The 115343-nt window shown below is 68.1% G+C and carries 82 protein-coding genes and 1 pseudogene (2 of these 83 cut by a window edge); 46 read left to right on the top strand and 37 right to left on the bottom strand.

Features of this window, described 5'->3' with window-relative positions; genetic code table 11:
- The 3 genes in view from POL67_RS22980 to POL67_RS22970 are tightly spaced (at most 9 nt apart) and all read right to left on the bottom strand, a layout consistent with a single transcriptional unit that may run on beyond the window.
- Window positions 1-130 carry the beginning of an RNA polymerase sigma factor gene (locus tag POL67_RS22980; RefSeq protein ID WP_271920499.1) on the bottom strand. 254 nt of this gene lie to the left of the window's left edge, so 130 of the gene's 384 nt are visible here — the first part of the coding sequence; it begins with the start codon at window positions 128-130; its stop codon lies beyond the left edge, outside the window.
- The gene (locus POL67_RS22975; RefSeq protein WP_271920497.1) at window positions 105-638 is read right to left on the bottom strand and encodes an HD domain-containing protein; all 534 of its coding nucleotides are present in this window, start codon (window positions 636-638) and stop codon (window positions 105-107) included. Before POL67_RS22975 ends, POL67_RS22980 begins: the two co-directional genes overlap by 26 nt.
- A gap of 9 nt (window positions 639-647) precedes the next feature.
- Window positions 648-1403 (bottom strand): glutathione S-transferase family protein, encoded by a 756-nt coding sequence (locus tag POL67_RS22970; protein WP_271920495.1) that lies wholly within the window; start codon window positions 1401-1403, stop codon window positions 648-650.
- A gap of 100 nt (window positions 1404-1503) precedes the next feature.
- Here POL67_RS22970 and POL67_RS22965 point away from each other — a divergent pair, with 100 nt between their 5' ends.
- The 3 genes from POL67_RS22965 (at window position 1504) to POL67_RS22955 (ending at window position 4339) form a co-directional block, all read left to right on the top strand.
- Window positions 1504-2013: a hypothetical protein gene (locus tag POL67_RS22965; protein WP_271920493.1), complete on the top strand. Its 510-nt coding sequence runs from the start codon at window positions 1504-1506 to the stop codon at window positions 2011-2013.
- Between the two features lie 75 nt (window positions 2014-2088).
- Window positions 2089-3474, top strand: a complete 1386-nt coding sequence (locus POL67_RS22960) for a TolB-like translocation protein (RefSeq protein WP_271920491.1) — start codon at window positions 2089-2091, stop codon at window positions 3472-3474.
- A gap of 10 nt (window positions 3475-3484) precedes the next feature.
- Window positions 3485-4339 carry a hypothetical protein gene (locus POL67_RS22955; RefSeq protein ID WP_271920489.1) on the top strand — a complete coding sequence of 285 codons (855 nt, stop codon included), beginning with the start codon at window positions 3485-3487 and terminating at the stop codon, window positions 4337-4339.
- A 2-nt stretch (window positions 4340-4341) separates the two neighbouring features.
- On the opposite strand, the gene POL67_RS22950 is transcribed toward POL67_RS22955, so the two are convergent.
- Complete coding sequence (locus tag POL67_RS22950) at window positions 4342-5958, bottom strand: DUF8224 domain-containing phage-derived protein (protein ID WP_271920487.1); 1617 nt, start codon at window positions 5956-5958, stop codon at window positions 4342-4344.
- Between the two features lie 117 nt (window positions 5959-6075).
- Here POL67_RS22950 and POL67_RS22945 point away from each other — a divergent pair, with 117 nt between their 5' ends.
- Window positions 6076-6675 carry a hypothetical protein gene (locus tag POL67_RS22945; protein ID WP_271920485.1) on the top strand — a complete coding sequence of 200 codons (600 nt, stop codon included), beginning with the start codon at window positions 6076-6078 and terminating at the stop codon, window positions 6673-6675.
- A gap of 7 nt (window positions 6676-6682) precedes the next feature.
- On the opposite strand, the gene POL67_RS22940 is transcribed toward POL67_RS22945, so the two are convergent.
- The gene (locus POL67_RS22940; RefSeq protein ID WP_271920483.1) at window positions 6683-10045 is read right to left on the bottom strand and encodes a serine/threonine-protein kinase; all 3363 of its coding nucleotides are present in this window, start codon (window positions 10043-10045) and stop codon (window positions 6683-6685) included.
- A 259-nt stretch (window positions 10046-10304) separates the two neighbouring features.
- On the opposite strand from POL67_RS22940, the gene POL67_RS22935 reads away from it, so the two are divergent.
- Both POL67_RS22935 and POL67_RS22930 read left to right on the top strand, forming a co-directional pair.
- Window positions 10305-10988: a Coq4 family protein gene (locus POL67_RS22935; protein WP_271920481.1), complete on the top strand. Its 684-nt coding sequence runs from the start codon at window positions 10305-10307 to the stop codon at window positions 10986-10988.
- Between the two features lie 181 nt (window positions 10989-11169).
- On the top strand, window positions 11170-12612 hold the full coding sequence (locus tag POL67_RS22930; RefSeq protein WP_271920479.1) for a tetratricopeptide repeat protein: 1443 nt from the start codon (window positions 11170-11172) through the stop codon (window positions 12610-12612).
- Between the two features lie 4 nt (window positions 12613-12616).
- Here the strand turns inward: POL67_RS22930 and POL67_RS22925 are convergent, their stop codons facing one another.
- A complete protein-coding gene (locus POL67_RS22925) occupies window positions 12617-13303 on the bottom strand; it encodes a hypothetical protein (protein WP_271920477.1) in 687 nt (228 codons plus the stop codon).
- 146 nt (window positions 13304-13449) lie between these two features.
- On the opposite strand from POL67_RS22925, the gene POL67_RS22920 reads away from it, so the two are divergent.
- Window positions 13450-13671: a hypothetical protein gene (locus tag POL67_RS22920; RefSeq protein WP_271920475.1), complete on the top strand. Its 222-nt coding sequence runs from the start codon at window positions 13450-13452 to the stop codon at window positions 13669-13671.
- Here the strand turns inward: POL67_RS22920 and POL67_RS22915 are convergent.
- From POL67_RS22915 to POL67_RS22900, 4 genes are all read right to left on the bottom strand, one after another.
- Window positions 13662-14360: a hypothetical protein gene (locus POL67_RS22915; RefSeq protein ID WP_271920473.1), complete on the bottom strand. Its 699-nt coding sequence runs from the start codon at window positions 14358-14360 to the stop codon at window positions 13662-13664. The two genes, POL67_RS22920 and POL67_RS22915, sit on opposite strands and share 10 nt — an antisense overlap.
- A gap of 45 nt (window positions 14361-14405) precedes the next feature.
- Window positions 14406-18653 carry a DUF2339 domain-containing protein gene (locus tag POL67_RS22910; RefSeq protein ID WP_271920471.1) on the bottom strand — a complete coding sequence of 1416 codons (4248 nt, stop codon included), beginning with the start codon at window positions 18651-18653 and terminating at the stop codon, window positions 14406-14408.
- Between the two features lie 198 nt (window positions 18654-18851).
- Entirely contained in the window at window positions 18852-19676 is an 825-nt protein-coding gene (locus tag POL67_RS22905) for an ABC transporter permease (protein ID WP_271920469.1), read from the bottom strand.
- Window positions 19673-20332, bottom strand: coding sequence for an ABC transporter ATP-binding protein (locus tag POL67_RS22900; RefSeq protein ID WP_271920467.1), 660 nt, complete (start codon window positions 20330-20332; stop codon window positions 19673-19675). The genes POL67_RS22905 and POL67_RS22900 overlap by 4 nt, the downstream gene beginning before the upstream one ends.
- Window positions 20333-20849: 517 nt before the next feature.
- Between POL67_RS22900 and POL67_RS22895 the strand changes: the two genes are divergently transcribed.
- The 9 genes from POL67_RS22895 to POL67_RS22855 all read left to right on the top strand — a co-directional run bounded on the left by POL67_RS22895 (window position 20850) and on the right by POL67_RS22855 (window position 39204).
- Entirely contained in the window at window positions 20850-26279 is a 5430-nt protein-coding gene (locus tag POL67_RS22895; RefSeq protein ID WP_271920465.1) for an AAA family ATPase, read from the top strand.
- The gene (locus tag POL67_RS22890; RefSeq protein ID WP_271920463.1) at window positions 26276-26656 is read left to right on the top strand and encodes a response regulator; all 381 of its coding nucleotides are present in this window, start codon (window positions 26276-26278) and stop codon (window positions 26654-26656) included. Before POL67_RS22895 ends, POL67_RS22890 begins: the two co-directional genes overlap by 4 nt.
- 216 nt (window positions 26657-26872) lie before the next feature.
- On the top strand, window positions 26873-30739 hold the full coding sequence (locus POL67_RS22885; RefSeq protein ID WP_271920461.1) for a serine/threonine-protein kinase: 3867 nt from the start codon (window positions 26873-26875) through the stop codon (window positions 30737-30739).
- Window positions 30740-30788: 49 nt separating this feature from the next.
- On the top strand, window positions 30789-31289 hold the full coding sequence (locus POL67_RS22880) for a hypothetical protein (RefSeq protein WP_271920459.1): 501 nt from the start codon (window positions 30789-30791) through the stop codon (window positions 31287-31289).
- Between the two features lie 358 nt (window positions 31290-31647).
- Window positions 31648-32076 (top strand): SpoIIAA family protein, encoded by a 429-nt coding sequence (locus POL67_RS22875; RefSeq protein WP_271920457.1) that lies wholly within the window; start codon window positions 31648-31650, stop codon window positions 32074-32076.
- Window positions 32077-32096: 20 nt separating this feature from the next.
- Window positions 32097-33200, top strand: coding sequence for a terpene synthase family protein (locus tag POL67_RS22870; protein ID WP_271920455.1), 1104 nt, complete (start codon window positions 32097-32099; stop codon window positions 33198-33200).
- Window positions 33201-33235: 35 nt separating this feature from the next.
- The gene (locus POL67_RS22865) at window positions 33236-35035 is read left to right on the top strand and encodes an acyl-CoA dehydrogenase (RefSeq protein ID WP_271920453.1); all 1800 of its coding nucleotides are present in this window, start codon (window positions 33236-33238) and stop codon (window positions 35033-35035) included.
- A gap of 153 nt (window positions 35036-35188) precedes the next feature.
- On the top strand, window positions 35189-37234 hold the full coding sequence (traA, locus tag POL67_RS22860) for an outer membrane exchange protein TraA family protein (RefSeq protein WP_271920451.1): 2046 nt from the start codon (window positions 35189-35191) through the stop codon (window positions 37232-37234).
- Entirely contained in the window at window positions 37231-39204 is a 1974-nt protein-coding gene (locus POL67_RS22855) for an OmpA family protein (RefSeq protein ID WP_271920449.1), read from the top strand. Before traA ends, POL67_RS22855 begins: the two co-directional genes overlap by 4 nt.
- A gap of 204 nt (window positions 39205-39408) precedes the next feature.
- On the opposite strand, the gene POL67_RS22850 is transcribed toward POL67_RS22855, so the two are convergent.
- Window positions 39409-40020, bottom strand: coding sequence for a hypothetical protein (locus POL67_RS22850; protein ID WP_271920447.1), 612 nt, complete (start codon window positions 40018-40020; stop codon window positions 39409-39411).
- A gap of 151 nt (window positions 40021-40171) precedes the next feature.
- Between POL67_RS22850 and serA the strand changes: the two genes are divergently transcribed.
- Window positions 40172-41419: a phosphoglycerate dehydrogenase gene (gene serA, locus POL67_RS22845; RefSeq protein WP_271920445.1), complete on the top strand. Its 1248-nt coding sequence runs from the start codon at window positions 40172-40174 to the stop codon at window positions 41417-41419.
- A gap of 11 nt (window positions 41420-41430) precedes the next feature.
- Here the strand turns inward: serA and POL67_RS22840 are convergent, their stop codons facing one another.
- Window positions 41431-42822 carry an FAD-binding oxidoreductase gene (locus tag POL67_RS22840; protein WP_271920443.1) on the bottom strand — a complete coding sequence of 464 codons (1392 nt, stop codon included), beginning with the start codon at window positions 42820-42822 and terminating at the stop codon, window positions 41431-41433.
- Between the two features lie 84 nt (window positions 42823-42906).
- Here POL67_RS22840 and POL67_RS22835 point away from each other — a divergent pair, with 84 nt between their 5' ends.
- Window positions 42907-44211 (top strand): type III PLP-dependent enzyme domain-containing protein, encoded by a 1305-nt coding sequence (locus POL67_RS22835; RefSeq protein ID WP_271920441.1) that lies wholly within the window; start codon window positions 42907-42909, stop codon window positions 44209-44211.
- A gap of 6 nt (window positions 44212-44217) precedes the next feature.
- Here POL67_RS22835 and POL67_RS22830 read toward each other — a convergent pair whose 3' ends face one another.
- From POL67_RS22830 to POL67_RS22820, 3 genes are all read right to left on the bottom strand, one after another.
- A complete protein-coding gene (locus POL67_RS22830; RefSeq protein ID WP_271920439.1) occupies window positions 44218-44919 on the bottom strand; it encodes a class I SAM-dependent methyltransferase in 702 nt (233 codons plus the stop codon).
- A gap of 63 nt (window positions 44920-44982) precedes the next feature.
- Window positions 44983-45900 (bottom strand): DNA adenine methylase, encoded by a 918-nt coding sequence (locus tag POL67_RS22825; RefSeq protein WP_271920435.1) that lies wholly within the window; start codon window positions 45898-45900, stop codon window positions 44983-44985.
- 146 nt (window positions 45901-46046) lie between these two features.
- A complete protein-coding gene (locus tag POL67_RS22820) occupies window positions 46047-46673 on the bottom strand; it encodes a CDP-alcohol phosphatidyltransferase family protein (protein ID WP_271920432.1) in 627 nt (208 codons plus the stop codon).
- 146 nt (window positions 46674-46819) lie between these two features.
- Here POL67_RS22820 and POL67_RS22815 point away from each other — a divergent pair, with 146 nt between their 5' ends.
- Both POL67_RS22815 and POL67_RS53690 read left to right on the top strand, forming a co-directional pair.
- A complete protein-coding gene (locus tag POL67_RS22815; protein WP_271920430.1) occupies window positions 46820-48043 on the top strand; it encodes an LIC_10091 family protein in 1224 nt (407 codons plus the stop codon).
- A 374-nt stretch (window positions 48044-48417) separates the two neighbouring features.
- A complete protein-coding gene (locus POL67_RS53690; protein WP_271920427.1) occupies window positions 48418-51354 on the top strand; it encodes a carboxypeptidase-like regulatory domain-containing protein in 2937 nt (978 codons plus the stop codon).
- Window positions 51355-51427: 73 nt separating this feature from the next.
- On the opposite strand, the gene POL67_RS22805 is transcribed toward POL67_RS53690, so the two are convergent.
- Window positions 51428-52879: an RCC1 domain-containing protein gene (locus POL67_RS22805; RefSeq protein ID WP_271920425.1), complete on the bottom strand. Its 1452-nt coding sequence runs from the start codon at window positions 52877-52879 to the stop codon at window positions 51428-51430.
- 122 nt (window positions 52880-53001) lie between these two features.
- Window positions 53002-54792: a gamma-glutamyltransferase gene (gene ggt / locus POL67_RS22800; RefSeq protein WP_271920423.1), complete on the bottom strand. Its 1791-nt coding sequence runs from the start codon at window positions 54790-54792 to the stop codon at window positions 53002-53004.
- Between the two features lie 107 nt (window positions 54793-54899).
- Between ggt and POL67_RS22795 the strand changes: the two genes are divergently transcribed.
- Window positions 54900-56603: a choice-of-anchor Q domain-containing protein gene (locus POL67_RS22795; RefSeq protein ID WP_271920421.1), complete on the top strand. Its 1704-nt coding sequence runs from the start codon at window positions 54900-54902 to the stop codon at window positions 56601-56603.
- Between the two features lie 25 nt (window positions 56604-56628).
- Here the strand turns inward: POL67_RS22795 and POL67_RS22790 are convergent, their stop codons facing one another.
- The 5 genes from POL67_RS22790 to POL67_RS22770 all read right to left on the bottom strand — a co-directional run bounded on the left by POL67_RS22790 (window position 56629) and on the right by POL67_RS22770 (window position 61181).
- Entirely contained in the window at window positions 56629-57933 is a 1305-nt protein-coding gene (locus tag POL67_RS22790; RefSeq protein WP_271920420.1) for a GAF domain-containing sensor histidine kinase, read from the bottom strand.
- Window positions 57934-58040: 107 nt separating this feature from the next.
- On the bottom strand, window positions 58041-58403 hold the full coding sequence (locus POL67_RS22785) for a L,D-transpeptidase (RefSeq protein ID WP_271920418.1): 363 nt from the start codon (window positions 58401-58403) through the stop codon (window positions 58041-58043).
- Window positions 58400-59596 carry a hypothetical protein gene (locus POL67_RS22780; RefSeq protein WP_271920416.1) on the bottom strand — a complete coding sequence of 399 codons (1197 nt, stop codon included), beginning with the start codon at window positions 59594-59596 and terminating at the stop codon, window positions 58400-58402. Before POL67_RS22780 ends, POL67_RS22785 begins: the two co-directional genes overlap by 4 nt.
- Window positions 59593-60534 (bottom strand): type 1 glutamine amidotransferase family protein, encoded by a 942-nt coding sequence (locus tag POL67_RS22775; protein ID WP_271920414.1) that lies wholly within the window; start codon window positions 60532-60534, stop codon window positions 59593-59595. Before POL67_RS22775 ends, POL67_RS22780 begins: the two co-directional genes overlap by 4 nt.
- A 62-nt stretch (window positions 60535-60596) precedes the next feature.
- On the bottom strand, window positions 60597-61181 hold the full coding sequence (locus tag POL67_RS22770) for a hypothetical protein (RefSeq protein WP_271920412.1): 585 nt from the start codon (window positions 61179-61181) through the stop codon (window positions 60597-60599).
- 127 nt (window positions 61182-61308) lie between these two features.
- Between POL67_RS22770 and POL67_RS22765 the strand changes: the two genes are divergently transcribed.
- Complete coding sequence (locus tag POL67_RS22765; RefSeq protein ID WP_271920410.1) at window positions 61309-63516, top strand: prolyl oligopeptidase family serine peptidase; 2208 nt, start codon at window positions 61309-61311, stop codon at window positions 63514-63516.
- A gap of 46 nt (window positions 63517-63562) precedes the next feature.
- Here the strand turns inward: POL67_RS22765 and POL67_RS22760 are convergent, their stop codons facing one another.
- From POL67_RS22760 to POL67_RS22740, 5 genes are all read right to left on the bottom strand, one after another.
- Window positions 63563-64444 (bottom strand): hypothetical protein, encoded by an 882-nt coding sequence (locus POL67_RS22760; RefSeq protein ID WP_271920408.1) that lies wholly within the window; start codon window positions 64442-64444, stop codon window positions 63563-63565.
- A gap of 54 nt (window positions 64445-64498) precedes the next feature.
- Window positions 64499-67432, bottom strand: a complete 2934-nt coding sequence (locus POL67_RS22755; protein ID WP_271920406.1) for a hypothetical protein — start codon at window positions 67430-67432, stop codon at window positions 64499-64501.
- A gap of 166 nt (window positions 67433-67598) precedes the next feature.
- On the bottom strand, window positions 67599-68114 hold the full coding sequence (locus POL67_RS22750) for a hypothetical protein (protein WP_271920404.1): 516 nt from the start codon (window positions 68112-68114) through the stop codon (window positions 67599-67601).
- Window positions 68115-68712: 598 nt separating this feature from the next.
- Complete coding sequence (locus tag POL67_RS22745; protein ID WP_271920402.1) at window positions 68713-68835, bottom strand: hypothetical protein; 123 nt, start codon at window positions 68833-68835, stop codon at window positions 68713-68715.
- Between the two features lie 217 nt (window positions 68836-69052).
- On the bottom strand, window positions 69053-69475 hold the full coding sequence (locus POL67_RS22740; protein WP_271920400.1) for a hypothetical protein: 423 nt from the start codon (window positions 69473-69475) through the stop codon (window positions 69053-69055).
- A 746-nt stretch (window positions 69476-70221) separates the two neighbouring features.
- On the opposite strand from POL67_RS22740, the gene POL67_RS22735 reads away from it, so the two are divergent.
- From POL67_RS22735 to POL67_RS22710, 6 genes are all read left to right on the top strand, one after another.
- Window positions 70222-71397: an AAA family ATPase gene (locus POL67_RS22735; RefSeq protein WP_271920398.1), complete on the top strand. Its 1176-nt coding sequence runs from the start codon at window positions 70222-70224 to the stop codon at window positions 71395-71397.
- Window positions 71394-72494 (top strand): hypothetical protein, encoded by a 1101-nt coding sequence (locus POL67_RS22730; RefSeq protein ID WP_271920396.1) that lies wholly within the window; start codon window positions 71394-71396, stop codon window positions 72492-72494. Before POL67_RS22735 ends, POL67_RS22730 begins: the two co-directional genes overlap by 4 nt.
- On the top strand, window positions 72491-74020 hold the full coding sequence (locus POL67_RS22725) for a DUF262 domain-containing protein (RefSeq protein ID WP_271920394.1): 1530 nt from the start codon (window positions 72491-72493) through the stop codon (window positions 74018-74020). The genes POL67_RS22730 and POL67_RS22725 overlap by 4 nt, the downstream gene beginning before the upstream one ends.
- 259 nt (window positions 74021-74279) lie before the next feature.
- Window positions 74280-74603, top strand: a complete 324-nt coding sequence (locus POL67_RS22720) for a transposase (protein ID WP_271917931.1) — start codon at window positions 74280-74282, stop codon at window positions 74601-74603.
- 53 nt (window positions 74604-74656) lie between these two features.
- A complete protein-coding gene (locus POL67_RS22715; protein ID WP_271920392.1) occupies window positions 74657-75619 on the top strand; it encodes a DDE-type integrase/transposase/recombinase in 963 nt (320 codons plus the stop codon).
- A 207-nt stretch (window positions 75620-75826) separates the two neighbouring features.
- Window positions 75827-76141 (top strand): hypothetical protein, encoded by a 315-nt coding sequence (locus POL67_RS22710; protein ID WP_271920390.1) that lies wholly within the window; start codon window positions 75827-75829, stop codon window positions 76139-76141.
- A gap of 14 nt (window positions 76142-76155) precedes the next feature.
- Here the strand turns inward: POL67_RS22710 and POL67_RS22705 are convergent, their stop codons facing one another.
- Window positions 76156-76875, bottom strand: a complete 720-nt coding sequence (locus tag POL67_RS22705; RefSeq protein WP_271920388.1) for a lysoplasmalogenase — start codon at window positions 76873-76875, stop codon at window positions 76156-76158.
- 391 nt (window positions 76876-77266) lie between these two features.
- Here POL67_RS22705 and POL67_RS22700 point away from each other — a divergent pair, with 391 nt between their 5' ends.
- From POL67_RS22700 to POL67_RS22690, 3 genes are all read left to right on the top strand, one after another.
- Window positions 77267-78319: a hypothetical protein gene (locus POL67_RS22700; protein ID WP_271920386.1), complete on the top strand. Its 1053-nt coding sequence runs from the start codon at window positions 77267-77269 to the stop codon at window positions 78317-78319.
- 127 nt (window positions 78320-78446) lie between these two features.
- Window positions 78447-79574, top strand: coding sequence for a glycoside hydrolase family 5 protein (locus tag POL67_RS22695; RefSeq protein WP_271920384.1), 1128 nt, complete (start codon window positions 78447-78449; stop codon window positions 79572-79574).
- A 277-nt stretch (window positions 79575-79851) separates the two neighbouring features.
- Window positions 79852-85464, top strand: a complete 5613-nt coding sequence (locus POL67_RS22690; RefSeq protein WP_271920382.1) for an AAA family ATPase — start codon at window positions 79852-79854, stop codon at window positions 85462-85464.
- 186 nt (window positions 85465-85650) lie between these two features.
- Here POL67_RS22690 and POL67_RS22685 read toward each other — a convergent pair whose 3' ends face one another.
- Complete coding sequence (locus tag POL67_RS22685; protein ID WP_271920380.1) at window positions 85651-85977, bottom strand: four helix bundle protein; 327 nt, start codon at window positions 85975-85977, stop codon at window positions 85651-85653.
- Window positions 85978-86411: 434 nt separating this feature from the next.
- On the opposite strand from POL67_RS22685, the gene POL67_RS22680 reads away from it, so the two are divergent.
- The gene (locus POL67_RS22680; protein ID WP_271920378.1) at window positions 86412-87113 is read left to right on the top strand and encodes a lectin-like protein; all 702 of its coding nucleotides are present in this window, start codon (window positions 86412-86414) and stop codon (window positions 87111-87113) included.
- Between the two features lie 40 nt (window positions 87114-87153).
- Here POL67_RS22680 and POL67_RS22675 read toward each other — a convergent pair whose 3' ends face one another.
- Both POL67_RS22675 and POL67_RS22670 read right to left on the bottom strand, forming a co-directional pair.
- Window positions 87154-88749, bottom strand: coding sequence for a Kelch repeat-containing protein (locus POL67_RS22675; RefSeq protein ID WP_271920376.1), 1596 nt, complete (start codon window positions 88747-88749; stop codon window positions 87154-87156).
- Window positions 88750-88874: 125 nt separating this feature from the next.
- Window positions 88875-90503, bottom strand: coding sequence for a Kelch repeat-containing protein (locus tag POL67_RS22670; RefSeq protein ID WP_271920374.1), 1629 nt, complete (start codon window positions 90501-90503; stop codon window positions 88875-88877).
- Window positions 90504-90647: 144 nt separating this feature from the next.
- On the opposite strand from POL67_RS22670, the gene POL67_RS22665 reads away from it, so the two are divergent.
- Both POL67_RS22665 and POL67_RS22660 read left to right on the top strand, forming a co-directional pair.
- Window positions 90648-91397 carry a metallophosphoesterase family protein gene (locus tag POL67_RS22665; protein WP_271920372.1) on the top strand — a complete coding sequence of 250 codons (750 nt, stop codon included), beginning with the start codon at window positions 90648-90650 and terminating at the stop codon, window positions 91395-91397.
- A gap of 194 nt (window positions 91398-91591) precedes the next feature.
- Window positions 91592-92185 (top strand): hypothetical protein, encoded by a 594-nt coding sequence (locus tag POL67_RS22660; RefSeq protein ID WP_271920371.1) that lies wholly within the window; start codon window positions 91592-91594, stop codon window positions 92183-92185.
- A 31-nt stretch (window positions 92186-92216) separates the two neighbouring features.
- Here the strand turns inward: POL67_RS22660 and POL67_RS22655 are convergent, their stop codons facing one another.
- Entirely contained in the window at window positions 92217-93908 is a 1692-nt protein-coding gene (locus POL67_RS22655; protein ID WP_271920369.1) for a carboxylesterase/lipase family protein, read from the bottom strand.
- A 16-nt stretch (window positions 93909-93924) separates the two neighbouring features.
- Window positions 93925-95247, bottom strand: coding sequence for a monooxygenase (locus tag POL67_RS22650; protein ID WP_271920367.1), 1323 nt, complete (start codon window positions 95245-95247; stop codon window positions 93925-93927).
- Window positions 95248-95374: 127 nt separating this feature from the next.
- On the opposite strand from POL67_RS22650, the gene POL67_RS22645 reads away from it, so the two are divergent.
- The 7 genes from POL67_RS22645 (at window position 95375) to POL67_RS22615 (ending at window position 105437) form a co-directional block, all read left to right on the top strand.
- Window positions 95375-97297, top strand: a complete 1923-nt coding sequence (locus POL67_RS22645; RefSeq protein ID WP_271920365.1) for an acyl-CoA dehydrogenase family protein — start codon at window positions 95375-95377, stop codon at window positions 97295-97297.
- A gap of 14 nt (window positions 97298-97311) precedes the next feature.
- Complete coding sequence (locus POL67_RS22640) at window positions 97312-97869, top strand: hypothetical protein (RefSeq protein ID WP_271920363.1); 558 nt, start codon at window positions 97312-97314, stop codon at window positions 97867-97869.
- Window positions 97870-97942: 73 nt separating this feature from the next.
- On the top strand, window positions 97943-99904 hold the full coding sequence (locus POL67_RS22635; protein WP_271920361.1) for a LodA/GoxA family CTQ-dependent oxidase: 1962 nt from the start codon (window positions 97943-97945) through the stop codon (window positions 99902-99904).
- A 190-nt stretch (window positions 99905-100094) separates the two neighbouring features.
- Window positions 100095-101630, top strand: a complete 1536-nt coding sequence (locus tag POL67_RS22630) for a sensor histidine kinase (RefSeq protein WP_271920359.1) — start codon at window positions 100095-100097, stop codon at window positions 101628-101630.
- Complete coding sequence (locus POL67_RS22625; RefSeq protein ID WP_271920357.1) at window positions 101630-102541, top strand: pirin family protein; 912 nt, start codon at window positions 101630-101632, stop codon at window positions 102539-102541. The genes POL67_RS22630 and POL67_RS22625 overlap by 1 nt, the downstream gene beginning before the upstream one ends.
- Entirely contained in the window at window positions 102538-103326 is a 789-nt protein-coding gene (locus tag POL67_RS22620; RefSeq protein WP_271920355.1) for a hypothetical protein, read from the top strand. The genes POL67_RS22625 and POL67_RS22620 overlap by 4 nt, the downstream gene beginning before the upstream one ends.
- 1106 nt (window positions 103327-104432) lie before the next feature.
- Window positions 104433-105437 (top strand): hypothetical protein, encoded by a 1005-nt coding sequence (locus tag POL67_RS22615; RefSeq protein WP_271920353.1) that lies wholly within the window; start codon window positions 104433-104435, stop codon window positions 105435-105437.
- A 41-nt stretch (window positions 105438-105478) separates the two neighbouring features.
- Here the strand turns inward: POL67_RS22615 and POL67_RS22610 are convergent, their stop codons facing one another.
- The 3 genes and pseudogenes from POL67_RS22610 to POL67_RS22600 form a co-directional block, all read right to left on the bottom strand.
- Window positions 105479-106291 carry a hypothetical protein gene (locus POL67_RS22610; RefSeq protein ID WP_271920351.1) on the bottom strand — a complete coding sequence of 271 codons (813 nt, stop codon included), beginning with the start codon at window positions 106289-106291 and terminating at the stop codon, window positions 105479-105481.
- A 65-nt stretch (window positions 106292-106356) separates the two neighbouring features.
- Window positions 106357-106572: pseudogene (locus POL67_RS54275) on the bottom strand (four helix bundle protein); the annotation flags it as partial.
- A gap of 421 nt (window positions 106573-106993) precedes the next feature.
- The gene (locus POL67_RS22600; RefSeq protein WP_271920347.1) at window positions 106994-109705 is read right to left on the bottom strand and encodes a DUF2961 domain-containing protein; all 2712 of its coding nucleotides are present in this window, start codon (window positions 109703-109705) and stop codon (window positions 106994-106996) included.
- Between the two features lie 29 nt (window positions 109706-109734).
- On the opposite strand from POL67_RS22600, the gene POL67_RS22595 reads away from it, so the two are divergent.
- Complete coding sequence (locus POL67_RS22595; RefSeq protein WP_271920345.1) at window positions 109735-111066, top strand: DUF418 domain-containing protein; 1332 nt, start codon at window positions 109735-109737, stop codon at window positions 111064-111066.
- On the opposite strand, the gene POL67_RS22590 is transcribed toward POL67_RS22595, so the two are convergent.
- Complete coding sequence (locus tag POL67_RS22590; protein WP_271920343.1) at window positions 111037-111459, bottom strand: DoxX family protein; 423 nt, start codon at window positions 111457-111459, stop codon at window positions 111037-111039. The genes POL67_RS22595 and POL67_RS22590 overlap by 30 nt on opposite strands.
- A gap of 285 nt (window positions 111460-111744) precedes the next feature.
- Between POL67_RS22590 and POL67_RS22585 the strand changes: the two genes are divergently transcribed.
- The 4 genes from POL67_RS22585 to POL67_RS22570 form a co-directional block, all read left to right on the top strand.
- Window positions 111745-113466, top strand: a complete 1722-nt coding sequence (locus POL67_RS22585; RefSeq protein WP_271920340.1) for a thiamine pyrophosphate-dependent enzyme — start codon at window positions 111745-111747, stop codon at window positions 113464-113466.
- The gene (locus POL67_RS22580) at window positions 113463-114566 is read left to right on the top strand and encodes a 3-oxoacyl-ACP synthase III family protein (RefSeq protein ID WP_271920338.1); all 1104 of its coding nucleotides are present in this window, start codon (window positions 113463-113465) and stop codon (window positions 114564-114566) included. Before POL67_RS22585 ends, POL67_RS22580 begins: the two co-directional genes overlap by 4 nt.
- Window positions 114567-114643: 77 nt before the next feature.
- Window positions 114644-115117 (top strand): hypothetical protein, encoded by a 474-nt coding sequence (locus POL67_RS22575; protein ID WP_271920336.1) that lies wholly within the window; start codon window positions 114644-114646, stop codon window positions 115115-115117.
- 138 nt (window positions 115118-115255) lie between these two features.
- Window positions 115256-115343 carry the 5' portion of a hypothetical protein gene (locus POL67_RS22570; RefSeq protein ID WP_271920334.1) on the top strand. Its footprint extends 35 nt past the window's final position, so only the first 88 of its 123 coding nucleotides appear in the window; the start codon lies at window positions 115256-115258; its stop codon lies beyond the right edge, outside the window.

Below are 115343 nucleotides of genomic sequence, written 5' to 3'. Positions count from 1 at the left end.
GGCGAAGGCGCGCCTCGGAGGCCTCGTCGTCGTCGTGATAGAGGTGACGAGACGCGTCGATGTGATCGAGGTTCGCGACGAGGCGGGCGCGGTGCCTTCCGCCGTCAGAAGATCTCCTTTCGTGGGTCATGGATGGGGGCGGGCTCGCCGCCGGGGTCGAGGAGGGAGAGGTCTGCACCTTCGAGGAGAATCGAAAGCGCGTCTTCGGGTGACATCACGGTGGCGTGAGGGGAGCGACCGAGGACGTCCCAGCGGCGCAGGCGCTGCAGATCGGCGAGCGCGGCGGTCCCGCGCAGGCGGCGCTTGGTGGGTCCGGGGTCGTGCAGAAGGTCGAGGTGGTGGCGCACGAGCCAGACGATGCGGGGCGAGACGAGGCCGTCGAGGAGATCGGCGCCCAGCGCGTCGTGGTCCGGCGAGGATATCGCCTTTCCCACGTCGTGCAAGAGCGCCGCGGCCCAGAGCGCACGCTCGGGGCTCGCGGCGCGCGCGAGGTCGAAGACCTGAAGGGAATGGTAAAGGGCACAGCCTTCGGGGTGATACGCGGGGTTCTGACGTATTCCGTCGAGGGCGAGTAGCAGCGGGAGGAGCTCGTCGTACATCACCGGGGCGCGGCGCAGGTGATCACGCCGCTCACCCACGGGGCACGTTCACACCCACCGGCGATGCTTTTCGTAGAGCTCGTCGCGCCACGCGATGAGCCGCGCATGCTTCTCCGCGAGGTCCGGGTTGCTCCAGGCCGCGCGGCCGCCGAGGCCCGTGGGCATGAACCGCTTGTCGACCGGGCTCACGCCCTGGAGCACGAGGGCCATCGTGATGTCCGCGTACGAGAAGGCGTCGCCGAGCAGGTATTTTTGGCCCTCGGCGAGCGCCTTGTCGAGCACCGCAAGCCCCTCCTCGGCCACCGTCCGGTGCGTCGCCGCGCCCTCGCGCATTCGATACTTCGAGACGAAGCTCTGCAGGGCGCCGCGGCCCACCGGCCTGAGCAGCGACACGAGCGCCTCCGGGGTCCCAGGCGGGAGGACGGCCTTGACGAAGTCGGGATTGTCGACAGCCTTCAGCATCATCATCGCCCGGAGCGCCGCGAGCGTCTCCTCGCTGCGCCGATTCCAGGTCTCGATCTCGGCCTCCCGGCCGGCGGGGAAGAGCTTGGGCCCTCGGCCGACGGCGTCCGCGTGGCGGGCGATGTCGAACGAGTCGGTGAAGAGGACGCCGCGATCGTCGAGAATCGGGACGGTTACGCGCCCGGTCGGTTTGCGGAGGAGGATCCGGAGCCGGAGGTCGCCCACGATGGGCTGGTGCTCGACTTCCTCGTACGAGATGCGGTGATGGTCGAGCGCCCAGCGGGCCTTCTCGGACCAGGGGGAGAACGGGATGCCGTAGAGCCGGGTTTTTTGGTGTTGCATTGGGACCCGAGCATCCTACAGGCGGGGCTGCCGGTCGAGCGAAGGAATTGCGTGGTGCATGCCGATTGACAGCCCCCTCCCGTTCTTGTTTCGTTCCCCCATGCCCCCGACCCCCATGCACGAAGGCGCCTTCGTCCTCACGGGCCTCGCCTCCCGCGGCGGCCTGTCGAACTGGATCTTTTTCTTTTTGCCCGCGGAGATCGTCCAATGTGACTTCGGCGTCATGCCCGCCCTGAAGGCCGGCGCTGCGGCGGGGGTCCGCGCCAATCTCGACGTCATCGGCGAGCTCGGCGAGCAGACGTATGGCCCCCGGCAGCCGAAGGGCGGGACGGCCGAGGCGTGGTGCGACGAGCTCGTGGGCAAAGCAAAACGTGTCGAGCGGCTCCCTTGCGAGCGTGTCCGCGGCATACGCCTGCATCTGAAGGCCATGGCGCACGAGCTATCGCTCGTGACCGACGAGGGCAAAACCTCCACGTTCAGCCTCATGAACCGGAGCGAGGCCGAGGAGGTCCGCGGCTTGCTCCAGGCCCGGTTCGGGGAGCGGTTCGTCGTGACGAAGTCCGCCGTGTTTGCGTTCTTCGAGCGGCACGCGCCGTTCTTGATGAAGTGAGCGAAGGGGCGGCGGGGACGATTGCGCGATCGTCCCTTACCTCCACCCGCGTGCTCTGGTATCGTCCTCCGCACCGTGATGTTTCGTGTTTCGTTGGCCGGGATCCTCGGGCTGATGGGGTGGCCCCTCGCCGCGTGCACGCCCCAAGGGGCGAACCGTGAAGAACAGGCGGCCCCGCCGAGCTCCGCGGCCGCGGCGGCCTCGACGGCCAGCACGAACGCGCCTTCGCCGAGCGCCGCATCCCACGCGCCGTCCGCAGCCGCGACCGCGGAGGGCACGGCGGCCCCGTATTCGCCGCCGCCCGAGTCGTCCGCCGCCGCAGCGCCTCCCGAGGCGCCACGCAAGACGATCGGCACGTTCGACGATTGGGTGAAGGGGTATCAGGGGAGCGGCACGCCCGAGGCCCACAAGAAGCCGCCGCGGCTCCGGCTCGCCAAGGACCTCGGCCTCTCGTCCGGGCGCATCACGTTCACGCGCTCGGGGGATATTTTCACGTATGATTTCGCCAAGGGCGCGGAGACGCAGCTCACGCAGAAGGCTCCGCGCAACGTGGCGCCCGTGTTTCTCGGGGACGGTCGTCGGATTGCGTTCCTCAGCAACCGCGACGGGATGGTCTGGCGCGTGTTCCTGATGAACGCGGATGGTACGGAGCAGCGGCCGATCACCCGTACATTCTCGGGCGCGTTTGATTTTTTGCCGTCGTTCGTGATCACGCCGGACGGCAGCCGCGTCGCATACATCGCGGCAACGAAGGGGCTGCCCGACGGGCCGCCGGAGGAGCTGCACCTCGTCGACGTGGCGAGCGGCGAGGACCAGCGCGTGGGCGAGCCGGACTCTTTCGAATCTCCCGCGTTTTCCCCGAAAGGCGACACGCTCTACCTCGTCGCAGGCGGGTTCGAGGCGGAACACCTCGCCTCCGTGGACGTCGCCACGCGGAAGCTCCGGCATTTGCCGGCCGCCGACAATCGCATGTTCAGCGGCGCCCGGTGGCTCGGCGATCGCTTGTTGTTCTCGGCGAGCCCGACGGGCTCGTTCTGCTGCCAGCGCTCCTCGCTTTACACGACGTCACCCGACGGCAGCGGCATTCGCGGGTTCGGCTCGTTCTGGGTCGCAGGTTCGCTGCGGCCGGAGGTGTCTCCGAAAGGAACGAAGGTGGCCGCCGCGTGGTCCATGCGCGAGGGCGGGTTCGGCGCCGATTATCGAAACGAAATCACCGTGCTCGACGCGAACGGCGGCGGCGAGCGCCACCTCACGGACGCCTTCCCGCGGCCCTTTTACAGCGGCTTCGAGCCTGCCTGGGCGCCCGACGATCACCACCTCGCCTTTACGCTCTCGTTATGCCCGTACGTGGGCTGCGAGCCGACGATCCGGAGCGTGGTCGTGGTCGATACGAGGGACACGAAGGCCGTCCCCGCGTTCATCGCCTACGGCGGCGGCACTTCGTGGAGCCCCGTTCCCTGAGGAATGGCGCATGGCCATCGAGCCCCCCACGCCCCCGCGTATCTACATCCTCCGCGCCTCGGAAGCGCCACGCGCGCTCGTCTTCGTCAAGCATCGCCAGAAGCGCTGGTCGCTCCACCTCTGGAACCTCGACGCCCAGCACCTCACGCCCGGGGCCGTCTTCTTCGGGACGCTTTATCCGCGCCGGAGCGATCTCTCCCCCGACGGCCGGTATCTGCTCTATTTCGCCATGAAAGCGCCCGGCGACGCCGATTGGCCCTTTCAATTCAGCGGCCTCTCGCGCGCGCCGTGGCTCACCTGCTTGCTCGCCTGGCGCGAGGCGGGGACCTGGACGCGTGGAATGTTTTTCGCGTCCCGCGCGTCGGGCCGCCCGGAGATCCCCGCGCGCCACGCCCTGCATCACGGCGCCGATCTGGCCGATCGCTCCCCGTGGAACATTCAGATGAACGACCCCCTCCAGCTCGCGGCCGAGCGGCGGATCGGATTCGTCGAAGCCGAGGATTCACCGCCGCGCCATCCACGCGACCTCTGGGACGAGCGGCGCCGCGCCGTGCTAGTCAAACAAAGGCCGGGCGGCGGGCGCGAGGCCCTGCGGCTCACGCTGGGGCCCTTCGACCAGGGCGAAGGGCGGATCGAGGGCGTTCGCAATCATTATTCGCTCGTCGGGAGAGATGGGCGAGAGACCCCACTTCCGGGCCATGTGTGGATCGACTGGCTCGATGAGAAGCACGTCTACGGCGCGACGATCGACGGACGGATCGTCGCGTGCGCGCTCCGGGGAGGCGAGCTCGTGGAGACGTGGGCGCACGCGTTCGGGGACATGCCCACGCGGCACCCTTCACCGGAATGGGCGCGGCACTTCTGACGTCAATCCCAGCGGTCGAGCTTGTAGACGACGCGCATGCCGCCCTTCGAGGTCACGCGGAAGCTCGCGTTCCAGGTTGATCCCTTCGTCAGGCTGAGCCCGCACGCCTCGGCCGTCTCCTTGCCCTCGACGACCGCGTCCTTCGCGTACGCCTCCATCGTGGCGCGAATCTCGTGGTATTCGCTCCGTAGATAACTCGGGAAAAACCCGGCGCCCTGCTTGTACTCCCGATCCCGCGCGTCCTTCAGGACGAAGACCACACCCGCGCCGTGGTGCGTGAGGACCTTCTGCGGGTTCCACATCCAGGGCAGCAAGGAGATCGCCGTCACGGGGTGGTACACGCTCGGCTTCAGGTTCCAGCGCGCAGGCGGCGAGCCGTTCACGTACACGTACGAGCTGACCCGGTTTCGCCGATCCTCGAAATCCCATTGCAAGAGCGGCGGCGCGTCCGCGTGTTTGGCCGTGACCATCGCGGTGTACGACTGGTTCGCCTCCGGAACGAAATACTCGATGTTCTCCGCCTCGGGGAGGACGGTCCGCGCGAATTTCTCCCAGGTCATGGTGACGGGCGGGACGTCGAGGTCGACGGCGAGCTTCGCCGCGGGCTTGAGGTGGTCGAAGACGCCCGCCTTTTGCCCCCTGGGCGAGGGGTCCTTCGGGACCCACAAGGTCTCGATGTCACCGAGCCGGGCAAAACGGCGCTCCATCGCGCCGGCGCTCTTCAGCGATTCGACGATCTTTTCGGCGCGCGCGAGGTTGCCGGCCGACGGCGCCGCCTGCGGGCGCTGGTACTGGAGCGGGTGCATCTTCGCGGCGAACCGGCTCTTGACCTCCGCGAACGACATGCCCGCCGCGAGGTCTTCGAGCAAGGTGCCGATCATGCTGCTGCGCACGTGGCAAAACCCGGCCGGAGCGCGGGCGACCGCGAGCCAGGTGAGGTTGTCCCGCGCCCGCGGGTTCTTCGCAGCACGGCGTGTCTCGTGCAGATCGAGCAGCCATTTCGCCACGCCAAGGACGGCCTCCGATCGATAGAGCGATTCGGTGGAGAGGAGCTTGTGCGCCTGCTTGACCACGTCGAGCGAGAACGCTTCGAGCCCGCGGAGCAGCGTCTCGTGATCGTGGCGTTTCTCCGCCATGAGCTGCGGGTTCGTCTTGATCACGGTGGGCTTGTGGAGCAGGTCCGTGGAAGGCGTGACCGCGAGGTGCTCCCAGTCGCCGGTCCGCGGCGTGCCCCATACCTTCTCGTCCGTCAGGAAAACGCCGTCGATCGGCGCCTCGGCCACGGCCTTCGCGAGCGCCCGGATCGCGCTCGTGTAGGGCTCGGGCGCCGTCTCCGGATCCCACAACGCAGGTCGCGCCTTGCCGTCGGAATCGACGACCACGAGGCCGCCGTACCGATTCACGAAGTGCCGGCAAGCAGAGCAGATGTTGAACTGCCGCAGCTCGGCCGGGACCTCGTCGAGGAAGACCTGGTAAAGCGCGGGCGTGCGCGTGGTGAACAGGCTCGGCTTGTCTTTGGTGCGTTTTCCGAAGTGCACGCGGATCGAGGCGAGCAGCTCGTCGTAGTGGTCGTCGATCGGAGAGACCTGGGCCGTCGGGGGTGAAGGAAGATCGGACATGGTCGCGCTCCCGATGACACCGCGGCGCTCCGCCAATTGCAAGGGGGGAGCACCGAGCCCGCTCGAAAGCGGCCGGCCGGTTGACGCTCGCCGCCGGGCCACCTACCGTCTTCGTTCATGCGGTGGCCGCTCCTTGTTGCGCTCTTCCTCGTCGGCTGCGGGCCCTCCCCCGCCGCCTCCGGCGCCGAATCGTACGCGGGCTCGATGCCCGCCTCGGGGCGCGTGATGCTCCACGGCGTGACCGTCGCGCCCTGCAAATTCGGCGGCGATGCGTGGGACGGCACGGAGCACATCGATCCGAGTCAGATCGACCTGTTCGGCAATCTCCTGCGCGGACGCGTGCCCTACGTCGAGATCGCCAAGGCCCTCGCCGCGCCCGCGAACGATGCCCTCGACAAACCCGACGTGAAAGGGCGCGCGAGGACCCTCGGCGTCTCCGAGGGCGCGCCTCTCGTGCTCAAGGGCCAGGAAGATACCTTTACGCCGCAATTCCAGGGGCCACCCACGTTCCCGAACGTGGCGTTCGACGGGAGCACGCGCCTCGCCGTCGATCTGCTCGACGACGACACGCTCAACGACGATCCGATTGGGTCGTTCCAGCTCGGCGCCGATGAAATGCTGGAGGCCTTCCGGGCTGGAAACGTGCATCAGGTCCGCGTCGACGCGCAGACGAACGGACAAGTCCTCTTTGCCGCGATCTCCGTCCTGGCAGATTGAATCTCGATCAGAGCGACGCCGCGAATTCGCGGCCAAACTCCAGCGGCGACGGGCGCTCGGCCGGATCCCGCGTGGTGGCGGCCCGCAGGAGCTTGGCGACGGCCGCAGGGAAGCCGCGGAGACGCTCGGCGTCGTCGAAAGGATCGAGCCGCATGTGCGCGAGGATGCGGTCGCGCCCCGTGAGCTCGTCGAAAAACGAGCGGCCCGTGGTCACGTTGTAAATCGTGCCGGCGAGCGCATACACGTCCGAGCGCGGGTCGAGCTCCACCGGATCGAGCACCTGCTCGGGCGCGATGTAGCCGGGCGTGCCCGCGACGAAACGGCCGCCGACCTCGGGCGGGACGCGGATCGCCCGCACCATGCCGAAATCGATGACCACGGTCGAGAGCGGAGGCACGCGCCCGGGATCCCGGTGTTTCTCCGGGTCGAACCGCTCTCCGCCGGCGAGCGGCAGGCGCAGCCAGAGGTTCGCCGGCTTGATGTCGCGATGCACGAGGCCCGCACCGTGCAGCGCCGCGAGCCCGGCGCACGCGTCGAGCACGACCTGACGCAGCTCGAAGAGCGTCATCAGGCGGGCCGTGGCGTATTGCTTGAGATCCGCGCCGATCAGGTATTCGAGCACGAGGAACGGCGCGCCCTCGGAGACGCCGCGATCGATGATGTTCGCGACGTTCGGATGGTAAAGGCCCGCGAGCGCATTGGCCTCCTCGACGAACGACGCGAGGATGCCGGCGCGCTCGGTCTCGTTGGCGCTGGCGAGCGCGTCGGCCTTGGGGATCTTGAGCACGAAGAGGCGATCGGCCCCGGGCTTGTGCACGAGCCAAACCGAGCCGATCCCGCCCTCGCCGAGCGGCTTCACGAGCTCGTAGCCCTCGATGAGCTTGGGCTCTTTCTTCTTCGAGGTCGGCGGCGGCGGCGGCGTTCTGCGGATCGCCCCGCGCACCGCGCCTTCCAAAAGCGCGGACGCGACAGGGCCGAGCGAGGCGAACCACACGTCGAGCATGCCGAGCTCGCGCGCGCGGATGGCGCGGGCGACGAGCGCGGCCACACGCGGGGCGTTCTGCGTCGTGCGCGGCGGGAGCGAGTCCTCGTCGTCCTCGCTCGCGGTGTGCAGCGCCTTGACCGGATCCGCGAGGGAGGCCTGCAATCGATCCCCGGCGAGGACGAGCTTGATGCACCGGATTTCGAGGTCGCTCTTCGGCCCCGAGGCCTCGCCGAAGTCTTCGAGCGCCATCGCGAGCTTCGAGAGCGCCCGCGAGAGCTCGGTGTCCTCCGCGTGCAACGCGACCAGCGCCTCCTCGGCCTGGAACGACCAGCCGGCGTCGGTCTCCGCCGAGGAGACGGCCGTGCGTAGCGCCTCGGCTTGCTCACAGCACCGCGCGAGCGCGCTCGGCGCCATCATCGGCAGCGAGGTCGCGAGCTGGCGGAGCATCGCGGGCCGGTCGATGACGAGCGCCCACCACGCGGCGAATGGACCGAGCCAGCGCACGTCGTCGACCTCGCCGAGCGCCGTACCGCGCGTCGTGTCCACGAGCCGCCAGAGCAGCGCCGAGAGCGCGTTTTTCAGAGCAGGCGGGAACTCGCGCGAGCCGCTGCCGAGGCCTTCGAGCTTGCGCAGCCAGAGGCAGGTGTCGTGCGCCGTCGGCCCGCGTTGGCCATCGATTTGGGCTCCGGGTCGCCTGACGGCGCCCGCCGCCCCAAGCCCCGACCCGAGCTCGTCGTCCTCGCCACAAGCGTCGAGCGCATACCCGCCGAGGCGAACCGCCACGACCTCGAGCGCGAGATCCTCGTGCACGTCCGTCTTCTCGCCGCGCCTCCGCTCCGCGACGAGATCGAGGATCTCCGCAGGCGAACGAGCCAAGGTCTTCCACGTCTCTTCGAGCTCGGGCTCGTCCACGGGTACGCCCGTGGGCCGCGTCGCGAGCAGCGGGCGCCAGAGGCGAACCGCGAACGCCCGCGCCGACGATTCCAGCGCGTTCAGCGCGGCCGCGCGCTGCCGGAGCCTCCCCCACCCGAGCGCGATGCGGCGCGCCTCGTGGAACGTCGCCGCGAGCGAGGAGGCGAAGCGCGCGGCGCGAGCGTCCGCCTCCTCGTCGTCGTACTGCGCGGCGAGGCGCATCAGGTTCTCCAGGCCGAGCTCGAGGTCGAGCGGATCACGCTCGGCGCGGTCGATCACGTCCGTGACCGCGATGACCTCGATCCACCGGCGCGACTCGTCGATCGAGGCGACGCGCACATACCGCGCCTTCTCGCGGAGCGCGCGGAGTGTGGCCTCGATCTCCGGCTCGTCCACGCCACGGCGGAAGAGCGTCGCGAGCCCACGCGCGAGCGCGCGCGCGGCGATCGCGCCCCCGTCGCCTTCGAGCACCCGCCGGGCGAGGCGATCCCAAAGCGTCTTGCGCTCGAAGAACAGGTACGGCGTCGCGGCGGCGACCGCGGCGAGGACCCAGGCCTCCTCCTCGCGCGAGTCGAGGATGGCCACGAGCTGGCTCGCGAGGAAGGCGAGCCGCTCGGCCGGGAGCGAGGCAAACGCGGTCGTCGCGCGCTGCCGCAGCACCACCGACTCGCCGAACACCCAGTCGAGCAGCGTGCCCTGGAGCTCTTCCATCACGCCCGTGAGGCGCCCGAGCGCGCGGGCCGCGTGCACCCATACGAGTGGCTCGGGGTGCAGGAGCAAGGGCTGGAGCACCTGCAGCGTGCGGCCGATGAGCTCCGGATCGGCCATCCGCGGCATACCGCGCACGCTGATTTCAAGGCACCGCGCGGCGAGCACGCGGCCGCGGAGCGCGCCGTGCGCGGGACCGCGGACCATGAGCTCGAACACCTCCGGAGATCCCCAGAGCCAGGGCCCGAGCTCGGGCACTTCGAGCGCGCTCGCGCCGGCCTCCCAGATCAGGATCTCCAGCCGCGCGCGCGCCTCGGCGTTCGCCGCCGACGCGAGCGCTTCTCCGTCGCCGAGGAGCGGCGCGCACGAGAGCGCGTCGAGCAGCGGCCCTTCGACGACCCGCGCGCGCGCGGCCTCGACGATCCGATCGCGGCCGAGCGTCTCGGCGAGCGCCACGAGGATCGGTGCCATCCGCACGTCGCGCCGGAACGCGCTCGCCGCAGAGAACGCGAGCAGGACCTCGCCGGCCGGCTCGCCGTAGAGCGCGGCGAGCGCGGCGAGCTCCTCGGCCGAACGTGCGAGCTCGGGGAGCTCACGCCGAAGGAGCTGCGCGGCGGCGCGCGCGTCCTGCGGAAGCACACGCCGATCGGCCTCGCTCTCGCCGCCCGCGCGGAAGTGCGCGCGCACTGCCTCTTCGAGCTCGGGGTTCGTCGCGTGGAGGCGCGTCAGGGTCGAGAGCGCGATCTGGATGTCTTCGGAGAGCATCAGCAGCCGAGAGAATACTTCCTTCGCGGCGTTCCGTTCAAAATACCCACGGCTTGGCAGGGTCGAACCTCGATGCCGCGTCTGTTTCTCCGAGGATCACGCCGAAACGAACCACGGACGCCACTCCGATCCGCACCGGTGTCGCCGGCCTCGACACGATCCTTCAGGGCGGGCTCTTCCAGGGACACATCTACATTCCCCCGGGTGTGAGGTCGAAGTCTGCTTCACCTTTGCAAGGAGAGTCCGGAAGGAGACGCCCATGGTGAGCTGGAAGCAAGTCGGCGAGGTCTTGCGGGCATGGCGCGAGGGCGCGAGCCTGGGGGACATCGCCGTGATGAAGTTCGACATGCTCGGGGGCTCGCCGCCCGACATCAACGCGCGGCTGCGGGCGCAGGGACGCGGCTGCCTGGAGGTCGACCTCGATGCGCTGCGGGCGCTGCCGGAGGGGACCGTCGGCCGCGCGTATGCGAGGCTGCTCGATCGGAGCGGCCTCCGCCCGCTGACGATGAGCGCCGCGATCCAGGCGCGATTCGCCGAAAACCCCTACGCGCTCCGGTACACGAGCACGCACGACCTCTTCCACCTGCTCACCGGTTTCCCCACGACGCCGGCGGGCGAAATCGGGCTTTACGCGTTCATGATGGCCCAGGGATTCGGGGCCCGGAACCTCCTGCACCTCTGGGGAAGCGCGGCGGTGTACGCGCTGCTCATGCCGCTGCACGCGCCGGGGATCCTGCACAATGTGCGGGTTGGCCTTTCGATGGGGAAAAAGGCGAAGATTCTGATCGAGGCCCCATTCGAGGAGATGCTCGCCGATCCGATCGAAGAGGTCCGGCAGCGCCTCGGTCTGCCCGATCCCGCGAGTGCCGGCATTGCGCCGGGGAAAAAGAGCCTGCTCGCCGAATGGTTGATCCCGAAGGACCAGGCGGCCTCGATGAGCTGAAGCGTGTCCTCGTCCGGGGCGCCCCCGACAGAGCGCGATGAACTCCGCCCCAAGGCGCGCGGGGGCGCGCGCGTCTCACGCGGAGGCCACGATCCGGCGCTGTCGCCGCGTGGGCACGATGGAGGAGCGGCACATGCAAAGGGATGCATCGAGATCGGGCGCGAAACGCGCGAGGCATGGCATGACGATCGGAGCGGCGCTCCTCGCAGCGCTCGCGCTCACGGGCTGCGGCGCGGGCGTCGCCACGGCCCCCGTGACCCCCGAACGGAACGCCCTCCCCCCGCACGCCTCGAACGAACCCGCCTCCCCCGCGGCGGCCCTCCGGTTCCGGGACGGTCTGCTCGCGCTCGCCCGGCAGGACACCACGCAAAAACACGACGAGGCGAGCTGCAGGACCGCCGCGGCGCACTTCACGGCCGTCGCCGACAGCCGTGAGAGCGCTTCGATCCGGGCACGCGCCCATTACAACGCGGGCGTGGCGTACCAGCGATGCCAGCTCGATCGCGAGGCGCGGGAGCAATTCACGAAGGCGCTCGCGGCGGAGCCCACGTCCCACCGGGCGCGGGCCGAGCTCGCGCTGCTGGATTTTGCGGCCTCGGGTGAGAAAAACGTCGACGCGGCGATCGCAGAGCTCACGCGGGCCGCCGTCGTCGACGCCCAGTTCAAGGACGCGACCTCGCTCGTGCACCTCGGCGTGCTGCACCTCAAACGAGGGCGCGAGACGCCCGACGCGGACGGGCTCACCGATTCGCAGCGCGCCAAGAAATACGCGCAGAGCGCTCTCGCCGTCGATGATCGCGCCTTGCCCGCGTACAACCTCCTCGCGCTGATTCACCTCGGGGCGGCGCAACGAAATGCCGTGGCGCCCCGGGCGCGCGGCTCGCTCGACAAGAAGAAGCTCGACACGCAGGTGCTCGAGCTCGCGGCGCTCGTATGCTCGCAGGCGATTCGCAAGGATCCGAGGTATGCCCCGATTCACAACACGGCCGGCATGATCCAGGTCGAGCTCGGGGATTTCACGGGGGCCGCGCGTTCGTTCGACGAGGCGCGGAGGCTCGATCCCGCGTTCTTCGAGGCGCACATGAATTTTGCCGCCGTGAACCTGCGCTTCCGCGGATTCTCGCCGGCCGAATCAGCGTACCGCGCGGCGCTCGCGCTGCGGGCGAACGATTACGATGCGCGTATCGGGCTGGCGCACGCGCTCCGTGGTCAGATCGATGAGGGGAACATGACGCGGAAGGTCGCGGAGGTGCGAAGCGAGCTCGCGAAGGCGAAGCAAAGCGCGCCCGAGCGGCCCGAGGCGTATTACAACGAAGGGATCCTGACGCAAGAATACGCGGCGATCGCGGGTGGGGAGCAACCCGAACGCGCGTCACGCAAGGCCAAGGAGCTCTTCGGCGTCTTCCTCCAGAAAGCCGGGACCGATCCGACCTACGCCGACGCCACGCGGCGCGCACGCGAGCGGATCGAGGAGATCGAGCAGATCGAGGGTTTCATGGGCCACGATGGGAACCGCACGGAGGCCGAGCGGAAGGCGGAGGAGGCCGAGCGGAAGAATCGAATGGCCGAGGAGGAGGCGCGCGCGGCCGAGGAGGAAGCTCCGAAGCCGGCGACGAACCCGTGAGAGATCAGCCGGCGCGCCAGAGCACGCGGTCGTAGAGCGGCTCCTCCTCGACATCCATCCAGTCGATGTCGTGCACCACGGCGTGCGCGAGAATGCAGAGCCCGAGGAGCGGCAAACCGTCGTCCTCCTCGTCCTGCTCGTGGAAATACATGACAAACCCCGTCCCGTCCTCGCGGGCCGGCTCGTCCTCCTCCGGATCGAAGGCGATCATCGCCTCGACGTCGAAGTTCTGGATTTCCTCGATGCTGAGCACGCCCCCCTCGGGCAGGCGCTCGTTCAGGAACGCCAGCATGGCCTCCCAATCGTCCTCCTGCATGAGCCGGTAGACGACGTTCGCGTGGACCTCGATCGCGACGGGCGAGCGCGCCTCGAAATGGGAACGAAGCAGGCCCACGTGGCGCTTCGTCTCGGTCGTGAACAGCTTTTCCAGAAGCTCGTCGGGATCCATATCGACGCTGTCCGCCTCGTAAAAACCCCGGTCCGGGTCCTCGTCGAGCCGGAGCAAACGCTCCAGGCGTTCGAGGTAGACCGTCTCGCTACCGCCGTCGGCGAACGTGATCTCGTACCGATCGACCACGAAAAGCAGCGTGCCCGCCCGTGAGACCAGGGCGAGGCGCTCGGGAGGGCGCGAGGGCCCCACGGAGCGACGCGCAAACGCAAAATCCTCGGGCCCGGTGAGCTGGACGGCCATGCACGCGAAGGGGAGCGGAGGACGTCCCCGCTGTCAAGCGCACGCCTTTTTCCGAGCCGGATCAATACGAAAGGGTCGCCGTTCTTGACGCCGGGCGGCGGAAAGCGGATGCTGCAGAGGCCGCGCAAGATGAGCCCAAGGCCCCAATGAGCACGACCATTCGCCCCGTTCGCAGCGAAAACCCCGATGGGAGCTCGGAGCTCTCCGTGGAAGAGCAAAAAGAACGGCTGCGCGGTGAGAACCGGGTCTGGCACATCGGTCGCACCAGCCGCGACGACAACGATCCGATGGCGGGCTTGAACGGCAGCCAGGTCGATCTGACGCGCGTGCTGCGCGGTCGCCGGCTACGCACGGGCCGTCAGCGGTAACCACCTTCCTGCGCCGCCGCAGCGGCCTCCGTGAGGCGCGTCGCGAGGACCTCGGCGTCGAGGCCAGCCTCGTGCTCGGTCAGGAAGAAGGTCTCCCCTTCCCGCGTGGTCGCGATCCACGGGAGCTCGTCGCCGCCCACCACGCCGTCGCGGCTCCGCACGAGCACGAACACGCCACGCCCATCGAGGTCCCGCGCGAGGGCCACGCCGCGCAGGATCGACGTGGGAACGTTGACGTCCCGGCCGCGGACCCACAACGAGACGAATTGGGCGGAGATGTTTTCCAGGCGGATGGCCTGTCCATGGCGAACGTCTGCGACGATGCCCTTGTCGTGCACGAATCCCGTCGTCGCGCCCGCCACGCCGAGGCCGAAGAGCATGGTCCCGAGGACGACGAGCTCGGAGCCGAGCGCGCCCTCGGCGATCGCCCATACGCCGGCCACGAGGAGCAGCACGAACGCAAAGACGCGGAGGCCCGCGCCGAGCCGAATCCGCCGCACGGTGCCGGTCTCCTCGATGGAGAGGCCCAGCATGACGAGCGCGAGGCCCGCGACGGGAAGGCCCGGCGGCGAGAGCAAAAACGACCAGAATCCGCCTTTCACCGCGGAAAATGCCATCGACGCGAGCCCGAAGGAGGAAAACGCGTACGAGAGGGCCCGCCCCTGGGTGATCAGAAAAAAACGGCGCACGGCGGACGCGAAGGTACCACGACGAAGGCGCGCCGCGCGCCGGAATCAGCCCGGTTTGCCCTCGTCCGCGGTCCCAGCGTTGCGGAGCAAGCGGATCGCCCATAACGAGAGCGCGAGCAACACGACCGCGAGGGCCACGCCGAGCGCCGTCCGGTGCCGCTCCGTGAACGGCAGCGGTGCTGCGCGATCCGCCTCGCCGAAACGAGGGTTTGGCAGGACAGGCCCCATCGTCGCGTCCCGCGGCGCCTCGGCCCGATCGGCGCGATCGAGGATCACGGCGAGATCGTAGGACGGCGCGGCGGCGGTCCGATCCCCGACGTAGAGCCGGTGCTCACCGGGCGCCGTCGCGCGGAAGACAATCTCGCGGGCACGCACTTCGCCGCGCGCGCCGCGGATCCCGAGCGGTGGCGAGTCCTCGTCGTGGATCACGAGGCGGAAATACCGCTTGCGGGTCTCGTCGATCGGCAGGCGCGTCGACTCCAGCACGACGCCCGGCCGCGGCGTGATTCGATACAGGACGCCGCCGCCCACGGCCGGCCAGACCTCGCGGAAGCTCGTCGCCGTGACGTCGACGCGGCGGCGGAGCTCCGTCGTCCCGACGTCGAGCGTGATCGCCTGGATCGGCAGGCCCTCCGCGCCCGCGTCGAGCGTGACGATCGTGGATCGCTCCGCCTCGTCGCGCCGGATCTCCTCGATGGCGAGCGGCACCTCGGAGGCCGCGTTCGTCTCGTCGTTCGAGGACGGGCAGCGAAAATCGGCGCCCCGGATCGAGAGGCGTCCGCCGGCCTCGGCCGCATCCGAGGGCAGGAGCGTCACGCGCACGAGCCGCGCTTCGGACTTCGGGTACGGGACGAGCAGGTGCTCGACCGTGCCGCGCTCGTGCCGGATCCGGTACACGAACGGCCCCTCCGCGACGACGCCGAGCGCCTCGCGGCTGTCGCCCGTCTCGACGCGCACGCGCCGGAGGAACGTCTCGCCGGAGATGTCGAGCACGAGCCGACAATGCAGCGTCGACGCCGGCAGCCGGAACGTCGCGACCGCCGCGCCGCTCTGCAGCCACGCGGGATCCAGAAGCTCGCCGGGCACGTCCGGCGCGCGCCGATGGGCCGGGATTTCCCGCACGATTCGCGGCACCTCGCGCCCGGCTGCGTCGACGAGCCGTACGTCCGCGAGGAGCTCCGCCGATGTGCTCGCCCGGTAGAGCACGTCGTCCACGACGAGCCGATGATCGCCAGCGGCGTCGATGCCCGTCACGGCGCGCATCGACGCGTATTTGCCGACCGGGAGGAGCCGCGGCGCGATCTCTTGTGCATCCGCGCGCGTGGCGACGAGCAGGATCACGAGCGCCGTCCCGCCCGTGCGCATCAGCGCGATCAGACGATCGCTGAAGCGCGCATAGAGAAACCCGCCGGCGACGAGGAGCGCGCCGACGCCGGTGAGCAGGAGGATCTGGTAGATGCGCTCGACGCTCCAGACGTCCCATACCGCGAGCTTGGCGACGGCGAGGAAAAACAAGGCGAGCCCCAGGTACCGATGAAGCGCGCTGCGCGCCGCGAAGCCGAGCGCGAGCAGCGCCGCGGCCGCGACCGAGAGCACGAGCGTGGTCGTCATGGCGAGCCTGCCCTGCTGCGACTCCAGCAGGGCCGTGAGGCGCGCGGCGAAGGCCGCCCATTCGGGTGCGTCGAGCGGCACGGGCGGAGGCGCGGGAAGCGTGGTCACGGCGGTGCGGACTTCCAGCACGGCGAGCGTGATCCAGAACGCATGTCCGCCGATTGCAGCGATCCCGGCGGCGACATCGAGCGACGCCCGCGCCTTGTCCTTGGCTGCATCCGCGCGCCGCGCCCCCGCGGCGAGCAGGTACGCCGCGACGAGCAACGCGACGCTCATGCCCGCGAGGCCCGTGGCACGCGGGCTGCGGAGCAAGGGCACGGAGAGGACCCCTTCCCTGCCCTGTGTCTCGAGAAACCGCTCCACGAGCGCCTGCGTGCCCCACACGTCGATGGCGACGAGACGAACGAGCGTCGCCGTGAACAAGAGCGAGGCCACCACGAGCCACCCGCCCTCCCGCGAGCGCGCCGCGATCGCCGCCGCGACGCAGCCGAGCGCGGCCCACAGCACCGTGATCGTGGCGCCCTCGAGCCCAAACGCGAGCGCCGCCGCAAAGAGGCCGAGCGCGAGCCCCGCGAGCAGGGACAGGCGCACGCTCGCCTCGGGCCTCCGGCGCATGATCACCGCGGCGAGCGCGAGATCCGCAGCGCCCGCGGCGGCCGTGACGAGCGCGCGGAACGTCGGGACCTCGTCGCTCGTGGACGCGAGCGCAGCCGCGACGAACGCAAGCGTAGCGAGCGCTCCGGCCAGGACCGCGCTCCAGCGCACGGGCGCGGGCGTCCGAAGCGCGGCGACCCCGAGGGCCGCGAGGTGCACGACCCCGAAGACCACGAGCGCGCCGAGGAACGCGGGCGACAAGGGCACCGCAGGCGCGGCGCTTCGCACGAAGCCCGCGGCGATCGCGACCATGAGCGACGCAAAGGCGACAGCTGCGAGGTGGAGCACGCCGAGGCGAGCACGAACGGCGAGCGCGGCGGCGGCAGCACTCGCGATCGAGGTGAGCACCACGAAGATTGCGGGCCTCTCGGGCAGGAGCTGCACCGCGGCGAGCACGACGAACAACGCGGCAGCGACGCTGCCCGCGATGGCGGCGCCCGCCGGCAACGGATCGAGGCGGAGGACCTTGCGCACGAAGCCTGCAACGTAGACGGCCGTCCACCCGCCGAAGAGCGCCACGAGCCAGAGCCGCTGCTCCTGGGGGACGTCATGGCTCACGACGAGGAAGACCACGAACGCCGCGGCCATGGGCACGGCGAGGAGCTCGGTCACGCCGAGCGCGCCGAGCAGCCAGATGGCAAAGGCGCCGAGGGCGATCGCAAGGGCCGAGAGGAACCACACGTGATCGGGGAGCAACATCGCCGCCCCCGCGTGCGAGAGCGTGAGCGCGGCGAGCGCAAAGAGCTTGGCGTCGAGCTTCCGCGGGGTGCGACGGTCGAGGTAAAGCGCGACGGCGGACCACTGCGCGGAAGCGAGCCCCACGAAGAGCAGCGGCGCGAGGCGCGCGGCGAGGTTGTGATAAGGCCCGATGCGCGCTTCCGGCGGGACATCGCTCCACGCGGACGCCTGACCGTGGATGTCGAAGTACTTCGCGTACCAGCCGAGGAAAAGCGCGGCCGATCCCGCGACGACGAGGGCCAGAACGAGTCGGAAGCCGGCCCGGAGCGCGACGCCGAGGGCCATGGATCCGAGGAGGAGCAGGTAGCCGAAGAGCGCAGCGGGCCGGTCCTGTCCGGTCGAGAGCACGACGGGATTGGCGAGGCCGGCGACGAGGACGAGGACGAGCAGCGATTCGGCGCGGTGGCGGAGCGAGAGCCCTGCGCCGAGCGCGAGCACGAGGGCCACGGCGACGAAGGCCACGGTCGGCGGGGCGAGCTGGTAGAGCGCGACGCTGGCCCATAACGAAGCGACGAGCGTGGCGAGGCCGATGCCGGAGAGGGCATGCACGAAGGCCGGACGGGTCCGGGGTCGGAGGAGCTCCGCAGAGGCGAGGAGCAAGGCGCCGAGGGCTGCGCCGAGGACGACACGACCGGTAGGGCCGATCCAGGCGTTGTCGACGGCGTACTTGAAGAAGAACAGGGCGCCGAGGAGGAAGGCCGCTGCGCCGATGCGGGTGAGCCACGTGAGGCCGAGTTGCTCTTCGAGGGAGGGAGCAGGCTCGGTGGGGGGTGCGGAGGAGGAGACGGCGGCGGGAGCCGGAGCGGAGGCGGAGGCAGAAGCGGCGGCGGCCTCCGAAATTGCGTGCGGGTCACCCGTCGGTTCGGACGGCGCGACCGCGAGCGCGTGCGGGGCGTCCGTCAGGTCGGACGGGTGGACCTTCGCGTCCCGTAGATCCCCCCTACCAGGCTGGAACGACGGGTCGTGAGGTGTCGACGGTGCGTCAGTCAGGTCTGACGGGTGGATCTTCGCGTCGCGCAGATCCACCCTGCCAGCGTTGACGGACGGGTCGTGAGGCGTCGGCGAGGGGGCGGTCCGATCTGGCGGGTGGACCGGGGGGGCTTGCGCGAGCGTCTCCATGCGCGCGAGCCGCCGTTCCAGCTCCACGATACGCGCCTCTCGCACGTCGAGCCTCTCTTCGAGGTGCTTCGCGCGCGCCTTCGCCTGCGTGGCCAGGAGCAACGCGAGGATCGGGGTGGCCAGGAACAGCCCCACCAAGCCCAGGCCGAGCAGGACGAGGAGCGCCTCCATGAAAATGTCCCTACCACGGGGCCGCGCTCACGGGGGTGCTCCGCAGGCGCCACGAGGGAACATCCATGCGCCTGTGCATCGACCGCATCGCGGTCGATGCACCAAAGGTCCAGGGCTGGCCCTGGTCCGGGTGCAGGGGCGGACAGCCCCTGCTCGGGTCCGGGGTGAAACCCCGGCGCTACGCTGTGGACCCCCCTCTCAGGGAGCCCTTCGTCGCCGCACGCCGATCCCCGGCGCGCGCGGGGGCAGGCGAAGCTGGGCGCGCGGCGTGAAGAGCAGGCGCCTGGCGAATTCCCCCGCGAGCACTCCGGAGACCGCAGCCACGGCGACGAGCTGATACAGGATCACGATCTGGTAACGCACGGCCTGCTCGGGCGCCGTGCCGCTCACGATTTGACCGGTCATCATTCCCGGCAGCGCGACGAGCCCGACCGTGAGCAGGCTGTTGATGGTGGGGATCATCGCGGCGCGCACCGAGGCCCGCACGTGCCGGGCGAGCGCCTGCTCGGGCGTCGCGCCGAGCGCGAGGAGCTGCTCGATCTCGCCCGCGTGCGCGTGCGCAGCGGCGAAGATGCGCTCGAAGACCTGCGCCACGACGTTCATGGCGCTGGCGATCATCATCCCGCTGATGGGCACGAGATACCTCGCCTCGTACATCGGGTGCAGCGGCACCACGAACACGAAGACTGGAGCCAGCGCCACCACGGAGCCGAGCACGATGGCCAAAAGCGCATAGGGAAACAACGTGCGCGCCGAGGGCCCGTGCTCCACGCGCCGTGCGCTGGTCGCTGCCGCCACGCTGAGCATCCCCGAGATGGCCAGCGCCACCCATTCCGGCCGCTCGTGCTTGAAGAGCAGGAGCAGCACGTGACCGATGGCCAAAAGCTGCACGGCGCCGCGCAGCGCGCCCCAAGCGAGATCACGTTCGAGGTCGAGCCGCTTCCAGCGCGAGGCGAGGATCGCCAGCACGACGAGCCCGAGCGTCATCACGAGCCGCGGCAGCGGGATCTCGAGGTAGCTCACGGCCCCCCCGCGACGGCAACGAGCTTCCCCGCCTGGAAGACGTAGCGCCGACCCGCGAGCGCTTCTGCGTGCGCCGCGATGTGCGTGACCATCACCACGCCGCGCCCCGCGGTCGCCATGCTGCGGACGAGCGCGATCACTTGCAGGGCCGTCTCTGGATCGAGCGCGGCCGTGGGCTCGTCGAGGAGCAGCACCTTCGGTTCGTTGGCGAGCGCGCGTGCCAGCGCGACGCGCTGGCGTTCTCCTCCCGAAAGCTCGTCTGCGCCGCGCGCGAGGAACGCCTCATCGATCCCCACCGCCCGCAAGAGCTCGATCTGCCGCTCGCGCACGAGCGTCTCGCCGCGCAGCGCCGGCCCGGCAGCCACGTTGTCCGCGACGGTGCCTGGCAGCATCGGCGGCGCCTGGGGCAGATAGGCGACGCGGGTCCGAAAGCGGGTCGGAGAAAGCGCGAGCGCATCCACCCCGTCGAGCAGCACATGCCCGCTGTCGATCGGAATCAGCGTCGCCATCGCCCGAAGAAACGTGCTCTTTCCGCTGCCGGAGGCGCCTGCAATCGCGACCTTCTCGCCGTACGAGACCACGAGGCTGGCGCCGTCGACGATGGGGCGTCCTTCGCGGATCACGCGGATGTCGCGGGCTTCGAGGGCAGAGGGCATAGGGCGTCCCGTCTGCTCGTCTAGCTTCGGGTGTGGACACGCGCCAGGCGTGCGTCCCTGCGATGCCGCCGGTCAGCCCCGACCCCCTGGCGCGAAGCTCGCACGTCAGGCGTGCCGTCGACTTCGAGGAGGCCGCGCGGTGAAGAAGGTGAAGAAATCAATGAAGGCACGGATTTGGGGCGCGATCTGTGTGCGCCTTCGCAGGCCACAATGGGGCGCGTGGATGCGACGCAATCGCTCGATTTTTCCTTTTCTATCCGCGAGCCCACGTTGACAGGGCGGAAGGACGTATGTAGGCATGCGATATGGGGGAACTTCGGAGATACGAAGTCGCGACCGCTCTGCCCCAACCGTCGCACCTGCGGATCAGAGCGCTCGCGCCGTGGATCGCCGATTCGGGCCTGCCCCCGAGCCTCGCCGTTCCGCTTCCCTGTCGACGCGTCGTTCCTGCTCGGATGGTTGCCTCCGCGAGGGCGGTGGCGCCTGCTCGACATCGGGCCCTGCGGAGGACGTACCCATGACGCACCTTTCGACGGAACCAGGAACGGTTCAGATCAAAGGGTATCACGTCACCGCGAAGACCGGCGAGAGCGCAGGTTCCGCCACGTATCGAGCCTACCGCGAGGCCGACGGCGTCGAGGTGGCGATGAAGGTGCTGCATACCGATTCCACACGGATGGCCGACATCACGCGCTTCAAGCACGCCTACGGTATCATCAAGCGCATCGATTCGGAGCGGATCGTCAAGGTACACGATGTCGAGGAGCACGGGGACGGGCTGATGCTCATCACCGAGTATTTCCCGGGCACCGCGCTGTCCGCAAAGCCCCCCGGCAAGCTCGACCTCCGCGCGTTCCTGGACGCCGCCGTCGCAATGGCCGAAGCTTTGGTCGACATCCACGGGCGCGGTCTCCTTCACGGCGACGTGCGGCCTCCGAACATCCTGCTCGGCGAGGGAGGTCAGGTAAAACTCACGGGATTCGGTGTCGATTCCATCGTGACGCGTGAAAAAGAAGAGATCTACAGCCCCCGCGTCCTCTCGGAGGTGCTCCCCTACACTTCACCCGAGCAGACCGGCCGCATGAACCGCAGCGTGGATTACCGCACCGACATGTACTCGCTCGGGGTCGTATTCTACGAGATGCTCGCCGGGCGAAAGCCGTTCGAGGCGATGGACCCGCTCGAGCTGATGCACGCGCACATTGCCGTGAAGCCAGCTCCCCCCTCGGACATCAACCCCGAGGTGCCCGACGCGCTCTCGGCCATCACGATGAAGCTCCTCAGCAAGAACGCGGAAGACCGCTACCACAGCGCCGAGGGGCTGAAGGCCGATCTGGAAGCGTGCCTATTGCAATGGGAGCGTAGCGGCAAGATCGATTCCTTCAGCCCCGGCCAATACGACAGGAAAGATCTCTTCCAGATCCACCAGAAGCTTTACGGCCGCGAAGGGGACATCCGAAAGCTCATCGCGTCGTTCGACGACGTGCTCCAGGGCAAGCGCGCGATCGTCCTCGTTTCGGGTTATTCGGGCATCGGCAAATCGTCTCTCGTCCAGGAGATCTTGAAGCCTTTGGCGCGCGAGAAGGGCTACTACATCAGCGGAAAATACGACCAGCACAACCGCGACACGCCCTACAGCGCCATCGTCCAGGCGTTCGATTCTCTCATCAAGCAGCTCCTCTCCGAGAGCGAGGAGAGAATCACGAAGTGGCGGGACGCCCTCCTGAACGCCCTCGGGAGCAACGGTCAGGTCCTCTGTGACGTCCTCCCGTTCCTGAAACACATCATCGGCGAGCAGCCGCCCGTCCCCGCGCTCGGCCCGGTCGAGGCACAGAATCGATTCAACCTCTATTTTCAAAAGTTCGTATCGGTCTTTGCCACCCACGCCCACCCGCTGGCCATGTTCCTCGATGACCTGCAATGGGTGGATTCGGCCAGCCTCAGCCTGATCACGACGATTCTCGCGAACGAGGACATGAAATCGCTCTTCTTTTGCGGTGCGTATCGCGACAACGAAGTGAGCCCGACCCATCCCTTCCTCGTCGCGCTGGAGGAGCTTCAAAAGGGCGGCCTCGAGGTGGTGAACATCGTCCTCGATCCCCTCCGGCTGGTCCACCTGATCGAGCTCATCAACGACAGCCTGGAGGCCACCAACGGAGGCGCGCTGGCGAGCGCGATTCTGAAAAAGACCGGAGGCAACCCGTTCTTCGTCAAGCAGTTCATGAGGCACCTTTACGAGACGAAGGTGCTCGTCTTTGATCCCAAGGCGGGTTGGGGCTGGGACCTGCCGCAAATCGCGAGGCTCGGGTACACCGACAACGTCCTCAGCCTCATGGCGGAGACCCTTCGGCGCCTGTCGCAGGCGACGCAGGAGGTGCTGCGGCTGGCCTCGGCGATCGGCAACATGTTCGAGCTGGATGTCCTGAATACGGTCAGCGAGCGCCCTCCCGAGGAGACGTACGGGAGCCTCGACAGAGCCCTCGGGGAAGGGTTGATCGTGAGCGCCGACCAGCAGTACCGCTTCGCGCACGACAAGATCCAGGAGGCCGCGTACGCGCTGATTCCCGTGAAAGACCGACCGGCGTTTCACTACCGGATCGCGAAGCTCCTGCTCGGCAAGCTGGAACCCGCCGAGGGGCGCAACCTGTTCGACATCGTCAATCACTTGAACAGCGCGGGCGACTTGATACGGGCCCCGCGCGAGCGCATGCAATCAGCCAGGCTCAACCTCGAGGCTGCCGGTCGGGCCGAGGAGTCGGCAGCCTTCACTGCGGCATTGAAATACCTGGAGCATGGCATGGCCATGTTGCCCGACGACGCGTGGACCTCCGATTACGATCTGACATTCGTCTATCACACGAAAAAAGGATTGATGGAGTCGCTCTGCGGGCGGCACGACGACGCGCTCGCGACCCTCGCGGGCTGCTTCGAGCATGCGAGGGGACGCCTCCACAGGACCGAGGTGCGGCGCATGAAAATGAACGTGCAGATCCTCAAGAACGATCTGCCCGCTGCTCTGGAAGAGGGGCTCGCGGCCCTGCGGGCATTCGACATCCATTTGCCGCCCTACCCCGATGACGAGATGCTCACCGCCGAGTTCGATCGGACGATCGCCATGATCGGGGACCGCCCGATTGCATCTCTCGTCGACCTGCCCGCGCTGAACGATCCCGAGATCGCCTTCCTGCAGGATGTCCTGCAAGAGATGTTCTCGCCCACCTATCAGCTCGGAACGAAGAATTTCGAGATCACGGTGATGCGGATGCTGCAGAATTCGATCGAGCATGGCGTCTCGAAGAATTCGATCTACGCGTACGTGAATTTCGGAACGATCCTGTGCGCCAGGCTCGAGATCGAGAAGGGTTACGAGTTCGGGCGGGCGGCCGTCCGCTTGAACGAGATCCATCCGGACAAGAAGTCCGAGTCCATGCTGTGCAACATGTGGGGAGCGTGGGTCCAGCACTGGAAGGACACCTACGAGAACTCGAAGGCTTCCCTGCGCAAGGGCATCCACGCCGGCATCGAGACGGGGCAATACATCTGGGCTTTCTACAACACGTGCAACGCGAGCCAGAACAGCCTGCTCCGCGGGGCGCACCTGCGCGATGTCATCGAGGAGGCGAAGCTGTACCTGCCGCTCTGCAAGCTCGACAAATTCAATGCGATCATGTGGTTGGTCGGACTCGTCGCGCAGTGCGCCGAGGAGCTCGCCACGCCGGCCAAGGGCGAGCGGACGCACGCGGGGGACTGGGCGGACATCGACGCCGTCATCGAGGACGCCCGCAGGATCAACAACCAGGCGTCCCTCTACTTCTTGAACATCTTCGAGGTCCTCGCCGGCGTCTTCCAGGGCGCGTACGAGGAGGTGGCGGAGATCTGGGGCTCGACCGACCCGGGGAGCCTGGGAATGCTCGCGGCATGGCACGCGAGCCCCTGCTATTATTTTTATGGCGGGCTCTGCTTCTCGCGGGCCGCCGAGACCGCCGCCCCAGCGCTCAGGGAAGCGTACCTGGCGAGGCTCGCGGAATGCGCGCGCAAGGTGGCGTCCTATGCGCGGTTCGGCCCGGCGAGCTTCCACCATCGCAGCCTGATCCTGCAGGCAGAGCTCGCCCGGGTCGAAGGGCGCGCATGCGCGGGCGCTCTTTACGATAGCGGGATCGCCGCCGCACGGGAGGGGCGATTCCTGCACGATGCGGCGCTGGCCAGCGAGCTCTGCGCCCGCCATTACCTCGATCTCGGCCGGGAATTCTTGGCGTGCGCCTACATGAGCGAGGCGCATCGCCTGTATGCTCGCTGGGGCGCCTTTCGGGTCACGGAGCGCCTGGAGAGAGACTTCCCGCACCTGCTCCCGCGCGAGGCGACGCGCCGGCAGCAGGACCGGGGCGCGCCGGGGCCTCCCGCCTTGTTCGACGGCTCGCGCGCGGAGCTGGACTTCGCCACCGTGCTCAAAGCCTCGCAGGCCGTCTCCGGCGAGCTCGTCCTCGACCGGCTCATCGAGACGCTGCTGTCGATCGCAGTCGAGCACGCGGGCGCCGAGCGGGGGCTTTTGATCCTCCCCCGTGGCGCCGAATGCGACATCGAGGCCGAGGTCGTCACCGTGCGCGACCGTGTCGAGGTCACCCTGCGCCAGACGCCCGTCACCCCAGCCGATCTCCCCACGGCCATTCTGCATTACGTGATTCGCACGCGGGAGACCGTGATCCTCGACGACGCTGCCGCGCCCAACCTGTTCTCGGAGGACGCCTATGTGCGCGAGCGGCGCCCCCGCTCCGTGCTCTGCCTCGCCCTCGTGAAACAAGGCACGCTGGTAGGCGTACTTTATCTGGAAAACAACCTGACCCCGCGCGTTTTCACGGCCGACCGGATCGCGATGCTGGAGCTTTTGGCCTCCCAGTCCGCCATTTCTCTTGAGAATGCCCGCCTCTATACCCAGCTCCAGCAAGAGAACAGCGAGCGCAAGCGGGCGGAGCTTTTGCTGCGGGAAAGGGAAGCGCGGATCCGGCGCCTGGTGGATGCCAATATCATCGGGATCACCTTCTGGGACCTGGATGGCAGGGTCACGGACGCGAATGATGCATTTTTGCGCTTCGTCGGCTATAGCCGGCAGGATCTGGTCTCGGGAAACCTCCACTGGACGAAGATCACGCCTCCGGAATACCATGCGCTCGACGAGCGGGCGCGGGAGCAATTGCATTTGACGGGCCAGTTCGGGCCTTTCGAGAAAGAGTTTCTCCGGAAAGACGGCAGCCGCGTCCCGGTGCTGCTCGGCGGTGCACGATTCGAGGGGTCGGAGAGCGAGGGGGTGGCGTTTTTCCTCGACTTGACCGAGCGCAAGCAGGCGGAAGAGCGCCAGAAAATCTTGCTGAACGAGCTGAACCATCGCGTGAAGAACACGCTGGTGATCGTGCAGGCGATCGCCGGACAGACGCTGCGCATGGCCGACTCGCCCAAGGCCTTCACGGAAGCCTTCATGGCCCGACTCCTGGCCCTGTCCCAAACGCACAACCTCTTGAACGAGACCTCCTGGCAGAGCGCCAGCCTCCACGACATCGTCTGCGCCGAGCTGGCGCCGCACACCCATGGCGACGCCGGCCGCTTCAGCCTGGCCGGACAGGACGTGCGCCTCCGCCCGGAGGCAGCGGTGACGCTCGGCATGGTCTTCCACGAGCTGTCGACGAACGCGGCCAAGTACGGAGCGTTATCGCTGCCGTCCGGCCACGTCCAGGTGAGATGGAACGTGAACACCTGCGCGGCCGAACGGCGAATCCACCTGGAATGGCAGGAGATGCATGGTCCGCCGGTGCGGGTGCCGCGCCGCAAGGGATTCGGCTCGCGCCTGATCGAACGCGACCTCGGGCGCCAGCTTGCCAGCGAAGTGCACCTCGAATTCCTGCCCGAGGGCGTGCGTTGCGTGATGGACCTGCCCTTGGAGCGCGTCGCCGCATGATGACCCCGGATCCAAAAAACGCGGGTGTGCTGGAGGGGCTCCGTGTCCTCATCGTGGAGGATGAAGCCCTGATCGCCTCGTTCCTCGAAGACGCCCTGACCGACCTCGGCTGCGAGGTGATCGGCCCGGCCTCGAACATGAACGACGCGCTTCGGTTGGCCCGCGAGGCGGCGATCGATGGGGCGGGCCTGGACATCAACATCGCCGGCGAGAAGGTCTATGCCGTGGCCGACATCCTTGCCGAACGGGGTCTGCCGTTCGTCTTCATGACCGGATACGGGAAAGCAGGGCTGCGCGAATCCGATCGCGGCCGGCCCGTGCTGCAGAAGCCCTACAATATCGAGCAGCTGGTGAAAATCATGACGCAATGGCGATAGCGGCAAGCCCCGAGCGCGGGCGCCCTTTCAATGGCCGACTTCATGGCCACCGGGCCCGCGAAAAAAGACGCAGGCCCGCACGCACGATCCTCACGCCCTGTCAAGGCAAACTCCATTTCGGGCGCGGCGCGCGCGGGTCCTCGGTCACCTTCACGCGCGCGCAACGCGCCTCTGCTTGGCTCCCGGAGGCTCCCGGGTCAGAATCCTGGTTCGCGCATGCGCCCTGGGGACATCATCGGTGAGCGCTTCCGTGTCGAGCGCCTGGCCGGCGTGGGCGGCATGGGGGAAGTGTATCGCGCCGAGGATCTCCAGACCGGACACGTCGTCGCCGTGAAGCTCCTCCGCGCGTCGGAGCTCTCGAACGCCGAAAGGCTCGCACAGGAAGCCCGCGTGCTCGAGACGCTCGGCCACCCGCACATCGTGCGCTACGTCGATCACGGCGTCGCCCCCACGGGCGTCCCCTGGCTCGCCATGGAGTGGCTCGAAGGCGAGAGCCTCGCCGCGCGCCTTGGCCGACAAGGCCTGCGCCTCGAAGAGTGCATCACGCTCGCCGTGCGCGTCGCCGACGCCCTCGCCACGGCCCACGCGCGCGGCGTCGTCCACCGCGACATCAAACCCAGCAACCTCTTCCTCGAACGCGGCGAGATCGAGCGCGTAAAAGTGCTCGACTTCGGGGTCGCGCGGGATCGAGGCCGCGGTCGCTTGACCCTCACGGGCACCATCGTGGGCACGCCGGGCTACATGGCGCCCGAGCAAGCGCGCGCCGACAAGGCCGGCGTCGACGCGCGCGCGGACGTCTTTTCCCTCGGCGCCGTGCTCTTCGAGTGCCTCACCGGGCAGCCCGCCTTCGACGGCGAGCACGCGTTCGCGATCCTCGCGAGCCTCTTGCTCGCCGAGGCCCCGCGCGTGCGTGATCTGCGCCCCGACGTGCCCGAGGCCCTCGACGATCTCGTGTCCAGCATGCTCTCGAAGGACGTGGCGAGCCGGCCCTCCGACGCAGGAGCCGCCCTGCGCGCGTTGCTCGCGCTCGGCCCCGTCGAGGGCAACGCCACGCCCGTCCACGCGGCCTCCGCAGAGGTCATCACCGACAGCGAACGGCAACTGCTCAGCATCGTCGCTGCGCTTCCGCCCTCGCTCCCCGATGGCAAGGAGGCGCCGTCGCGGTTCTTGTCGCGGGATCGGATCGTGGCCATCGAGCAGGAGATCGCGAAGCTCGGCGCCCGCGTGGAGGAGATCGACGGCGGCGCGCTGCTCCTCGGCCTCGTCGGTCGCGGCAACCCCACCGATCAGGCCGCCCGCGCAGCCCGCGCCGCGCTCCGCCTGCGCGCCCTCGCGCCCGAGGCCCGCATCGTGCTCGTCACGGGGCGCGAGGAGACCTCGCACGGGCTTGCGCTCGGCTCGATCTCGAAGCGCGCCGCCGCCCTGCTGGATCTCGGTGAAGAAGCCGGCGCCGTGCGGATCGACGCATCGACACAAGCCCTGCTCGACGTGCGCTTCGACGTGAGCGCAGGCGCCGATGGCATCTTCCTGCGCGGCGAGCGCGAGGTCGGCTCGGGCACACGCACGCTGCTCGGCAAGCCGAGCCCTTACCTCGGCCGCGAGCGCGAGCTCCGCAGCGTGCGCGATTTCCTCGAAGAGGGCCTCGACGAAGGCAAGCCGCGCGTCGCCGTCGTGCTCGGACTGCCCGGCATGGGCAAGTCGCGCCTGCGGCACGAGCTCGTCGAGCAGCTCCGCCGCGGCGCCGTGGAGCCCGCGATCGCCATCGGCCGCGGCGATCCGATCGGCGCGGGATCGGCCTTCTCCATCCTCGGCTCCGCCATCCGCACGATGGCCCAGATCGGCATCGGCGAGCCCGTCGCCTCGCGCAGGCTCAAGCTCGAAGCGCTCGTCGCGACGTACATCGAAGGCGACGATCGCGCCCGCGTCACGGCGTTCCTCGGCGAGATGGTCGGCGCGCCCGCGGGCGACGAGCGCCCCGACCTCCGCGCCGCGCGCCAGAACGCCACGCTCATGGCCGATCGCATCCGCGAGGCGTGGCTCGACTTCGTCGAGGCGCTCTCGGTCGTGCGCCCGCTCGTGGTCGTCCTCGAGGATCTGCACTGGGGCGACCGCGCATCGATCAAGCTCGTCGACGCGGCCCTCGCGGTGCAGGGCGAGCGCCGCTTCGCCGTGCTCGCGCTCGCCCGGCCGGAGCTGCACGATCTCTTCCCGAAGATATGGGCCGATCGGGAGCTGCTCGAAGTGCGCCTCGGCGAGCTCGGGCGCCGCGCGGCTGAGCGGCTCGTCCGGCATTTTTTGGGCGAGATCATCGCCGAGGAGGAGATCCAGCACCTCGTCGATCGCGCCGCGGGCAACGCCTTCTACCTCGAAGAGCTCATCCGCGCCGTGGCCGAGGATCGCGGCAGCGATCTGCCCGAAACCGTACTCGGAATGGTCGAAGCGCGCCTCCTGTCGCTCGAACCCGAGGCGCGGCGCGTCCTGCGCGCGGCGAGCGTCTTTGGCCAGTCGTTCTGGTGGGGCGGCGTCGCCGCGCTCATCGGCGACGCGTCCTTGCCGAACGGCCGCGTCGGCCTGCTCGATCGCCTCTGCGAGCGCGAGCTCATCGTGCGCCGTCGCGAGAGCCGCTTCCTCGGCGAGGAGGAGTATGCCTTCCGCCACGCGCTCGTGCGCGAGGGCTCGTACGCGATGCTCACCGAGCGGGATCGCAGGCGCGGCCACGCGCTCGCGGCCGAGTGGCTGCTCGCGTCAGGCGAGACCGACCCGACGATCCTGGCCGATCATTTCGAGAGCTCGGGCGACAAGGAGCGCTCGGCCGAGTTCTTCGCGGCCGCGGCCGAGCTCGCGCTCTCGGCCGGTGATTTTTCCGCGGCCGTGAGCTTCACGGATCGTGGCCTCGTGGCGAGCCCGCGCGCGGAGATCGTGGCCCAGCTCCGCGCGATCCGCGCCGACGCATGGAACTGGACGAGCTCCTCCGCGAAGGCCTACGAGGCGGCCATGGAGGCGCTCGAGAGCGCGCACCCCGGCAGCAAGGAGTACGGCCGCGCGCTCGGCGCCGCCCTGGGCAGCGCCTTGCTCCTGCGCAAGAAGGACGCCCTCGACGCCCTCATGGGCGAGCTCTACCGCATCGAGCCCGCCGAAGACGCCATCCCCGCGCTCTCGTTTGCCTACAGCTCCGCCATCATCTCGCAGCTCGTCATGGGCGAGCGCGCCATGGCCGAGCGCTTTCTGCTTCGCATGGAGCAGGTCGTCAGCCCCTTCCTCGCCCGTGATCCGTCCGTCGCCGGCCGCTTCGGCTATGCCCGCGGCTACTGGCACAGGTACGCCGAGCAGGATCCGTACACGGCGCTCGGCATCGAGCGTGAGGCCATCGCGAACTTCATGGTCTCGGGCGATCGACGTTTCCTGCCGCTGCTCCGCGCCCACGTGGGCCTCGACCTCGTGCTGCTCGGCGCGTACGACGAGGCCGAACGCGAGTTCGAGCTCGCCCTCGCGATCGCGTCGGCCGACAGCGTCTCCGCGCTCCTCGCCGGCTGCTTCCGCGCCGGGCTCCTCCTCGAACGCGGCGCGCTCGACGAGGCCATCACGCTCGGCACGACCGTCGCGGACGAGGCCGCCGCGCACAGCGAGGGTGTGATCAGCGTAAGCGTGCAGTACTTCATCCTCGAAGCGCACCTGCGTCGCGGCGACCTCGACGCGGCTCGGCGCCTCCTCACGGCCGTCGCACCGCTCATCGAGCTCCTCCCGCTCGGGCGGATATGGGCGCTCGCGGGCCACGCAACGCTCGAGCTCGCCGAGGGCCGTCCCGCGAGCGCCGTCGAGCTCACGCAGAGCGCACTCGCACAGACCGCCGAGATCGGCATGCGGCACACGAGCGCCCACGCGCGCATCGTTCTCACGCGCGCCGAGGCGCTTTGGGCCATCGACAAGCACGGTGAGGCCCGCGCCGCGATCGAAGACGCCCGCGCGGATCTCCTCGCCCGCGCCGCGCGCATCGCGGATCCGGCCTACGCCCGTTCCTTCCTCGAGGCGGTCCCGCTGCATACGCGGATCCTCGACCTCTGGAAGGCGTGGTGCGGCGTCTAGAACCGGCCCTCGCATTGCCTCGGCGCCCGCGCCCGGTACGCTCCATCGTATGCGCCGGAACTTCTCTCCCCTTCTCCTTGCTTTTGCCCTCGTCTCCTTCACTGCCACGTCAGCGCGCGCCGACGAACCACCGGGCTGGGTGCCCCGCGACGAACCCGAATCCCTCCCGCCGCCTCCGCAGGCGCCGCCGCCCCCGCGCCCGGGCCCCACGACCTACACGATCGAACAGCGGGAGCTGTCCGAGGCCCCGACGAGAATGGCGAGCCCGGCGGCGTTCTACATCGGCACGATCCTCGCCGGCGTGGGGCTGCTCGGCGTCGTCACGGGGCTCGTGATCCGGGCGGATCTCCCGCAAACCGAATGCACCGACTGCCCCGCGGCGGAGAAGCGCTCGGCGTCGCTCGGCCTGATCCTCGGCGGCGGCCTCGGCATGTTGATCGGCATCCCCATCGCCGTGGCCGGCGGGCGAAAGGTCTCGGATCAACCGTCGTGGGCGCGCCCGCAGGTGTTCGTTTCTCCGCGCGGTGGCGCGCTTCAGTGGACGTTCTGAACGTCGCGCTGCCATCCGATTGACGAATTCGTCCGTGTCCGCCGAATCTCGCAATGCGGCGTGCACCCGGGACATCGCTCCTCCCAAAACGAGCCCGAACTGCTCGAAATGGCCTACCTCGCAGGGACGTCGTCGCTGGATAGGGTGTGCATGCCGTACCCACGCCGCACGACGGAATCCTGCTCGCATGCAATGCATGCACGGCGGCAATCTGGCTTGCACGAATTTCCCGTCCGTGTGTGGATTCCTTGGTGTCTTGATCGACCAAGCTACCCGGGCATGACGCGTGCACCCCCCGGGGGGGAGGCGACCTAGACGCTTTGCCTGGTTGTCGAAAGGCTCTCACGTGCTTCTAGCCATGCAGGAACAAGGAATTCGATACGACTTTGGTTCGAGCCGGATGTGCTTCGAGCCGCCGGACACCTGCTTCGTGACGTATGTCGGCGACCTCGACGCCGACATCGTCGCGCGGATGAACGCGGCGCTCGAAGAAACCGTGCGGCGGCACGAGCCCGTCGATTTGCTCGTGGATCTGTCTCGTACGGGACAGGTGACGGAGCTCGTCCGGCGCCACGCCGTGGGCGGCATGCTGGCCCTGAATCCACGCGCGACCGCCGTGTTCGGCGCCGATTTTCACCTCCGCGTGGTCGTGTCGATGATCACGAAGGCAATTCGATTGCTCCACGTGGATCTGCGCGGACAGATCAAGTTCTTCGATCGCGAAGCGGACGCGCGCGCCTGGCTCGCCGAGGTCAAACGGAAAGAGAGATTGCAGCGCAGCGCTTGAGCGCTTTTGGGGGGGCGATCATGCTTGCAGCCAAGGAACGGCCCGACGAAACCATCACGGTTTGTCCTGCCAGGGAAATTACGGCGCCTCACGCGCCGGACCTCGCGCTCGGGATCCCGCGCCACTGGTGGCCGGATCCGCTCGTAAACGTGCATGCGGCGCGGATCGAAGAAGAGACGCTCGCGTGGTTCCGCGAGCTCGGCTTCGGCGAGCGCTCGATCTGGATCGTCCGCACGTTCGCGCCCGCCGACTATGCGGGCATGCCCTTCCCGCTCGCGGCCCCGCGCGAGCTCTTGCTCCTCGCCAAATACCTCTCGCTCTGGCTGCTTTGGGACGACGTCGACGTCGAGGGCCGCGAGCGCACTTTCCCGTTCTGCGGCCCGGCCGTCCTCGAGCCCAGCGCCTCCGGCGTCACCACCCTCTTCGGCGCCACCTGGTCGGCCCTGCTCCGCGAGCTCGCCACGACCATGAGCCCCGCGTGGATGACGACCCTCTGCGAGGCCATGGACACCTGGAGCACGGCCGCGCTCAAGGAAGCGCGCACCTCGAAGCAGCGCCGCGCGGGGCTCGCCCGCGTCTCGTACGAAGAGGCGCTCCGCTCGCGCATCGACACCATCGGAATGGCCGCGACGGGCTACCTCCTCGAATACGCGCGTGGCATCGAGCTCCCGCCGGACTTCCACGCCCACGAGACCTCGCTCGCCTTGAAGACCCTCTCCGGCAAGATCGTCGGCTTCGGCAACGACATCTGGAGCCTCGGCAAGGACTGGGCTTCGGGCTACGTCAACGTCATCCTCGCGCTCCGCGAGGAGCACGGGCTCACCATGCTGGAGGCCGTGCGGCGCATCATCCGCGAACACGACGAAGCCATCGCCGAGTTCGACCGCCTTGCCCGCGCGCTCCCGAGCTTCGGTGCGGCGTGGGACAAGCACATCGCGACCTGGGTGCAGGACCTTCGGCACGCCTCCCTCGGCTTCACGCTTTGGGAGTCGCGCGCCCCGCGGTACGCGGCGTTCAAGATGCTCGTGAATGGCACGCCGATCGATCCTTCCTTCATCGTGCCCACGTCGCTCGCCCCGCGCGCCGCCGCCGCGACGGCGTCCGCGTACGCTCCCCACCCTTGACACCGCTTCGCGGCTGACATCACGTGCGCCGCGCGATGCCATCCACGAACCCCCTGGTCAGCGATCGATTCGTCGACTTCCTCCTCTACGAGGTGCTCGACCTCGCAGGCTTGCTCGCCCTGCCCGATTTCGCCGAGCACACGCCCGAGACCGTGGGGATCTACCTCGGCACGGCGCGCAGGCTCGCGCGCGAGCTGCTCTTCCCGGCGTACAAGCCGATGGACGAGGCCCCGCCGCGCCTCGAAAACGGCCGCGTGCGGGTCCACCGCGCCATGCACGACATCTATCCGCGCCTCGTCGAGCTCGGCGTCCTCTCGGCCACGCGCCCGCCCGAGGCGCACGGGCAGATGCTCCCGCTCACCGTCGCCTCCCTCGCCGCGAGTTATCTCATGGCGGCGAACCTCTCGGCGTACGGCTATCTCGGCCTCACCACGGGCGCCGCGCGCCTGCTCGAATCCTTCGGCTCGGACGAGCTCAAAGAACGTTTCATGGGCCGACTCTATCGCGGCGAATGGACCGGCACCATGGCCCTCACCGAGCCCCAGGCCGGCAGCAGCCTGAGCGACGTCGAGACCCGCGCCACGCCCACGGAAGGCGGCCATTACCTCATCAAAGGCTCGAAGATCTTCATCTCGGGCGGTGATCACGACCTCACCGAAAACATCGTCCACTTGACGCTCGCCCGCATCGACGGCGCACCGCCCGGCATCAAGGGTGTCAGCCTCTTTGCCATCCCGAAGCTCCGCCCCGAGCGGGGCGGCCTCGTCCCGAACGACGTCGAGGTCGCCGGCGTGATCCACAAGATCGGCTGGCGCGGCCTGCCGAGCCTCGCCCTCAATTTCGGCGAGGCGGGCGATTGCCACGGCCATCTCGTCGGCGAGCCTCACCGGGGCATTTCGTACATGTTCCAGATGATGAACGAGGCCCGGCTCATGATCGGCATGAATGGCGCCGCGACCGCCTCGGTCGCGTTCCACGAATCGCTCGAATACGCGAAGACCCGGCCCCAGGGCCGCTCGCTCAGCGACAAGGATCCACGCGCGCCGCAGATCCCCATCATCGAGCACGCCGACGTCCGTCGCATGCTCCTACGCCAGAAGGCCATCGCGTGGGGCAGCATCGCCCTCCTCGGCCTCACGGCGCGCCTCTCGGATCTCGCCGAGCACGCAACGGAAGAAACCTCCCGCGCGCGCGCCGCCATGCTGCTCGACCTGCTCACGCCCATCGCCAAGAGCTTCCCGGCCGAGCGTGGCTTCGAGGCGAACGCGCTCGCCGTGCAGGTCCTCGGCGGCTACGGCTACACGAGCGAATACCTCCCCGAGGCCTGGCTGCGTGATCAGAAGCTCAACAGCATCCACGAGGGAACGACGGGCATCCAGTCGCTCGACCTGCTCGGCCGCAAGGTCGCCGCGGCCGGCGGCGCCGCGTTCGGCGCGCTGCTCGAAGAGATCGCGGCCACCTGCGACGGCGCCCGCGACGCGGGCGTCCACCCCGATCTCGTCCAGCGCGTCGAGGGCGCGGCGATGGCTATGCGGCAGGTCACGCTCCACCTCGGCGCCCTCGGCGCGCAGGGCGACGTCCGAGGCATGCTCCTGCACAGCGCCGATTACCTCGACCTCGCCTCCACCATGGTGATCGGCTGGACGTGGCTCCGCCTCGCGGCCACCGCGCAAAAGCACCAGAAGGATCGCCCGCAGGATCACGATTTCTACGAGGGCATCGCCTCGGCCGCCCAGTACTGGATTCGCACCGAGCTCCCGCGCGTCGGTTACCTCGCCCAGCTCTGCCGCTCCGGCGAAGATTCTTACGAACGCGTACGACCGGAGTGGTTCTAACACGCAGGAATCCGACGACGACGGTCGACGCTCCCGCGTCCTCCGAGGCTGTCCTCTGGCTGCGCCGTAAGCCTGCGATCTTGTACGGATCACGCGGTCCGTGGTAGGGTCCGCGGCAGTGCCGCGGAGTGCGGCGCGAAGGCCGACGGTGACATGGAACTCAGACGCATCCTCCTTGCTTCAGTCGCCCTCCTCGCGATGGCTCCTCGGGTCGCGAGCGCCGCGCCGGTCACGATCCCAGAGGGCGTGGACGATCCCATCGACGGCCTTGGTACGGGCCTCTGCGCGGCCTCGGCGATCTCCACGAACGAAAACGCCGACTTCAGTGTGTTCAACCCGGACAACTACAGCGGCGCGGTCAACTCGTTCATCGAGGCGCACGCGCTCGACCGCGTCGAGTCGACCATCCGCACGCTGCTCGATCTGTCCAACAACAACGCCGCGAACCAGGCGCTGAGCTACGGCGACTTCGTCGACGCCGCGCTCGCTCAGGGGTGCAAGACCGGCGGCTGCGATTTCTTCGTCAACGACACGACGACGAAGTTCGGCACCCGCATCCGTGGCTTCTTGAACGTGACGTCGGAGTTCGTGAACAAGCCCGTGCACTTCGGGTTTTACGTGGACGACGCCCTCAGCATGGTGATCTACGACAAGTCCGCCGTCGGCTATCAGGTGGTGTTCCGTCCTCTGGTCGTCGGCGCGGCGCAGTATCGCATGACGAATCAGGTCACATTCCAGAAGGCCGGCCTCTATCCGGTCGAGCTCCTCTACGCCGAGATCATCGAGCACGCCGCGCTCGAGATGTCTTACCTCGTCGGCGACTTCATCGACTTCGAGCGCCCCGCAAACGCCCCTCCAATCGTGAAGCTCAGCGACGCGGGCTTCACGCTCTTCCCCGAGACGATGTTTTTCCAGACGCTGAGCGGCACCCCCGCGTTCCCGGACCTCGGCGTCTGCAAGCAGTGCAAGCGCGAGTTCATCAACGTGCCCGGCAACAACGGCTGCGACTCGGGGTACTACTGCAACGAGGCCGCGCTCTGCGCTCCCTGCGACACCGACAATCTCTGCGGCCCGAGCTGCGTGAAGTGCGGCGCCGACACGCCCTTCTGCGTGAACATCAACGGCAACGTCCAGTGCGGCGCATGCGACACCGACGCGGACTGCAAGGGCGGCTTCACCTGCAACCCCGACACGAAGACGTGCGACGAGTGCAACGAGAACTCCGACTGCCCCAAGGGCGCGGCGTGCATCGAGAACAAGTGTGAGCCTTGCGCGACGAGCGCCGAGTGCGCCGGCTCCTCGTGCAACTGCTGTCCCGACGGCGCGAACGGCCAGCAGATGAAGTGCGCCCCGCTGGAGCCGAACGGCAACCCGAGCTGCGTCGAGTGCACGACCGACGCCGAGTGCGGCGGCGGCATCTGCAACCTCTCCGTCGGCCGCTGCCAGGGCACGCTCCCCGCGAACAACACGCCGACCTGCTGCGGCGACGGCTGCGTCAACTGCACCGCGCTCGAGACCATCGTCGTCAACGGCACGGCCCAGCCGCGGTATCCGTTCTGCCTCCCCGGCCCCGTCGGCACCGCGTGCGCCGAGTGCCGCCACGACATGGATTGCGGCGAAGGCGCCTTCTGCCTCAGCGGCACCTGCACCCCCTGCACCCGCGACAAACGCTGCGGCATGCGCTGCGATAGCTGCGGCGGCGACACGCCCTTCTGCTTCGGCCAGAACGCCGCCGTCGCTGCGTGCGTGCGTTGCGTCGACGACGCGCAATGCGGGGCAAGCTCGACCTGCGACACGGCGACCCACACCTGCACGGTCAGCACGGGCTGCATGCTCACGTGCTCCTCCGAGACGCCTTATTGCAACGGCACGACCTGCGTCGCTTGTTACGCCGACTCGCACTGCCCCTGCGGCGGCACCTGCAACCTCTCCACGAACACGTGCACGCCCTCGTGCAAGACCAATGTCGACTGCCTCGGCAGCGACCACTGCCGCTGGAACGAGGCGGAGACCGCGAAGGAGTGCTCGCTCGGCCCGATGCCCGACGGCGTCGATTGCGGTGGCACCCTCGCCACGATATGCTCTGCAAGGCCCGGTCGACATGGAGGCGGCGCGCCCGGAGCTGCATTGCTCGTCCTCTCCGTCCTTGGCCTGCTGGGCCGCCGCCGCCTCCGTTCAACCCTCCGAGGTGAGCCGTGAAGCGATCGATCTCGTTCTTGCTCTCGCTCGCGACGCTCGCCGCGGCGCCCGTGGCCGCGGAAGCCGCCGAAGAAGGCCGCTTCGACGCGCAGACCTTCCGCCCCTCCGCGGCCCCGCGTGATCTCGTGATGATCCAGAAGTCCGAGGTCGTCGGCCATCTCTCGCCGACGTTCGGCATCTACACGGACATCGGCCTCGATCCCCTCGCCGTTGCAGCGATCACGACGGGGCAACAGATCCGCGCCGTCGGCGCGCGCCTTCAGGTCACGGGCCTCGCGGGCATTGGCTTCTACGACATCTTCGACATCACGATGGCGATGCCGTTCGTCGCCTGGCAGATGTCCGACAACCTGAGGCCACTCGGCACCGAGGGTGAGATCTCGCCGAACGCGCTCGGCGATCTTCGTTTCAACACCAAGATTGCGATCCCCTACCTGAACCGGAAAGCCCAGATCAAAGAGGGCTTCGGCATGGCGGTCACGGGCAACTTGAACTTGCCCACGGGGAATCAGAACGCGTTCGCCAGCGACGGCGCCGTCTCCGGCGGCCTCGGTCTCGTCGCGGATTATCGCTTCAACTTCGGCCTGCTCGTCACGGCAAACGGCGGCGTCTGGCTCCGGCCCGACCGACAGTTTGCCGGGACGAAGGTCGGCGACATGGCGAACTTCGGCATCGGCGCGGAGATGTACGTCGTGCAGCGCTGGGGTTGGTCCGTGCTCGGCGGCGTGTACGGCAGCGTCTCGATGGTGAAGTTCCCGGACAGCCCCTCGCAGGTCCCGGCCGAGGTGCTCATGGCGATGCGCTGGCAGTGGGCGAGCGGCTTCGGGCTCACGGTCGGCGGCACGTTCGGCGCGAACTGCGGGTTCGGCGCGCCCGTCTTCCGCGCATTCGCGGGCCTCACGTGGCAGCCTTCGAGATCGCGCGAGCAGCAGGAGATCGATCGCCTGAAGCAGGTCGACAGCGAGGATCCCGATCACGACGGCCTCATCGGCGACGCGGATCATTGCCCCGAGCTGCCGGGCGTCCCGCAAAACATGGGCTGCCCCGACTCCGACTCCGACAAGGACGGCGTCCCGGATCGCGACGACAAGTGCCCGATGATCGCGGGCGGCCGTGGCGGTTGCCCCGGCGCGTTCGTCAAGGACGACGAGATCAAGATCCTCGATCAGGTTCACTTCGCGACGGACAAGGACATCATCCTCGACGATTCGAAGAAGGTGCTCGACGCGGTCATCACAGTCCTCAGGGACAACCCCGAGATCCGCTCGGTCGAGATCGAGGGCCACACCGACGTGCGCGCGGGCGACGTGTACAACCACAACCTCTCGCAACGCCGCGTAGAGAGCGTCCGGGAGTACATGATCCAGAGAGGGATCGATCCCTCGCGCGTCACGGCGAAGGGGTACGGTCACACCAAACCCATCTACGATGACTCTGCGTGCCTCGGAAAAGACGAAGAGCTCTCGGAAGATTGCAAGTTCATGACCGCGACGAACCGCCGCGTCGTCTTCCGCATCAAGGGCCAGGGCCACGCGCCTGGGAAGGCCGTCGGCGGCGGCGACACCATCCTCTCGCCGGGCGGCACGCTCGACGGCGAGGGCGTGATCGACGGCAACGGTGTGCTGAACGGTGGCAGCACCTTGCCGAGCGGCGGCATCCTGCCGAAGGGGAACGGCGTGCTCGACAAGAAGGATCCGACCCTTCCCGGCAGCACCCTCCCGCGCTCCGGCGAGCAACTGCAGCCCGAGGCGCCGAAGGAGGAAGGCGCGGACAAACCGGCCGACGGCAAGGACAAACCGACTGACGGCAAGGACAAACCCGGCAAGCCCGGCGCCGCTCCTGCGCCCGCAGCGCCGAAGCCCGGTGCCGCTCCTGCGCCCGCAGCACCGAAGCCTGGCGCCGCGCCCGCGAAGCCGCCTGCACCTGCGCCCGCGAAGCCCCCTACGCCGAACCCCACGGCGCCGCGCTGATCCCCGAGGCCTCGCTCCGACGAACGGAGCGAGGCCCCGCGTCCCCTCCCCCGCCCTTCCTCACGATCTCGCTCGATCACGCTCGCGCGCGCCCGTCGCGCGAGGCCGTGATCTCTTTTGGTGCACAAACGAAACGAGGCCGCGGGCGACCCTCCCCTTGTGGAGGCTCGCGCGCGACCTCGTCTCCCGTTGCCTTGCGGCGGGCTACTTCTTCGTCGTGGTCTTCGTCGTGGTCTTCGTCTTCGTCGTCGAGCCCGTCGCCGTCGTCGTCGGCGTCGGCGTCGGCGCGGCGGCCGTCGTCGTGGGCGTCGCCGCTGCAGTCGGCTGCGGCACCGGCGCCGACTTCACCTCGGCCGCGGTGTTGACCGGCGTCGCCTCCTTCGGCGGGTTCGGATCCGCGGCCGGCACCGGCTCGGCGCCCTTGTCCGCCTCGGAGTGGGCGCCCATGTCGATCGGCTTCGACGAGGCACCTTCGCGCCGGATCCAGACGATCGCCGTCCCCGTGGCGACCTTTCCATACGAGGCATCGGGCAGGCGGATCTCCTCCTCGATCGCCTCGATGACGGCGTCACCGCCTGCCATGCACGCGGACTTGCGGAGCGATCGCAGGCGCTCGGGCTCGGTGCGGGCCCCGGGCTCGCTCTGCACCGGCTCCAGGCGGTGGAACTCCCTGTCGGGCTGGGTCTTGCCCGCGAAGATGGGCATGTCCGTGCAGAACTCGCCCGACGGCGTGCGCATGTCCTGGAAACGCGGAGGCGCCGCGCAGGCAACAAAGATTGCGGCCGTCGCGGCCGAGAAGAGAACGAGACGTTGCATGGCTATTTTCTTACCAGTTTCTATGCACGTCGTGCAACGTCGCGTCGAGGCAAGAGCCACGGAGTGGACACCCTCCCCGGGTCGGGCGGTTTTCCGGCTGGCCTGCGCCCGCCCATGCGGTAGAGAAGGCGCCCCCGAACGAGGACGCGCCATGACCACGCCTGCCCCGGCCGAGCTCCCCCGCGACACGATCCAGGTCCTCCTGCTCGAGAACATCCACCCGAGCGCCACGGAGACCTTCCACGCCTTCAGCGAGGGGCGCTCCTACGCCATCACCAAGAAGAGCAGCGCGCTCAAGGAGGACGAGCTCATCGCCGCCCTCCCGGGCGTGCAGCTCCTCGGCATCCGCAGCAAGACCCGGATCACGGCGCGCGTCGTCGAGAACGCCCGCGACCTGCTCTCCATCGGCTGCTTCTGCATCGGCACGAACCAGGTCGACCTCGTCGCCGCCAACGCCCGCGGCGTGCCGGTCTTCAACGCGCCGTTCAGCAACACGCGCAGCGTCGCCGAGCTCATGATCGGCGAGATCATCCTGCTCGCCCGCCAGCTCGGCGATCGCTCGCGCGAGGTGCACACGGGCGTATGGAAGAAGGTCGCCGCGAATTGCTACGAGGTCCGCGGCAAGGTCCTCGGCATCATCGGCTACGGGCACATCGGCCGTCAGCTCGGCGTGCTCGCGGAGGCCGTCGGCATGCGCGTGCTCTACCACGACATCGCCGCGCGCCTGCCGATGGGCAACAACCGCTCGGTCCCCTCGCTCGCGGCCTTGCTCGCCGAGGCCGACTTCGTCTCGCTCCACGTGCCCGAGACCGCGGAGACGCGCAACATGATCGGCGCGGCCGAACTCGCGAAGATGCGCAAGGGCAGCTACCTGCTCAACGCGAGCCGCGGCACCGTCGTGGACATCCCGGCGCTCGTCGCGGCGCTGAAGAGCGGGCACCTCGCGGGCGCGGCGATCGACGTGTATCCCGAGGAGCCCGAGTCGAACACGGATCAGTTCAAGACCGATCTCCAGAACCTTTCGAACGTCCTGCTCACGCCGCACATCGGCGGCTCGACGGAGGAGGCGCAGGAAGCCATCGGACGCGAGGTCGCGGCGGTGCTCGGCAAGTTCGCGGCGATGGGGGCGACGACGGGCTCGGTGAACTTCCCGCAGGTCGAGCTCCCGCCGGTGAAGGGCACGCACCGCATCCTGAACGTGCACCGAAACGAGCCCGGCGTGCTCCGTGACGTGAACCGCGTCGTCGCCGATCTCAACGCCAACATCGACAGCCAGTTCCTGGCGACCGAGGGCGCGATTGGTTACCTCATCATGGACCTCGAGCAGGACGTCTCCGCCGAGGTGAGCCGCCGGCTCGAGGCATTGCCCTCGAACATCCGGACGCGCGTCGTCTACTGACCCGCCTCGCCCTAAAAAACCTTCCCCGGATTCATGATCCCTAGCGGATCGAGCGCTCGCTTGATCTGGCGCATGATCTCGATCTCGGTCCCGGATCGCGAATACCCGAGGTACTCCTTCTTGAGGAGCCCGATCCCGTGCTCCGCCGAGATCGAGCCCCGGTATTTCCGGACGAGCTCGAACATCATGTGATCGGCCTCGTGCGTCCGCGCGAGGAACGCCGCTTTCTCCATCGCGTCGGGCTTCATCACGTTCACGTGCAGGTTCCCGTCGCCGATGTGCCCGAACAGCGCGATCTCCCAGCCCGGATAACGCGCCTCGAACACGCTCTCGAGCTCCGCGCAGAAGCCTTCGAGCTCCTGGATCGGCAGGGCGATGTCGTTTTTATGGGGCATCCCGGTCGCGCTCAGGCTCTCGCTGATCCCCTCGCGCAGCGTCCAGATCGCGGTCGCCTCGCCCGCGTGTTGCGCGAGCGTCCCGTCCGTCACCACGCCCCGCTCGAACAGCGACCCGATCCACGCTTCGAGCGCCTCCGGCTCGGCCCGCTCCACTTCGAGCAGCACGTAATAGTCGCTCGGCGCCGCGAGCGGCTCGCGCACGCTCCGATGCCGCCGCACCCGCGCCATGCATTTTTCCGTGAAAAACTCGTAGGCCGTGATCACGAACGGCCCCGTGCGCGCCTCCCGAAAGAGCGAAAGCACGCCCGCGAGGTTTGGCACGGCAAACAAGAGCACGTCGAGCTTGCCCGGCAGCCGCGTCAGCTTCAGCGTCGCCTCCGTGATGATCCCGAGCGTCCCCTCGCTCCCGATGAAGAGCTGCCGCAGATCGATCCCCGTGTTGTTTTTCTCCAGCGCGCCGCCGAGCTCGAGCACCTCGCCGCTCGCGAGCACAACCTCGAGCCCGAGCACCCACTGCCGCGTCAACCCGTAGCGGATCACCTTCACGCCGCCTGCGTTCGTGGCGATGTTCCCGCCCACCTGGCTCGATCCCTTCGACGCGAAGTCCACGGGCCAGGTCAGGCCGTGCTCGCCCACGTGCAGATGCACGTCCTCCGTCACCGAGCCGGCCTGCACGCGCACCGTCGCGCCGAGCACGTCCACTGCGTTCATCCGCCGCATCCGCGACAGCGACACGACGACCTCTCCCTTCGCCGCCACCGCGCCCGCCGCGAGCCCCGTCCGTCCGCCCGAGGGCACGACCGGCACCTGAAATGCCGTACAAAGCGTCAGGAGGCGCGACACATCGTCCGTCGTGCGCGGCAACGCCACGGCTGCGGGGCGCGGCTCGTGTACCTTCGTCCAGTCGCGGCCGTACGTGGCCAGATCGGAAGGGTCGACCGAGAGGAAATCGGCCGGGAAATCGCGGGCGACGGCGGCGAGGAACCCTTCGGGCAGCGCGGTCATGGTCGCTCGATACAGTGCCCGCGTCCTCCCTGCAACCGACAAGCGCCGCTTGACGTGACGGGCGCCACGGCTACCACGAGCCCGATGAGTCGCTGGCTCGAACGTACCCACGTCGAGGACGCCTCTTCCGTGCTCCGGCGCGCCATCGCCGCGGGACACTTCCGCGAGGACACGCCGGCCGCTCTCTTCCACGACCTCGGCCGCGTCCGCGCGCGGATTGCCGAGCTCGGCGCGCGTTTCCCCGAAGACACGTTGCACGCCGTCGCGATCAAGGCGAACCCCCTCGTCGAGATCCTCCGCGCGCTCGTCGCGGCGGGCGCGGGCCTCGAAGCCGCGTCGTTCGAAGAAGTCCGCCTTGCGATGGCGGCCGGTTGCCCGCCCTCCCGTATCGTCTTCGACTCGCCCGCGAAGACGAAGGACGAGCTCGCCTGGGCCCTCGCGCTCGGCGTCCGGATCAATGTCGACAATTTCGACGAGCTCGAGCGCATTGCGTCGAGGATTGGACAAACCACGCCTGTACACATCGGCCTGCGCGTCAATCCCCAGGTCGGCGGGGGCACGATCGCGCTCACCAGCGTCGCGACCCGCTCCTCGAAGTTCGGCGTCCCGATCGAACGCCGGAAAGAGATCGTCGCCGCATTCGAGGCGCACCCGTTCCTGTGCGCGCTGCACGTGCACGTCGGCTCGCAAGGCATGCCGCTCGCGAGCCTGGTCGAGGGCGTGCAGCGTGTGTATTCGCTGCGATCCGAAATCGAGGCGCGCACCTCGCCGGGCCGCGTCCGCACCTTCGATCTCGGCGGCGGCCTGCCCGTCGCCTATCGGCCCGACGACGCGCCGATCCCGCTCTCCGCGTACGTCGACGCATTAAAGGCAACCATCCCCGGGCTCTTCGCCGGCGACCTCGGGCTCGTGACGGAGTTTGGCCGGGCCATTCACGCGACGGCCGGCTGGGCTGCGAGCCGCGTCGAATACGTCAAGCAGGCCGGCGGCGAGCGCCTCGCCGTGATCCACCTCGGCGCCGATCTCCTGGTCCGGCGCGCCTATTGCCCGGACGAATGGCACCACGAGATCGCGGTCCTCGACGCCGAAGGGCGGCCCAAGGGTGGACAGGCGGAGCCCGTCACGATCGTCGGCCCCCTCTGCTTTTCGGGCGACGTCCTCGCCAAGGGCCTCGCCCTCCCTCGCATCGATCCGGGCGATTTCGTGCTCATCCACGACGTCGGCGCCTACACGCTCGGCATGTGGTCGCGCCATTGCAGCCGCGGCCTGCCGCTCGTCCTCGGGTATGACGGAGATACCCTCTCCGTCCTGAAAGACCGTGAAACCCCGGACGACGTCGTCGCCTTCTGGAGCCGCTCCCGCGAAGAACCTCCCGGAAGCGATCCGTAACCCCCTCTATCGCCGCGTTCCCTGCGGAATCCTGTGCGGCCCGTGCTCCTGCTTCACCCAGAGCCGGAGGTGCGGCGCGCCTTCGGGGTCCTCCTCCACGATCTCGTAATCGGGCGGCATCTTCCCGCCGAACCCCTGGTACGTCACCACGCGCATCCCGGGCGGCGCGGCTTCGAGCGCAGCCTCGATCCGCGTCACGTCCTCCTGGAACCGCTCCAGCGAAAGCGGCACCGCGCCGTCCATTTGCCACGACGGCGCGACCAGGTTCTCCTCGAACGGGTTGTAGAAATAGAGCGCGTCGAAATACGAAAAGTCGATGTCCTCGATCGTCCCGTGCACGAGCCGCGCGTTCCTCGCGCCCACGGCCGCAATCACCTCGCGGCCCACGTCGACGAGCGCCCGCCTGTGCTCGACCCCGACGAAAATGCTCTCCGTGACGAGCGCGCCGACGAGGCAGAATTTTCCCACGCCTGCGCCCACGTCGAGCACGCGCGCCCGCCCCTCGGGCGCGCAGAGCTGGGCCGCGCGCACCGCGACGGAGGCGGGTGTCCAGAATCGTGACGAGAGTTCGCGGATGTCTGCGGGATACAGCGTGTCCAGCGCCTCGTCGGTCACTGGCTCGCCGGCGCGGAGCGCCTCGATCGTTTCCCACTGGGACGCAGAGAGCACGAGGGTGCCTGGACGGTGATGCGGAAGAACGGCGCGCATGCGCGGTTCATCGGACGCGGGATCCGGGACCGGGAGCCCTCCGGAGGGGCGCTCGCGGCCGCTTTACCGAATGATGAGCTCCTGGATCCGTCCGCGCCCCGTGCCCTTGCAGTTGATGGCGCGTGATGCGCCCACGGCGGCGAGCTCGAAGCCGTCCCCATAGAGCGAGTACACCTCGGGCGCCGACGAATTCGAGAGGAGCACGCGCACGCCGCGCTCCTTGAGCTCGCGTGCCACGTCACGCAGCCTCTGCTGCTCGCGCATCCCGAACCCGCCGCTCGTGTACGACGTGAAGCTCGACGAGGCCGAGAGCGGCACGTAAGGCGGATCGAAATACACGAAGTCGCCCGCCCGCGCCCGCGCGGCGACGTCCTCGAACGAAGCGACACGGATCGAGGCGTGTTTCAGGGCCCGCGAGCAGGCGCGGAGGTTTTCCGCGTCGCAGATCGTGGGGTTCTGGTAATCGCCGAACGGCACGTTGTACTGGTTTGCCCGGTTCACCCGGTACAGCCCGTTGAACCCCGTGCGGTTCAGGTAAATGAACCAGGCGGCCACCTCCACGTCGGTCTTCGTGTCGATGTCGCTCGCGCGCAACTTCATGAAGAATTCGCGATCGTGCGGGTAGGACGCGAGCCTGTCGATCACGTCCTCGACGGCGTCGCGCACGCCGAGGTACGTGCGCACGAGCCGCTCGTTCGTATCGCTGAGCTCGGCGCGCTCGGGCATGAGGTGGAAGAAGAGCGCGCCGCCCCCGACGAAGGGCTCGTGGTACGTATTGAAGCGCGACGGAATGCGCGGCTCGAGCTCGTGGATGAGCTGCCGTTTTCCGCCGACCCACTTGATGAACGGTTTTGCCGTCCCCGGCTCGATTTCACGAATGTCCGGACGCGGCTTTCCGCGGGCCTTGAGGGGCCCGGGACGGACGGACGGAAGGGGAACTGCGGCCGGGGTGGGGAGCGGTCGAATCGCGCGCTCGAGCATGTGGATACCCCAGCACCTACAATGGGGAATCGAGCTCGGCAAAACTTTCGATCAAAGAAGTTCGGGACAGATTCTATCGCTGAAAACTTGTCCCGGATTCGTGCGCTGAAAACTTGTCCCTGAACAACCGATCGGGTTTCACGGGTTCAGGGCTTCGGAATGCGGAGCGTCTTCGATATCATTGCGCTGCCGCTCACCGCGAAGAGCAAAACGATCGGGTGCAGCTCCCACGGCCCGAGCGCGACGGCCCCGCCCGGCAGCGCCGCGCCGATGAGCCCGTGCGCCGAGAACGCGCCGAAGAGCGCCACGAGCGCGAGGCTCGTCGGGATCGGCGTCCCCTCGTAATACTTCACCTTCCCGCCCTCGTCGGCGAGCTGGCTCGCCGTCGCGTTGTACCGCGCGAGCCTGCTGATGCCGCAGGCCACGAAATACACGAGCGCGATCGCGTCCCAGCCCCCGCGCATCCCGAGCCCGAACGCGAGCGCGGCCGGGGCCACGCCGAACGACACGAGGTCCGCGAGCGAGTCGAGCTCTTGCCCGAGCATCGAGACCTCGCGCCGCGCCCGGGCCACGCGCCCGTCGAGGAAGTCGCAGAACAACGCGACCGGGAGCAGCCCGAAGGCGAGCCGGAGAAACGTGACGTCGCCCGAAGCCACGTACTTCATCGTCGCCAGCATCGACCCGGTGCCGGCAAAGCCATTGCCGAGGGTCAAGAAATCCGCGACCTGAAAGTCACGGATCATCGAGAAGCGGCGGCGCCTTTGCTTCTTCATGGCAGCGCTGGCATCCATGGCACAACGTGGGCGCGCGGCCAAGATCCCCCGCACGGAGTCGCCCCGCGCCTTGACATCCCGCGGGCTTCCGTCAGACCCTCGACGCCCTGGACGACGCCCGCCCGCCGAGGCGTTCCCGGTCTGCCATGGCCCCCAAGACCCCGCGCCTGCTCACCCGCCTCGCCCCGGTCCTCGCCCTCCTCGTCGCCGCCGCGTGCGACCCGCCCAAGCACGAACCCGCCGCCTCCGCGCCCGCGTCCGCCGCCGTCACCGCTTCCGCGCGCGCCTCCGCTCCCGCTGCCGCCTCCGCTTCCGCCGTCACCCCGGCCTCCGCCTCCGCCGCTCCTGCGTTCGGCCCCTTTGGTGAGCTCGTTCGCTCCCTCTCCGAGCCGGGAGGTGACTTCATCTCGGACAACCTCATCTCGAACGAGACCTCGTACCTCCAGACCGCCGACGCGCTCGCGGCGCGGCCCGCAGGAGGCGTCTACCTCGGCGTCGGGCCCGAGCAGAATTTTACGTATCTCGCCCTCACCCGCCCGCGCCTCGCGTTCATCGTCGACATCCGCCGGGACAACCTCCTCCAGCACCTTTATTATCGATTCCTCTTCGAGGAGGCCGAGAGCCGCTCCCATTTCCTCGCCTTGCTCGTCGGCAGGCCCTACGACGCGGCCACGGCCCCGCCCGCGACCGCGGACGTCGACGCCGTCCTGAAACACGCCGAGACGAAAGCGCCGGATCCGAAGCTCTTCGCCACGACCGTCGATCGGGCCATGAAGCGCATGCAAGAGGCGTACGGCGTCACGCTCACGGACAAGGACAAACGCTCGCTCGCGCGGATGACGCAGGTCTTTTTCGACAAACAGCTCGACCTCCGGTTCGAGCTCAAGGAAAACTCCGGCCGCAAATACCCCTCGCTGCGGGAGCTCGTCGGCGCGGCGGATCCGGCGGGCAAGAAGCGCGGGTTCCTCGCGACGGACGAGGCCTTCCGGTTCGTCCAGACGATGGAGCGCGAGGGCCGCGTGGTCCCCGTCGTCGGCGACTTCGCGGGCGACGGCGCATTCCCCGCCATCGCCGCGTTCCTCCAGAAAAACGATCTCCGCGTGAGCACACTTTACGTATCCAACGTCGAGCAATACCTGCTCGAACCGCCCACGTGGTCGAAATGGATCCGGAACGTCGCCGCCCTCCCGCGCGCAGACGACGCGCTCTTCCTGCGCTGTTACCTCGACCAGGGCAAGAAGCACCCGAAGCAGATGGAAGGCCACCGCACGGCCACCGTGCTCGCGAAGATCGACGATTTCGTCACGCGCGAGCAGAAGACCCCAACGCGATCGTGGTTCAAGATCGCGACCGAAGGCAACCTCGACTAAAACGGGGACGAGCGCGCGCGCGGGGCTCTGCCCCGCACCCCGGAAGGGGCTGTCCGCCCCCTTCACCCCGGACCAGGCACGGCCTGGACCGAAGGCGTAGAATCCGCGCGATGCGCGGTTTCTACAACGGGTCCGTGGCAAGACCACGAGCGACCTCGCCCACCAAGACAGCAGCGCTGCCCTAGGTGCTGGGAACGTCTTCCCTGCGACAGCGCGCGTCCAGGGCTTGCGTGTGCTCGCGGACGGCGGGCGCCCCGATAACGAGCCGCGTGGGGGTGCCGCGCGCTTGACGATCGGGCTTTATGCGCACCGTACCACATCATCTCTTGACATTCGGGAGGTTCCCGATTGAGATCCCCCGCGGAGGATTCTTCGTGCACAGATCTATGTTGTTGCAATTCGGATGGACGCTCGTCTGCGCCTCGCTGATCGGCATCGCGGGATGCGGCCCGGCTGGCGGCGAGTCGAGCGGCAGCGGCGCCAACGGCCAGGGCGGCGACGCCGGGAGCGGCGGTGACGGGGGAAACAACCCCTCCGGAACCGGCGGGATGGGACAGGGCGGCGGGGGCGGCGAGTGCACGGATCAATGCAGCGCGGGGCAGACGCAGTGCTCGAACACGCAGCTCCAGACGTGCGCGCTCCAGGCCAATGGTTGCCACGATTGGTCCACGCCGCAGGGCTGTCCCACCTTCCAGACGTGCTCCGGCGGGCAGTGCGTCTCGTCCTGCACCGATCAGTGCTCCGCGGGAGAGACGCAGTGTTCCGGGGCGAACGTCCAGTCCTGCGCGCTCCAGGCGAACGGCTGCTACGATTGGAACCCGGCGCAGGCATGTCCCACGTTCCAGACCTGCTCCGCCGGCCAATGCGCGCTCGCGTGCACGGACACGTGCACGAATGGCGCCACGCAATGCGCGAACGGGCAGATCCAGAGCTGCGGCCTGCAGGTCAATGGCTGCTATGACTGGAACCCTGCGCAGAACTGCCCGACGTTCCAGACCTGCAATGGCGGCCAGTGCGTCAGCTCGTGCACCGATCAATGCATGGGCGGCGCGACGCAGTGTTCGGGTCCGCAGGTCCAGACGTGCGGGCTCCAGGCGAACGGCTGTTACGACTGGAACCCCGGCGCGAGCTGCCCCTCGGGCCAGGCCTGCGAGGCCGGAGCCTGCGCCTCCCAGTGCGACGACAAGTGCACGCAGGGACAAACCAAGTGCTCGGGGACGCAGGTGCAGTCCTGCGCGATGCAGCCGACCGGCTGCTACGACTGGGCCGCGCCGATGGCCTGCCCGTCGCCGCAGATCTGCCAGGGAAGCGCGTGCGCCTCGTCGACGTGCGTGCAGAACGACCTGCGCTGCAACGGCAACCTCCTCGAGGTCTGCAACGGCAGCAACCAGTGGCAAACCCAGCAGGTCTGCGCGCAGGCGTGCGACCCGGCGATGAAGGCCTGCACGGGCACGACCGCCTGCGTGGCCGGCTCGCGGCGCTGCAACGGCCTGCAGACGCAGGTCTGCAACTCCACCGGCACCGCGTGGCTCACGGTCGAGACGTGCGCCATCGCCTGCGACAACGGGAGCGGCCTCTGCGCCGGCGCCTGCGAGGCGGGCGACAAGCGCTGCAATGGCAACACGCCCGAGACCTGCAACCCCACGGGCACCGCCTGGACGCAGGGGCAAACCTGCGCGACGTATTGCTTCAACGGTGACTGCGCGCAGCCGAGCCTGGTCATCGACGCCAACGCCAACGCCACGCTCGACGGCGAACAGGTCTTCGCGGGCGACGTGACCATCATCAACTCGAGCGTGCTCACGGTCCCCTCGGGCAAGCTCGTGATCCGCGCGAAGAACTTCGTCCTCGACGCGAGCTCGCAGATCGTCGTGACCCCGACGGGCGACGATCCGCGCGGCAAGGGCGGCGATGGCTCGAACTCGGCCTCCTGCCTCGCGGCGGGGCTCTGCACCGCCACCGGAACGAAACCCTCCACCGGCGGCGGCTACGGCGGGTCGACGAACTCCATCAGCACGCAACTGAGCTGCTACTACAACGGCTATCGGTACTGCAACGTCACGACGGCGGGAGGCTCCTCGTACGCCATCGCCGACGACGAGGCCGCGGCGGGCTCTTCCGGCGGTAGCTGCACGGGCAACACCGGCGGCAAGGGCGGCGGCATGCTCGTGATCTACGCCGAGAACATCACGATCGCCGGCCAGGTCACCGTCAACGGCCAAAGCGCATCCGGCTGCGCCAGCGGCGGCTCCGGCGGCGGCGTCCTGCTCCGCGCGACGAACGACCTCAAGTTCTCCGGCTCCATCTCCACCGCGGGCGGCAACGGCGGCGCGAGCGGCGGCGCCGGCACCAATGGCGCGGTCAAGCTGTTCTACGGCAACTCGAAGACGCTGACCGGCTCGGTCGTGGCCTCGAAGTTCGAGTCCTACATGGCGCCGTTCGACGTCTCGTCGTCCACGCACCCGAGCTCCAACCTCTGGTACAACGACGGGTATCCGTCCTTCGAGCTCGCGTGGAGCAAGCCGTTCACCGCGTCGGCCGGCTACTACTACAAGCTCAACACCACCTACGGCTTCGTTCCGAACTCCGCGAACGCCAGCTACAAGCCGGAGGAGAGCATGCTCTACACGCCGGCCGACCTCGCCGTCGGGACGAACTACTTCCACATCAGCACGCTCGGGCCCTTCGCCAACTTCGGCACTGTCGAGTCGCGCTTCGTCGTCAACATCAACGCGACCACGCCCGCGGTGTCCTCGTCGAGCCACACGAGCCCGTCGACCTGGTACACGAACAACTCGCCGTACTTCGCGTGGACGCTGCCGAAGGCGGACGAGAACACGAAGAACTTCTACTGGGAGTTCGATCCCTACGCGACGACCATGCCGGATCACGACTCGAACAAGATCCCCATGGATCTGACGAGCCCGCAGAACTCGAAGCAGATCCTCCTGCCCGGCAAGGCCAACGGCATCTGGTTCTTCCACCTGATCGCCGAGGACACGATGGGGAACCTGACGAAAAACGCCACGCACTTCCGCGTCCAGATCGGCACCGATCCGGGCAAGGGCAGCGTGTCGGGCACGGTCACCGACGCGATGACGGGCCAGTTCGTGTCGGGCGCGACGGTCACCCTGAACCGCGGCATGCACGACGGGTCGACCAACGCGAGCGGCGGCTTCGCCTTCGCGAACTCGGTCTTCGCGCAGCAATATGAGGTGCGCGTGAGCAAGGCGGGATATCAGGACATGGTCAAGACGGTCACGGTCACCATCGGACAAACCGCGACCGTGAACTTCGCGCTCCAGCCCTGACCCGGAACGACCCACCCCTCCGCGGCCGGGACGAACCCGTCCCGGCCGCGCTCCCCTCCCTCGCCGGATCCCGTCAATTGCAGGTGAGCTGCGGCTGCACCGGCGTCGCTTTCAAAAGGACGGCCGTGCCATCGCCGATCTGCCCGGCGTCGTTGCGCCCCCATACGTAGACCAGGCCGTCGGCCGTGAGCGCGAAGCTGTGCTGCGCGTCCGGACCCGCCGCGATGGTCTTGATCGCCGGCAGGCCGGTGACCTGCGCCGGCGTCGATCGTGGCGACGTGCTGCCATCGCCGAGCTGCCCGTTCTGGTTATCGCCCCAGGTCCATAGGGTCCCGTCGCTCCGGAGCGCCATGCTGTGCAGATCGCCTGCAGCGATGGCCACCACGTCGGAGAGCCCCTGCACCTGCACGGGCGTATTTCGCTGCGTGGTGGTGCCGTCGCCGAGCTGACCGCTCGTATTCTGGCCCCAGGCCCATACGGTCTTGTCGGACTTCAGCAACAAGCTATGCCCCTGCCCGGCCGCCACGGCCACGGCCCCCGTGATGCCTTGCACCTGCACGGCCGTATTTCGTTGCATCGTGGTGCCGTCGCCGAGCTGGCCATACAGATTCAATCCCCAGGCCCACGCCGATCCATCCGCCCGAAGCGCCAGGTTGTGGAGCTGTCCGGACGCGACGATGGCCACATTGGCGAGGTTCTGCACCTGGATGGGCGCCGTGCGATTGTTGACGCTCCCATCGCCGAGCTGACCGTTCGTATTCTGCCCCCAAGCCCATACCGCGCCGGCCTTGGTGAGCGCCAGCGAATGGTAAGAGCCCGCAGTGACGGTGAGGATCTCGGCGAGGTTCTGCACCAGCACCGGCGTATTCCGTTGCGTGGTGGACCCGTCGCCGAGCTGTCCATAAAGATTCGAGCCCCAGGCTCGGACCGTGCCATCGCTCTTGACCGATACCGCGTGGACACGACCCGCGGCGATACGCAAGGCTCCCGTCAGCCCCTTGACCTGCACCGGCGTGGGCTGATTGTTCGTGGTCCCTTCGCCGAGCTGGCCCGAGGCGTTGCTCCCCCAGGCCATGACCGTGCCCTCGCCCCGCACCGCCAAGCTATGCCCGCGACCGCCGGCCACGTCGACGAGGCAAGGCCCTTTTTCGCAGGTGGGACCCGTATATCCGGGGGCACAAACGCATACGAAGGCGCCATCCGTGTTCGTGCAGGTCGCGTTCGCGCTACACGGGTTCGACGCGCACTCGTCGATGTCCTCGCATTTCGTGGGCTCGCCGCTACATGTGAAGCCCTGCTCCGTGGAGCACGTGGCCGAGCAACCGTCACCGTCCGCCGTATTGCCGTCGTCGCAGTCCTCGCCACCGCCGACGATCCCATCCCCACATTCCTGGCTGCCCTCCCCTCCGGAGCCCCCCTCGCCAATCGTCCCGGAGGCCCGCGCGCAGCCCCCGCCCGATGTTCCCAGCACGCCCGAGAGGAGCGCCCCGCTCAGCAACGTGGCCAGCGCTGTCCAGCTCGTCATCGTTCGAATTTGGTCCACTGCTCGACTCCTCCCTCTGGATCTCGCCGCGTACCACGTCCATGTACCCGGTTCCAGATGGCCTTTCCATCTGCCGTGCGCGGAGCTGGATCGCCTTTGCCCCTTCAAAGACCCAGCGCGAGCCCGCTCTTGTTGCGCGGCTCGGCGGAGCCCGTCCATACGCCACCCGGACCCCGCACGATCGACGGCGCGTCTGCGATCGCGTCCCACGCCTCGCATTTGTGCCCGCGCGCGCCGAGCACCCGCAGTACGTCCTCCGGCAGCCCGCCTTCCTCGATGAAAATCTGATCGGGCAAATGTTGATGATGCACCCGCGGCGCGCCCACCGCCGCGGTCGCGCCCATTCCGTGATCGAGCACGTTCGTGATCACCGCGAGCGCGGCCGAGATGATCGTCGGCCCGCCGGCCGCGCCCGTCACGATCCGCACAGCGCCGTCCGGCCCCACCACGATCGTCGGCGTCATCGACGAGAGCATCCGCTTGCCCGGCGCGACCGCGTTCGCCTCGCCCTGCACGAGGCCAAAGACATTGGGCTTTCCGGGTTCGGTCGCGAAATCGTCCATCTCATTGTTCAGGAGAAACCCCCCGCCCCGCACGACCACGGCCGAGCCGAGGGATGTATTGATCGTCGTCGTCAACGCCACGGCCGCGCCGCTGCGATCGACGATGGAGAAATGGGTCGTGTGTTTTTTCTCGTTCGCGCCCCCGCGCCCGGGCCCGACCTCGGACGAGGGCGTCGCGCGGGCCGGATCGATCGAGGCGCGCGCCTGCTGAAGGGCCTCCGCCGAGAGAAACTCGCCCGTCGGAACCGGCACGAACGCGGGATCCCCGAGGAAATGGTTTCTCTTGGCGAACGCGCGCCGCGACGTCTCCACCGTGACGTGCAGCGCCTCCGTCGAAAGAAACCCCATCTTCCCGAGATCGTAGCCCTCGAGCAGGCCGAGCGTGAATGCGAGCACGAGCCCGCCGGACGAGGGCGGCGGCATCGCGAACACCTTGTGCCCGCGATACTCCATCTCGACCGGCGTCCGCCAGACCGGCCGATAGGCCGCGAGATCCTCGGCCGTCACGATCCCCCCGCCCGCCTTCATCTCCTCGACGAGGAGTTTTGCCGTCTCGCCCTCGTAAAACCCCGGCGCCCCGCGCTCCGCAATCCGCGCGAGCACCTGCGCGAGCTCCGGGTTTTTCAGAACCGCCCCCACGCCGAGCGGCTTTCCCCCCGGCATGAACATCGCGGCGGAGGCCGGGAACCGGGCGATGTCCACCGCGCGATCCCGGAGGATCTCGGCGAGCCCCTCGTCCACGACGAACCCCTCTTCCGCGAGCCGGATCGCGGGCGCGACGAGCTCCTTCCACGGGCGTTTTCCGTACGTACGATGCGCCTCCCATAACCCGGCCACCGCGCCCGGCACCCCCGCGGCGAGGTGACCGACGAGCGACGCGCCGGTTTTCCCGAAGAACATCTCCCGTGTCGCCTTCGCCGGCGCGGTCTCGCGGAAATCGAGCGCGCGCACCTCGCCTTTTTCCGCGCGTACGACCATGAATCCCCCGCCGCCGACGTTCCCCGCCTGCGGGAGCACCACGGCGAGCGCGAATGCCACACCCACCGCCGCGTCCACTGCGCTCCCGCCCTTGCGGAGGATCTCCACGCCCACGCGCGTCGCATCGGCCGCGTCGCTCGTGACCATGCCCTCGCGCCCCGACGCGGGCGCGGCGCGCAGATCGAAGCGCCACTTCGCGGGAACACGCGCAAGCGCGGGCACCGCGGCAGGCGAGGACACGGCCACCGGCACCTCCGGGGGCTTTGTGCCTTCGCCGCACGAGGCCGCGAGGATGGAGGAAACGAGGAAAGTGGCGCGGGCGAGGAGCCGGCGCGCAGCAGCGTTGGCGTTCACGGGCGCTACATACCACGCGCATCGCGAAGACTCGCATCGATCCTACGATCGCCTTCATGCCGCCACGCGACTCGCGTAAGGATGGACAGCAACCGCGGAGGTCCTCCATGCGATCTTTCTTTTCGTCCATCGCCCTCGCCACGCTCGCCTGCAGCACGCTCCTCACCGCCTGCGGAGGCAATGGCGGCGAAATCGGAAACGGAAGCGGCGCCGGAAGCGGAAGCGGCGCCGGAAGCGGCAGCGGTGGCGGAGGCGGTAGCGGCGGTAGCGGCGGCGCAGGCGGTAGCGGTGGCGGCGGCGGCAACGCCTCGATGGGCTGCGCGCCGCCGAGCGAGCTTGTCGACGTCTCCAGCCCGACCGCCGTCATCGGCACGGGGACGCCCGCGAGCTGCACCGAAGCGGCGCTCGACGCGGCGATCACGAACGGCGGCGTCATCGTCTTCGATTGTGGCCCCGACCCGGTCACCATCCTCCTGAGCAACGCAAAGACCATCCAAGCCGACACCGTCGTCGACGGCGGCGGCCGCGTCACCTTGAGCGGCGCCAAGACGACCCGCATTTTCGAGATGGACACGAAAAACTTCGAGGCCACGAGCCCCACCCTCACCGTGCAACGCCTCACGCTCCGCGACGGCAAAGCCTCGGGCACGGCCATTCCGCTCGGCACCGACATCGACGGCGGCGGCGGCGCCATCTACCACGTCGGCGGCAACGTCAGCGTCGTCGACTGCGTTTTTCTGGACAACGAGGCCGCGCTGGAGGGCCCGGACGTCGCGGGCGGCGCCATTTACAGCATCGGCCGGGGCACGCTCCGCGTCACGGGCAGCCGCTTCTCGGGCAACCGCGCCTCGAACGGCGGGGCCCTCGGCGCGCTCGGCGCAGCGATCCTCCTCGCGGACAGCACGATCGAAGACAACCGGGCCACGGGCTACGGCGCCAATTCCGTCGAGCCGAATGGCCAGCAGATCGGCCGCGGCGGCAATGGCGGCGCGATCTGCATGGATGGGCAGGGGCGGACGCTCTCGATCTGCGGCACGCTCGTCCAGAACAACCAGGGCCGCGCCTACGGCGGCGCGCTCTTTCGCACCGGCTACGAGACCGAACCCACGATCATCGATCGTTCGACCTTCGACGGGAACTCCATCGTGGATCAAAACGACGCCGTGGGAATGCCGAGCAGCGCCGGCGGCCTCTACATCCAGGGCACGCACGTCACGATGACCGCGTCGACGGTCTCGAACAACCAATCCGAGGCCGTCGCGGGCCTCTGGATCCTCGGCCACGGCGAGACGCCCGCCATCGCCGACCTCACGAACGTCACCCTCACGGGCAACACGACCTATTCCCGCGCCGATTTCACGACCCGTGGCATCGGCGGCGGCCTCTACATCGGCGAAAAGACCACCGGCAAGCTCACGAACTGCACCATCGTCGGCAACGCGGCCCAGTTCGCCTCGGGCATCGCCAACGTCTCGAACCTCGAGCTCCACAACACGATCCTCCACAACGACGCGGAGAACCCGTACACGCCCCTCAACTGCACGGGCAGCGCCTACGCGCAGCCGCCCGGCACCGGCACGAACAACCTTCAATGGCCCATCGGCATCAAAGACGACATGGATTGCACGCCGGGCATCTCCCGCATGGATCCGCTCCTCGGCGACCTCGCCGACAACGGCGGACCCACACGGACGATCGCGCCCCAGGCGGGGAGCCCCGCGATCGGCGCGGGCACCGATTGCCCGCCCACCGATCAACGGGGCAACCCCCGCAATCCGGCGCAGTGCACGCTGGGCGCTTACGAACCCTGACGCATTCGATCACGCGCGCCCGCGCTCAACTCACGCCGACGCGCGCGGCCGGGAGCCGGAAGCAGAACCGGCTCCCCCGCGGCGCGCCGTCGTCGATCCAGCTCGTGCCGCCGTGCGCCTCGACGGCCATTTTGCAAAAGGCGAGCCCGAGCCCCCACCCCGTGCGGCCCTTCTCATCGAGCCGCACGTACCGATCGAAAATGCGCTGGCGCATGTCGGCCGGGACCCCGGGGCCCTCATCGCAGACGGCGACCGTCACCCACGCGGCGTCCGCGTGCGCCTCGATGCGCACCGTGCTCTTCGTGGGGCTGTAACGAATCGCGTTGTCGACGAGGTTCTGCAGCGTGCGCCCAAGGAACTCTCGATCGGCCCACAGCGCGCCCTCGGGCACATCACACGACACCTCGATCCGCTGCTCGCGTTTCTCGGCGAGCGGCAAGAGCAGCTCGCGGATCTCGGCAATCAGCCCGCCGAGATCCACGATGGCGTAACGCGGCACGAGCCTGCCCTCCTGGCTCTGCGCGATATCGAGCACGTTCGCCGCCGTGCGGACGATACGCTCCGCGGAGGAACATACGACGCCCCAGCGGCGCCGCTCCGCGGGCCCGAGGTCGGGGCTCCGAAGCTGCAAAGAAGCGGCGAGCACGATGGCGGCGGCGGGGCTCTTGAGATCGTGCACGACGAGCGCGCTCAGCTCCTCCTTTTGCCGCTGAAGCTCGAGCAGCGCCGCGTGCTCCTCGGCGAGCCTTTGGCTCTTCTCCTCGAGCTCGCGCGTCCGGTCCTGGACGCGTTTCTCCAGCTCGGCGTAGACCTCGATATTCTCCATCGCCACCGAGGTGCTATTGGCGAGCGCCTGGAGGAGCGCGAGCTCGTACGGCGTCGTTTGGTGCCGCGTCGCCCAGTAATTGCCGATGGCGCCGATGGGCGCCTTCGTCCGGATGGGGACCATGCACAGGCTCTTCACGAACGTCGGCCGATACGCCTCGAAAGGGATGCGAGGATCCTCGTAGATGTCCTCGATGGTGACGGCCTCGCGGTGGAGCATCGACCAGCCGCTGATGCACGCGGTCATCGGGAATCGCCGGCCTTTCCAGAGCGGCTCGATGGCGTTCTCCTCCGCGTAGTAGCAGAGGTCGCCGTCCCGCAGGACGAACGTCGCGCCGTCGGCGCCGGTGAGCTCCCGGGCCGCCTTCCGCACGACCTCCATGAGGGCCGGCATGTCGCGCGCGAGCGATAGATCCTGGACAACGCCGACGAGAGAGACCGGCGAAGGCTCCCGCCCATCCCCGAGACGCGCGGGCTCGACCAGACTGCGAACAGCAGCCGTCATCTTCATTTGATACGGCAGAGCCAAGGCCGTGACAAGCTCGCTCTCCGACACGCCGTTCGATTCGGAAGAACCCCGCCCCCCGCAGAAGCACGAGGACACCTGCTCGTTCACCGCCGAAGGACAATCCACGTCCCCGGCTCGCTCGGGCGTGCGTCCGCGCTCGACCAGCCGTCGGGGACGGGCGGATCCGTCCAGGCAAACACGATCGACGCGTCCTCGGGCGAGAGGTTGATGCAACCGCCGCTCTTCGGGCTGCCGAAATCCTCGTGCCAGTACGCCGCGTGAATCGCGAAGGGATTTCGGAAGTATTGCACCCAGGGCACGTCGGCGATCCAGAACGACGAGGGATCCGGGGTCGCCTCGCTCGTGAGTGGCGCCGCGCGGTATTTCACGGCGATCCGGTAACTCCCGAGCGGCGAAAACGCCCCGCGGACGAGCTCCTCCGTGGTCGCCTTCGGCGACTCCGTCACGCCCCCCGCGCCCGCGACATCAACGTCGAATACACCGCGCGGCGCCCCTCGAACAACGTCATCGTCCCGCGCGAGAGCGAGACGTCGATCCATTTCTCGTCGGCCCCCACCATCCGAGGCCACGCCTCCGGCGCGGCGACCACGGAAACGTCGCGCGCCCGCGCATACGTCGGCCCCGGCTCGCGTGTCTCCCAGTAGAGCTCCCCCTCGTGCGTGATGGACGTCCCCGACAACCGCACGAACGTACGCGGCGCCCACGTCTCGCCCGTCGCGACGAATGCGCCGCTCGCCTCGCGCTTGTGCTTCGTCCGCGCCGTCTTGCGGAACCAGCCGATGGGCAAGGGATTGTTGCTGCCGATGGCGACCCCGCGGAAGGCGCTCGGGCGGAACGGGCGCATGCGATCGGCGGGGACGAGCGTCAGATCGGGCGCGAGCAGGAAGGTGCGTCCCTCGACGTCGAACGCGTGCGAAAACGAGAGCATGGATCCGTGCGGGATCTCCTTGCGCACGAGGCCGCCGCGCCGGCCCGCGGGCACGGGTGCCTCCTTTCCGCCAAGCAAAAACTCCGGAATGGAATCCCGCGGCGGCGTGGGCGCGAGATCGGCGAGATCCTCGTGCCCGTCCATCGAGCGGCGCACCCGCGCGAGCTCCGCCACGGGCCGCAGCCGCCGCTCGGTCCGGGCCTGCTCGCTCGGCGTGGGGGCCCGGCCGTACATCGGCGCCCGCGTGGAAAACGCGTAGTCGTACGGACGTGGGCCCTCCCGCGGGGCGGCGAGCGCGAGCGCGCGGAAGCGGGGATCGTCGAGGTTGCGGGTGATGGTCTCGTCCTCGCAGATGAACCCGCGGGGCGCGACGGGATAAAAGCGGCCGCTCTTGCAGCCGCCGAGCTGCGAAGGCGGCACCTCGACGGGCTCGTCGCTCGTGAGGAGGACGATCGTCCCCGGACGAACCTCGCCGATCCGGCGCTTTCGGGAGCGATCCTGGTAGATGAAGGTGGTGAAGCCGATGGAGCCGAGCCGCGGTGGCTCGTCGTCTGCAGGCGCTTCCGCGTCCGCTGCTGCGTCCGCTGCCGCATCCGCTGCCGCATCCGCATCCGCTCCTGCTTCTGCGCCCGCATCGGGCACGGGCGCGGCCTTGGGGCCGCCGCAGCCGACCGCGAGCGCGAGCAGGAGCGTGAGGCGGGATCGGATCAATGCGAGGCGAGGATCTCCGCGATGCTCGAGTACCGGCTCGGCGCGCGCGTGCCGTAGTGCAAAAGACCGCCGCCGGCCGTCATCCACGACTCGTCGAAGCGGCCGTCGGGGGACTGGATCCGCACGAGGTGATCCCCGTTGTCGAACGCCCAGTGCCGGCCGTGCGGATCGAAGTGATCGATGAGCGCGCCCTGGCGCGTGCGGATGTGGAACTGATCCGAGGGGATGTCCCACGTCCGATCCACGACGAACTCGTAGATCTGCCAGATGTTGCCCGAGGGCAGCACGCCCCAGTCCGTGTTCAGACCCGCGTCGTTCGGCAGCCCGAAGACCCGGTAGTCCCCGAAGCGCCGCGCCGCGTCCCAGAGATCGCCGTTGCGGCTGGAGTCATGGTGCAGCGTGATCATCGACTTGCGCACCAGGCCAAAACCCTTCGTGTCCGTGTAGTCGTCGTACGTGCGCCGGAAGATGTGCTCGCAGAGCTGATCGGCGCCCGCCGAGAAGCCCACCGTGAGCAGGCCGCGCGCCTTGCGCTCGTGCAGGATCCGCCCGAACAGCCCGGGCTCGCCGTTGAAGCGCGCGCCGAGCTCCTTGTAGCGGTGCAACCCCGTCACGCTGTGACCGCCGCCGAGGATCACGACCTCCGACGACCACAGGGAATGCCAGAACGTCTCGACGTCCTCGGCGCGCAGGCCGCTGTTCCAGTAAAACGGCAGGTACTCGAGGCCAAACCGATCGTAGAAGCTGAAGAAATACCGGAAGTTGCCCCAGGCGAACTCCTGGCGTTCGTACTCGCTCCCGTTCTGCGGGGTCTCGGACATCGGAAGGAACAGGATCCGCCTGTTGTCCTCGCCGCGCAGCGCGCGCTGCACGATGAAGTGATCGTGGATCAGGTCGGATCGGTCGTGCGAGCTGTAGACGAGCGAGGTGCCTTTCATGGTCGGGGCAGAGTAGAGTCCCGGAAGGCGCCGTTCGTCAAGGCAGTCGTGACGGAACGTGATCAGTCCATGAAGAGCATCAAGGAGAGCGCGGAGAGCCGCTCGACATCGCTCCACGAGGCGAGCCCGCGGCCGACCTGAAGCTCCACCTCCTCCGGCTGCCAGCGCCCGTCACAACGCTTGCGCCCCACGTACACCGGTCCGCGGCGCCCGAGGTCGAGCTCACACTGCCCGAGCACCACACGCGCGCGCTCGTCGCTCATCGCGACCTCCACGTTCCTCCCGTAGACGAGCCCACGCGCCGTGACCACGCGTTCTTCACGCGCGATGGCGAGCTCGAACGGCAGCGACGACGCGAGCCCGCGCACGCGATCGCCCTCGATGCGCATGTCGACGAGCCGACCGTAGACGCGCCCGCGCAGCGCGTGATCGTCGGCTTCGGTGTAACGGCCGAGGTTCACGTCGAGCCCGAGCACCCCGCCCGCGTTCACCTGACCGCCGATGACCTCGCGGCCGTGACTGAAGACGGCGAAGCGATTGTAGTCCCGGGGTTCGTCGTAGAGCTCCTCTTGCGAGGGGAAGTTCGACGGAACCGCACACCCCAGGGGAACGACGAGCGCGAAGAGCGACAACATCCACGTTCGCACGAGCACCTCCCTCGGCCGGAAATCACGCGACGCTCGGGCAAGCCGAGCTGCACCCCGAACCCCCGCGATTCTGCCACGGGATGCAGCCCTTGAAAACCCTCGCGACGCGTGAGCATCATGCGCGCCGATGAAGCACTCGCGCACCTCCCCTCTCGCCGTTCTGCCCGTGCTCCTCGCCGCCTGCGCCGGCGCGCCGCCGGCCCCGCCCGAAGGCGGCGAGGGCGCGCCCCCGCCTGCGACGACGACGACGACGACCGCCGAGGTCAAACCCGACGCGCCCGCGAACAAGGCCGCGTTCCCCTACCCGAAGGCGCGCAAGGTCGACGCGGCGGACACGTTCTTCGGCGTCAAGGTGGCCGATCCGTACCGGTGGCTCGAGGACGAACGTTCGCCCGAGGTGCAAACGTGGGTGAAGGCCCAGGACGAGCTCGCGCGCGCCGAGCTCGCGAAGCTGCCGAAGCGCGAGGCGTTCGCCGAGAAGCTCCGCGCGCTCTCGTACCTCGAATTCGTGAGCCCGCCGCTCCGCCGCGGAAAACGTTCGTTCTGGTCACATCGGCCCGCCGACAAGGAGAAGAGCACGATCTACTGGCGCGAGGGCGAGAAGGGGGAGCAGCGCGTCCTCATCGACGTCGCCTCGCTCAGCGCGGATGGCTCGACGTCGCTCGGCGCGTGGGTGCCCTCGTACGACGGCAAATGGGTCGCGTACATCGCGCACCCGAACAACGCGGACGCGGGCGAGCTCCGCGTGCGTGAAGTCGCGACGGGCAAGGACAGCACGATCGACACGATCCCGGGCGCCGAATACGCCCACCCGCTCTGGACGCCGAAGAGCGACGGTTTTTACTACGTCTCGATCCCGGTGGACGCGAAGATCCCGGCCTCGGAGCTCCCGGGCTACTCCGAGGTGCGCTTCCACAGCCTCGGCAAGAAGGCGGACACCGACACGCTCGTGCTGCCGAAGAACGGCGATCCCGAGACCGAGCTCGAAGCGCGGCTCTCGCGGGACGGCCATTTCCTCGTGGTCAACGTCCTGCACGGCGGCAACGTGAGCGGCATCAAGTTCCTCGACCTGCGCAAGAAGGGCGCGGCCTGGGTTGATCTCGTGAAGGGCTACGAGGGCTCGATGAGCGCCTTCGCCTACAAGAACGTGATTTACCTCCGCACCACGGAGGGCTCGCCGCACGGACGCATCTTTGCGATCGATCCGGCCAAACCCGCGCGCGACCAGTGGAAGGAGATCGTGCCCGAGTCGAAGGACGCGGTGCTCCAGGAGGCGTCGATCGTCGGCGGCCACCTCGCGCTCGACTACCTGCGCAAGGCGTCGAGCGAGATCGAGATCTGGAGCACGGCGGGCAAGAAGGTGCACGCGATCAAGCTGCCCGGCATCGGCACGACGAGCGGCCTCTTCGGCGAGCCGGACGAGGATCGCGCCTACTACATGTTCACCTCGTTCACCTACCCGACCTCGATCTTCGAGGCGAGCATCAAGACCGGCGAGAGCAAGCTCTTTTACGCGCTCAAGGCGCCCGTCGATCCGGCGCCGTACGTGGTCGAGCAGGTCTTTTACCCGTCGAAGGACGGCACGCAGGTCTCGATGTTCGTCGTCCGCAAGAAGGACGCCCCGAAAAACGGATCGACGCCCTTCCTCCTCACGGGGTACGGCGGCTTCAACATCAGCAAGACCCCGACCTTCTCGCCGATGCTCTACACGTGGCTGGAGAACGGCGGCGGCCTCGCCCTGCCGAACCTGCGCGGCGGCGCCGAGTACGGCGAGGAATGGCATCGCGGCGGGATGCTGACGAAAAAGCAAAACGTGTTCGACGATTTCATCGCCGCGGCCGAGTGGCTGGTGAAGGAAAAGCTCACCGCGACCGATCGCCTCGTCGTGTATGGCGGTTCGAATGGCGGCCTGCTCGTCGGCGCGGTGGCGAACCAGCGGCCGGACCTCTTCAGCGCCGTGCTTTGCGCGGTGCCCGTGCTCGACATGATCCGGTATCCGCTGTTCGGCGACGGGAAGACGTGGGTCGCCGAGTATGGCTCGCCCAAGGAGGAGAGCCTGTTCAAGGCGCTGTTCGCGTATTCGCCGTACCACAACGTCAAGCCCGGGACGAAGTACCCGGCGTTCTTGATGTTGTCGGCGGACGCGGATGATCGCGTGCATCCGCTGCACGCGTGGAAGACGACGGCGGCGCTCCAGGCGGCGCAGGCGGGGGATCAGCCGGTCCTGATGCGCGTGGAGAAACATTCGGGGCACGGCGGCGCGGATATGGTGAAGAGCCGCGTGGAGCAGGGGGTCGATATGCTCGCGTTTGCGTTCGGGCACGTGGCGCATTGAGAGAGAGGCGGCAGCGGCGAGGGCTGCTGCCGCTTCTGCCGCCGCGTTATCCCTTCAGCAAATTCTCGGTCGCGCCGATGAGCTCGACGTCCGTCGGGACCGGGCCGGCGACGGTCGTGCCGTACCGGCGCGAGAGGACACGTGCATGCGCGTCTCCGCGTTCCGCGACTTCGACGACCACGGCATCGTACGAAAGGCCGTAGTTGCGCCGGAGCTCGGCGTTGTAGGTAAGCGCGTATCGCGCCGCGTCGAGGGTGCGGACGAACCTGCGCGCATCGTCCACGAGGCGCTCGTACGCGCCTTCGAGCTCGAGAAACCGAACGAGCGCGCTCTCGGGAGCACCGGGGGCCTCAACCATCACGAAGGGATACGTTTGCGCCGACGGATCGGAGTCCGTCATCGCGTGGTCGAGGGCGCGAGCCACCAGAAGCTCCAAGGGATGGTTTTTCTCGAGGGGAACGGGCTCCGTGGGCTCTCCACGCAATGCGCCCTTGAGCACCGGGCTCGGCTTGAACGAGAGGCGTCGCTTTCCCCCCTTCTTCTCGATGCGAAGTTCTCCGAGCCCGGACAACTTGACGACGTTCTTGCGCGAGAGTGTATCGACGAGATGGGCGTGAAGATGGGGACATGAAACGGTCTGGCCGCCCCCGGTCGCCTCTCCCTCCTCGGCCGAGCGGGGCGCCGATGCATCGTCGACAGCATCGAGCGTGACCGCATCCAGGAGTGCCTTCGATGGAAGGAAGAGCGGATCGAGCCGCCGCGATACGAACATGGGCCGGCCGCTGCTCGGCACCACGGAGATGTGGGGGGGAGCCTCGACGCACGCGAAGGAGCCGAAGCTCGTTTCCACCCTGCCCGACGGCCACCGAAGCGACGCCGCGAGCGCTCCGCATACCTCGTTCAGCTCCTGGGCGATGTCGTGTTTCACGATGGCTCCTGGTCGGTTTCCGGATCGCCGCACGCATGCTGCGCCCCGGTGGGATCAGGCGCGTGGGAGCGCCCTGGTCCTGCGCCGGACGAGGCCGCCGATGCCGAGCGCGGCGAGAAGCAGCAGGTGCTGCGGCCCAGGGGAAGGCCCGGACGCGCGGCAACCGCAGCCGCGATCGATATACGTGTCGGTCGGTTCGCCGCCGCTCCCGCCCTGGCCACCTGTGCCGCCATTGCCGCCGCCGCTGCCGCTACCGCTTCCGCTACCGCTTCCGCTGCCGCTGCCGCTGCCGCTGCCGCTGCCGCTGCCGCTGCCGCTGCCGCTACCGCCTGCGCCGCCGCTGCCGCCTGCGCCGCCGCTTCCGCCTGCGCCGCCGCTTCCGCCTGCGCCGCCTGCGCCGCCTGCGCCGCCTGCGCCGCCTGCACCGCCGCTTCCGCCTGCGCCGCCGCTTCCGCCTGCGCCGCCGCTGCCGCCTGCGCCGCCGCTTCCGCCTGCGCCGCCGCTGCCGCCTGCGCCGCCGCTGCCGCCTGCGCCGCCGCTGCCGCCTGCGCCGCCGCTGCCGCCTGCGCCGCCGCTGCCGCCGAGCGGATCCAAGAGCCTCGCATAGGCACGGCGCGCGCTGTACGGCGCCGGGGATACGTAGCGCGTGTACGCCACCAGCACCCTGCCCCCGCCCGGCGCGAGGGCCACGGAGCCCTCATGCTCCGGCGCCATCGACAGCGGGAAGCTCGCCCCTACGCTGCCCTGGGGATCGATCTTCGCGGCGTACAGATCGAGCGACCCGGGATCGTCCGCGTTCGTCAGCGCGTGCCAGGCGAGGACGTACTCCGTTCCGTCGAACGCCACCGCCGAGCTGTCGAAGCCCGTGCCGGCGACGGGGAAGCCCTGCGGATCGAGGAGCTGCCCCGCGGGGTCGACGCGCCCCGCCCGCACCTCGTTGCCCTGGTGCCAGACGACGAGGTGATTTCCAGCGCCCCCGCCGCTGACCAGCGCTGAAGAAACGTAGTCGCCCCCCGAGACGATGGGGAGATCCACGCTGTCGAGCAGCGTGCCCAGGGTGTCGACACGGCGCCCCCACACGCCATTGTACTGGTGCCAGATGACGAGGTAGTTCGTCCCGTTGTAGGCGACCTGCGCCTGCTGGGGATAATGATGCTCATCGGCCAGCCCCAGCACCGGCGCGACCGGGAGCAGGTCGTGGTCGAGCAGCACGCCGGAGAGGCCGATGTTCTCGAGCTCGCAGCCGTTGGCGAAGACCAGCGTGCGAACGCCGTCGCTCGCGGCCGTCGCCCTCAGTTGGTTGAAACCCTGGCCGCAGAGCGGGATCTGCACCGGGGTCGCGTCGAGCACGGCGCCCTGGGGGCTCACGCGCACGGCCTGGTAGGGGTTGTTGTTGCCGATGTACTTGCGCACGAAGATCACCACGAAGTTCGCGCCGTCGAAGACCACGGTGGCCTCGTCGAAGGGCTGGTCCGTGATCGCGATCGGCGTGGCGTCGAGGACCTGCCCCGAAGGCCCCACGCGCACCCCGTAGAGGCCTTGGCCCTCGATGTTCGGCAGGCGCGAATCGCTCCAGATGACAAAGGAGGTCTGCCCGTCCGAGGCCGCGGCTTGCACCTCCTGCGCGTTGCCGTGTGTCGAGAAGGTCCGGGGCTGCGTGTCGATCGGCGGGGCCATGCCCGCGCCGAAACGCCTGCCCACGACCGGCGTGCTGCTGGTCTCCGACGTCCACGTGGCCAGCACGCCCGCGCCGTCCGAGGCGAGGGCCACGTCCACGCCCCTGTCGGGCAGGAACTGCACAGGCACCGTGAGCGTGCCGTCCTGCGCGAGGCGTGCATGCTCGACGCGCGTCCAGAAGTTTCCGCCATCATCCCCGCCGTCGCGGCTCCACGCGATCCGCGTGCCCGCGCCGTCGGGGGCCACGTCGAGCCGGTTCATTCCTTCGAATTCGACGTACTCCGCCGCGACCAGGATCCCGCTGGGATCAACGACGGTGCCCTGCGGCGAGACGCGCGTGGCGAAGATATGCTCCTCGGTCACGTCCCAGTCGAGGTTGTACCAGGCGACGACGTGGTTCTGGCCGTCGAAGCTCGTGGCCAGGTGGGGGGAGCGGCAGTCGATGGTCGGGAGGGAGTTCACCGCGATGCCCCCCGGATCGAGCACGGTGCCCTGGGGCGTGATGCGCGCGCCGCGCACCGTGGCGTCGCCCGAGGAGGTGGCCCAGACGACGAAATGGTTCGTCCCGTCGAAGGAGACGTCGACCGGGCTGCAGACGTCGGCGGGCACGTAAATCCCGCCCGGATCGAGGACCGTCGCGTCGGGCGCGACGCGCGCATAATAGAGGCCGCCCATGGGATCGCTCTGGGTCGCCATGCGGCTCCAGGCGACGAAGTAATGGGTTCCGTCGAAATCGACGGACGGAGGGCCCTGGAGCTCGAGCGGCATGCCTCCGATATCGAACCCGCCCGGGTCGAGCACGGCCCCGGCCTGGCTGACCCGCACGCCGCGGACCTTCCTGTTCTGCACGGTGACCACCAGGTAATTGGTCCCGTCGAAGGCGACCGCCGGGGAATACGGCCAGCCGCTGTAGGGATCGCCGTACCAGTCGTCGAGCAGCCGAATGCCATACGGATCGAGCGCCGTGCCGTCCTGCGCGACGCGCGTGCCGTAGAGGATCGGGCGGGAGGTGCGCAGGTCCGACCAGGCGAGCAGCCATTGCCCACCGCCGAACGCGGCCTGCGCTCTCGAGCCCGGCGCGGGCGTGAGGACGGCGGCCGCGTCGAGCGGGACTTCGGGGAGGAGAACGAAGTTCTGCGCATGGGTGGGTACGCTCGGCGCGTGCAGGACGTCGTCGGAAAGACGCCCCGCCGAGGGCGCGGCGGCGTTCTCGGAGGAGCCGCAAGCCGTGAGCAGGCCGAGCAGGGGGACGAGGGCGCGGAGGTATGCAGAGGACGCGCTCCGCGAGCGCCGGAGCCTGGGCGGGTTCATGCGCACGACCCTACCAAGAATCGCTCTCCTGCTGAAAGAACCGGGTCCGCCGCATTCATGCTATGCCCCGGTGGGCTCAGGCGCGTGGGAGCGCCCTGGTCCTGCGTCGGACGAGGCCGCAGCCGCCGCCGCTGCGGCTGCTGCTGCGGCGGCGTCCGGGGTTCCCTCAGGCGGGGCTCGGCTTGGATTCCGCGCTGGGCTCGGCGCTCGTTTCGGCGCGCGTCTGCTTGTTCTTGCGGCGCTGGTCGGCCGCCTTCTTGGCGTACTGGGAGCGATACGCCAGGGTCTGGTTGAAGGCGGCCTGCACGGACGGGTCGCCGTGCTGGACGGTGGTGTCGACGAAGCCGCCGATACGGCTGATGTCGGCTTCACGCGCGTCCTCGTAGTAGATTTCGCTCTCCTCGAGGACCTCGGCGAGCTTGAGGACATCCTTTTTGAGCGCGCGGATCTCGTCGATCGTGGCGGTCTTGTCGACGATCTTCTGCCAGATGCCCGGGTGAATGCCGAGGGTCTCGCCATACTGCGGGAGGGCCTTCGAAAGTTCGTCGAAGACCTCCGGAAAACCGGGTTTCTCGCGCTGCGCGCCCGTGAGCGTGCCATTGACGACGTCCACGAGCTTCGGGCGAACGCTGGAAACGTCGATGACGCTGGGACCCATGTACGGAGCAATCTTGTCGTTCACGAAAACCTCCATGCCCGCACCCTCAGGGAAGGAGCGGGACCTGTTGGGGTGAGGGCGGGAAGGTAAGCAGGGGGCGGATGCTGTCATCCGGCGGAATCTTGCTCCGTGGCCGGTCGCGCGAAGGGCGAGGACGCGAGAAGGCGCTCGCGTCCACGCGAACGATGAGGGCTAGGACGTGAGAGGGCGCTCGCGTCCACGCGAACGCCGAGGGCTAGGACGCGAGAGGGCGCTCGCGTCCACGCGAACGATGAGGGCTAGGACGCGAGTGGGGGTTCGCGTCCACGCGAACGCCGAGGGCTAGGACGCGGGCGGAGGTTCGCGTCCACGCGAACGATGAGGGCTAGGACGCGAGAGGGGGTTCGCGTCCACGCGAACGATGAGGGCTAGGACGCGAGAGGGCGTTCGCGTCCACGCGAACGATGAGGGCTAGGACGCGAGAGGGCGTTCGCGTCCACGCGAACGATGAGGGCTAGGACGCGAGAGGGGGTCCGCGTCCGAGCGAACGCCGAGGGCCAGGACGCGAGAGGGGGTTCGCGAGGACGGGTAGTGCCCTCATGAGGGCAGGCTGACGCTTCAAATGAGTGCCCCCACCATGGGGCTAACCGAGCTCTGGCTCAACGTCGACCAGCGCCAGCGGCATCGTTTGTTTCTTCGTCAACGGCTCACGCTGAGGCGTGTGTACCACCATGGTCACGCGGTACAGCGTCTTGTCGACGATCATGTGCTCTCCGATACGAGGAAGGCGAGCGAATGCGAGGACACCGAGGACCTTGTTGCCCACAGCGACCTTGACGTATGTCATGTGGCACTTTTGCCTTGAAGGACGCTCGATGTCAACCGAAGGCAGTCCTCGGGGCACGCCCGTTTGAAGCGGCGCAACTCTACATCAGCGCAATCGTCAAAATGCCCTAGGTTGGCAAATGAGGACGATTTAGGCACTACCCGCGCTTGTGGTGCGTCCGCGCCTCTTTGTGCAGCGGGCGCGCCAGAGCCCTCACTTGCTGCGCCTCTTCCTTCGTCACCGTCCCGTCCGCGCCCACCCGCTTCACCTCGGCGCGGATCTTCGCGGCGCCCTCATCGAATTGCTTCCAGCGCTCGGCGCGCTTCGCCTCCGGCACGTGATGCGCCGCCATTCTCTTTTCCAGCCGCTCGCGTTGCTTCGCCAGGCCCTTGTCCACGTGCTTCTCGAACTTCACCGCGGCGATCGGGAAATGCTTTTCATGCTTGCCCCCTTGCTTCCCCTCGTGCCTCGCGGCGGCCGGCGCGCGGCCCTCGTCGGCCTGCGCGACCACGGGCGCGGCCACCACCGCCAGGGTCAGAGCAACGGCGAACGAGCGGAGGATCGAACGAAGATGCAACATGACGGGCTCCTTCTGGTTGGGAGGGGGATCTTGGGGTGGCGGCGGACGACGGGACCAGGTCGCGGGCGCGATCCTCAAGGAACGGCGGGCGACAGGGGTGGATGGGCGTGCGGACAGGTGGCGGCGGCGGGCGACGGGGGTTGTTCGTACGCGCGGGCAAGACGCGGGGCGGCGCGCGGGTCGAGGGTGGTCAGGGGAGACAGGTAGCATCGACGGGCGACGGAGGTTGTTCGTACGCGCGGGCAAGGGACGGCGGTGGGGGATGAAGGATGTGAGGGCGTGCGGAGGGGCGATGGCAGCGGGAGATGGAGGCTTGTTGCGATGACGGATAGGAGGCGGGGGCGGAATCGGGTCTGAACGCCCACCAAGGGGCGGACAGCTGGAGCGTCAACGAGGACGTCGTCACGCTTGGTCTACAACTGCAACTGCACCCATCAGCCACGACTTAACGCTGCCGCCATACGCTCTACGAGGCTTGCGGCTCAAGGTCACATTTGGTCCCCCTCGCATCACCATAACTCTCATGGAGCATCGTCCCTCCCGTTCACGTGTGTCCGTGGAACCGAAGGAGGAGCAACCCGCGTGGACTCGACTCGGCTTATGGAGACTCCAGTCGCCGTGTACACGTGGAAGCGCGCTCCCGCTAGCGCGCCAACCTGTCAAGACAGCCACGCGCATGCCGCGCGGCATCATCGTTAGGAACTTGTTGGGAGCTACGGGGTTAGTTGTGGCATGATACACTCCCGATGTCCGCAGAGTTGCTCATTCCGCGTCCCGATCTCACGTGGTTCTCAGTCGAGGGCTATAAGGCATTCGGCCAAGAGGCACGCGTGGAGTTGGGGAAGCTCACCCTCCTACTCGGGCGTAACAACGCAGGCAAAACCGCGCTTTGCTTTGCCCCTTCGTACCTGACCCATCCGCTTGGCAAGGATGCGCCATCCCCATTACCCACGAAGGTCGGTGGGATCGACTTTGGCGCACTCCCATCAGTATGTTTTCGCCGCCAGGCGACAGGCCTACAGTGGAAGCTTGGGCTCGCCGGTGTTGCAGGAGCAAACCGCTTAGCGATGGGTGTTACATCGTTACCCGAGCACGGGCACAAACAGGTCGTGACACATTTGTCGATCGACGATGGGACGGGACGAGCGCGGGAGTTTACGAACATTACATGGAGTGCGGCACGCTCTGCGTTGGCCGAGGTCCCCGAACTCGCATCGATTCCTCCGAGTATCCATGTTCTGCGCGGGATGCGCCCGCTAGGAGAACGCTACCACGACTATCTCGGCTACACGCCAGACGATGTGGGCCAGTTCGGCGAACGCGCTCCCATGATCCTGGCTGCGTCTGGAGATAAAGGGATCGATGAAATCAACGACTTCTTCGCCCCGCTTCGCGTACGTCTACATGTTCGCGAACTCAAGGACGCCTTCGAGACGCGCAAGGATACCTTTGAGGTCCTAGCCGAAGGAACCTCCAGGGAGCCAGTGAGCATGCTGGACAGTGGCGCTGGCATCGCTCAGATCCTGCCCTTGGTAGTGGCAATCCGGCTTGCTCGCGCACAGCCATCGCTTTTTTGTCTCGAACAACCTGAGTTGCACCTGCACCCGCGGGCGCATGTCGCTGTTGCCGAGTTGCTCATCGAGTGCGTAAAGCAGCGGCCGTCTACACGGCTACTCGTGGAAACGCACTCCGATGTATTGGTCCTCCGGATCCGTCGCGAGATTGCAGCCGGACGCCTGTCGCCACGAGACGTAAAAATGTACTTTGTCGAAGACGACACCGCTGTTGGTGGCCAAGTCAAAGAAATCGCATTCGATGAGCGTGCGACTCCAGATTGGTGGCCCAAGGACGTATTTGCCGAACCTCAGCGCGAATTTGCAGCTCTTCGTCGAGAACTCGTACGCCGAGGCCTCTTGCCGTGAAAGTTCGCATCCGCGACACAACGCTCTTCAACTGCCGCGACGAGCGCATCTATGAACAACTGCGGCGCCTGTTCGACCGTGCCTATCGCACTCAACACGAGATCGACATTGATGATCCCGAGGCAATTCTGGACAGCGACTTCATGGTTCAGGCATGTGCCCCTATGCTTCGTGAACGACTGCGCCAGAGGTGGGAAGAATTCCTGCAACGAAGTCCCGCAGATCCATTCGCACCTGCCAACAAGCCAGGAATGTGTGCGGTCGTATCAGGGGAGCCGCTACTGGATAAACCCGAGATCGCCTTCGTCCTCGCCCCCGAGGAGGTGGGTATATGGGCGGAACAATCTCTGGATGTCTTGCTCGAAAACGACAAGGACAGTATTTTGGTCCGGCTAGCGATCCGAGTGAGTAAATCTCCCAAGCTCCAAAGCGCGCTCGAACAAAAATGGATTCAACCTCGGGGGTGTGGAGGTTCGGGCGAGGTCAAAAATGCCGTCGACAGAGTGTCTGGTTCGGAGCGCTCATTCGTAATAATCGATAGCGATCGCGATGAGCCTGAAGATGGACCAAGCAAGACGGCACGCAAAATCAAAGAAAGCTGCGACGCAAAGAAAATACCGATCCACATATTAGCACGCCGAGAACTCGAAAATTATGTACCTTCAAGCATTTGGTCAATGCTCGCAGAGTGGAAAGGTTCAAAGTCGCAGACCATCAGGGACACAACCAAGAGGCGCAGGGCCCGTCAGCGCGCAGTCCTAATTTACAGCTGGATTCTGAAGCAACTCGAGCATCATGGCAACAGAATCAAGGATGCCAACAAGGAAGCGCTCGACAATGTTGCCAAAGAAATCAAGAGCAAAGCCAACACGACGCTCTCCCGCCCTATTCTACATGAACAGTTTGAAGCGTGGCGTGCGCTCGACGACAAGCAAAAACTCAAGCACGTCGACGATCTGAAGCTGCGTTTCGGTGAAAATGCTGCGGAAAAGGCAATTCAACACCTACATGACGAAAACTTCGATACTTCATGGCTGGACGATGATGCAAGGGCCGAACTCCTTGCGATCGCCGAGCTATTGGAGGACTGGCTATGAACCAGCCTGAACCGTTCGTTCGTCCAGAGGCGACGACGTGGAGTGTCGACGACATCTTGCGCAAGGCCAAAGAAGGCCAACTCTATATCCCAGTGTTCCAGCGCAACTTCGTCTGGGAAGCGGAAGATGTGCGGAAGCTTTTCGACAGCATTTACCGAGGCTATCCCATTGGCGATCTCCTTCTATGGGAGACGGAGCATACGGAAGGGGTCCGGACTGATTTTGGCCCGCTGCGCTTTGAACCGTCGCGTGGCCGCAACCATCTCATTATCGACGGGCAACAACGTGTCACGTCACTGGTAGCCGTCCTGCTCGCGAGAGGCACACAGGCTTCCGGCAAGTTCAGCCTATTTTTTGATCTTGCAGAAGGCAAGTTCGAATACGCTCAACCACGCGAGCGCGTTGCTGAATCGTGGCTCCCATTGCCCGAAGTAGCCGACACAATGCGTTTTTTGCAGTGGCTACAAGCTCGGCGACTACCCCCACCGCTCGTAAACGTTGCCAATCAACTCGTACGCGCACTAAGGGACTATCGGATACCTGTCTATATTGTCCATGCACAAGACGAAGGACAAATCCGCGAGATCTTCGAGCGACTCAACACTACGGGTAAGCGGCTTGAAGCTAAGGAGGTATTCGCAGCGATTCACCGGGGCCGACCTGGTACGGATCTCGCTGCATTGGGAGCACGTCTTAATGCTCTCGGCTTCGGCGCGCCGGAGGAGGAGTGGTTGCTAAAAGCCGCCGCTGCAGTGCTAGGGATAGACGTGACGCGCAACTTCGGGGAAGCCCTGCGTGAAAAGCCTCAAGAGGAGGTCCGTACCGCGCTTGATGCTACCGAGCGTGCGATTGAAAACGTGATTGCATTTCTTCAAGAGGAGGTAGGCATCGTACATGTGAAGCTCCTACCGTATCGTTTCCCTCTCGTCCCGCTTACGAAGCTCTTTCACCTTGTCCGGAGGCCATCTCCTGCGACGCGACGGCAGCTCGCAGCCTGGTTCTGGCGAGGAGCGTGGTCAGCTTCGCACGCACGCGCTGACGCTCCAACGATCCGGGCAGCACTCAAAAGCGTCACCGACGATGAATCAGCGACAATTCAGCAGTTAATCCAGAGCACACCCCTTCCGGAAAGGCCATTCGACCTACCTCAGCGACACGACTTTCGCGAGGCCGGAACAAAGCTTGTCTGTGCGGTCTTGGCCTCTCGCCGGCCCCGACACCTTCAAACGGGCGAGGAGCTAGATGTCAAGTCGCTTCTCGATGAGCATGGCGATGAGGCGCTAGTCCGCATTGTGCGGGACAGGGCCGACAGCGCAGGCGCCACCGAGAACCGAATTCTCCACAACAAACTCCCCCAGCTCCGTCAGGCAATCTGCCGAACAGCACCCGACATACTAGAAAGTCATTGTATATCGGCAAAAGCACGGTATGCGCTGAGCGTTAATAGATGGGACGAATTCTTAACGCTACGGCGTGCGGCTCTCGAAGATGCAGTACGCAGCTTCCTGCAACAGCGAACAGCATAACTCTCACAGCGTGTCGAGCAGGTTCTCGTCCGTTTTTTCAATGTACCCGAGCGCTTCTGCTACCTCCAGGCATGCGCGGACCTCCGCTGCCAAACTCATGGCTGTATACCACCGGGCCCGTTCGTTCGTACCACCTCGCCCACCCCCGTCCTGACACCGACGGCTTGCTCCTCCGACGCTGGTGCCCCGAAGGTGTTCTGCCTCCCTCGGAACGGGACAAACCTGACCGCCGTGCTACACGGTCGAGGACAAACCGTTCATGCCGAAGCGAATCCGAAGAAACCACACGAGCGAGCAGAAGGCCGCGCTGCTGAAGCGCCACCACGTGGAGAAGGTGCCCGTTTCGAGCCTTTGCGACGAGACGAAGCTGCAGCCGAGCCTCTTCTACACCTGGCAGCGGCAGCTGTTCGAGAACGCGGCCGTCGTGTTCGATGGGCCGCCGAAGGACAAGCCCTCGGCACGCGAGCGTGAGCTCGAAGCGCGCGTCGCGCAGCTGGAGGCCAAGCTCTCGAAGAAGGACGCGGTGATCGCGGAGATCTCCGAGGAATACGTCAAGCTGAAAAAAGAACTTGGGGAGCCCTGACCGGCCGGTGGGTTCCCCACGACACGCGTGACGAGGTCGTCGACTTCGTCCGCGTGTGGGCCGACAAGACGAATATCATCGGGGAGAGCTTCATTCGCTGGCTCGGCGTCGCGCGCAGCAAGTTCTTCGACTGGAAGAAGCGCTACGGTAAGGCGAACGAGCACAATGCAGATGTGCCACGCGACTTCTGGATCGGGCCCGAGGAGCGGCAGAAGGTGCTCGACTTCCACGCAAAGAACCCGCTCGAGGGCTATCGCCGATTGACGTTCATGATGCTGGACCAGGACGTCGTCGCCGTCAGTCCTTCGACCACCTATCGGGTGCTGTCGGCGGCAGGCCGCCTCGACCGCTGGAAGCGGGGCGCGTCGAAGAAGGGCACCGGCTTCGTGCAGCCGCTCAGGCCGCACGAGCACTGGCACATCGATATCGCCTACCTGAACGTAGCTGGCACGTTCTATTACCTGTGCTCGCTGCTCGACGGCGCCAGCCGCGCGATCGTCCATTGGGAGATTCGCGAAGCGATGACCGAGTTGGATGTCGAGTGCATCGCACAGCGTGCGCGCGAGAAGTACCCTGACGAAAGGCCACGCATCATCTCGGACAACGGCCCGCAGTTCATCGCGAAGGACTTCAAGGAGTTCATCCGAATCGCGGGCATGACGCACGTGCGCATCTCGGTCAACTACCCCCAGTCGAATGGCAAGATCGAGCGCTGGCACAGGACGCTGAAGAGCGACGCGATTCGGGTGACGCCGCCGTCATCGCTCGCGGATGCCCGCCGCATCGTCGGGCGCTTCGTCGACCATTACAACGGCGTGCGCTTGCACAGCGCCATCGGGTACATCACACCGAACGACGCGCTCGCGGGCCGAGCCGATATCATCTGGGCCGCACGTGACACGAAGCTCGAGGCAGCTCGTGAGGCGCGGCGGCAGCGTCGCCTGGCAGCGAGGGCGGCTGCGCATCCGGAGCTCCGAGCCCCCGCCGGAGGCTCCGTCTGCCCATCGCCCGCATAATCGCGGAGCCGCCGCGCGCAGCAAAGGGCAATCTCGCGCCCGGAGCCACCCGCAGCCGCGGCGAGATGCTCGGGGCTGCGCCGGGCAGCAACCGCGGCCGCCTGGAAGCCAAACCCGGCGAGGATGGCGAGGACGCGAGTTGCCCAACGCGAGCACGGTGGCACTCTCGGTGGCGCGTGGGCCTCGCGAATTCAGGCCGCTTGTGACTTGCCTTGGAGAGGTTTTACTTTACTATACCGGGACCGCATCCTGTTCACGGGGAACCAGTACAGGATCGAGGTCCACCTCGAAGTGGACGCGTTCGTGGCCATGGGCGCGTCGGGCGCACCGGGCGTCGCCGTCCCGCCGCCGGGATCCCTCCTGGCCTCGCGGGTGAAGGTGCACTGGTTCGTGTGCGACGTGCAGATGTTCTTCGTCCAGCCTGGGGGCTTCTGCGCGCTGCTCGTCGACCCCGCGCCTCCGCACAAGGTGTACCTCGATGGCTTTGCGACCGCCGAGGGGCGCTTCGTCGCGGCGGTGTGACCAAGCCGTGGAGGTCAGGTGACCTGGGGAGAATGGTTCGTCTCGACGCGGCCTTCGGCGTCCTCTGCCTCGCTCTGGGGCGGCGCGGAGCCTCGAAAAATCAGGTATTGCCCCACGTAGTACGTCGACAGAATCCAGACCCGCCCGAGGGGCACGGGGTAGACCCAGCGATTCACGCCGATGAGCGAGTCCGATATCACGAAGAAGAGCGCGCCGGCACAGAGGACACGCGAAGCGTGGTCCTTCGGCTCGACGAAGGCGCGCCCGATCGCCCGGCCGAGCATGGACGAGATGGCGATCGCATAAGCCGTGATCGGCACGTGCAGGGCCTCCGGCGCGCGGCTGGATCCGACGAGGATCCACCACATGAACCCGCCGAAGACGAGGGCCGGGAGCATGGGGAGCGCGGCGCCCGCCGCGCGCTTCGGCAAACCCATCCCGGCAAGATAAAAGAGGTGCGCAACGAGGAACGCCCCGAGCCCGGCCACGAATACGCCATCGATGAGGGCGTCCGCGAGGAGCGACGCGAGGAGCCCGAGCCCGACGAGCCCCGCGAGCCGCCCCCGCCGCTCGCGCAGACGAGCGGCGCAAAGCAAAACGAGGGGAACGAGCTTCACGAGGCGCACCGCGATCGAGCCCGGCGCGAGCGCGGCGAGCAAACACGCAGCCACCGCGCTCGCGAGGAACGCCGCGAAAAAGAGCGCCTCGCGGCGCCGTGACGAAGCCCGATCCATGGCGCGTGAGCCTACCACCACGACGCGGCTCGGCGCCGGGATTCATCTCCAGATCGGACCCGTCGTCGCCCCTCTCTTTCCAGCCCGCTGTGCAATCGACCTGCAGGCCTCGTCGAAATCCAGCGCGTGGCCTGACGCTTTGCGTTGACGCCCTGTCCTCCCCTTGGAATCATCGTGGGGTCTCTCCCTACGACCTTCACGATTTTTGGAGTTCTGTATGAAGTTGACGCGCTTCTTTCCAATCGTCTTTTGCCTCGCGCATGCCGCCTGCGACGAATCTTCTGGCGCTACGAACACCGGGGGAGCTGGAGGGATGGATGGTTCGAGCTCGACGACGTCTCCCACGGGAAACGGCGGGGCATCGAGCTCGTCGAGCGGGACGGGTCCGGACATGCCTGGGGGGTATGCGCTTCCGCCGCCCAGCGAATGCTCGAACCAGTTCTCCGTCGATGGATGCAAAAAGGGGGACCCAAGCAGCACGTGCGGCGGCGCTTGTGCAAACGATTATGGTCCCACGTCGAAAAACGCCTGCGAGGGTGGCAAGGAGGGGGTCCCCGTTCAGTACGCCTGCCCTCGTTACATGCTGTTTGCGGACGAGATGGAGCAGGCCGCGATCGATGATGGCTTCGAGGATACATTCAACTATGCCGTCGCGGGCCACGATCCCGACGGGACGAACCTCGACGTGGGCCTCCCCGATTCGTGCTGCCAGTGCTACCAGCTCGTCTTCGACGCACCCAGGTACCTGACGAACTCGACGTTGACACCACCGAAGCCGCTGATCGTGCAGAGCTTCAACACCCAGGCATCGGGGGCGACGGGATTCGACATTTACATGGGAGCGGGAGGCCTCGGCGCCTTCAACGCATGCGACGCCGACCTGAACTACGGGACGAAGTTCGGGTATTCGCAGTACCAGACCTATCCTGCGGAGGGGCAAGCCTTCAACGGTGGCGTGAAACCCGGGCCCGACAGCCTGAAATGTGATGACGGCGGGAATTTGAGCGACGCATTGATCGCGTCCGATACCTGCCAGCAAAAAGTCACGAGCGCGTGCAACACCATCACGGCCGCAGACGCCACGCTCCAGGACGAGACACGCAAGTCTTGTATCCAGTCGAACCAGGCCACTTCGTACTACCATGAGAACTGGAAGGTCCTCGCCAAGCGCGTGGCTTGTCCAACGCATCTCATGGAGGTCACGGGATGCAAGCTGGCTTCACAGGGCCTCCCGGCGCCCGATCCGAACATCCAGACGGCCGCGCAGGCCAAGGCGGCCGGCTTCGTCAGCACGCTCAACAACGAGCCCTATCACACGACGACCATGCAGGATTGCTGCATGCCCACCTGCGCCTGGAAGAACAACGTCAAGAGCCCGACCGTGGACGGGTATGACTCGTTCTATTCGTGCCGGAGCGACGGCAAACCGGTCGTGAAACAATAAACGGAGGACAACGGAGCCCGAGCGCGTCCCTGGGCGAGGCTCTGCACCACGGGTTCAGGGTGTTTCCGCGTGGTGTGTCTTGCAGCCCGCCGCCGATCAGGGCAGCGTGACGGTCGGAGGCGATTCGATGCGCGCGCTGTGGCAGACGCTGTTGTGGATTCCCCTGGTTTCCGGCTGCATCCCGCGGGGCTCGGCCCGGGACATCACGCCGAACCCCGCCGGCGTCGCGCAGTCCGCGCCGTTCGAGGGCTTCCGGCGCGGCATCAACCTGGGCAACGCCCTCGACGCGCCGAACGAGGGCGCGTGGGGGGTGACGCTCGACGAGCGCCATTTCGAGATGGCGGCCGCCGCGGGCCTGGATCACGTCCGGCTGCCGGTGCGCTTCAACGCGCACGCCCAGGCGAGCGCGCCGTTCACCGTGGACGCGGCGTTCCTGGAGCGCGTCGACTGGGCGCTCGATCGGGCGGCGGCGCGGGGCCTGTCGGTGATCCTCGATTTCCACCACTACGAGGAGCTGATGAAGGAACCGGCCGCGCACACACCGCGGTTCCTGGGGATCTGGACGCAGCTCGCCGAGCGCTACGCGCGTCGCCCCCCCAGCGTGGTTTTCGAGCTGCTCAACGAGCCCAACGGAAACTTGAACGCCGACATCGTCAACGAGATCTCGAACAAGGCGATCGCCATCATCCGCGCGAAAAACCCCACGCGGCGGATCATCGTCGACGGGTACTTCTGGGCCTCGGCCGATTGGCTGGACGAGCTCACGCTGCCCAAGGACGACCCCAACCTGATCCCCACGTTCCACATGTACCAGCCCATTCTCTTCACGCACCAGGGCGCGCCGTGGATGGCCCCGGAATACGGCACGACCGGGATCGTCTTCCCCGGCCCACCGGCCGCGCCGCTCACGCCCGCCTTGGCGGCGCAGCGGGTGGGCTGGGTGAACGATTGGTTCAGCCGCTACAATACGCAGCCCTTGTCACAGAACCCAAACGGGCCGGCGGGTGTGCGGGCCGAGTTCGAGAAGGTGGACCGCTACATCCAGGCCAGCGGGCGCCGGGTGTACATGGGCGAGTTCGGCTGCATCGACAATGCGGATCAGCAATCGCGCGCGACGTATGTGCGCCTGATCCGGCGCGAGGCCGAGCTGCGCGGCATTGCCTGGGCGTACTGGGACGACGGCGGCACCATGAAGGCGATGGACGTGAAGACCGGGAGCTGGGTCACGTACCTGCAGGATGCGCTCTTGCGCTGACGCTCGTGCGGCCTGGGAGCGGGAGCTCCATCGCCTTGTCCGGGAAGGCATTCACCGAGAGGGAGAAGCGGTACACAAGCAAATTTGCTTGCCGCTTCCGCTCCCGCGCCCGCCTCCGCTCCCGATCCCGCGGTCCGTCACCGAGAGCCGTGCGACCCGATCTTCTCCGGTGATGGTGATGTCGATCGGCTGGCGTTCCCCGAACTTGCTCACCCTTCGGCATATAAGTAGCTTGTCATATGCGCCGCCTTGCACGGGCGAGTGAGCAAGGTCTTCAATGGTCGTCGGGAGAGGCTACGCGCTCCGGGAGAAGATCGAGGAAAGCGCCGATTTTAGCCTGTACCGCGCGTACCGCGAGGGCGACGGCGTCCCGGTCTTGCTGAAAATCCTCCGCGCGGAAGGATCGACGCGCGCCGAGGTCGCGCGCTTCAAGCACCAGTACGAGCGCATCGCGCGCCTCGCCTCGCCCCGCCTCGTCGCGCTGCGCGGCGTCGAGGAGCTCGCGGGCTCCTTGATCGTCGTCCTCGAGGACTTCCCGGGCCGCGATCTCGCGCGGATCCTCGCCGCGCGTCCGTCACGCAGAATGCCCGTCGTCGATGCGCTCGATCTCGCGGCCGCGCTCGCCGAAGGTCTCGCCGTGGTGCACGCGGCGGGGCTCGTCCACCGCGACCTGCGCCCGCAAAACGTGCTCGTCGGCGCGCACGGCGCGGTCAAGATCAAGAACTTCGGCGTCGACGCCGAGATCACCCGCGCGCACGAGCGGCTCTACGAGCCGGCGGTGATCGCCGACGTGCTGCCCTACGTCTCCCCCGAGCAGACCGGCCGCATGAACCGCGGCGTCGACTACCGGACCGACCTTTATGCGCTCGGCGTCATCCTTTACCAGATGCTCACGGGTCAGCGCCCCTTCGAGGTCCTGGACCCGATGGAGCTCATCCACGCACACCTCGCCCTCGCGCCCGCGCCGCCGTCCCGCGTCGATCCGACGATCCCCGAGGCCGTCTCCGACGTCGTGCTCAAGCTGCTCGCGAAAAACGCCGAGGACCGCTACCAGAGCGCCGAGGGCCTGCTCGCCGACCTCGAGCGCTGCCGTGAGGCCCTGCGCGGCACGGGGACGATCGAGCCCTTCGTCGTGGGCCAGCGCGATCGTCAGGACCTCTTCCGGATCCACCAGAAGCTCTACGGCCGCGAGCATGACATCGAGGCGCTCACCGCCGCGTTCGAGCGCGCGCTCGCGGGGAGCCGCGAGATCGTCCTCGTCTCCGGCTACTCGGGCATCGGCAAATCCTCGCTCGTTCACGAGATCCTGAAGCCGCTCGCACGGCAGAAGGGCTATTTCACGAGCGGCAAATACGACCAGTACAACCGCGACACGCCCTACAGCGCGGTGATCCAGGCGTTCGACGGCCTCGTGCGGCAGATCCTCACCGAGAGCGAGGCGCGGAGCGAGGCGTGGCGGAGGTTGCTCCTCGACGTGCTCGGCCCGAACGGGCAGGTGATCTGCGACGTCATCCCCTCGTTATCCCACGTGCTCGGCGCGCAGCCGCCCGTCCCCGAGCTCGGGCCCGTCGAGGCGCAGAACCGCCTGAACCGGTGCTTCTTGCTCTTCGTCTCGGTGTTCGCGCGGCACGCGCACCCGCTCGTCCTGTTCCTCGACGATCTGCAGTGGATCGACCCCGCGAGCCTCGGGCTGCTCCGGGCGCTCCTCGCCGACGACTCGCTCGAGGCGCTCTTCTTCTGCGGCGCTTACCGCGACAACGAGGTCTCGCCCGGGCACCCGTTCGTCCTGGCCATCGAGGCGCTCGAGCACGCCGGGCTCGTCGTGCGCGACATCGTCCTCGCCCCGCTCGCGCGCCCGCACCTGCTCGAGATGCTCTCGGACAGCCTCAAGCGCGACGACTGCGGACCGCTCGTCGATGCGGTGCTGAAGAAGACCGGCGGCAACCCGTTCTTCGTCAAGGAGTTCGTCCGGTCGCTGCACGATCACGGCGTGCTCACGTTCGCAGCCGGGTCGGGATGGCGCTGGGACCTCGCCAAGATCGATGCGCTCGCGTACACGGACAACGTCGTCGACCTCATGGTGCGCACCATCGCGCGGCTACCAGCGACGACCCAGGCGGCCCTGAAGCTCGCCGCGGCGATCGGCAACCGGTTCGAGCTCGACGTGCTCGCCACGGTGAGCGAGTGCTCGCTGGAAGAAGCGTATGGCCGCCTCGATCCCGCCGTGAGCGAGAGGCTCGTGATCGCCGGGCGCGACGGCGACCGCTTCGCTCATGACAAGGTCCAGGAGGGCGCCTACGCGATGATCCCGGAGGCGGACCGGCCCGCCTTCCACCTCCGGATCGGCCGGCTGCTCGCAGGCAAGCTAGACCTCTCCGAGAGCCAGAACCTCTTCGACGTCGTCGGCCACCTGAGCAGCGCGGGCGACCTGGTGTCGGACCCCGCGGAGCGCCTGCGCATCGCCCGCATGAGCCTCGAGGCCGCCTGCCGCGCCGAGGACGCGGCCGCCTTCGGCGCGGCCCTGCGCTACCTGAATCTCGGCCTCCTGCGCCTTCCGGAGGACGCCTGGACGTCGCAGTACCGGCTCCGCCTCGAGTACGCGATGAAGACCGCCCTCATGGTCTCGCTCTGCGGTCAGCATGACGACGCCCTCGCGATCCTCTCCGATTGCCTGGAGCGGGCCGCGAGCCGGCTCGATCGCACCGAGGTGCTGCGGCTCAAGCTGAACGTGCAGGTGCTCAAGAACGACCTGCCCGCCGCGCTCGCGGAGGGGTTCGCCGCCCTGCGCCCGTTCGGGATCGACCTGCCCCCCTTCCTCGACCAAGCCACGCTCGACGCCCAGATCCGGGCGACCATTGATCTGGTCCGGGAAAAGACGCTCGAGGCGCTGCCAGACCTGCCGCCGCTCGCGGACCCAGAGATCTGCGCCATGCAGGACGTGCTCCAGGAGCTCTTTTCTCCCTGCTGGTTCTTGAGCCCCAACCACTACTGCATCACGGTCGCGAAGATCCTCGAGAACACGGTGCGCCACGGCCTGTCGCGGCACGCGATCTACGGCTGTATCAACTTCGGGGTGTTCCTCGGCGGCCGCGGCGACGTCGAGCTCGGCTACCGCTTTGGCCGCGCTGCCATCGACCTTTCGGAGCGCTACCCGGACAAGAAGTCCGAGGCGATGCTCCGGCAAATGTGGGGCGCCCACGTGCAGCACTGGAGAGAGGGCTACCCCGCCTGCCAGAAGTCGCTGCTCGCGGGGATGCACGCCGGGCTCGAGACGGGCCAGTACATCTGGGCGTTCTACAACACGATCAACCTCATCACGAACAGCCTCCTGCGCGGCCTGCCGCTCTCCGACCTCCTCGCCGAGGCGCAGAGTTACCAGCCGATATGCAAGCTCGACGAGTTCAAAACCATCACCTGGATGGTCGGCGCGGTCGGACAGCTCGCGCACCAGCTCTCGGTCGAGACCGCGCGCCCGGCCAAGCTCAAGGGCGCATGGGTCGACATCGACGAGGTCATCGAGGAGTGCCGCCGGATGGACAACCAGATCTCGGCCTACCTCGCGCAGTTCTACGTCGTGCTCCTCGGCGTCTTCCAGGGCGCGTTCGAGGAAGCGGCGCGCACCGCGCTCTCGCTGAACATCGAGATCCCGACCGTGGTGTCCTGGCACGGCACCCCCGCGTTACATTGCTACGCTGGCGTCGCGCTCACGCAGGCGGCGGACGTGGTCTCCCCGGACGAGCGCGCGCTCTTCCTCGCCCGCGCGGAGATCTTCGCTAAAAAACTCTCGCGCTGGGCGGACCTCTGCCCGGAGAACCTGGCGCACCGAAGCGCCCTGCTCGGCGCCGAGCTCGAGCGCGTCCGCGGCGATGCGCGCGCCGCGTGGGTTCGCTACGACGAGGCGATCGCCCTCGCCCAGCGCGGCGGCTACCTCCACGACGAGGCGCTCGCCAACGAGCTCGCGGGCCTTTCCTTCCGCGCGCTCGGCAAGACCACCATCGCCCGCACCTACCTGACCGAGGCGCACAGGGCGTACGGACGATGGGGCGCGACGGAGGCGATGCGGCGTCTCGAGCGCTCGTACCCCGACCTCGTCCCCAGCGAGATCCTCCGCGGCGCGACGGGCCCGGAGGCCGCCGCGCCCGCCGGCGCCGCGCTCGACCTCGGCTCGGTGCTCAAGGCTTCCCAGGCCATCTCGGGCGAGATCGTCCTCGACCGCCTGCTCGACGCGCTCATGCGCATCCTGGTCGAAAACGCCGGCGCGCGGCGCGGCGTCCTCCTGCTCCTGCGTGACGGACGGCTCGTCGTCGAGGCCGAGCACCGCACCGGCGAGGCGGCCGTCCACAGGCTCGGCGCGGCGCCCCTCGAGGGCCGCGAGGACCTGCCGATCAGCGTCGTGACGTACGTGGCGCGGACGCGCGAGACCGTCCTGCTCGACGACCTCGCGCTCGACGGGCCGTTCGGGCGCGATCCCTGCTTCGCCGGCGGTGCGCCGCGCTCCTCGCTCGCCGCGCCCCTCGTCTACAAGGGCCGCCTCGCCGGCGTGATCTATCTCGACAACGACCTCACCCGCTCTGCTTTCACCCCCGATCGCGTCGAGGTGATCCGGCATCTCTCGGCCCAGGCGGCCAACTCCATCGAGAATGCGCGCCTCTATGCGGATTTGCAGCAGGAGAACGCGGAGCGACGGCGCGCCGAGGAGGTGCTCCGCCATTCCTACTCGCTCCTCGAGGCCACGCTCGAATCGACGGCGGACGGCATCCTCGTCGTCGACGACGAGCAGCGCGTCGTGCGTCAGAATCACAGGTTCGCGGCGATGTGGCGTATCCCGGACGAGATCCTCTCCACCGGGTCGGACGACACGTTCCGTACGTTCGTCTGCGACCAGCTCCTCGATCCCGAGGCGTTCCTGCAAAGGATCCGCGCTCTCTATGCCTCGCCCGAGGAGTCCAGCGTCGATGTCATCCCGTTCGCGGACGGGCGCCTCTTCGAGCGTTATTCGCAGCCCCAGCGCCTCGGCGGGCGCGTGGTCGGGCGGGTCTGGAGCTTCCGCGACATCACCGCGCGCGTGCGCGCCGAGCAGCAGCGCGACCAGCTCCTCCTGGACGAGCGGCGCGCGCGCACGGCAGCGGAGGAGGCCGTGCAGCTGCGGGACGAGTTCCTTTCGATTGCCTCGCACGAGCTCCGCACCCCGCTCACCAGCCTGCAGCTCGCCATTCAATCGCTGGGGCAAAGGCTCGCGCGGGGCATGGACGTCGAGCGCGTGCGCTCCGCGGTCGCCCTCTCTGGCCGCCAGATCAAGCGCCTCGCCGACCTCGTCGATATGCTCCTCGACGTCTCCCGGATCCAGGCGGGGAGGCTCGAGCTGAACACGGCGCCCGTCGATCTGCGCGCGCTCGTCGACGAGGTCGTCGCCCACCTCGGTGATCAGATCGCGCAGTCAGGCAGCGCGCTCGCCGTGCGCGCGGAGCAGCCGGTCATCGGCCGGTGGGACCCGCACCGCCTGGAGCAGGTCGTGACCAACCTCCTCACCAACGCGATCAAGTTCGGGGAACGCCAGCCGATCGACATCACCATCACCGGAGAAGATCGGGTCGCACGGCTCTCGGTGACGGACCGCGGGATCGGGATCCCGGCCGAGGTGCAGGCGCAGCTCTTCGAACGATTTCGACGCGGCGTCTCGTCGCAGCATTACGGTGGGCTCGGGCTCGGCCTCTACATCACGCGCACCATCGTCGAGGCGCACGGCGGCCGAATTCGCGTGTCGAGCGAGATCGGCCGGGGCTCGACCTTCTGCGTCGAGCTGCCGCTCTCGACCGAGAGCGAAGGGGCGTTGCCCCTTCACCCCACAAGGGCTTCCGCCCTTGACCCGACCAGGGGCATTGTCCCTTGACCCTTTGGTTGCGTTGCCCTCCGGGCAACGCAAAGGACGGTACGCAAACGGATTTCGCTTCACGCTTCCGCTTCCGCTTCCGCTGCTGCTTCCGCTTCCGCCTCCGCCTCCGCTTCCGCTGCCGCTGCCGCTGCCGTTGCCGTTGCCGCTGGGAGGCGTGCCGCCCGCGGGGACGGCACGCCCGGGTCATGACCGGCGTGTTAGGCGGTGGAGGGTGGCGACGATACGGTCCAGCGTGTCGAGCAGGTTCTCGTCCGCTTTTTCAATGTACCCGAGTGCTTCTGCTACCTCCAGGCATGCGCGGACCTCCGCTGCCGAACCCATGGCTGTATGCCACCGCGCCCGTTCGTTCCTTCCCTGCGAATAAGCACCCTCGCTCAGGTTCAGCGCGATATTCGTAGCCGCCCGTCGTAGTTGATCCCCGAGATTCGGATCCTTCGTCCCCACCCGTTCGATCACGGGTCGCAAAGCCCTGAGCATTTCGATCGCCACACCATAAATCCTGAGCGTCATATTTTCCTCCGTATCCCCGACCGGGGCCCCCCGACCCCGGCCCGCGCGCGGAGGAAGGCGAAAGGCTGCGAGGCGAAGCCTCGCACCGCGCGCAGCCACCCGGAGCCGCGCGGAGCGCGAAGCGCGAGCACGGCGAGGATGGCGAGCACGGCTTGGCCTTTCGCCTTCCGAGCACGCGGGCACAATCGACTTCCCCGGACGAGAACAAAGAACAGGCGTTCCCAAAACCCCGGTTGCGGTCGCGGAAGCGGTCGCGGAAGCAGCAGCGGAAGCGGAAGCGGAAACAGCAGCAGCGGCATGCGGATCCAGCGGGTTACGCCGAGTCACGGTCCCCGGAATCCGTTGCGGAAGCGGAAGCGGAGCCGTTTCCTTGTGGCCTACGGGGCATTCGCGCGCGTATCTTCGCGCGCCGAAAGACACGGAGGCGAGTGCACATGAGGAAAATTCAAGGGCTCATTCTGGGAATGTCGATCGCTGCCTGGGGCTGCGCGGCGGGGTCCGGCGGTGAGGGGGGCGCCGGTGCGCAGGACACGTCGAGCTCCTCGACGGGCGGAAGCGGAGGTGACGGAAACGTCGGGTCGACCACGAGCACGGGTGGCATGGGCGGCGCGGGCGGCATGGGCGGCGCGGGCGGCGGTGCCGTGTGCGGCGACGGTCTCCTGGACCCGGGCGAGGAGTGCGACGACGCCAATGCCAATCCGGCGGACCGCTGTGACGGCTGCATGGTGAAATGCCTCCCGGACGAGCAAGAGTGGACCGGGAATCATCACTGCTATGCGGAGTTCACCGCGCAGAAGACCAATTACGCGAACGCGCTCCAAGCCTGCGCGGCCAACGGGGGCGTGCTCGTCTCCCTGACGAGCCAGGGCGAGCAGGACTTCGTGTATGGCACGGTCATCGACAAGACCCTCCTCCTGCCACGCTGGATCGGGTTGACCGATATCAACACGGAGGGCGCGTTCGCGTGGGAGAGCGGCGAGCCGTTCATGTACACCCACTGGGAGACGGGTCAGCCGGACGACTACAACGCGTCGGAGGATTGCGTCGAGATGTACCACGTGACCGGCGAGTGGAACGACGACAACTGCACGTACGAATACCACTACGTCTGCGAGTACACCCCAGCCGGGCTGTAGGCCGCGTCCGGACACCCACGCGCGGCGAATCTGCTTCCGTTCAACGTCGACGACGGCGAAGAAGGAGGCCGACGCCGACGAGCGCGAGCCATCCGGCATTCCCCGAAGAGCGCGTGTCGATCGCGCATTGCGCGCCGCCGCCACCGGGAGGGACATCCGGGCCGCCGCTTCCGCCGCCTACACCGCCAGCACCGCCAGCTCCACCCCCGCTACCTGCGCCACCTACACCGCCGGAGCCACCTACACCGCCGGAGCCACCTACGCCGCCAGCACCACCTGCGCCGCCTACACCGCCGGAGCCACCTACGCCGCCGGAGCCACCTACGCCGCCAGCTCCACCTGCGCCGCCTACACCGCCTACACCGCCAGCTCCACCCGCACCGCCAGCACCACCCACACCACCAGTTCCACCCGCGCCGCCGGAGCCACCTGCTCCACCTGCTCCACCTGCTCCACCCGCGCCGCCAGCACCGCCCACTCCACTCCCGCTGCCATCCACGCACACGCCGCCCGTGCAATCGCCGCTCGCGCATTCATCGCCGATCACACATGCAACGCCGAGCGCGGCATTGCCGAGCGGGTAGAGCTCCACGTTCGCCCAAATGGGTCCGTTGAACGCGTACATCTGTCCGCCGGCCACAACCAAACCGTGCCCCGGCACGAACGTAGCCGTGTGTCGCCAGCGGTTCACGGCCATGGGCGGGAGCAACGTCCAGGTCCCCGTCGTGGGATCATACACCTCCGCGGACGTGAGCGCCGTGCCGCCACCGAGGCCGCCGGTAACCATCACGCGCCCGCTCGGGAGCGACGTCATCGTATGCCCCCACCTCGCCTCGTTCATGGGCGCGATCTCGACCCACGTATTCGCGGCCGGGTCATAGACCTCTGCCGTCGCCGTGGGCGGAAAGCCTCCCGCGACGAGCACGTTGCCGGACGGCAAGAGCGCGGCCGCGTGCCGGTAGCGGGCCGCGTGCATGGGCGCAACGAGGGTCCACGTATCGGTCGTGGGGTCGTACACCTCCGCCTCGGCCCGGGGCCACTGAATCTCGTCGCCTTCTTCCGTCGGGCCCCACGCCCGGCCGCCCGCGACGAGCACGCGCCCGGAAGGCAACGTCGTCGCCGTATGGCTGGAGCGGGCTTGATTCAGGCTTCGAGCGAGGAACGTTTGGGTCGTGCGATGATAACGTCGCGAATAACCCGACGTGTTGAAGTCCATCAGTCCGCCCGTGAGGAGCACATCGCCGTCCGGGAGCGCGCTGAGTGTCAGATCGTAGTCAAAGGTGACGAGCTCGGGTTCTGCGATCCAGGTGTCGCTCACGGGGTCATACGTGTAGGCCTGCTCGAGCTCGACGACGATCCACAGGTCATCGGGGAGCAGAGCCCCTGTCACGGAACCCATGTGGGGCGCGGGATTTCGCGGCGTCCACGTACCGGTGGCCAGATCGAGCGCCTCGAACAAGGAGGACCCGCCCACGGCGACCACGCCAATGCCTGGAAAAAATTCCGCCGCATGGCCGTTGCGTGCCACGCCCATGTCCGGCAGGCCCTGCCAGGACGGAGCCGCGAGCGCAGAAGACGAAACGAGCGAAAGGCAAAGGTGCGCGATGCAAGCAATGAATGGTTTCCGAAGGTGCATGGATCTCCCCATGGGGGGTCGCGAGATGCCCCCCATTCCTGGTACGACGCGTCGCCACCGTGCATGGATGGGGTGAGGGCGTCAACACGAGAGCAAGCAAAAGCTCCTTGCCTTCCCCCCAGATGTCAGCGGCGACGGCGGCGAAGAAGGAAGCCGATACCGATGAGCGCGAGCCATCCGGGATTCCCCGAGGAGCGCGCGTCGACCGCGCATTGCACGCCCCCGCCACCGGGAGGCGTACCTGCGCCGCCGCCGCTTCCGCCACCGCCACCGCTTCCGCCGCCGCCGCCGCCGCCGCCGCCGCTTCCGCCGCCGCCGCCGCCGCCGCCGCCGCTTCCGCCGCCGCCGCCGCCGCCGCTTCCGCCGCCGCCGCCGCCGCCGCCGCCGCCACCGCTTCCGCCGCCGCCACCGCTTCCGCCGCCGCCACCGCTTCCGCCGCCGCCACCGCTTCCGCCGCCGCCACCGCTTCCGCCGCCGCCACCGCTTCCGCCGCCGCCGCCCGCACCACCCGCACCACCAGCGCCGCCTGCGCCGCCTGCGCCGCCTGCTCCACCCGCGCCGCCTGCTCCACTCCCACTGTCATCCACACACACGCCACCAGCGCAATCGCCGCTCGCGCATTCATCCCCGATCACACACGCAGCGCCGATCGCGGTATTTCCGAGCGGATAGAGCTCCACACTCGCCGTCGTCGGATCGGAGAACAGAGCACTCGTCTGCCCGCCTGCCACGAGCAGACCGTGCCCCGGCACGAACGTGGCCGTGTGTCGCCAGCGCTGCCCTGCCATGGGCGGGAGCAACGTCCATGTCCCCGTCACGGGGTCATACACCTCCACGGACGTGAGCGCCGCGCTGCCATTGTTGCCGACGCCGCCGGTGACGATCACGCGCCCGCTCGGCAGCGCCGTCATCGTATGCCCCCACCTCGCCTCGTTCATCGGCCCGACCTGCATCCACGTATTCGCCGCCGGGTCATAGACCTCTGCCGTCGCCGTGGTCGGGAGGCCGCCCGCGACGAGCACCTGGCCGTCCGGCAAAAGCGCGGCCGCGTGTCGCTGGCGAGCCCCGTGCATCGGCGGAACGACGGTCCACGTATCGATCGCGGCGTCGTAGACCTCGGCCTCGGCCCTGGTTGACTGAATGTCGTCGCCTTCGTCACTCGAGACCCACGCCCAGCCGCCCGCGACGAGCACGCGCCCGGAAGGCAACGTCGTCGCCGTGTGGCTCGCGCGGCCTTGATGCAGGTTCCGAGCGAGGAGCGTTTGACCCATGCGATCATAACGGAGCGAATTGCCCAACGTGACGAAGTCGGAAAATCCGCCCGTGAGGAGCACATCGCCGTCCGGGAGCACGCTCAGCGTCGCGTCGGTGCGAAAGGTCGCCGCGAGCACGGGTTCCTCGGTCCAGGTGTCGCTCACGGGGTCGTACGTGTAGACCTGCTCGATATCGCGGAGCAGCCACAGGCCATCCGGGAGCAGGGCCTCCGTCATGAAGTGCATCACAGGCGCGGGGTTTCGCGGTGTCCACGTCCCGGTGGCCAGATCGAGCGCCTCGAACAAGGTGGGATCCCCCGAGCCCGGGGCCCCGCCCGCCGCGAGCACGCCAATCCCCGGGAAGTACGCCGCCGCGTGACCGTGGCGTGTCACGCCCATGTCCGGCAGGCCCTGCCAGGGCGGAGCCGCGAGCGCAGAGGACGAAAGGAGCGAAAGGCAAAGGGGCGCGATGCAAGCAATGAATGGTTTACGAAGGTGCATGGATCTCCCATGGGTGTCGAGATACGCCCCCCCATTCCTGGTACGACGCGTCGCCACCGTGCATGGATGGGGTGAGGACGTCAACACGAGAGCAAGCAAAAGCCCCTTGCCTTCCCCAGAGATCCCTGCTGCTCTCGCCGCCCCATGCCTGGCCGCACCTTCGCCATCGGCGACATTCACGGCGACCTCGACGCGCTCCAGCGCCTCCTCGGCACCCTGCCTCCGCTCGACACGACCGACACCCTCGTTTTCGTCGGCGATTACCTCGATCGAGGCCCCCGCTCGGCCGACGTCGTCGCGCTCCTCCGCGCCCTCCCTTCGCAGACGCCCGCGAAGGTCGTCCCCCTCCGCGGCAATCATGAAGACGCTTGGCTCCGCATCCTCGAGCGCGGCTGGCCCGAATTCGTCATCCCCCCGCAAAACGGCTGCCTCGCCACGCTGCGCTCGTACCTTGGCAGACCGCCTCCGGCCGAGGGCGAAGGCATGGCCGACGACGAGGTCGAGCCTCTCTTCAAAGGCACCTTTTTCCCGCCCGACGTCGTCGAATGGATGCGGCAGCTCCCGTACTGGTACGAGGACGAGCACGCGATTTACGTACACGCGGCCCTGCCGAAGGGAGCGAACGGCTTCGAGCACCCTTCCACCACGCAAAAGCGTCTGGCGATGCTCTGGTGCCGGGATGACGACTTCGTGCGCGAGTATCGGGGCAAGCTCGTCATTTTCGGGCACACGGCCACGAAATACCTCCCGCCCGAGCTCTCGGAGTATACGCCGGAGGACAAGGAGGACGCGTGGGTCGGCCCGTGCGTGATCGGGATCGACACGCGTTGTGGCAAGGGTGGTTATCTGACGTGTGTGGAGCTCCCGTCCGGGCAGGTGTACGAGTCGCGCTGAGTCAGCAGATTGCCGAGAATCGCTGCGAGCGCGGCCCACCTGCTTCGCCGTGCGCTCCACTCTCTCGAAGACCTCCTCCGCAGCTCGGGTCCGTTCTATCCGGGGCGCGTGGTGCCGGCACGGCGGATGCAACCCTCGATGACAGCGCGGCGACCTTCGCTGAGCTGTCACGGGAGGGGTCGGGGATGCGTGCAATGGATGCTCGGAAGATCGCCGGGGGATGGGTCACGGCCACCTTGCTCGCGACGGCGCTCGTCGGGTGCGGATCGGGGAGCATCTCGGTCGAGCCCGGGGCCGAGGTCGACGAGGCCGCGCAGACGCTCCCGGCCCTCACGGCGGACTGGCAAGTCAGGCACCCCGTCAGGACCGAGATCTACAGCAATGACAGCTACAACCTGCTGAACCCGTACCTCCAGCAGTACATCCGTTACAAAGTCCGCGAGTACGGGATCGACCTCGTCTGGAGCCCAAACCCCGTATCGCCGCGTCCGATCCGCTTCCGGAAGTACAGCGGTGTCGTAGGGCCCGTGAAGTACGACGAGCGAATCGCGATCAGCGTCGAGGGAGGCGGCTACCTCCGCTACCAGGAGCGCGAGTACGGGATCAACCTCGTCTGGAGCAACGAGCCGGCGTACGAATGGCGTCTTCGAGGCGGAACCGCCGGCAACAACGTGAGGATCGGCAGTTCCGTCATCCTATGGAATGACGTCATCCACAACAGCGTCGTTTACTGTCACCGCGAATACGGGATCAACCTCCGCTGGGCGACCGACTGCGAGAACCGCTGACGGCCACCGGCCGCTGCAGCGGGGTGTCGTGCTAGGGCGCGGCGACGATCTGCTCCCAGGCGTCGCATTGGGTTTTCCGCACGCCCTCGCCGCTCGAAATCGGCGAATCGAGCACGATGTGCGTGTCCTTCTGCGCGTCGTATGGCGGCCAGGCCGCGGCGCCGCCGCCGTTCGGATCTCCCTTCGCAGCGAAGCGCCCCCAGTAGCCCATCATCGCGTCCGAGAGCGCGACGTCCTCGGCGGCCGGCGTGAAGAGCGCGATGTCCGTCAGCGTGTGGAAGACGTAGAGCAGCTCGACCGCGTGGGCCGCCGGATTCTCGCCTTGCGCGGTTTTCGCCCGCCGCGTGAAGAAGTACCGGTACACGGCCTCGCTCTGGCTCCCCGCGACGGCCCGCGCGATGCTCCGGTTCGGGCAGTTGAAGCGCAGATCCGAGTAGAGCGCGACGAGCGCGTCCTGGGGCGTGGGGTAATCGCCGACCGGATAGGCGGCGAGGACCTCGGGCGCGAGCGGGCCGAACGATTGCTTGATGACGTTCTCGAATTGCGCAGCGGTGGAGACCTCGATCGCCATCCCCTTCGCGAGCTCCTCGCCATTCGTGCCGATCACGAGCGGCACGTGGTTGTGCTCGCCCGCGGTGAACGTCGAAAGCGTCGCCTTGGGCAAGACATAGCCGTCGATGACGGGGCCGTATTTGGAGGCATCCGACCCGATCGAGACGCTCCCGATCCCCACGGACCCCGGCAGCTCCGCGAGCAGCTCCGCCGGCGTCTTGCCCCGCAGGCACGCGAGTTTGTCGGCAGCGCTCCCACAGGACGATTCCGCGACGCGCTCGCTCATCGCCGCCTCGGCGTCCTGCTTCGGCGTCGACGTCGTGCCCCCGCTCTCGGCGAGCGCCGCGGCGAAGAGCCCCTTCGCGAGCGGCGACGCCATGAGCGTGAGCGTGTCGAGCGCGCCGGCGGATTCGCCGAACAGGAGGACCCGCGCGGGATCCCCGCCGAACGCGCCGATGTTCTTCTGGACCCATTGCAGCGCGGCCATCTGATCCTGCAGGCCATAATTGCCGGACGCCGCGACGGGCGACTCCGCGGCGAGCTCGGGCAAGGCGAGGAAGCCGAGGGCCCCGAGGCGATAGTTGATCGTGACGACCACGGCCTTTTGCGATTCGGCGAGGTCCTGGCCATTGTAGATCGGCGCGCCGCCGGGGAGGGTCTCGCTGCTGGAGCCCTGGATGTTGCCGCCGCCGTGGACGAAGAACAGGACGGGCAGCGGCGCGCTGCCCTCCTGGACGTCGGGGGCCCATACGTTGAGGGAGAGGCAATCCTCCTCGCCGATGGCCATCTTCGTTTTTTCGTCGATCTGCGGGCATTTCGCGCCGAACGCGCTCGCGTCCCGCACGCCCTCCCAGCAGGCGGCGAGCGCGGGCGGCTTCCAGCGAAGATCGCCCGTGGGCGGCGCCGCATAAGGAATGCCCCGGTAAACCCAGCTCGCGCCTTCCATGGTGCCGCGGACGAGGCCGCTGTCCGTGGCGACGATGCCCGGATCGGAGGGCGTCTCCACCACGCAACGCGCGGAGTCGCCGCCGCTACCGCCGCTGCCGCCGCCGCCGCTGCCGCCGCCGCCGCTGCCGCCGCCGCTGCCGCTGCCGCTTCCGCTGCAGGCGAGGAGGGTGGCCGCGAGCGGGACGAGCAGCGCCCAGGCCGAACGTGGGTGACCGAGGTTCATCGAGGTTCCTTCTTTCTCAGGGCGCGGCCTGGCATTCCGAGCTGACCGCCGGCAGTCCCCAGTGCCAGTTCGGGACCTGGACACGCGGGTAATACGCGGCGAAGACGAAGCACATCTCGCTCGACGTGTCCTCGCCGAAGGTCACGTTCGAATTGCTCGGGTTTTGCCAGACGCAGCGCGTGGTGATGGTGTCGCCGGGATTGATGGTCGTGCTCGTCATGTCCCAATATTGGTCGTCGAAGCTCCACGGCTCGCGGTGCGTCAGCTCGACGGCGCCACCGCTGCCCTTCTTGTGCTGGGCCGAGATGATCGTGCCGAGTTTGTGCATGTGCGGGCCGATCGCGAACGTGTTGAGCTTCGGGAAGCCCGCCGGGACCGTGAGGTTGCAGCTCAGGTCGAGGGTGTTGTGCGCCGGGATGTTGATCTGCGTCGTGCCGAACGCGAGGATGTCCGCGTCGTTCGGGCGCAAGTCCGTCGTCGTGCACAGGTCGAACCCGCTCTGATCCGTCTGGCCGTCGAGATGCATCAGGTTCGAGTAGTGCATCTGGATCATGTAATGGCCCGTGCCCTCGATCGGCAGGCCCGCCGCGGCCGGCAAGACGAGCGCCTGCGCGCCAGGTGCCCACACGCTCACGAGGCGCCCGCCCCCCGAATCGCCCGCGCCGCACGGCTTCGGCGTCGTGCCGTACGCCGTCGGCACCTCGTACAAGAGCATGTGATGAACGATGACGTCGTTGTCGACGGCCGGCGCGATCGCGGTGATGTGCCGCTTCGATTGCACGACGGCATCGGCGCCGAAACACACGTACGCGTCTTCCGTGAGCTTCGGCAGGGTCCACGCGGTCTTCGGCCGGAGCAAGACATCGGGCGTGCACGCGGGGTCCGAGCCGCCGCCTCCCCCCGCGCCGCCCGTGCCCGAGCACGACTCGCCCGAGGCCCCGGGCGCCCCGGCCGCGATCCACGCATCAAGCACGCCCTGCGAGGCCGGATCGAGCAGGCCCTTCGGCGGCATGGGCCGGGCCGCGTCGTGGATGCGTGTGCCCACGAGCTCGTGGACCTTTTTCGAAGGATCACTCTGCGCTCCCATGTGGAAATCGGCCGCCGTCACGAGGGCCATCGGCGCCCCGTATTTGGGCGGGGCCCCGTGGCAGATCTGGCAATTCTCGGCCACGATCTCGGCCACGTCGCACGGCAAGTCCGGGCCGCCGCCCATGCCGCCGTTCCCGCCGCCGCTCCCGCCCGCTCCGCCTTCGCCGCCCGGCGTCGCCGAGCCGCCGCCGCAGGCCCAAAGCAGGATCGGAATGAGGACCACACCCGCTCGCAATCGTCTGTTCGTCATGAGGTGCTCCGTTCTCGAGCCCCCATGAGACACCGGAGACGGGCCGAACGTAAAGAGCCCACGGAGACCAACGCCCGTGTATCCTCCGGCCACCCGGACGAGGCGCCGGGCGAAGGGTGCAAGGGCGATGGCGAACTTCTTCCGAGACAACGAGGACCTCCGCTTCTACGTCGAGCGCTGGATCGACTGGGAGCCCATCGCGCGCGCCACCGAGCACGACTTCCGGAGCGAAGGTGGTCCGCAGAACCTCGGCGAGGCCCTCGACCTCTACCGCGACATCCTCGACATGATCGGCACCTTCGCCGCCGAGGAGATCGCGCCGCACGCCGCAGAGCTCGACCGGGAGGGCGTGATCTTCCAGGACGGCGAGGCCTCGTTCCCGCCGCGGCTCGCGTCGATCTTCGAGAAGATCCGCAGCATGGAGCTCCACGGCCTGTGCCTGCCGCGCGAGCTCGGTGGGACGAACGCGCCGGCGATGCTTTATTTCATCGGCACCGAGGTCCTCGGCCGCGCCGACGTCTCGGTGATGGCGCACCACGGCTTCCACGGCGGCATCGCGCTGGCGATGCTGATGTTCTCGATGCGCGAGGGCACGAGCGAGATCGATCCGGAGACGGGCCGGATCCTCCGGACGCGCTTCCGCTCGTACATCGACGAGATCGTCCGCGGCGAGGCCTGGGGCTGCATGGATATCACCGAGCCCGACGCCGGCAGCGACATGGCGCGGCTCCGCACGCGCGCCGAGCAGGACGCCGAAGGAAACTGGTTCGTCACAGGGCAAAAAATCTTCATCACGTCGGGCCACGGGAAATACCATTTCGTCATCGCGCGGACCGAGGAGCCGCAGGACGAAGCCGACCCGTTCGCGGGCCTCGGGGGCCTCTCCATGTTCCTCGTCCCGACGTACGAGGACCTCCCGGACGGCACGCGGAAGCGGATCGTGACGCTCGATCGCGTCGAGGAGAAGCTCGGCCATCACGCGTCCGTGACCGCGGCGCTCTCGTTCGATCGCGCCCCCGCGCACCTCGTCGGCAAGCGCGGCGAGGGGTTTCAATACATGCTGACGATGATGAACAACGCCCGCATCGGCGTGGGGTTCGAGACCCTGGGCCTCTGCGAGGCGGCGCTCGCGATCGCGCGCGGCTATGCGGCCGAGCGGCACTCCATGGGCAAACCCATCGAGCGGCACGAGATGATCGCCGACTATCTCGACGAGATGCGCACGGACATCCAGGGCATTCGCGCGCTCGCGATGCACGGCGGCGTGCACGAGGAGCTCGCGCAAAAGAAATCGCTGCGCCTCCAGTTCGGCCAGCTCTCGGAGATCGAGCGCGCCCGGCTGGGACGCGAAATCGCACGGCACAAGCGCGAGGCGCGGCGGGTGACACCGCTCGTAAAATACCTCGGCGCGGAGAAGTCCGTGGAGATGGCGCGGCGCGCGGTGCAGATTCACGGCGGCGTGGGGTATACGAAGGACTATGGCGCGGAGAAGCTTTTGCGGGACGCGACCGTGATGCCCATCTACGAGGGTACGAGCCAGATCCAGTCGCTCATGGCCATGAAGGACGCGCTCGCCGGCATCCTGAAGCGCCCGGCCGCCTTCCTGCGCCGGGGCGCCGAGGCGCGCGTGCGGAGCGTGTCGGCGCGTGATCCGCTGGAGCGCAAGCTCGCGCGCGTGCAGGTGCTCTCGCACGCGGCGCAGCAGCACCTCGTCGTGCGGACGGCGGGCGACAAGCTCGGCGACGCGCTGCGCTCGCCCGTCGGGTCGTGGTCGACGAAGCTCCTCGGGAGCTGGGATCCGAAGCGCGACTTTTCCTATGCGATGCTGCACGCCGAGCGGCTCACGCGCCTGCTCGCCGACGAGGCCATCGGGGAGCTTTTGTTCAAGCAAGCCGAGAAGCACCCCGATCGACGGGAGGTCCTCGAACGGCACCTCGAACGCGCCGAGATCCGCGCGCGGCACCTCGCGGACGCCATCACGACCACCGGGGATCGACTGCTCGCCTCGCTCTCCAGGGCGGACGAGGCGAAGCCCGCGGCCGCGGAATGAAAAAAAAGGCGCGCATGTTCGCGCTCGCCCTGCTCGCGATCGTCGGGCTCACGCTCTTCACAATCGCGCTCACCCGGGCGAACGTGGGGCTCGCGGGTCCGCACACGACACGCGCGTCGTCGGCGACGCTCGACAAATCGCTCGAAGCCGCGATCGAATTCAAGCTGCGCGAGGCGCGGCTCGCCACGGTCGAGGACGCGATCGAGCTCTCGCTCCGTTTGACCGGCGCGCGGCTGCATTTCGGGCTCGGGCACCCGACGCGGCTCTCGTTCGGGGCGGAACCGCGCGAGGGCAACTGCGTCGAGTACGCGCACCTCTTCGCGCGGATCTTCGACATGGCCGCGGCGCGCTCGAAACTCCCGGCGCGGGCGTACGTGGTGCACAGCGACCGCGCCGAGGTGTTCGAGAAGGTCGTGCCGCTGCCGGGGCTGCGGGATCACGACTGGGTCGTGGTCGAGGACGATACGCCCGGCGCGAACCGTCAATGGTTCGTCGACGCCGCGTTCGAGGACGCGTGGCTCGGCTGGGACCTGACACACAACGTCAAAGGAAACGTGAAGGGCAGACGGTAACGCCCCGGCAAGGTGGGTCCTCCCGGCGCTCCGGGATTGACGCGAACCTGGACAATCCGGTAGCGTGCAAAGAATGGTCGCCCCAGTCCTCGAATCTCCCTCGCTCCTGGACCAGCCTCCAAACACCGCGCCGACCGAAGGCGCCCTCGCTCCCCTCGTCCCCCCCGACGAGGCCGCGCTCGCCGCGGGTCCGACGAGCCGCCGCAACTTCCTCGCCGGCGGCATCGCCGCGGCCGCCACGCTCTTCGGGCGGGACGCCCTCGCCCTCGTCGGCGGCGACGACGTGCCGGTCTACCGGATTCACCCGGCCATCGGGATCGCCCGGGTCGGCAACGCCCCGCCGGACACCTTCTTCATCGGCCCCGAGATCCCCGGCCAGCCGCCGCTCGGCGACGCGCCCGGCACCGCCGTGCCGAACTACAAGGTCGACGGCAAGATCAAACCCCAGGCCGTTCGGTTCCGCATCTTCGAGTATCGCTGGATCAACGGCGTGTTGACGCTGATCCAGGAGGTCAACCTCAGCACGCCCGGCATCCTCGATATCACCTGGACCGCGCACCTCGCCAACAAGAAGGCGTCGTTCCACAAGTTCTACGGGATGGCCGGCGAGAAAGGTCCGCCCGGGCCGCTGCGGAATGCGTCGGTCGAGGATCGGCGCTCGCTCGAGATCGATTTCGGCCCGCGCTCGATCAACGGCGCCGCCGCGGGCCCCGTCCGGTTCCGCACGGGGACGAGCGGCGATCCCAGCCAGGAGTCGTGCCCGCTCGACGTGAACGGCGAGCCCGTCATCAAATACCTCGGCCAGCTCCGCACCGACGACGAGGGGCGGCTCATCGTGATCGGCGGCAGGGGCCGCGCCCGCTACAACACCGCCGAGCCCCCGCTGATGCCCTCGTACGCGAACAACGACGGCTGGTTCGACGATATCTCCGACGGCCCGGTGACGGCCGTGGTCACGATTCAGGACAGCAATGGCACCATCCGGGAGGTCCCCGTCGACGCGGCCGGCGGCGCGTGGGTGCTCGTCGCCCCGCCCGATTTCGCGCCGAACGTCACGAGCGCGGTCACGCTCTACGACCTGCTCTACGACATGGCCGTGCGCGAGCTGCCCATCCCGCTCGACAACGCGCTCTACGATCCGGGCGGGCCGCTCGCCCGGCTGCGGCAACTCGCGTCCGATTTCCAGCCCGACGGGCCCGTGGAGTTCCCCAACTTCTTGCCCGATTTCACCACCGAGGTCCGGCCGCTGTTCGCGCGCGGCGGCGGCTATCGCTGGGTCATCGAGTCGGCGGGCGATACGTCGCACGCGCCCCTCTTCGGCCCGAACGTGGGGGATCCCGATCCGCAATACGCCGCCATGCGAAAAGGCTTCTTCGGGGCCATGCGCGAGCCGAACGGGGCGCCGAACGCCAAAGGCAAAGGGACGATGCCGATCTTGCTCGGCGACGACCCCTACAACAGCGACGCGCCCAAGTACGAGAAATGGCTGACGGTCACGCGGACGCAGTTCGGGCTCCTGCGCAACTGGGCGAACGGGCAGTTCGTCCCGGGTCCCGTCGCGGTCGCGCCGGAGGGGATCACGGCGCACGGGCTCGATCGCGCCCAGCTCGAATGCGCCTCGGGCGGCGCGTTTTTCCCAGGGATCGAGGTGGGCTGGCAAATTCGCAATGCCTCGATCTTCATCGAGCCCTTCCGGATCGACCACCAGGCGATGAGCGCTTACTGGGGCGAGGAGGCGCCCATCGGCCCGGGGCATTTCTCGCGGCAGATGGCGCTCCCGTGGCACGCCGATTTCACGGACTGCGCCGCCGAGGGCGCGAAGGGATGGTGGCCGTCCGTGCGGCCGGACCACGTCCTCACGGCGCCCGGATCCACGACGCGCGAGGACTGGGCCCGGCCGACCAAGAAGTTCAAGTCCGGCAAGAAAAAGGTCCAGCACGAGGACATGGTCGACAACTGGTTCAAGTTCGGGTTCGTCGTACGGCAGCCGGACAAGACGCAGATCGAGACCGAGCGCGCCGAGCACATCCCCTGAGCTCCCCTGCCCCGTCCCTGCCCCCAGCCCTGCCCCCAGCCCTGCCCCCGCCCCGTCCGCGTGTTCGCCGGACGCACGGCGGGGGCCATGTGCGTTCGCCAGGAATCGCATTAGGTTCGTGACTCGGGCGCCGCGTCCGAGGGAATGGAACCGAGCGATCGGCAAGCTTGGAGACGGGGAAGGCACGTCCATGGGGAGGACCCTGTGCCCGCCGGACCGGCGGGTGCGACCGCTGCACGACCTCGCGAGGAGCCTCGCGGGGGTGATCCTGGACGCGTACTTTTCCGATAGCAGGAAGCGGCGCGCCGAGCGGAACCTGCACGAGGAGATCCGGATCAACGAGACGCTCCAGCGCATCGGCGCCGCGCTCGCGGCCGAGCTCGATCTCGACAAGCTCGTGGAAAAACTGACGGACGAGGCGACCGCGCTGACCGATGCGCAGTTCGGCGCCTTCTTTTATGCCAGGCAGACCGGAGAGCCCCTGACGCTCTACGCGCTCGCCGGCATCCCGCGCGAACGGTTCGAGCGCATCCCCCTTCCCCGCTTCCCCGTGCTGTTCACGCCCATGCTGAAGGGCGAGCGCGTGGTGCGTGTCGATGACCTTCACGTGGATGCCCGTTACGGGAACCCCCCGCCGCACCACGGGATGCCGAAGGGACCGCTGCCGGTCCGCAGTTGCCTCGTGGTCCCGGTGGTGTCGCGCTGCGGGAAGGTGCTCGGCGCCCTGCTCTTCGGGCACGCCGAGCCGCGCGTATTCACGGAGCGGGACGAGCGGGTCGTCGTCGGCATCGCCGGGCAGGCCGCCGTCGCGATCGACAACGCCCGGCTCTACAAGGCCTCCGAAGGCGCGCGGCGGCAAGCCGAAGAGGCGCACAGGCAGGCCGAGGAGGCGCGCGCGCAGGCCGAAGAGGCGCGCCGGCAAGCCGAGGAGGCGAACCGGCTGAAGGACGAGTTCTTGAGCCTGGTCTCGCACGAGCTGCGTACGCCGATCACCGCGATCAGGGGCTGGACGCAGGTCCTCGCGACGCGCGAGTGCGACACGGAGACGCGCCTGCGCGCGCTCGGCGCCATCGACAGGAACGTCCGGGCGCAGATCCGGATCATCGACGATCTGCTCGACGTCTCGCACATCATCACGGGCAAGCTCGGGCTCGCGCAGCGGCGCATGGATCTCGGGGACGTCGTGCAGGCGGTGCTCGACGTGGTTCGCCCCGCCGCGCAGGCGAAGGGCATCCAGCTCCACGTCACGCCCGAGCGCCCGTCCATTCCGGTCTTCGGGGACCCCGATCGGCTGCGGCAGATCCTCTGGAACCTGCTCGCGAACGCCATCAAATTCACGCCACGCGGCGGGCGCGTCGAGGTGGAGATCATGCGGGACGAGGGCCTCGTCCACCTGACCGTGCGGGACACCGGAAAGGGCATCAGCGCCGGGTTTCTCCCGTACGTGTTTGATCGTTTCCGGCAGGCCGACAGCTCGGCGTCGAGGCCGCAGGGCGGGCTCGGGCTCGGGCTCGCCATCGTACGCCACCTCGTGGAGATGCACGGGGGCACGGTGAAGGCCGAGAGCGCGGGCAGCGATCACGGGGCGACGTTCACGGTCACCTTGCCGCTGCCGCAGGAGGCGCGGGAGGCTGGCCACGACGGCGAGGCGAAGACAGGCGACTATCGCAGCGAAGGTTCGTCGAGGTATGCTGCCGCCGTGGAACACGTACCGAGGAGAACCTGATGAGCCGCCATCTCGACGCGGATCCGGAGTGCAAGGGTGGAGACGGCGGGATCGATCTCGTGATCGAAGGGCGCCCGCGGGACCTCGGGGGCTTCGTCGTGCGGCGGGTCCTGCCGTCGATGATGCGGCGGCTCGTGGGGCCGTTCATCTTTTTCGATCACATGGGCCCCGTGGCATTTCCGCCGGGCGAAGGGCTCAGCGTGAGGCCTCATCCGCACATCGCGCTGGCGACGATCACGTACCTGCTCGAAGGGGCGTTCGTGCACCGCGACAGCCTCGGCTCCGAGCAGACGATCCGGCCGGGCGACGTGAACTGGATGGTGGCGGGGCGCGGCGTGGTGCACTCGGAGCGCACGGCGCCCGAGGTGAAGGCGAGCGGCGGACGAATGCACGGGATCCAGACATGGGTCGCGCTGCCGCAGAAGGACGAGGAGATCGAGCCGCGCTTCGAGCATCACCCGAAGAGCACGATCCCGATCGTGAACCGCCCCGGCGCGGTGTTGCACGTCATCGCGGGGACCGCGTACGGCGCGAAGGCGCCGACGGGCGTCCTCTCGCCGACGCTCTACACCCACGCGCGGCTCGAAGCCGGCGCGAGTTTGCCCGTGGATGAGGAGCACGAGGAGCGCGCCGTCTACGTGGTCGACGGCAGCGTCGCGTGCAGCGGCAAGACGTTCACGGAGGGCTCGATGTTCGTGCTACGTCCGGGCGCGTCGGTGAGCCTCCAGGCGCTCGAAGCGTCGAACGTCATGCTCGTCGGCGGCGCGCGCATCGACGGCGAGCGGCACATCTTCTGGAACTTCGTTTCGAGCTCGAAGGAGCGCCTCGACCGCGCGAAGACGGACTGGCGCGAGCAACGTTTCCCGAAGATCCCGGGCGACGACGTCGAGTTCATCCCGCTGCCTGAATGACGCTGCGACGCTCCCCCGCGGGCCTTTCGTACGATCTCGCCTGGGCCGCCGCGCGCCTCGGGATCGCCTTTTTGCCCGTGATCCTCTTTCCCTCGTGGATCACCTGGATCGTCGCCGTGCTGCTCGCCCTCGGCGTCGTCTTCTTGATCGTCGCCGCGTTCATGTATTCGTATGCCGCCGCGTGCCCGGGGTGCGGCGAGCTCGTCCTGGGTTTGTCGAAGCTCGATTGCGTTGGGCACCAGTGCGCCCATTGCAAGCGGTTCGTCGAGGTCGAGCGAGGCGACCTCGTGCTCACGCCGCCGGATCGGGCGGCCGACGCGCCTTCGTTCGGCGTCGTCCTGCGAGGCTCGCCGGGCGAGCTGCCGGCGATCTGCTGCACCTGCGGCGCGCCTGCCACGCGGACGCGGGCGTACGCGGATGCGAAGACGGGCGTCTCGCTCGACATCCCCCATTGCGACGGTCACGAGCCGTCCGCGCGGCTGCGGAAGGTTGCGGGGCGCGTGCGGCTCGACGTCGCCTCGCTCCGCTTCGCGCGGGCCCTTGGCGAGCGGGACGGGCTCGACCTCGTCGGCAGCGGCCCGTACAGCGAGGCGCCGGCGCGTGTCCCCTGGATCTCTGGCCTCGGGGGGCTCGCGTTCACGGCCCTCGGGTTCGTGATCGTGCGGCAGGAGCTGCCTTCCAAGGAGCTGCTCGCGGGGGTCGCCGCGGGGATTGGCGCGTTCGTGCTGATGCATTTCGTCGTGGGTGCCGGGTTCCTGGTCCGGCGGCGGGTCGTCGGGGATTGAGACCCGCGCTCTGACTCGCCTTTCGCCCTTTCCGAGGGCAATGGGTGCCTGACGACGAGGGGAGATCCAGGCCCGAAGTGCCGCCGCGGCAGCGGCAGCAGCAGCGGCAGCAGCAGCAGCGGCAGCAGCGGCAGCAGCAGCGGCAGCGGCAGCGGCAGCAGCAGCGGCAGCGGCAGCGGCAGCTCCTCTACGCTTCCGATCCCTCGCCGCCGTGGCCCTTGGACAGAGCGCTCTTGCTCGCTTCGGCGCTCGCCTCGCGCCTTCCGCCGCTGGACAGGCCGCACCCCGCAGGAGCTGCGCAAAGGCGACGGGGACGAGGCCGGAACGGACCTCTGACCTGAGAGGGGGCCCAGAGCCCCGGAGGTAGCAAACCTCTTTCCGGAGATCGAGGATGTCTCCTCGGCGGTGGAGGACCCCTCCTTGGCGTTCGACGACCTCTTCCCGGAGGCTCCGGACGTCCGGAAGGGGATGCGGGGGCTCCTGCCAGAGGTGAACGGCCGCACATCGGAGGTGCTGCATCTCCCGGCGGAGGGGGACGACCTCCTGGCGGAGGAAGATGACTTCCGGGCGGAGCTAGCCGACCTCAAGGCGGAGGAGGAGGACCTCCTCGGGGAGCCGGCCGGCCGCCGAGCGGAGGGGGGCGACCTCCTGGCGGAGGTGGATCGACCTCCTGGCGGAGGTGGATCCACCTCCGGTTGCTGGTCGGCATTTCATTTCGAGCATCCTCGAAGGCGCCGGGCTCGTCGGCAACGGTCGCGCACGGACATTGTGTGTCCCGCCAGCCTGCGAATGCGCTTGCGCGGCTCTGCCTTCGCCGTGCACAAGGATCGTCAGGAACAACGCAGGCCCGCGCATAACGCCGCGGGGGCGGCTTGATGTGGCCTGCGGGAACGGAAGGTCCTTCCATGGCCTGGTTGTCGAACCGCTTTGTTCGTCTTGGGCTCCTCATGCTCGTCGCTTTTTGCGTTTCGGCATGGCTCCTCGGGTGCGCCGCGACAGGCGCGCACACGCAGGCGTGGGCGCAGACGACGCCGAACGGAATAAGGTTGTTTCGCATATGCCGGCGCCATCCTCACGTCGACCCGAATGCGCGTTATTGATACGACGTGGGGGACGGGACGCCTCGAACGACGCTTCTGTCGCTCGACGAGCTTTTGCAGGGCCGCGAGGCCAAGGCTGTCTTTTTTCTTGATCCCCACGCGCCGTCCGAGAGCCGGAAGTTATTAGGAATTGCGTTCCAGCATCTCCCCTGCGACAAGCCGCCGCCGCCCCCGCCGGAGAAGCGCGCGGCAAAGGAGAAGGAGGGCGCAGAGAAGAAGGACGAGACCCAGAGGGCCGAGCCGCCGACGTCGCGGCCGAAACCGATCGCGGAGTTGCCCGCGCGGTGCCCGGAGCCGGGCCAGGCGCGAAGGCGTGGCGGCACGGGCGCGCGTACCTGCACGAGGACGCTCGTCCATACATCCGAGCGATTGAGGCAGCCGAGCTTCCGGCGCGTGGAAGAGCCGCTCGCGGCCGAGCCGCTCCCGGTCGAGGCGCCCGTGCCCATCGATCCGAGTCAGGTGCCCCCGGGCGAAGTACGGGTCTATGAGGACTGGAGGCAAACTCCGGAGGAGACCGCGCTGCTCGACCGAGCCCAGGAGTGCCTCACGGGCGCTTGCCACGCCCGGCACAAGAACTTCCAGCCGAATGGCGGGAAAAAGCCCGCCGGGACGCACAATGGGCAGTCGTTGTCAACAGGGAGCGGCAGCGGTGGGGGAGCTGGCGCGCCACGGCCCGCGCCGAAGACGACGGTCAAGACGACGACGAAGCCGCCGAAGACGCCCACCGTCGCCCCTGGTGCGACACACGGCCATCACCCCTGGCCCAAGTACTTGGGGGGGCCGGCCAAACAGGATCTTGCCAGCTTACCGGAACCACTGCACAAGTCCTACCACAGCGGTATGAACAAGATTCTGCCGCGCCAGCGCGGGGCAGCGTACTACGACAACCTGAGCCCACAAGCAAAGCAGCAGCTCGCTCGTGATCTAGCGGCCTATACAAAGGCGTTCGACGCGAAGTATGGGACTCGCCTCCACGACTCGATGGTCCGCAATGGATTTCCGGCTCCATGATGAAGACCCTGAAACCGATAGAATCAATCGAAGTTCGCGATCTAGAGGCGCACGCGGTATGGCAATACGCCAATATCGACGGAGGCGACGAAACCCTCGTCCGCCCGGTGAGACGTCTGCCGGTCGCGCGCCTGGCCGGGAAGGTCGTGGGGACGCGGATCCGGCTTGCGAACGGAACCGACGCATGGGGACTCCTTGGCAATGTCGACGAGAGCAATGCGCGGCTGACCGAGCACTTCCTGACATTGACGATCTTTCATGACGGACGATGGTTCACGCTCGCCCGCTATCACGATTTCGACTACGGCCAGAACGGTCCAGACGCACTGGCGCGTTTCCTTGAACTCCCCCTCGACAAAGTTTTCCCCATTGCGTACGACATCCGGCCGTACGTGAAGGGAGAGCCTTCCGCGCTTGCCGGCCTGATTCCCAAGGAACCGCGTGAACGGCTCTCGCGGGCTGAGCTCATTGCGCTCGCAGTGCCATAGGAACGGCTGGACGCCCTGAGACGCATAACGGGCATTCGTTGTCGACAGGAAGGCGCAGCGCCCACGATGCTCCTCCCGCCCCCGCCGCTCGTCGGGCCTGTGGCTGCTGCTGCTGCTGCCGCTGCTGCTGCCGCTGCTGCTGCCGCTGCCGCTGCCGCCGCTGCTGCCGCTGCCGCTGCCGCTGCTGCCGCTGCTGCTGCCGCTGCCGCTGCCGCCGCTGCTGCCGCTGCCGCTGCTGCTGCTGCTGCCGCTGCTGCTGCCGCTGCCGCTGCTGCTGCTGCTGCTGCTGCTGCCGCTGCCGCTGCTGCTGCTGCTGCTGCTGCTGCCGGGCGTGCCGCCCAAGCGGAGGCGGCACGCCTGGGCCATTCACGCCTGGTCAGGCGATGCAGGGTACCGACGAGATGGTCCAGCTTGTTGCGCAGCTCCTCGTCCACTCTATCTACGTATCCGAGTGCTTCTGCCACGTCGAGGCACGCGCGGACCTCCGCCGCCGAGCCCATGGCCGTGTGCCACCGAGCCCGTTCGTTCCTTCCCTGCGAATACGCGCCCTCGCTCAGATTGAGCGGCACGCTCGTCGCCGCCCGCCGCAACTGGTCTCCCAAATTCGGATCCTTCGATCCGATCCGCTCGATGACCGGCCGCAACATCCTGAGCATCTCGATCGCCACGCCATAAATCCTGAGCACCATGTTTCCCTCCGAATCCCCGACCGGGGACCCCTGCCCCCGGCCTGCGCGCGGAGGAAGGCGAAAGGCTGCGAGGCTTTGCCTCGCACCGCGCGGAGCCGCGCGGAGCCGCGCGCAGCGAAGCGAGCACGGCGAGCACGGCGAGCACGGCTTGGCCTTTCGCCTTCCGAGCACGCGGGCACAATCGCCCTCCCCGGACGAGGACAGAGGACGAGCGTTCCGGAAGCAGCGACAGCAGCAGCAGCAGCAGCAGCAGCAGCGGCAGCAGCAGCAGCAGCAGCAGCAGCAGCAACAGCAGCAGCAGCAGCAGCAGCAGCAGCAGCAGCGGCAGCAGCAGCAGCAGCAGCAGCAGCAGCAGCAGCAAAAAATGGCGAAACACGAGTCAGAGACCCAAAAGCTCCTGCAGGAAGACGCCCCCCTGCCCCGCACCGGCGTGCGTGAAGAACAGCCGCCCCGCATCGAAATCGCCTCCCTCGGCGATCCATTCGGCCGCATGCGCCGAGAGCCGCGCGACGGGCTCGCTCGGGAACGAGAACGGCGAGCGCGAGCGATACACGAACGTGGCGTCCCAGGCCGTGGGATAACTGGTCACGGTCAGGTAAAACCAGCCCTTACGCTCGAACACGAACGGCGACTCGGTATGGCCACTATCGTGCCGGATCGTCTCCGGTCCAAGCGTCAAGGCCATGCGCGGCTCGCTCCATGTCACGAGGTCGAGCGACGTGCGGTACGCGACGCCGCTCAGGCGGCGGTCCTTGGATGCGCAGCGCGTATAATAGGCGACCCATAGATTCGCGACGCGAACGAGCATCGGATCCCGGGCGATGCAGAGGTCCTCGAACAAGGTGCCTCCGGCGCGCGTGAAGCTCGTCCCGTTCGTGGAACGCGCGATGCGGAAACCGGCGCGATCGTGGTCACGCGCGCCCACGTGGTACATCATGACCAGGCTGCCGTCGTGATCGCGGGCGAGGTGGGGGGCCCAGATCCAGGGCTCGTCGTCCTGGGCGCGGAGCGTGAAGCGCTGTGGGGCAATCGAAAAACTCGGCGCGGAGGCCTCGTACCAGCGCGCGGGCCCCGGGCCGTCCGCGAGGGCGTGGACGAACGCGCGCTCGTCCAGGCCATCATAAGGCTCCTTGTGAAAGATGCCCGTGAGCAACCATCGCCCATCGGCGAGCTCGATCAAGGAGTGATCGTTGACATAATGGTCCCCCTCGGGCAGGGCCCCGGTATCCAGGATTTTTACGTTTCGCCCCTGCGAAAGCGTGGGCCATCCGGAATCGGTGAAATACCGCAGGAGGTAGCTGCTCTCGCTGAACGGCTCGGGGGAGCCGGTCGCGTCGATCTCGACGACGGCCCCCTTGCCGGCCGCGCATGCCCCGGGAGGAAGGTCGATCCAGAGCGCGTCCTCCGCGAGCGCGCGGGCCTTGTTTTGCTGGGATTCGAAGAAGCCGCCGACGTCCTGGCCGTCGAGCCGCACACGCGCCTCCTGCGGCCCGCGGGATTGCGCGTAGGAGCGGACGAGCAAGAGCGCGCGGGCATCCTCGGAGGGACAACGCAAAAGGATCCGCGTGACGCCGCGGCGCTCGCGCACCGGGAAGGTTTGGACGGGCGACTCCCGCTCGGCGTCGACGGCCGAGGTCCGGAGGCGCGTCGCCCGGATCGACGCTTTTTGCTCCCCAATCGCGCGAATCCCGGAGAACACGTACGCGAGCCCGAGCGAACGCACGCGCAGCGGCGTGTAGGCGCCCGTGGGACCGACCTCGAAGCCGAAGCGCATGCCGGAGCGGCTCACGAGCGGGTCGGGCACGTGGAGGCGATAGAGGGAATGCTCGAACTTCGCCTGCTTCCATTCGTCCTCCGGATCCGTGACGAGGAAGCGGAGCTGGCCGCTCAAGGGGTTCGCGTGGGCCCCGAGGAAGTACCAGCCGCCATTGTAGTAATCCTCGGTTCCGGTCCCGTGTTGCACCGGGAAACGCATGCCGTCGGTCCGGATCATCTCGTCGCCCTCCAGGTACCGCCGATCGCCGCGGAGGCCTTCGTCGAGGTTCTCCAGCAGCGCCACGAACTGGAGGGGCTCGTCGCTCGCGAACATGGGCAGGGTGGTCTCGCGCCCGGGCGCCTCCTGATCGCGGTATTGCGCGGCGAGCCGCACGCCGGGGCGGGCGTCCGCGAGATCCACGGCCACCTTGATGTCCTCGATCGGGTCCTCGGATGTCGTTTCGATCGCGAGCGCCTCCCCCGCGGCGAGCGGAATGGGCAGGCGCGTCGCGACCCGCCCCGAAACCCCCGCCTTCCACGCGGCATGAAGCGCGCTCCGGAACGTCACCCACCCTTCGTCGACCGCGTCCCGCTTGCTGGCGAGTCCAAAAAAGAAGGACGCGGGCACGGGGGGCTGCTCCCCGATGCGCACCCGGAGATCCCCGAGGCGCGCGGCCGGCAGCTCGACGAAGAGCCGGGAGACCGTGGTCGGGCCCGTGGCGAGAATACGCGTCGTCCCGGGTCCGAGCGTGCTCCCGGGGCTCGACGCCGGCGGATGTTCCGTCCAGTCCTCGCCCATGAACCGGGAGAGCGCCGCGGCGTCCGGGCCCGCCGCGGATCCGGGCCCCTCGCGGTAGGTGATCTGATGATAAAGAGCGACGCCGCGATACCGCACCTTGGCCTCGCGGGAATACGCGAACGGCACGTAACTCGTGAATGCGCCGGAGCTCGCGTCGACGCCGAGGACGAGCGGGGATTTCCACGGGCCTCGTCCCTCGAAGAAATCGCGGGGATCCCCGCGGAACGCGGTCTGGCCATCGACCTCGATCCAGAGCTCCTGGCCTTCTTGTTCGAGCTCCTTCCGCGGCGCCGTGATCCAGATCCGGGTGATCCTCCCCTCCCCGCGCGCATGAAAAAGAACCCGGAAATCTCCCTCGACGGCGACCCCTGCGCGAAATCCGTCGTCGTTTCCCCCCGCGGGATCGTGTGTGGTCACGCTCCGCGTGATCCACCCGGGATGAAAGGTGAGGAGCTCGGAGAGGACCGGGGAGAGGGGCGAAGAAACCACATGCGGGGCGATTGCGAGCGCTGCGCCGAGGAGGTCCTGGAGGGGCATGGGGCAAACCTAATGTGGTCCCCGCTGGAATGGTGCCGGCCGCCTTGCTCGGCGCGGACACGAACGTGTATGCTGCGCCGATGACGGAGACCGGTCAGGGCGATCCCGAACCAGCGAAAACGAATACCACGGAGCTCGCGCCCATCGCCGCCGTGGAGCGCGTCGTGGTCCTCGACGTGCTACGCGCCTTCGCGCTCTACGGCGTGCTCCTCGCGAACACGGTGCCGTGGTTCAGCGCCATCGCGTTCATGTCGCGCGACGTGGCCCTCGCGCAAACGGACACCGTCGACAAGGTGTTTCTCTTCCTGCTCGGGCTTTTCGTCGACGGAAAGGCCATGGCGCTCCTGACCATGCTGTTCGGCCTGGGCTTCTCCGTGCAGCTCGAGCGCGCCGAGGCGCGCGGGCGCAGCGTGGTGCCGCTCCACATCCGCAGGCTCGCGGCGATGGCGCTGATCGGCGTCTCGCACGTGCTCCTGCTCTGGTGGGGTGATGTCCTGTGGGGATACGCAATCGCCGGCTTCGGCCTCCTCCTCTTCCGTCGCGTGCGCGGCTGGAAGCTCCTCGCGTGGGGCCTCTTCCTCACGGTCGTCCCGGCGTTCGTCTGCTCCATTCCCCCCATCTTCAAGGCCCTGCGGGCCTACACGCCCGCGCCGCCCGATTTCATGGCGTTTCGGGCGGACGTTTACGCGGCGATCCTCGGACACGATCGCCGCCTGCTCACGGTGCTGCACGTGAAGCAGGCCCTCTATCACGTGGGCTTCATCTGGATCTGGTACTTCGTGTGGCTCGTCGGGCGATTTCTCGTGGGCGCCTGGGCCGGCACGACGAGGATCTTTCAAGAGGCCGAGGCGCGCCTCTCGTTCTTCCGCAAGCTCCTCGGCTGGGGCCTCGGGCTCGGCCTCCTCGGCTCCGCGATCCACCCCGTGCGCATGCTCCTCCATCGCCGCGACATCGTCGTCCCGGAGCTCGTCGGGCTCGCGCTCGGCCCTGTCGCGGAGCTCGGGGTCATGCTGCTCGCGGCCGGATACGCGGCCGCCGTGGTCCTCTTGATGCAGCGGCCCGCGTGGCGCCGCGCCCTCTCGCTCCTCGCGCCCGTCGGCCGGATGCCGCTCTCGACCTACCTCGGCCAGAGCCTCGCGAGCACGTTCGTCTTTTATGGCTGGGGGCTCGGGCTCGCGGGCCGCATCCACGCGTGGTGGACGCTCCCGATCACGCTCGGCATCTTCACGCTGCAGGTGATCTTCGCGCACGCATGGCTCGCGCGCTTCCGCTTCGGGCCGATGGAGTGGGTGTGGCGCACGATGACCTACGGTCGATTGCAGCCAAACCGATTACCGGCGCGGCAAGAAGAGCTCGCGTAGGCGCGCGTCCCGCAGAACAAGCCCGCCCCAAAGGAATGCGGCGACGTAGACCGGGAACAGGACGTGGCTGAAGAGCGGATGGCCGACCCGCACGTGCGTCGCGATCGCGCCGCCGAGATACCCCGTCAACAAGATCGCTCCGAGAAACGAGGTCCGCGGAATCACGTAGGTCACGACGCACGCGAGGAGCAGGCTCCCGAGACTGCGGGCGAGGCCCGGGGGAAAACCTAGCTGTTCGTGGGCCGTGAGCACCTCCGGCGGCGCCATCAGCTTGAGGGAAACGTCGAAGAGCAGGAACGCCACCGCGAGGCCGCTGAGGATACGTCCGGTCCAGGCCATCTTCGTCGACGCGGGTTCCATCGGGCGCTCGGACACAAGGGCAGTCGTCACCATCTTCGTTCTCCTCTGGCTTCCAGTCCGTTTCGGGTTCGGCGGCCCGGTCCCCCGCGCCGTCGACACCCCCCATGGACCACCCGCCCCCGAAAAACTCATCGGTCCCGGCGAAGGATTTTTACGCGCGTCGATTCGGCAAACTCCACCGATCGTGATGAGCGTGGTTTGGATGTCGTGCAGGCGGGCATCCCCGCTCACCTCGCCGCGCAGAGCCGCCGCCGGACCGTCGAGCAAGTTTGAGCCGTCCCTGGCCGAGGCGTATGATTGCCCGTCCGAGTGTCCCTCATGAACCACGCACCTCCCCCGATCCCTCGCTTCGGGCCCGGAGCGCCCCGCGCGTCCGTATCCGAGGTCCTGGCCGCGTTCCTCGCGAGCCTCGGCGTGGAGGTCGCGTACGGTCTCGGCGGCGGCTCCATCGTCCCGTTCTGCCACGCGCTCGCGCGGAGCCGGGTGCGCGTCCTGCACTGCCGCCACGAGTCCGGCGCGGCGTTCGCGGCGCTCGAAGAGAGCCTCGCCAAGGATCAGCCGACCGTGGTCTTCGCGACGGCCGGCCCCGGGATCACGAATGCGATCACGGGGCTCGCCGCCGCCCGCATCGAGGGCGCGAAGGTCGTGCTCGTCTCCGGCGGCACCTCGCCCTCGCAGCGCGACCGCGGCGCCGCCCAGGAGACGACCGCGAGGACCCTCCCCGCGGGCCTGCTCTGCGACGGCCCCCTCTTCCACTACGCGACGACCCTGGAGCATCCCGCCCAGCTCCCGGTCATCCTGCGACGGTTGAGCGTCGGCGCGCGTGCCGTGGAGGGGTTCGTCGCGCACATCCATTTGCCGCTGAGCGTGCAGTCGGCGATGTTCGAGGGCCCGGCCCTCGCCGAGACGAATGCGCTGCCCGGCCCGGCGCCGTCCGCCGAGGCCGTCGACGCCGTGGCGAAGATCCTCACGGAAGAGCCTTGCGCGTTATGGGTAGGTTATGGCGCGCGAAAATCCGTTCCGCTGGTCCGCGCCCTCGCCGAGCGGCGCTCGATGCTCGTGATGTGCTCGCCGCGCGCCAAGGGCATTTTCCCCGAAGATCACCCGCTCTCCATCGGGACCACGGGCGTCGGGAGCCATGCGCGCGTGGCGTCGTGCCTGAAGGCGGCGGGCATCCGCCGCACCCTCGTGCTCGGCACGCGCCTGTGGGAATGCACGTCGTTCTGGCGGCAGGATCTCGTGCCGCCGGGCGGCTTCCTTCACGTGGACGTCAATCCCGCGGTGTTCGGCGCGGCCTATCCCTCCGCGGAGACGCTCGGCGTGCAGGCCGAGATCGGCGCATTTTTATCGGCATTGCTCCCGCGGCTGCCGGCACGTGAAGGCGCGCCGCCCGCCCTGCCCCCCATGGCGAGGCCCGCGCCGCTGGATCCGCTTGCGGAAGGGTCGGTCCGGCCGCGTTTCCTTTTCGAGGCGGTGCAACGCGTCGTGGTCGAGTCCTCCGACGCGCCCGTGCTCACGGAGGCGGGCAGCGCATTCGTGTGGGGCAACCACGTGCTCCGGTTCCAGGAGCCGGGGCGATATCGCTCGGGGCTCCATTTCGGATCGATGGGCCACGCTACGACGGGCGTCCTCGGGGCCGCGCACGCGCGGGGCAAGGCGGCGGTCGCGCTCGTGGGCGACGGCTCGATGCTCATGCTGGAGGAGGTGAGCACGGCCGTGCGGTACGGCATCCCGGCGATATGGGTGGTCTTGAACGATCGCCAATACGGCATCGTCGAGCACGGCATGCGCGCGTCGGGGTACGATCCGGTGGAGACGACGCTGCCCGATACGGATTTTTCGCTGGTAGCAAGGGGGCTCGGGGCGCTCGGGGCGAGGGTCGAGCGGGAGGAGGAGCTCGAAGCGGCGCTCGGGGCGGCGCTCGCTGCGGGAAAACCCTTCGTGGTGGACGTCCGGGTGGACCCGGAGGAACGACCGCCCATCACGAGCCGTGTCCGAAGCCTGGAGGCGCAAACCGCCAAGGAGAGCTTTTCCCCATGACTACCTCCGCAGGGATGCGATCCCTCGCCATCACATTCCCCGCTGGCCTGAAGACGAACGATTACTGGCGCCGCCACTACCCGCAGATGCTCGGCGCGGCCGTGGAGAAACGGAACGTGTGGGCGGCGCCCGAGGAGCCACGGGAGGCTCCGGACGCATTCGACGCCGAAATGGCGAAGTACCTCGACGACCCGTTCCGCGGGGCCCGGGAGCGGCGCGTGCTCCTTCCGCACGAGAATGCGATGTCGATCGAGCTGCGCGCCGCGACGATGGCCCTCGGGGCCGCCGGAATCGCACGCGCGGAGGTGGACCTCGTCATCGCGTGCTCGCTCTTTCACGACGTGATGGGGATCGGCCACGCCACGTTCCTCGCCGGCGAGCTCGGCCTCCGCTCGGCCGCGTGGAACCTGGAGACCGCGTGCTCGGGCGCGTTCGCCCTCTTCGAGACCGCGTGTGCGCTCGTGCGCGCGGGGCAATACCGGAACGTGCTCGGCGTCGTCTCGTGCACGTATTCGCGCTCGGTCGAGGAGCACGATACGATGTCGTGGTTTTCGGGCGACGGCGCCGGGGCGTTCGTGGTCTCCGAGGTGCCGGCGGGCGAAGGGCTCGTCGCCTCGGCAATGCTGCACAGCGCCGAGACGTGCAAGGCCTTCCTGCTCGACGTCGTCGACGATCCGAAGCGCGGCAAGCAGGTGGTCCGGCTCCGCTCGGATCGGAGCGCGAGCAAGGTCCTGCGCCAGGTCTCCGAGCCGTATCTCCGAAAGACGGCCGACATGGCCCTCGAAAAGGCGGGGCTCCGGATGTCGGACATCGACTGGCTCGTCGTGAACACCCCGACGGCGTGGTATGCCTCGTTTTGCGCGCGTGTCCTCGATTTCGATCGGGCGCGCACCATCGACACGTTCCCGCGGTATGCGAACTGCGGCCCTGCGCTGATGCCCGTGAACCTGTATACGGCCGCGGCCGAGCTGCCGATCCGGCGCGGGGATCTGGTCCTCTTGCACACCGTCGGCAGCGCGTCGAGTTCGGGCTCGGCGATCGTTCGCTGGGGCGACGTTGCGCTCGGCCCCTCGCCTGGTCTGCCGCTCGAGGTTTTGTAAGGACCACCGACGAACCCCGGCAACGCCTTCGACGCGATGCTTTTCCAGGGCCGCGTCTCCTGCTAGCCTTCCGGGCCGTGGAGATCGTCTACGACCAACCTGCCGTCGCCATGGGGTGGCGTCCTCCCGTCCTCGTCGTGCTTTGGAAGCAGGCGCCGACACTGCAGGCGGCCGTCCAGGTGAACGAACGCGGCTCGAAGATCATGCAGGCGCACCCGGGCGGGAGCATCTTCATCGTGGTCACCAGCGCCGATCACGGCGCGCCCGAGCGCGCGGCGGCGAACGCGCTCGGCCAGGCGACACGCGCGCTCGAAAAGCACATCCTGGCGCACGCGTTCATCATCGAGGGTCAGGGGCTCAAGGCGGGCGCGATCCGCGCGACCGTGAAGACGCTGCAGTCGCTCACACGCGTGATTTTCCCGTGGACCATCGCGTCGACCACGGAAGAGGGCATCCTGTGGGTGGCCCGCAAGGCGAAGTTCCTCAGCGAGGAAGAGGCGCAGGTCGTCCTCGCGGATGTCCAGGCCATGAAGGCGGCGGCGAAGGGCTGAACGCGGAGGGCGTCGAAAAATCGACGCTTCGCGGAGGGCGTCTACGACGAGAGGCATTGCCGCCGATTCCAGCCCCAAATTGCAAAGGCGATCGGCTCGAGATAGCAACGCAGATGAGCTTGCTGCCTGCTCGACGATGTGAGCTTTACCTCGGGTTTTTGGGGTGATCGAGGGGCGGCCCTGGTGGACGAGGAGTCGTCGTCCGACGCCCCCACGAGCACCGCGC

The sequence above is a fragment of the Polyangium mundeleinium genome (assembly GCF_028369105.1).
GTDB lineage: Bacteria > Myxococcota_A > Polyangia > Polyangiales > Polyangiaceae > Polyangium > Polyangium mundeleinium.
This window is presented reverse-complemented; position numbering and strand designations above follow the sequence as displayed.

What these genes read in the sequence shown, in the direction of transcription:
- POL67_RS22610 (WP_271920351.1), bottom strand. Translation starts at nt 106,291, where the DNA reads ATGGCCCAGGCGTGCCGCCTCCGCTTGGGCGGCACGCCCGGCAGCAGC.
- POL67_RS22670 (WP_271920374.1), bottom strand. Translation starts at nt 90,503, where the DNA reads ATGCACCTTCGTAAACCATTCATTGCTTGCATCGCGCCCCTTTGCCTT.
- POL67_RS22945 (WP_271920485.1), top strand. Translation starts at nt 6,076, where the DNA reads ATGCGGTGGCCGCTCCTTGTTGCGCTCTTCCTCGTCGGCTGCGGGCCC.
- POL67_RS22590 (WP_271920343.1), bottom strand. Translation starts at nt 111,459, where the DNA reads ATGGTGACGACTGCCCTTGTGTCCGAGCGCCCGATGGAACCCGCGTCG.
- POL67_RS22955 (WP_271920489.1), top strand. Translation starts at nt 3,485, where the DNA reads ATGGCCATCGAGCCCCCCACGCCCCCGCGTATCTACATCCTCCGCGCC.
- POL67_RS22835 (WP_271920441.1), top strand. Translation starts at nt 42,907, where the DNA reads ATGAGTCGCTGGCTCGAACGTACCCACGTCGAGGACGCCTCTTCCGTG.
- POL67_RS22705 (WP_271920388.1), bottom strand. Translation starts at nt 76,875, where the DNA reads ATGGATCGGGCTTCGTCACGGCGCCGCGAGGCGCTCTTTTTCGCGGCG.
- POL67_RS22745 (WP_271920402.1), bottom strand. Translation starts at nt 68,835, where the DNA reads ATGATCGTCGACAAGACGCTGTACCGCGTGACCATGGTGGTACACACG.
- POL67_RS22695 (WP_271920384.1), top strand. Translation starts at nt 78,447, where the DNA reads ATGCGCGCGCTGTGGCAGACGCTGTTGTGGATTCCCCTGGTTTCCGGC.
- POL67_RS22880 (WP_271920459.1), top strand. Translation starts at nt 30,789, where the DNA reads ATGCGCCGGAACTTCTCTCCCCTTCTCCTTGCTTTTGCCCTCGTCTCC.
- POL67_RS22675 (WP_271920376.1), bottom strand. Translation starts at nt 88,749, where the DNA reads ATGCACCTTCGGAAACCATTCATTGCTTGCATCGCGCACCTTTGCCTT.
- POL67_RS22910 (WP_271920471.1), bottom strand. Translation starts at nt 18,653, where the DNA reads ATGGAGGCGCTCCTCGTCCTGCTCGGCCTGGGCTTGGTGGGGCTGTTC.
- serA (WP_271920445.1), top strand. Translation starts at nt 40,172, where the DNA reads ATGACCACGCCTGCCCCGGCCGAGCTCCCCCGCGACACGATCCAGGTC.
- POL67_RS22940 (WP_271920483.1), bottom strand. Translation starts at nt 10,045, where the DNA reads ATGCTCTCCGAAGACATCCAGATCGCGCTCTCGACCCTGACGCGCCTC.
- POL67_RS22735 (WP_271920398.1), top strand. Translation starts at nt 70,222, where the DNA reads ATGTCCGCAGAGTTGCTCATTCCGCGTCCCGATCTCACGTGGTTCTCA.
- POL67_RS22595 (WP_271920345.1), top strand. Translation starts at nt 109,735, where the DNA reads ATGGTGCCGGCCGCCTTGCTCGGCGCGGACACGAACGTGTATGCTGCG.
- POL67_RS22920 (WP_271920475.1), top strand. Translation starts at nt 13,450, where the DNA reads ATGAGCACGACCATTCGCCCCGTTCGCAGCGAAAACCCCGATGGGAGC.
- POL67_RS22885 (WP_271920461.1), top strand. Translation starts at nt 26,873, where the DNA reads ATGCGCCCTGGGGACATCATCGGTGAGCGCTTCCGTGTCGAGCGCCTG.
- POL67_RS22935 (WP_271920481.1), top strand. Translation starts at nt 10,305, where the DNA reads ATGGTGAGCTGGAAGCAAGTCGGCGAGGTCTTGCGGGCATGGCGCGAG.
- POL67_RS22765 (WP_271920410.1), top strand. Translation starts at nt 61,309, where the DNA reads ATGAAGCACTCGCGCACCTCCCCTCTCGCCGTTCTGCCCGTGCTCCTC.
- POL67_RS22850 (WP_271920447.1), bottom strand. Translation starts at nt 40,020, where the DNA reads ATGCAACGTCTCGTTCTCTTCTCGGCCGCGACGGCCGCAATCTTTGTT.
- POL67_RS22660 (WP_271920371.1), top strand. Translation starts at nt 91,592, where the DNA reads ATGGATGCTCGGAAGATCGCCGGGGGATGGGTCACGGCCACCTTGCTC.
- POL67_RS22890 (WP_271920463.1), top strand. Translation starts at nt 26,276, where the DNA reads ATGATGACCCCGGATCCAAAAAACGCGGGTGTGCTGGAGGGGCTCCGT.
- POL67_RS22740 (WP_271920400.1), bottom strand. Translation starts at nt 69,475, where the DNA reads ATGTTGCATCTTCGTTCGATCCTCCGCTCGTTCGCCGTTGCTCTGACC.
- POL67_RS22930 (WP_271920479.1), top strand. Translation starts at nt 11,170, where the DNA reads ATGACGATCGGAGCGGCGCTCCTCGCAGCGCTCGCGCTCACGGGCTGC.
- POL67_RS22895 (WP_271920465.1), top strand. Translation starts at nt 20,850, where the DNA reads ATGACGCACCTTTCGACGGAACCAGGAACGGTTCAGATCAAAGGGTAT.
- POL67_RS22900 (WP_271920467.1), bottom strand. Translation starts at nt 20,332, where the DNA reads ATGCCCTCTGCCCTCGAAGCCCGCGACATCCGCGTGATCCGCGAAGGA.
- POL67_RS22965 (WP_271920493.1), top strand. Translation starts at nt 1,504, where the DNA reads ATGCCCCCGACCCCCATGCACGAAGGCGCCTTCGTCCTCACGGGCCTC.
- POL67_RS22840 (WP_271920443.1), bottom strand. Translation starts at nt 42,822, where the DNA reads ATGACCGCGCTGCCCGAAGGGTTCCTCGCCGCCGTCGCCCGCGATTTC.
- POL67_RS22635 (WP_271920361.1), top strand. Translation starts at nt 97,943, where the DNA reads ATGGTCGCCCCAGTCCTCGAATCTCCCTCGCTCCTGGACCAGCCTCCA.
- POL67_RS22775 (WP_271920414.1), bottom strand. Translation starts at nt 60,534, where the DNA reads ATGAAAGGCACCTCGCTCGTCTACAGCTCGCACGACCGATCCGACCTG.
- POL67_RS22795 (WP_271920421.1), top strand. Translation starts at nt 54,900, where the DNA reads ATGCGATCTTTCTTTTCGTCCATCGCCCTCGCCACGCTCGCCTGCAGC.
- POL67_RS22685 (WP_271920380.1), bottom strand. Translation starts at nt 85,977, where the DNA reads ATGACGCTCAGGATTTATGGTGTGGCGATCGAAATGCTCAGGGCTTTG.
- POL67_RS22950 (WP_271920487.1), bottom strand. Translation starts at nt 5,958, where the DNA reads ATGTCCGATCTTCCTTCACCCCCGACGGCCCAGGTCTCTCCGATCGAC.
- POL67_RS22805 (WP_271920425.1), bottom strand. Translation starts at nt 52,879, where the DNA reads ATGACGAGCTGGACAGCGCTGGCCACGTTGCTGAGCGGGGCGCTCCTC.
- POL67_RS22585 (WP_271920340.1), top strand. Translation starts at nt 111,745, where the DNA reads ATGAACCACGCACCTCCCCCGATCCCTCGCTTCGGGCCCGGAGCGCCC.
- POL67_RS22640 (WP_271920363.1), top strand. Translation starts at nt 97,312, where the DNA reads ATGTTCGCGCTCGCCCTGCTCGCGATCGTCGGGCTCACGCTCTTCACA.
- POL67_RS22875 (WP_271920457.1), top strand. Translation starts at nt 31,648, where the DNA reads ATGCAGGAACAAGGAATTCGATACGACTTTGGTTCGAGCCGGATGTGC.
- POL67_RS22665 (WP_271920372.1), top strand. Translation starts at nt 90,648, where the DNA reads ATGCCTGGCCGCACCTTCGCCATCGGCGACATTCACGGCGACCTCGAC.
- POL67_RS22645 (WP_271920365.1), top strand. Translation starts at nt 95,375, where the DNA reads ATGGCGAACTTCTTCCGAGACAACGAGGACCTCCGCTTCTACGTCGAG.
- POL67_RS22925 (WP_271920477.1), bottom strand. Translation starts at nt 13,303, where the DNA reads ATGGCCGTCCAGCTCACCGGGCCCGAGGATTTTGCGTTTGCGCGTCGC.
- POL67_RS22820 (WP_271920432.1), bottom strand. Translation starts at nt 46,673, where the DNA reads ATGAAGAAGCAAAGGCGCCGCCGCTTCTCGATGATCCGTGACTTTCAG.
- POL67_RS22650 (WP_271920367.1), bottom strand. Translation starts at nt 95,247, where the DNA reads ATGACGAACAGACGATTGCGAGCGGGTGTGGTCCTCATTCCGATCCTG.
- POL67_RS22580 (WP_271920338.1), top strand. Translation starts at nt 113,463, where the DNA reads ATGACTACCTCCGCAGGGATGCGATCCCTCGCCATCACATTCCCCGCT.
- POL67_RS22830 (WP_271920439.1), bottom strand. Translation starts at nt 44,919, where the DNA reads ATGCGCGCCGTTCTTCCGCATCACCGTCCAGGCACCCTCGTGCTCTCT.
- POL67_RS22865 (WP_271920453.1), top strand. Translation starts at nt 33,236, where the DNA reads ATGCCATCCACGAACCCCCTGGTCAGCGATCGATTCGTCGACTTCCTC.
- POL67_RS22620 (WP_271920355.1), top strand. Translation starts at nt 102,538, where the DNA reads ATGACGCTGCGACGCTCCCCCGCGGGCCTTTCGTACGATCTCGCCTGG.
- POL67_RS22815 (WP_271920430.1), top strand. Translation starts at nt 46,820, where the DNA reads ATGGCCCCCAAGACCCCGCGCCTGCTCACCCGCCTCGCCCCGGTCCTC.
- POL67_RS22625 (WP_271920357.1), top strand. Translation starts at nt 101,630, where the DNA reads ATGAGCCGCCATCTCGACGCGGATCCGGAGTGCAAGGGTGGAGACGGC.
- POL67_RS22700 (WP_271920386.1), top strand. Translation starts at nt 77,267, where the DNA reads ATGCCTGGGGGGTATGCGCTTCCGCCGCCCAGCGAATGCTCGAACCAG.
- POL67_RS22720 (WP_271917931.1), top strand. Translation starts at nt 74,280, where the DNA reads ATGCCGAAGCGAATCCGAAGAAACCACACGAGCGAGCAGAAGGCCGCG.
- POL67_RS22655 (WP_271920369.1), bottom strand. Translation starts at nt 93,908, where the DNA reads ATGAACCTCGGTCACCCACGTTCGGCCTGGGCGCTGCTCGTCCCGCTC.
- POL67_RS22790 (WP_271920420.1), bottom strand. Translation starts at nt 57,933, where the DNA reads ATGACGGCTGCTGTTCGCAGTCTGGTCGAGCCCGCGCGTCTCGGGGAT.
- POL67_RS22600 (WP_271920347.1), bottom strand. Translation starts at nt 109,705, where the DNA reads ATGCCCCTCCAGGACCTCCTCGGCGCAGCGCTCGCAATCGCCCCGCAT.
- POL67_RS22630 (WP_271920359.1), top strand. Translation starts at nt 100,095, where the DNA reads ATGGGGAGGACCCTGTGCCCGCCGGACCGGCGGGTGCGACCGCTGCAC.
- POL67_RS22825 (WP_271920435.1), bottom strand. Translation starts at nt 45,900, where the DNA reads ATGCTCGAGCGCGCGATTCGACCGCTCCCCACCCCGGCCGCAGTTCCC.
- POL67_RS22680 (WP_271920378.1), top strand. Translation starts at nt 86,412, where the DNA reads ATGAGGAAAATTCAAGGGCTCATTCTGGGAATGTCGATCGCTGCCTGG.
- POL67_RS22755 (WP_271920406.1), bottom strand. Translation starts at nt 67,432, where the DNA reads ATGAACCCGCCCAGGCTCCGGCGCTCGCGGAGCGCGTCCTCTGCATAC.
- traA (WP_271920451.1), top strand. Translation starts at nt 35,189, where the DNA reads ATGGAACTCAGACGCATCCTCCTTGCTTCAGTCGCCCTCCTCGCGATG.
- POL67_RS22970 (WP_271920495.1), bottom strand. Translation starts at nt 1,403, where the DNA reads ATGCAACACCAAAAAACCCGGCTCTACGGCATCCCGTTCTCCCCCTGG.
- POL67_RS22690 (WP_271920382.1), top strand. Translation starts at nt 79,852, where the DNA reads ATGGTCGTCGGGAGAGGCTACGCGCTCCGGGAGAAGATCGAGGAAAGC.
- POL67_RS22870 (WP_271920455.1), top strand. Translation starts at nt 32,097, where the DNA reads ATGCTTGCAGCCAAGGAACGGCCCGACGAAACCATCACGGTTTGTCCT.
- POL67_RS22725 (WP_271920394.1), top strand. Translation starts at nt 72,491, where the DNA reads ATGAACCAGCCTGAACCGTTCGTTCGTCCAGAGGCGACGACGTGGAGT.